This is a genomic window from Heliorestis convoluta, from assembly GCF_009649955.1.
Lineage (GTDB): Bacteria > Bacillota > Desulfitobacteriia > Heliobacteriales > Heliobacteriaceae > Heliorestis > Heliorestis convoluta.
Genome location: NZ_CP045875.1, coordinates 1,075,856 through 1,191,198 on the forward strand (window position 1 = coordinate 1,075,856; position 115,343 = coordinate 1,191,198).

Here is a 115,343-nt window from a genome sequence, read left to right on the forward strand (position 1 = left end):
CTGAATTAAGCCAGCACCACCCCGTGGAATGAGAACATCGAGGTATTCATTCATTTTCATCATTTCTTGCGCTGCTTCACGGTCTGTCGTCTCAATGAGCTGAATAGAATTGGCAGGAATGCCTGCTTGCTCCGCTGCCTCCGCTATGATGCGCGTAATTGTCATATTAGAGCGAATCGCCTCTGAGCCACCGCGAAGTAAGACAGCGTTGCCTGTCTTAATACAAAGTCCTGCTGCATCAACCGTAACATTGGGTCTGGCTTCGTAAATAATTCCTACAACGCCTAGAGGAACTCTCACTTGTCCTATCTCTAAACCGTTGGGACGTTTCCACTGGTGGACCACTTCACCAATGGGGTCTGCCAGGCCAACAAGGGCATAGAGTCCTTCTGCCATGTCTTCAATCCGCTTAGGCGTCAATAGCAAACGATCTAGAAGTGCTTTGGATAAACCTTTTTTCCTGCCACTTTCCACATCTAAAGCGTTGGCCGCTAAGATTTCATCCTCTTTAGCAATTAGTGCTTCTGCCATTGCTTCTAGGGCTTTATCCTTAACTTGTGAAGACAAATGACCAAGCTGATAAGCTGCGTCTTTGGCCTTTTTCCCTTTTAAGATTAACTCTGGATAGGGCATCTTGGTCCTTCCCCCTGTTCCCCAATGTATTTTAGAATAATTCTACCTTTTTAAGAAGAGCAACCAATCTGACGCGGAATGGTCAGAGTCAGATTGTCACGATGAACCACTTCATCATAATCTTTACTGCCTAAAAGAGACTCAATCTCCATGCACTGTCGTCCCATAATTCTTCGCACTTGCTCAATGGCGTAATTGCTCACACCGCGACCCACTTCATACCCTTCCGGCGCAATGATGCTAACGAGGTCACCGCTATGATAGAGTCCATCGGTGGCAACAATACCACAAGGCAACAAGCTTTTCCCACCTGACACGAGAGCTTGTACAGCGCCTTCGTCGATATGAATTCTACCATGGCAGGTAGAACCAAAAGCCAACCATCGTTTATAGCCCGGCAATGGTTTCGCTTGTGGTAGAAAAAGAGTGCCAATTTCTTGCCCTACCATGATTTCCCGTAACACATCAGGCTTTGCTCCACTGGCAATGATCATAGCAATACCCGACTCCGTACAAATTCTAGCCGCCTGAATCTTGGTGGCCATCCCACCTGTACCTAGGTCACTTCCAGCGCCTGCGGCCATCGCCTCGATCTCTGGTGTAATCGCCTCTACCGTAGAAATAAGCGTAGCCTGAGTATCGGTACGTGGATTGGCTGTGTAAAGACCATCAATGTCTGTTAACAGTACAAGCACGTCACTACTGACAAGAGATGCAACAAGCGCTGAAAGCGTATCGTTATCACCAAAGCGAATCTCGTCAACAGCGACGGTATCGTTTTCATTGATGATCGGAATGGCACCCATCCGTAGCAAGGCTTCCAACGTGTTACCACCATTGATGTACCGTTTTCGAGACGCCAGATCGTCACGGGTTAGCAATACTTGAGCGACAACATGTCCATATTCTGCGAAGAACTTCTCATACATATGAAGCAGAATACCTTGCCCAACAGCAGCACAAGCCTGCTTTTCGGGAATTGTTTTTGGTTTTTCTCGTAACCCAAGACGACCCATGCCTGCACCAACAGCGCCCGAGCTTACCAGAATCATCTGATAGCCTCGATTGGCCAGATCTGCAACTTGACGGACCAGTTTCTCCATCTGCTCCAAGTTCAGTTTGCCTGTGCCATAAGTGAGCGTACTCGTTCCCACTTTAACCACAATTCGGCGGGCCCCCGGCAAGTCCTGGCGATGGAACATGCAACTTTGCCCCCCTTTAGGTCCCTGCAACATAGATTCTATCTTCCTTTGTACTTTCCTGCTTATCTTGCATTAATTGGGAAGTTCTAGTTGCGGATTATCTTGAGAAAGTCGATACAGCAAAAAGTTACGCCCAATGACTTGTACCACTTCAGCATCGACTGCTTCTCCAATCTCATAAGCCACTTCTTTGGGTTCCTGAAGACAGTTCTGCAAGACTCTTCCTTTGATTAATTCTCGCGCTTCTAAGGCATCTTCTACTTGCTTGACCAACATTCCACCAATGCCATTTTTTCCAATATGAATAATGGGTTCCATGGTCTGGCCTAAAGAACGAAGGTATCTTTTTTGTTTACCCGTTAACATTAGGACTCATCGCCTCCTTTTTCCGCTTCTTCATCGCCGCCATATTCAATAAAGTCAAACTCCAGACCGCCTATCTTTACGGGATCACCATGCTTCGCTCCGGCATCACGCAGCGCTTGATCTACGCCCATTTTTCCAAAAATACGGGACAGTCGTACTACCGATTCCTCTTGATCAAAGTTGGTCATGGCTACATGTCTTTCTACTTCTTTGCCAGTAACCACAAAGACAGCCTCATCATCGCGCTCAATTCTAAAGCGTTCTTCTTTTTCAGGTTTCAAGCGAACATCCATATGGGTCACTTTCTCTTCTTCGACCGCTTGAACAGGACCAAGCTCTTCTAGAATGGTATTAACATGCCAGATTAACGGTTTTAGCCCTTCTGATGTAGCTGCTGAAATAGGAAAAATGGTGTATTGTTCTCCTATTTTTGCTTTGAGGCGCTCAAGGTTCTCTTCTCCTTCTGTCAAATCCATTTTATTTGCGGCAATGACCATCGGTTTTTCTACTAATTGCGGCTTATACATAGCCAGTTCTCGTTGAATCACGTCAAAATCATCTAAAGGATCGCGACCTTCTGTGCCTGCCATATCGAGCACATGAATTAAAACACGACTCCGATCGGTATGTCGCAAAAAATCGTGGCCCAAGCCAACGCCTTCATGAGCACCTTCAATGAGTCCTGGAATGTCAGCCATAACAAAACTTTTGCCTTCTTCCACTCTGACCACACCCAGGTTGGGTTCTAAGGTTGTAAAAGGATAGTTGGCAATCTTAGGGCGAGCGGCAGAAACAGCGGCTATCAGCGTAGACTTTCCTACATTGGGATAGCCAACGAGACCTACATCAGCCAATACTTTGAGCTCTAATTCAAGCCACCGCTCTTCCCCTGGCTCTCCTTGTTCCGCCAACTGAGGTGCTCTGTTTAATGAACTAACAAAGCGAGCATTGCCACGACCACCGCGGCCACCTTTTGCTACAACAGCTTCTTGTCCTTCTTTCACAATATCAGCTAAAATCTCGCCTGTATCAGCATCTTTTATAACTGTACCAATGGGCACCTTGAGAAAACGATCTTCACCACCGCGGCCGTGCATCGTTTTAGCCATGCCATGTTCACCACGAGTTCCTTTATAATGGCGCTGGTATCGAAGATCGACAAGGGTGCGTAATCCTTCATTGCCAATAATAATTACGCTGCCACCGCGACCACCATCACCACCAGCTGGCCCACCTTCGGGAACGTATTTTTCACGACGGAAAGCAACAATACCGTTGCCACCATCGCCACCTTTTACAAAAATCTTAGCCTGATCATAAAACATGATGAAAGAGCCTCCTTTAGGGTCCTCCCCTTATTGCTCTGGGGTCTTCTTTGTCTTTCCCAAGAAGTCTACGCTGACTTTCTTCGAAGCATCCTAACCAGTAGGCTTCTACGTATGGTTCCTGACCACCATGAAAGAAGAGACAAAGCGAATCTGCGCCGTCATGGCAAGTTTTTCGATGCAATAAAAGGGATTGAATAAAATTTTCGGTCTCCCTTAAAAGAACCGTAACTTCTTCATCGCTTTGCCATTCTTCAGGTCTCCAGTTATCTTGAACTGTTACCTGAAGTAATATCTCTTCTTTTCTTAAACTGTACATTTTATGGATGAGCATCACTATCAAAGGCATCACGCCCAGGGCTGTCAGTTGACCATCATCGCGAATCTTCGCCGCTAGATCTTTTAGATAGTGATTCGCTTTTTCCGCCCTTCCAAGTTGTACATATCCTAGAATGATCTGTAGGTGATTGATGAAGTCATGACGCATTTCTCGCCAGACTTCTAACCATAACTCTGACTGTGATGATTCGCAAGGTTCTATACAATCATTAATATTACCCATAAGTTCCCCCTTACAATGCCATTAGACTGCAGGCACTGTAGATAGTAGATATTACAAAAGCCTCCGGACTTTACTCCGGAGGCTTCGTCATTACACCGCATAAACGCTGACTTGTTTTTTGTCCCGGCCTTTACGCTCGAACTTTACTACACCATTCACCATGGCGAAGAGGGTGTCGTCTTTACCGATACCTACGTTGTTACCAGGGTGAATCTTCGTTCCTCTCTGGCGAACAAGAATATTACCGGCGAGAACAACCTGACCGTCAGAACGCTTCACACCAAGGCGTTTTGCTTGAGAATCACGGCCATTTCGAGAACTACCAACACCTTTTTTCTGTGCAAAGTATTGCAGGTTCATCATCAACATGGGACACACCTCCTTTTTTGAACTTGAACATAAGCAGGATACGCTTCTTGAATTTGTTCCAATCCAAGAAGCATTGTTTCCAAAATGATCTGAGCTACCTTGCTGTCAGCCTGATTCAAAGGCAGCTTTAAGATACAACGCAACTCACCTGGTTTCGGTGCTCTCACTTCCGTCGCATCAGCACCTAAAAAGTGCTCTAAGCCATTAACGGCCGTAAAAGTAAGCGCTGACACACCGGCACAGACAACATCTTGCCCCGCTGGTGCTGCTCCTGCATGACCCTTTGTCTCAAAGCCTACAATCAGGCCTCTATCATCGATAAATACAATCGTCTTAACCATGTAGAATCTCGATCAGCTTACGCTTCAATCGCTTCTACACGAACTTGCGTGAAAGCTTGGCGATGACCTTGCTTTCTTCGATAGTTCTTTTTCGGCTTGTACTTGAAGATAACAATCTTCTTTCCTTTGCCATGCTCTTGTACTTTCAGCTGAACAGAAGCACCAGAAACAACAGGTGTTCCGATCTTCATATCACCTTCCGTACCAACAGCAAAAACACGGTCAACAGTCACTATGTCACCAGGATTGGCTTCTAGTTTCTCTACTTTCAAAGTGTCGCCTTGACGAACTTTGTATTGTTTTCCACCCGTTTCGATAATCGCGTACATTTAAAACACCTCCTAACTAGACTCACCAAGTACTAGGCGGAGCAAAAAGCTCACTTCCGAAGCCCGACTTGTGTGGTTGAGACAGGGGATAGATACCTACAAATCAACATAATACTCTTTTCTTTTTCCTTTGTCAATAAGAGAAATAGATACTTTTGGTATCAAAGCACTTTATTACGTATCTTGCAGCCTACTTTTACTTTCAGTGACCTATTAAGCAAACTTTGCTTAACAAGCGCCCTCGGCCTTCACAAACTTGGCAAGGTGATTCGAGGAGAGATGATAAAGTTTCTCGTGTTTTTTTTCGGGTCATTTCTAGAAGACCTAAAGCAGTAAAGCCAAAAACTTCTGTCTTCACTTTATCATAAGACAACCCTTCTTTTAGCTGTACTACTACTTCTTGACGATGCTCCTCATCGATCATATCAATAAAGTCAATGATGATCATGCCACCGATGTTGCGAAGGCGCAACTGACGTGCTACCTCTTCTGCCGCTTCTAAGTTTGTCCTTCGCACCGTTTCAGCTAAATTATGATCGCCCACATAACGGCCTGTATTCACATCAACGACTGTCAACGCTTCTGTGCCTTCTATAACCAAATAGCCACCACTGGGTAAATAGACTCGTGGTGAAAGTGCTTTTTGAATCTGACTATAAAGATTGTATCGCTGGAATAGATCAGGCACTTCTTCCAAAATCAATTTGTTTTGCAACGGCACTTCGTACTGCTGGGCCCAAAAAATCATTTGTTCATACAAAGTGCGTTGGTTAAGGTGAATCTTTTCCACTTTAGTATCAAAAAGATCTCGCAAAGTAGTTTCAAGCAACGCACATTCTTGAAAAAGCAGAACCGGTGCTTTCTCCGAAAGCGATTTTTCAGTAATCTGCTTCCAGAGGAATCGAAGGTTTTGAAAGTCCTTTTCCAAAACTTTCTCATTCATTCCGGCTGCAACGGTTCTAACGATAACGCCTGCGCCTTTTTCGCTTGAAGTCAAAGCCTGCGCAATAGCCAAAAGTCGCCTACGTTCTGCTGGATCTTCGATTCGCTTGGATAAACCGATTTGATCTTCGAAAGGTGTTAAGACCAAATATCGACCAGGCAATGATATTTTTCCACGAATACGAGGACCTTTCCGACCGATTTCTTCTTTTGTTACTTGAACGATTATCTCGTCACCTTCAGTAACTTCTGTATCAATCAGATCCATGAGAGGAAGGTAAGCATTTTTACGAATTCCAATATCTACAAAAGCAGCAGCCATGCCAGGCAAGATTTGAACAATGCGGCCTTTGTAGATATTCCCTTCCAAACGTTGACGTCTTGGATCATGCCAGTATAGTTCTACAAGGCGATTTTTTTCAAGAATCGCCGCCATAACTTCGTTGTCTTTGGCTTGAACAACCATACTTTTCATCGCAAATCTTTAAGAACCTCTAGAGGCGTAAACTGTTTACCATCCTTCACTACAAAAAGACCAAGACGAATGATACGCAGTCGTTCCAACTGAACGGGTAAATCTTTCTGCTGCACCACCATAGAAAGAACTTCTTCTGGCCTCACATTTCCTTCGCTTCCTGTTTGAACCAACATTTCAAGCAAAAGGTGATTCTCTACCACTGTCCCTTTGACTTCATAGACACCAGAGCGAATCTCTTTCTGTACCAAGCCTTTTTTGCTCTCCCGCTCTACAAGCCAGCTATCTAAGTCTAAACTAGTCTGAATCGAATCTTGAACTTCTTTTTCTTCAATGGAAGAAAGCAATGGTACCTTGACCCTGTATTGCGCTCGATTGACGAGAGCCATCAATGCTGGTTGACCTGGTGGAACAATCTCGGCATCGATAATGCGAAACCCTTCCGGCATCGCTTTTTGTAGTCTCATCACCAACTCCGCATTCTCAATGAGCGGGTCAATTTCCACATCTACATACTCACCGAGAGAAATAACCCCAACAGCTAAGGCTGAAGCAAAAGATATTTTCGGATGAGGATTATAGCCTTCCGAAAAAACAAGAGAAATCTGGGCTCTGCGCAAAGCTCGTTCAAAAGCTTTTTGCGTGTCCAGATGAGAAAGCCAGCGAACTGGATCTTCTTTACTAAAGGCGATCCGAATTCTGGCCATGATCACCACCCCGCAAATCTACAGATATCCCAAGTGAAGGACAAACCCCACAGGCGCTACAACTATGATGGCGACAATCTTGTGTGAGCGCTGCTTCCATGGCTTTTTTGTGCTCTCGCACTAAGTAAGAACGATCAACGCCATAATCTAGATGATCCCAAGGCAGCGGTTCATTATACTCAATGTTTCGATAGGCATAGTAAGCCGGATCGATTTCTGTTTCTTGAAAAGCTTCTACCCATCGATCATAACGGAAATGCTCTGTCCAACCATCGAATCGAGCACCTTTTTCCCAGGCTTTCAATAAAACTTTTGCCAAACGACGATCGCCTTTGGCCATGACTGCTTCTATAAAGCTCACTTTCGCATCATGCCAGTTATACGTAATCCGTCGATCTCGAATGCGCTTTTTAAGAAACTGCTGTTTCTCTTCTAGCTGGGCAATAGAGTTTTGCGCTTCCCATTGAAAAGGTGTTTGTGGTTTTGGAACAAAAGAAGAAAGACTGATTGTCACTTTTATATTTTTTCGGATTCCTTTGGATCGAAAAATATCAGAGCCCATATAAGCCACTTTTTCGGCCAGACGGGCAATCCCTTCAAGATCTTCTTCCTCTTCTGTAGGCAATCCCATCATAAAATAAAGCTTAATCGTATGCCATCCACCTTGAAAGGCTTTTTCGATCGTCTCCATAAGATCTTCTTCTGTTACACCTTTGTTAATTACATCACGCAAACGCTGCGTTCCTGCTTCTGGTGCAAAGGTTAATCCTGTCTTACGCACTTTTTGAACTTCTCTGGCTAGATTGACAGAAAAAGCGTCTACGCGCAAAGATGGTAAAGATAGCCCAACTCGCTTTTCTTCGTGAGCTTGCAACAAGGCTTTTACTAAAGGTTCTATACAAGTATGATCAGCCGTACTTAAGGAAGTTAAAGCAATCTCATCATAACCAGTCTGACGAATTAATTCATCGGCTTGCCGTTGCAATGTTTCAGCAGACCGCTCTCGAACAGGTCGGTAAATTGTTCCTGCTTGACAAAAGCGGCAAGCTCTTGAGCAACCTCGCAAAACTTCTAGCATGACACGATCATGGACTACACCCATAAAAGGAACCATCGATTGCGTTGGGAAGTAAGCCTGATCAAAATCTTGTATCACTTGTTTGCAAATTCTATCGGGTGCGCTCCCATCAAGTTTCTCCAATCCCTTATAATGACCGCCATCATCATAGTGGGCTTGATACATCGATGGAACATAAACACCAGGTAGCTGTGACAACTGCCTTAATAAGGTCTGGCGACGGCCTGGTGCTGCTTCTTTACTTCCGGCCATCTCCTTTTTGAAATTTCCAATTTTTTTCAAAAGAATTGGTAAAATTTCCTCTCCTTCCCCTAGGATGACCAGATCAAGAAAGTCAGCCAACGGTTCCGGGTTAACAGCACAAGGTCCACCGGCAATCACCAAAGGATCGTCATCGGCTCTATCTTGAGACAAAAGGGGAATTTGGGCTAGATCAAGCATATTCAAAATATTGGTGTAGGACATCTCATACTGCAAAGTAAAGCCGACCACATCAAACTCTTTCAAAGGACGTCGGCTTTCCAGTGAAAAAAGCGGAAGATCTCTCTTCCTCATCTCCTCTTCCATATCGGTCCAGGGTGCAAATACACGTTCCATGAGCATGGATTCTTGATCATTGATCAAGTGGTATAAGATCCGCAACCCCAAATGAGACATGCCCACTTCGTAGACATCGGGGAAAGCAAAGACCATCGTCGTATCGACGTTGGCCCAATCTTTTTTGACCTGGTTGTACTCTCCACCTGTATAACGAGTCGGCTTTGTTACTTTATTCAACAACTCGTCTTCCAAGACCTGGCCAATCATCGCTTGCTTCAAATTTTTCCACCTTCATTCTGTCCTTTTTATGTGACAATTGCTACGAATAAGTTTCTATCTACCATAGATTATCTCCATCAGCCAGGATTGACAACCCTTCTATCGCTCTTTTATTAACTCACCGACAGAACAATCTTTTTCCCCGGCCATCATGTGCTCTAATAACGAAGTTTCGCTCAATTGACCGACAATTTGACCTCGTTCATCGACTACAGTTACTATCAAACATTTATTAGGAGATATTTGTGGCATTAATGATGAGACAGGAACGTTATGACGAGCCACCACAACCTCACCATTCCAAGTATGCCTCTTCTGTAATTGTTTTTCTTTTGATTGTAATAGATTCCAGAAGACCATCGCACCATTTCTCCTTTCTTTATGGGCGCCTAGAAACAAAAAGCCAGCAATAAGGGGCAAGTCAAGGCCCGTCTTCTCCCAAAACAAGCCTGCAATGGCGATAAAAGCAAAAACAATGGCCAAGGCCTCTCCCCAGGACGCAACGATTGTTGAAGCTCGCATCGTACCTATCTTTAAAGTCATAAAAGCTCGCAACACACGTCCCCCATCAAGAGGCAAGATTGGCAATAGATTAAATACACCGATCGTAAAGTTCACAATTCGCAAATACTCATAATAACCGCCCCAGGAAAAACCGAGAAGATTGGCTCCTTCAATGATTAAAAGTAGTAAAAAGGAAAAAGCAGGCCCTGCCAAAGCCACAGATATTTCATCGCGAGGACGATGATTTACATCTGCAGAAAGACGAGCCACGCCTCCAAAGGGAAAAAACTCAATTTCTTTCACAGCAAAACCAAGTCTTCGCGCTGCTATCGTATGCCCCAGCTCATGCCAGGCCACAGAAAGAAAAGCAAGAGCCACATAGACAGCAACACCAGCCCAGGCATAAAGTGCCGCTAGAAGAATAAGCCACTCATTGATTCGAATTTCCACCCCCGCCAGTCGGGCTATTCTCATCAGGAGCTCCTCCCTTCTGTACTCCAGGAGCTAAGGGATCAACACTTCGACCCTCGTGACGTACCTCCAGGTAGAGCTGGGCCTGTCCAGCAGAAGCACTGCGTCCCAAAGGACCGATGACAGTTTGCGCTTCTACCTTCTCCCCGGCTTCCACGTAAAGCTCTTGCAAAGGACCCATTATCCTTGTAGAGCCATCATTGGCTGCGATCTGTACATAAATGCCTCCATCTTCGGACCAGGAGGTGATGAGAGTACCAGAAACAGCAGCCCTAACAGGCGCCCCTGCTGTGCCTACAATCCGTACTCCCGGATAAAAGTCAACACCTCGCTGGCCAAAAGCTTCCACCACAATGCCCTTCACAGGCTCCTCTACGGGCAAACCATATCGAGCAACGGCACCATTGGGCGAAAAAACGGGCATTGCCGTCGTCCCATCGGTCCATAGACCAAGCCGCAGTACAGCCTGCCGCAAAGGCTCAAACTCCATATCTTCTGACACAATCCGTTCTACCTGAACTTGCGCCACTTTCGCCCAGGGATGCTCTAATTGAAAAAGACCCCATAAAGAGAAAAATAGTAAAAGAGCAATCACAGATTGTCCTACCAAGCGCCAGGGAGACTTAGAGCGATTGGGGAAGGAATTCGAAGACGCTGATAGATCAGAATTAGAACTCATAATCCGATCAAAGCGCCCCTCATAAGAACTCCACTTCGACTTCTTACCAAGGCCACCAGAGGGACTAGACTTATGAGAAGTACTTGAACCCAAAGCATCCTTAGAGTCAGTAGAATTACCAGAAGAAGCAGAGGAGCTTGTCCCTGATTTCGACGCTGACTTTGACGGAAACCAGGACTCCTGCAGCTGCGCTGGCACATCATCACCTCCCCGCCTCTCTTCGCCTCCTTGTAAATCCTTCCTGTTCTTCTTTTTCGTCGTACGACGACGATTATAAACCCACTTCTCCAACTCCGACTTCTTCACTCCAAGCCCTCCTTCCACAGAGAAATCACAACGCCGCAAAGGCCTTTGCTACATGATATGAAAAAAAGGGACAAGTATGAAACGAAAAAAAGGCTCTTATGCAAGAGGATTCCCCTCTGCATAAGAGCCAACAAATTGATAGTAGAACGACGTAACATATATCTTACCTTAGGATCGATAAAAGGCGCTCCCACCGATGAACTCTCGCAAAATCGAGGTCGGTGGCACTTCCCAATCATCCATAGGCCGAAAATAATCAAGCAAGGTCAACAACCGCTGTGCATCGCCGTAAACCTCATTGGAGGAGTCAATCTCTTCTAAAAGAGGCGTGGCATAGGCCCCCAAAACAGCAGGCTCATAGAGAAGAGCCGAATTGAACATCACATCAGCTTCTTCTTGATAAGGAAAAATCCAACGCTCCTCTCCACGACGAACAGAAGGCCACATTGCCAAAGTCTCTTCAGCACGACGAGATCGATACTGTTGATCGCGAATCATCCGCCGTAACAAACGAACATCTGTCGTTTTAATATAGTTCATCAGATCTAAGTTCAGTTCAACAAGAGCACTAACATAAATCTTAAACTTACAATTACGGTCAATATGACTGGTCAACTCTTCATTCAAGCCATGAATGCCTTCTACAATAATGGGCTGCTCGAGGCCTATACGCAACTTGCGCCCTACATACTCTCTTTCTCCACTATGAAAATTATAATGGGGTACTTCTACTTCTTGGCCTTCAATCAACTGACTCAGTTGTTCATTGAATAAAGCAAGATCAACAGCGTAGAGTGATTCAAAATCATAATTGCCTGCTTCGTCTTTCGGCGAAAGACGCCGAGGGTGAAAATAGTCATCCATCGAAATTGTTACAGGCTTAAAACCATTCACACGCAGTTGTATTTTTAATCGTTGTGCGAAACTAGTTTTTCCTGAAGAAGAAGGACCGGCAATTAAAATAACCCGGCTTCGCTCTGGTTCCTCTGCAATGATATCTGCAATCTGAGCAATTCGTTTCTCATGAAGGGCTTCAGCCAAACGAATGAGTTCACCTGTTTTGCCAGCTTCAACATGACTATTTAATTCCAGCACATTAGAAACGCCTACAATCTTTGTCCAACGATCGGATTCACGAAAGATATAACCGAGCTTTTTTTGCTCTAAATTTTTCGGGACACGATAGGGATCATGTTGATCGGGAAAACGCAATAAAAAGCCGGCATCATGATGCTCTAGCTGATAGGTTGTAATAAGGCCCGTATGAGGCACCAGGACTTCATCGCTAAACTCAACATAATCACCGCAACGATAGAGATAGACAGGCTCTCGTTGACGATACCGTAAGATTGCAACCTGATCTTCTCTTTGATGCTCTTCCAACCTCAATTTCGCTTCTTCAAGAGGCAAGACCTGACACTCAATCGGTTCGCAAGCCCGAACAATATCCCACATTCGCTCTCGCATACGATCGACCATCTCTGCTGTAATAGGCTCCCCGCTCAACCTTTCTCCATAAAAACCTTTATTCAAGGAAAATTGAATCTCAAAAGTATCATTGGGAAATAACTCATGGGCTGTACGCATTAAGACAAAGGCTAAACTTCGAGCATAGACACGAATTCCCGTCTCACTGGTCATATCAACCATTTCTACAGTACAATCTTGTTGAGGAAGGTACTGTAGATTCTCTATTTTATTGTTCACCTTTACAGCAACAATAGGACCATTCTGCTCTGCTTGTAGCTCCCAGGCCAGAACCTGAAGATTGGTTTGCCGATTCCACCACCGACAAAACCATCCCGTCTTTGCTGTGCGAATCGTTAAAATCAAAGGAAGCTGACCATCTACAGTCATCAATCATTAAACCCCTTATCATACCTTATTGCAGTCCCTGACTCCGCATCTCTCTTTGTCGAGCAAATATAAATTGAATGATTTTTTCTTGTTCCATTCTAGAAGGTTCAATAAATTCTAATCCCAGTAAGTAATAAGCCTGTCGCTCTACTCTTTCCAAGAAAACACGCTTTACAAAAGCTTGCAAGCGCAGCCTTTCTTGTAACAAAGGAACCTCTATGAGTAGCTTGTCATTTTTTTGAAACTCATCGTTGACCAGGACAAGCAAGCCACCGGCCGAAATGTTTTTGATCGTACAAGCTTTCCATGTCCAATCACAGGGATCCTTTTCATCTTCCTGCTTAGCATAAACAGTCTTCATAAAGACTGGAAAGCGATAAAAGTTCCGCCGCTGCACTTTATCAATTTTTTTCGGTCGCTCTACTGTAATGATAGGAAGCGGCTGGGATTGACGTTCTTGGATGATACTTTGATAGACATAAATACCATGACTGGTAATTTTATAGAAAATCACAGGATCCCCTACATGCATAGGTATGGGCTGCCCTTCTTTAAAAGGCAGTGCCAAGAGAATCTTATCTTCCCCAATATCTTCAACACGACTTTTATGGTGCCCTGAAAAAATACTACCAGGTGGTATTAATATCTGAATCAGATCATTTACTTTGAGTTTCTCTACAGACACGATGTATCACTCACCCCTAAAACATGATGGTCTGTCTACGAATATGGACGTTCAACAGTAGGCCCAGTGCCATCATATTTGTGAGCATTGACGTCCCCCCATAACTCACAAAAGGAAGCGGTAAGCCTGTAATCGGCATTACACTAATTGTCATTCCTACATTAACAAGCACTTGAAAAAGAAGCATAGAAGTAATTCCCATAACAATGAGCGATCCAAAGACATCTCTAGCATCTAAAGCAATTCGAATCGCACGAAAGATAAGTAGCATAAATAATAATAAAAGTACAGCTGCTCCAATAAAGCCCAATTCTTCACCAACGACTGCAAAAATAAAATCAGTGTGATGCTCTGGTAAAAAATTCAATTGTACCTGGCTACCATTGTAAAGACCTTTGCCAAGCAATCCCCCAGAACCAATGGCAATTAAAGACTGCCGAATCTGATAGCCAAAACCAGCAGGATCCATATCGGGATTAAAAAATATTACAAGCCTCATAATTTGATAATCCTGCAAAGGCAACGAGAGACCCCAGTAAAAATAGCCAATCAAAGCAGTGCTAACAACAGCAGCGCCTCCCAATACAAGAGACAAAAGAATCTTCTTGTTTGCACCTGCAACAAGTAGCATACCAAACATAACAGCAATGAGCACAAGAGAAGTCCCAAGATCAGGCTGAATAAGAATCAAAGACATCGGTACCGCCATAAACATAAAACATGGAACTAGATCAACAAATCGTTCCAGCTTACCTTGTCGCTTCGAAAGAAAATCAGCAAAAGCAACAATCAACAGCAATTTAGCCAGCTCTGAAGGTTGAAATTGAAAACTCCCTAACTTAATCCAACGCTGAGAACCGTTAATATCCGTTCCAAACAAAATGACAGAAAAAAGAAGAAGCAGGGTAAGCCCATAAAGATGCCAAGCATAGCGCGCTGCATTTTGATAAGAAATGAAGACAATAGCCAATGCAGCAACCAGACCTATGCCCATCCAAAGAGCCTGCTTACGTACAAATTCCCAACGATCGGCACCAAGGTTATAAGATGCGCTGCTAAGAATGATTAAGCTAAAAATCATCAGGAGGACGACCAGAGCGACAAGCATCCAGTCAACATTTTTAATAAGCTTTCGGTCCAATAAAACAATTCCTCCTTCAAATCAGTTTATGAAGAATACCATGTCTACAACATTATAATTATAGGCTAGAACAGTTGCAAAAAAAAGACCTTCCTTACAACCGTAAGAAAGGCAAATCTTTCTTCTTATTATTTCATTACATTCGTCGCTTTATATCTAAAATTGGAATATTGGCCACCAGTGCGACAGAACTATCTTCATTGCTTAAAGATACCTCCAGAGCCTTTTCATCAATTACCATATAAGTAGAAATTACCTTGATTAGATCTTCTTTCAATGATTCCAGAATTTCAGGAGAGACACTACTCCGATCATGGACCAAAACAAGACGAAGGCGCTCTTTCGCTACGTTTTTGCTTCCCGACATGTTGTCACGACTAAAAATGCGCTGTAAGAAATCGATAACCGCCATTTTCTATTTGCCTCCTTTCTAGATCAATCAGCGACGGAGACCAAAAATCTTACGTACTTTATCCATAAAATTATCTGTGGCTTCTAAATTCATTAAGGGCACATCAACACCGGTGATTCGCCGTGTAATATTTCTATAGGCTTGTCCAGCTCTGGACTGATCGTCTAAGACGGCTGGTTCCCCTTTGTTCGTGGAAATTAAAATAGAGTCATCTTCAGGAACAACACCAAGAACATCTATGGCTAGAATATCGACCATGTCTTCGATGGACATCATATCGCCTTGACGAACCATTCCAGGACGCAGACGATTGATGATCAAGCGAGGACTTCGTAAACCTGATGCTTCTAGTAAACCAATGACACGATCAGCATCACGAATGGCTGAAACTTCTGGCGTCGTTACAACGATCGCTTTTTCAGCACCGGCAACAGCGTTTTTAAATCCTTGCTCAATTCCAGCAGGACAGTCAATCAAAACAAAGTCAAACTCTGCTTTCAATTCATCACAGAGCTTAAGCATTTGATTCTGGTTAACGGCGGACTTATCTTTTGTCTGTGCTGCCGGTAACAAATTTAACCGACCATCGGGAAAGCGCTTATCGCGAATCAATGCTTTTGCCGTGGACACTTGACCACTTGTTACATCAACAATGTCATAAACAATTCGGTTTTCTAAGCCCATAACTACATCAAGATTGCGCAAACCAATATCAGTATCAACAAGTACGACTTTATATCCTAATGTTGCAAGACCTGTTCCAAGATTGGCTGTTGTCGTCGTCTTGCCTACACCGCCTTTGCCAGAGGTGATAACAATTACTTCACCCATACGACTTCCTCCTTAGTCTTTTCCAAATGCTTTGGAACCATATTGGTATCTTTCGATTGTTACCATATCGTCTCGTATTCGAGCGATTTCGGGATGATCAGGCCCTTCATCTGCTTCATCAGGAGGCCTGGATATATGATTGGCAATACGAAGCTGCGTCGGTTGTAGGCGAAAAGCCATGATTATGGCCTCGGTAGAACCAAAGGCACCTGCATGAGCTACACCACGAAAACTACCAAGTACAATAATATTGCCACCAGCAATCACTTCAGCGCCAGGGTTTACTTCTCCCATAATAACAACATGTCCTGGATAGCGAACTCGCTGACCTGATCGCAAAGTTCGTTGAATAAACAGTGTCTGTTCATCGCCACCTTGCTTATCTATATAATATTCTGAGTTCTTATCTAGCTGTCTATCGACAGACTCGGGATAGTAGTCTTTTTCTTCTGTTATTACGATTTCTGGATCTGTTGCGGCCACAACTTTCTGATCAGGTTCTTCTTTTTTCTTGACGTTGGTGCTTTCATTGGTCTCGTAAAGATGGTTGGCGATCTGATAGATACGCTCTCGATTTCCTTTCAACGTGGCCTCCTCCTCGTCAACCCCTCTTGTATCAGACCAGGCATTGATCCCTCGCACAATCAATCCATAAGAGGGAAAAAGCCTTTGGATTACCTTATATTGGTCTTCTGTCAACTCTCTGGTTCCTACATCAATGGAAACATTGGCACCGATCAGAAAATTGTCAGCAGAGCCTAACTTTTCTTCGATCGCTGCAACCAACGATGAAAATTCACAGCCAGAGTCAAGGAAAAAGGTTAAGCCTTCTTTGCTACCTTTGATTACAATGTCTGCTTTTTTCATTGCTACTTCCCCAGCCTCTCAGGCAATTTCCATACTTTTACCATTTTAATTCAACAATAAATTCTACGCTAACGAGTGAATTCCTTCAAGAAAAAGAAAAAAACGAGGTAGAACGCCTCGTTTAATAAATTTCGACTTATTTTGCCGTATTGTTTTAAAATTTTCATTCAACTTGTGTACGCCCAAAATATTCTTCAAAAACAGCCTTTGCCACCATACCAGCAGAAGATCCACCATGATAGCCGTATTCAATGACACCGGCAAAAGCAACTTGAGGATTATCATAGGGGGCAAAAGCGACAAAGACGCCATGAAAATCACGATTTTGGTTGCTATCACCGACACGACCTGTCTCCGCCGTCCCTGTTTTGGCCGCAACCTTTACGGGGAAATTATGAAACAAGTGGTACGCTGTCCCGCGAGGTTCCGTAACGGCCAGCATAGAACGTCGGACTGCAGCCATTTGTTCCTCTGATACAGATGTAACCCGATGTAGCATCGTTGGCTCAATGTGATGAACTACATCATCAACAGTACTTTCAATGCGATCGACGAGATAAGGTTCATAGCGATAACCACCATTGGCTAAGGTCGCTACATAATTGGCCAATTGTAATACTGTATATTGATTACGGCCCTGTCCAATGGAAGTATTGTACGTCTCAAAAGCTTGCCAGTAAGGCCAGTAATTCAAGTCATTTTGGTAATCTCTTTCAATGACTCTGCGAATCCGTTCGTCTCTTTCTAGAATCTGCCTTCGCTCTTCCTCCGTCTGGGCTAAAGCCAACTGTTCTTCCGTCTGTTTTTCTAGCTCGTTCAACCTTGTCCTCTGTCGATTTAAAGCATAAGCATTGCCCCAGGCTCTTTTCCAATCCCGTCCCGGCATAAGGCCAATTTCTTCGCCTGGAAGAATAATGCCTGTCTCTTCTCCCAACCCAAACTCTCTAGCTACAAGACTGATATTGTCAATCGTAGCTCTGCGCCCCATTTCTTGGAAGTAAACATTGCAAGATGTTGCCATGGCTTGAGCAAGATCAACGGGACCATGGACACCGGTGCAGCGAATATAAGGCTTTTCCCAGTAAGCGCCGGTGCACGTTACTTTTTCACGGGGATCAAGACGTCCAGCTGCCAGGGCACCTAATGCGGTAATCGCCTTAAAAGTAGAGCCTGGTGGGTAGGCGGTTTGGAAGACACGGTTGATAAAAGCAGGTGGATTGGAGTTATGGTAATAATCGGCTGTGGCTTGATCCATCAGACCAATGAAATCATTGGGATCTAGTTCAGGTCTAGAAGTCATGGCTAAAATAGCACCGCTATGAACGTCTATCATAACAGCCGCTCCAGCCTGGGCTTTTGGAAACTGTTTTTGTAGACGCTCTAACGTTTCATCCATGGCATCTTCCATTCTTTTTTGCAGCCTTGCATCAATCGTTAACACCAATCGCTGTCCTGGCTCGGGATTCTGGGTGTAATGACTTTGGATAGGACGATTGAGTGCATTGACCTCGACCTGTTGAAAACCATCTGTTCCTCGCAAATATTTTTCATAAGCTCGTTCTAGACCAATTTTTCCTATCATATCACCAAGTCGGTAATTCTCCTCTGAAAAGCGCTCCATCTCTTCACGACTGATTTCTCGAACATAACCTAGAGCATGTCCTGCAACAGTACTGCCCATATAAGGAGGGTAGTAGCGAATGGGGCCTTTGTCTACAACCACACCTGGTAGTTCATAGCGCCTTTCTTCCAGAATGGCCACTTCCTCATCGGTCAGACCAGACTTAATTAGAATGGGTTCATATAACCGAAATCGTCTTTTATCAATCTGTTCTTGTATATACTCTTTCGTGATGCGTGGATCGTTTTCCCCAAGAATTTGGGCTACTTTATCTACCACTTCATCTTCCGTTTCTTTATAACGAGCATCTAAGTGAGTGATGTAGACAGAATAGACAGGAATGGAGGTGGCTAAAGTAACACCATTGATATCAACAATATCGCCGCGCATGGCCACGATAGGCAACAATCGAAGTCGATTTCTCTCTGACGTTGTTTGATAATCATCAGTAATAACAAATTGTAGGTAAAAGAGTCGACTCATTAAAAAGATAAAAACAAGGAAAGTCATTGCCGCAAAAAAGCGCAATGTTTTTTCTAAATCTTTCCTTCGTTGTACAGCGGGTGATTCTTCCGGCACTTCTCGAACTGTTTTTTTGGATAATTCAACATAATCTTTACTCATGATCCCACCTCTTCCTTACGGAGCCAACCTTGTATTGTGGAGCGATAAAAAGATCCATAAAAGATTGGAACAAGTGCTGTATTGTATAAAGATTGAATCAAGAGAGTGAGCCATAAAGTTTTCAAGTTAATGTATAGGCCTGCATAAAGGGCCAGCAGGTATGCAAGTAGATTAAAAGCTATAGTTCCTACAAAGACAGCGCCCATTGGAACAAGCAAATTGTCTTTATAAAGCCGACCTTCGATTAAACCAATGAGTCCACCTACAGCAGCCATGGTCAAAATATTAAGACCTATGTAGCGCCCTGAAAAAAGATCTAAAAACAAACCTGCCAGTACGCCAAAAATGCTGCCAGAGCGACTTCCCTGTAATAGAGAATAAAAGATGACCAGGATCAATACAAGATTGGGTCCAATTCCTTGAATGGAAAGACTGTGAAAAAGCGTTGTCTGCAAAACAGCAGAAAGGAACAAGAAAAGCATTACGATGAGATAGCGCACTACTCCTCGGCCCCTTCCACTGCGTAAACATTTCGAATAATAAATACTTCTTCTAAGCGTTGAAAGTCTACAGCCGGGCGTATCGTCGCTCTTTTCGTCAAACCATTAGGCTCTGACTCTATATCTAAGACGTATCCAACTTTTAAGCCTTTGGGATAGATGGCACCCAATCCAGAAGTTAGGACAAGCTGCCCTTCCTGTATGGGACCATCCCGTCGAAGATTGATCATTTGCAGTAATCCAGAGCCATCGGCCTTTGCTTCCACAATGCCAGGCTCTCGCGTCATTTTTATCAAGCCAGGTACAGGTCCTTCCCTATCTACGATCAGTAAGACTTGGCTTGAATAGGGTGTTACTGAGATAACATGACCAATAAGGCCATCGTTGTTTATAATCACCATGTTACGCTGAATTCCATCTTGTGAGCCACGATTTAGAGTAAGTGTATTAAACCAGGTAGAAGGATCACGAGCAATGACTCGAGCCAGTACAAGGTCGTAGTTCTGTTCTTTTTCTTCTTTATAAGCCAGTAGCTCTTTTAATCGAATGTTTTCTAGCTGATATTGCTTCAATAAGTTGATTTGACGTTGAAGCTCACCCTTTTCACTATGTAAAATTTCATTTTCATCTTTTATTTGCTTGTAATTCACAACAGCCTGACCGACGCCGCCCAGACTTTGCGTAACATAGGAAAAGCCCATTTGCATGGGCGCTAGCAAAGCCTGGGTTGAACGCTCAATGATGCTACTGTCACGTTCCCCGGCCGTCATTCGAAGAAGGCCCAGGCCGATCAAAACGCCAAGACCGATGACAATTGCTGTCTTTTTATATTGTGGCCGTGCCAACGGTCTTCCTCCTTCTGTCCGACATTTTTTGCACTATCCTAAGCGTTTCTGTGGCAAGAGAACACGTCGTAAAGCAGAGATATTCTCCAGAACACGACCTGTACCTAAGGCTACGGCTGACAGTGGTTCTTCCGCCTGATAGACGGGCATACCCGTTTGCAAGCTAACAAGCCTATCAAGCCCTTGCACCAAAGAACCTCCACCTGCCATAACAATCCCATGTTCCATTAAGTCAGCAGCCAATTCGGGCGGCGTCTTCTCTAAACACACCTTAATCGCATCTATAATGGAGGCAACAGGCTCTGCCATTGCCTTTTGAATCTCTTCTGCTGATACAAGAACGGTTTTTGGCAATCCTGTCACGAGGTCTCGACCTCTAACGTCCATCGTCTTTTTAAAATCCTCAGCACGCTCTAGGTAGGCAGAACCGATGGTTATCTTAATTTCCTCAGCCGTGCGCTCTCCGATGGCCAGGTTGTATTGTCTCTTGATGTAGTGAGAAATGGCTTCATCCATCTCATCACCGGCTACGCGGATCGACTTGGCTGTAACTATACCACCTAGTGATATGACAGCCACTTCTGTTGTGCCTCCCCCAATGTCTACAATCATGTTCCCTTTCGGCTCATGGACCGGCAAACCAGCACCGATGGCAGCCGCCATGGGCTCCTCAATTAAATAAGCCTCTCTTGCACCGGCTTGAATCGCTGCTTCTTTCACAGCTCGTTCTTCCACAGCCGTAACACCACAGGGTACACAGATCACAACGCGCACACGGGTAAGTAGATTAGAACCTTTGAGAGCTTTTCGTATGAAATATCTGAGCATAGCCATGGTAATATCAAAGTCGGCAATGACGCCATCTTTCATAGGTCGGATGGCTGTAATATTGCCAGGCGTACGTCCAATCATCTGCTTCGCTTCTTCACCTACAGCCATAACAGCACCTGTATCACGCTGAATGGCAACTACAGATGGCTCCCTTAAAATAATCCCTTTCAATTTAAGGTGAACAAGTGTATTGGCTGTACCAAGATCAATGCCCAAATCTCTGGTAAACATGATCGTAAATCTCCTTAAATGCCTTTTCTTTCATTTAAGAAACTTGGCACCAAAAACCGATAGCTTTATATATAGCCAAGTTCTTTTAGACTTGCATAGCGATTATCACCAATAATAATATGGTCTAATACTTCAATTCCTAAAATACGCCCTCCCTCTACAATTCGACGCGTAATTTCCCGATCCTCCCTTGAAGGTGTCGGATCGCCACTTGGATGATTATGTAGTAACACCACAGCGGCCGCGCTTTTTCGAATGAGAGCTTTAAAAAGTTCTCGAGGATGGACAATGGCAGAAGATAAGCTGCCTACGGAAATATCCTCTATACTGAGCACATGATTTTTTGTATTTAAGGCAAGGGCTCTAAATACTTCTTTGTCTAAGAATCTCATTTCTTCCATAACCAAACGACTCACATCTTCAGGAGAGCGAATGATCGTTTTGGTTTCTGGCGTAGAAGCAGCAATTCGTCGTCCTAATTCAACAGCGCTTTTGATCTGGGCTGACTTGGCTAAGCCCAGTCCTTTGATTGTGCTTAGATCATCGATGGATGCTTCAGCCAAAAAGCGCAAACCACCGCTGTGTAAGATACGATGAGCTAGATCAACAGCCGTTTCTTGACGAGTCCCTGTTCGTAATAAAATTGCCAGTAGTTCACCATTAGAAAGTCCCTGTGGTCCCGCCTGAACCATCCGCTCTCGCGGACGAAGCTCCTGCGGTAAATCTGTAATCCGTAATCTCTCATCGTTCATTGTCATCGATAATCCCCCCAAAAATTTGGGGAACGGCCAGGAAAAATAGAAAAAACTTAAAAAAGAAGAAGCATAAAAGAGTAAGACATGCCTTTCGTTGATGTTCCCTACGATACAAATATCAAAAAGAATCATTCGCGAGTCAAAGGTCCTTTATCGAACACTTTCCTGTATCCGAAGACTTTGATTCCACGTACCTAACAAGCGTTCAAGTAATAGAAGGGGCAACCCAACGACGTTATAGTAGTCACCTTCTATTCTTTCTACGAGCAACGATCCGTAACCTTGAATACCATAAGCACCGGCTTTATCATAGCTTTCACCAGTTGATAAATACCACTCTATTATCTCATCGTTTAACTCTCGAAAAAAAACAATTGTCTCTTCATACCCTGTCAATTCTGATAGAATCTTTCCTTCTTTTACTTCGATAAGTGCTAGTGCTGTCACAACTCGATGAGACCGTGAAGACATAACTTGAAGCATCTGACGAGCATCTGCTTCTGTCTCGGGCTTACCCAGCAAACGATCATCCAGAATTACAACAGTATCTGCGCCTATAACGATTCCCTCTGTCACTCTAGGTGTAATTGTTTTAGCTTTATTTAGTGCAAGATAGGCTGCTCGTTCATTGATAGCAATATGTTCAGCACTGCTTTCATCAAAATCACTGGGAAAGATCTGAAAAGGTACCTTTAGACTTGCCAGTAATTCTTTGCGTCGCGGTGATGCTGAAGCCAGGATAAGATTCAACAGAAAGCCCCCCGATTCAATTAAAGCTTCCGATAAAGTAAATAGCCACCTATTAAACCAAGTACGCCAGCCAGATTCAGCTTTATGGTAAACCCAAAGGTGAAGTGCAAAGCAACTAGATCGATTCGAGTCGGACTCAGTGCAATATCCTTTCCTAGAAGCAAAAAGGGCATCACAGGCCTTAAAGCCTCTCCAAGTAAGGATCCAATGATTGCACCTGTCAATAGTATAACGATGAGGATAGAGACTTTTCGGGAACCACCATTGCGATAGGTCCTCACAAGTCTAACCTCCCAGGATCACAAAAAGAAAGCCGGGAACACTCCCGGTCTTCCCTGCATGTTGCTCTTTATTCGTCAGTTTACCCTAAAATCCTTCTATAATCCAGACCATTCGTTAAAAACCAATTGTTTTCCTCCAAAGATAGAGAGGACCTTTCCTTTTTACATCCAAAACGGGAAGGGGCAGTTTATAAAGTGGTGATTCCAACACCCCTGTTGGTAAATATCGAGAACGGTATAATTGAGCGCCTCGATCATATTCTGGGTAGAAGGGATTGACCGTTATCGCGATCAAAGGAATTTTTTTGCGGACTTGTGCTTTTAACCTTCTTTCTCCTAGCATTCGCAATAAGGCACCTACATTTTTGGGGTCGTCACTTAGTAAAAGACTAACAGGATCTCGAAAAAGCAGGGACCAGCCTTTCATTTGAGTCGCTGCTTTTTCAAGAAACTTTTCCAGCGCTCTTAGAGTGACAAAGCCTGGTAAATTAACATAGCCTCGACTATTTTCTCGCAAAGAAGGCGCTAGCATTTCTGCTAAATCTTGTCCATCTTCTGCCGTAATGAGTACATTTTGGGCTATGTTTTTTTCATGCCACTGGTTGTCGTGCCAATAGGCAAAGCCAAGCTGGTCATTTGGCCTATGAAAAGTTGTTGCTGTCAGGCGAAAAATGGCTGAAATAGCCGTCGTTTCTGTTGCCAATTGTGCAGGTTCTACATGACGGGCCGCCCCTGTTGCCAGAATAAGACCATCTGTCTCAACCATCGGCGCCATTCGATTGAGCGCGCCATCAACAAATACTAACTGGGGCTTATATTTTTGCAAACTTTTTTTTATTTTAGCAAGTTCATGGGATTTATTAGGACCTGCAATAACAACCCTTCCTGCAGATTCTACTTGACCAATGACAATCGATCCAAGGGCTGTTGCAATGGAAGTGTCTTCTAAAATGCGAATATCGGCAGAAGATAAGGGAAGGCATTTTCTTGCCGTTGCTACAACAGTGCCCTCTTCCAACCATAGTCGCGGTTTGGGTAGACCTGTGACATTATCAAGCTCTTCTCCGTCAAAGCCAATTGATGTAATGGCCATTCGACGCTTTCGTCGATAGCCTTCTTTGAGCAAAGCAGCTGTTGTTGTTGTCTTACCTGTATTTTTTGCTGTACCCGCTATACCGATGACTTTCATTCTTTTGTAATCGTATCCCGTCCGCCTCGACCTGGATAAGCACCTTCTTCTTTACTGCCCAACAGACCTCCGTAAAGCGCATCGACGAAGGAAGGCGCAGCTGCTACTTCTTGCAGAACTTTCTCTATCTTCTCGACGATTTCTTCAGACCATTTGGAAGCTTTTGCTGTTGCTTCTACAGAGCCTTCTCCAAAAAAGCGAAATCCTTCCTGAACTGCTTTTAAGGTATCGATACGAGAAGCAGCTACAATGGGACCACCGGAGTAAGCTTCATCGGACGAAGCAATTGAGATTGCGTCTACGCGAAGGGAAGCAGCTAAAGCCGCATGGAGCGACGTTGTCATAGAAGATTGAACCCGATCTTCCGTTTGCGTTAAAAAGCCAATTGGAGCCCCTGGCCAGATAGGTGCGTCTACAATTGAACGAAGCGCCTCTATTTTAGCCGCATTAAAGTCAATATAATTGTGTTCCATCTGCCCGCTGATCATGACTTCAGGACTATAACAGAAAAGGGGTTGAAGAATGGGCCTTCCTCCAAGCTTGCGACCTAGTGCAGCTACGATTAACATACCTGCAAAAGCTTTATGAGCGGGCACACCGGCGAGCTCTTCATTTGTTACCACATCAAAAGGCAAGTTATACTTTGTAGCCATCTTAATTGATTCTACACCATCTACGGTCAGACGAGCTGGATCAGTCCCAGCAGCTAAAGAACCATAGGCAATATTAATTTTTGTTAAATGAGCACCTAACTTACCAGCTAAAACAACAGTCTCAGGTGTATTCAAGCCGCGATGGGCTCGCACTTGCCAGAGTGTATATTCTTCCAAACCAGCCTTTGTCCAAGAAAGATTTTCCGGTGTAATCACAGATCCATCTTCCTGATGTGTTAGAAAATCACCGATAAAACCTTCTGTACGGGCTCCCCAGGAGGGATCAAAGTGAACGACACCATCAGCACCCCAAGCTTCAGACAATTTAATATGAGCAATGTCCATAAAAGGGCAACCTGTGCCATACTGAACAAAAACTTTTGGTTGTCCTGCTTCCCAATGCTGTACTTTTGCTGGTTCCATACGGCTTTTTGTCGCTGTTAGATAAGCTTCTAATCGTTCGATCTCTTCTGGTCGTAACTTTCTTGTCTTGGGGTGGACTTCGCCACTTCGATAATAGGCTTCTGCTACTGGATCACATAAAGCGGCGTAGGCTTCGGTGAATTCTTTGTTAATTTTTCCCTGTCGCCATTCTTCTAGATCCCAAGCGCTATCTCTTAAGCGACCTCTCTTTATTGCAGGAGATGTTTTTCCTTGCACCCATTCTAAAATTCCATCGGTGATCTGATCGAGCAACCGTCCAATGCCAGCATGGCGAAATTCATAAGTATAGTTGGCTGTCAGATCGGCTCTTTCTTTTTTTACTTTGTTTTGATCGGGCAGGTATGGACGTCCTTCTACATAGGCAACGACTTCTTCTACCGAGGTTCCAGGTCCAAAGCCAGCATCATAACCCAATTCTGCAGCCAACTCTGGTCTTATCGCCATGCCACCAATAACAAGGCCCATTTTATCTCGCAACCCTGCTGCATCAGCAAGATCGGCAAATCGAGCTAACAATTCAGCCACACCATAGCCAAGAGTACGGCTAATCAAAACCTGATCAGGTTGTTCTTTGCTCATGGCTGAAATAATTTCTTCCGGCGGTAGATCGGGTGGCAAAAGCATTGTCTTATGCCCAGCTTTATCGAGACCTCTACGAATCATTTTGAGTCCAATATCATGAACGGGATCGAGCGGTACCAGTAATATTTTGCGTCGCTCCAAGCAGGTTACCACTGGACGAATCCCCTCACTTTTCCATATGATCAGAGGTTACCCAAGCATAATTGTCACCGGGCCGATAAATATATGCTCTTACTCTTACCCTTGCACCAGGTCCAGCATATTGAATAAAAACAATATCTACGTCTTGAAAGCCCAAAGAGCGCATCAATCGAATGGCCCGATCTTTTCCTTCATTCTCGCTAGCACAGACCAAGAAAGTTTCTACATCGAGTGCATCCATTACATGAGACAGCATCGCTTCTGTCAAAGCTATTTCCTCCTTTGATCGTCCTCAACAGGCTGGGAGAAGTAAAGCTGCTGTCTGAGTCGATGACCGATACGATACCCTGAAGGTTCTTTGCGATTTAGCCCATAAAGCCAGCTCCAGTATCCGATGACCACCGCCTCCTTTTACAACCGATTTATAGGAAAGCAAGGGCCAGGCTTTCCCGGACCTTGCTTTTTTTGAAAAACGGTTGTTCATTCACCAGTCTTGCTAAGACAATGGTTGGGCGAATACGCCAGCAAGACCTGCCGCATCAACCTTTTGTTTTATCACATTGACGTCACTTGTATAAAGATTTTGCTCCTTCATACGTTGGAAGTACACGGATCCAGAGAAGGTGTATTTTTTCGTTAATCCATCTTCTGTTGTCATTTGATCTTTCACATGGGCAATCGCATCGCCCACAGCAAGAGATCGAGGCAATTCTAGTAAGTCTTTGTTTACAGCGGCTCTTACGGCGTTGTGCCCCGCCAGTGTTCCTGTAACAACAGCTTCTGTGTGACCTACGAGTAAGCCCGCTTTTTCGCCTGCACAGAAGAGATTGTCCACATCACCCTGTACTTTTAGAGTATTATCACGAGGGCACATACCTAGATAACGTACCGAGTTGCCAATGCCGCCAGAGTAGGGATCTTCGAAGCGAGCATCTTCAAAGCCTGGTACTTGCCGCAGTTTATCAAGAGGATAAAAAGGGCTCATCAATTTGGCGTGACCTGTATCAAGTAATATTACGTTGTCAGCAAATTCTTTTAGGGCATATTGCTGGCAAGCTTTCTGTGATAAAGAATCGGATTTTCGCAGTTGCTCCGGAATCGGTACTACTGCCACACCCGTCCGATCCATTTCTTCGATAATATCAGGACGAATGGAATCTTTATGAAGCTTACAAGAACCAGACATAGCTCCTAAAGAACCGTCAGCCTTGCGACCAATGATTTCTTTTACGCCTGCTTTCGCGGCAATAGAAACACGACCGCCGAAGGTTGGGCAGCGATAGATACACATAGCGCAGCCATTGCCGTATTTGGTACAGTTTCCTTGAGGACCTGCTGTTCCCGATGCATCGACAAAGACATCGCCTTGGATTACATCGGTTTCATCTACTACAACAGCCGTAATTCGCGAGCCTTCCATTTGAATATCTTTCACTCTTGCTTCTGTACGAAATTGAATCTTTCCGTACTGGGCCATGCGGTTTTTAACGGCAGGCTCAACTTTTGCTACATCATAGAGGCTGGCATGTTTGTGACCGGGAAATTCCACGTTTTTATGGCGTGAAACTTCATCGGTTACTTCAAAGAGATCGCCTCCGCCCAAAGCGAGGAGCTCTTCTGTTGCCGTAAAGCGACCGTTATTACGCATAATGCCGCCGACGAGACCCGTACCTAAGAACATATCTGTTCTCTCTAATAGCACTACATCAGCGCCTGCTTTGGCGGCAGAGATGGCTGCGGCACAACCAGCCCAGCCACCACCTACGACTACGACTTTAGGCATCATACACCCCCCTTTTATTACAGCATTCCAGCGTGACGACCAACAATTTCCATTAATTGAACCAATGCTCTTACAGCATAGCGCATATTCGGCTCGATTAACTGACCATGTTCATCCGTCGTTCCGAGACCTGGAGAGATATAAATATTAGCATCATAAGCAATTGTAGGAATGACACCCATTTGAGCAAGACCTGTCTGTAAAATATTACTGCCAGCATACATATCTTCAATGGCGAAGACAGGGAAGCCAATGCCGTTGTTTTTCCAAGTACCTTCATAGTTAACTTCCACAGCTTGGGAGTTGTAGCTCTTGGTAATGATAATGCCTTGACGAATCTTGGGATTGAGTTTTTCGAACTCTTCTTTTACGATTCGCTCTAGATCATCCACTGGCTTGGTGAGCACTTCCGGATTATCTCGAAGTACGCGCAGTGCTTGAACCTGGCTGAGCAGTGCTTCTTTCCCTGGATCGAAAGTAACATAAGCCGCTTTACCGTAAGATGCTGTCGTTCCCCAACGATCGCCTTGCATACCCATGGCGCGTCGAATTGTGACCATAAGATCTTCTCTACCAATAACAAGGCCAGAAGTGGCTGCGCCAGCTGCTTTATCCATGGCGTAAACGATCAGATCTGCATTGGCTTTGCGAGGATCGGTCCCAACAAAGGGAATTCCCCAAGCGTTGTCGACCAGGTAAGGCACATTGTATTCATGGGCAAGCTCACCCATACGCTTCATTAAAATAGGTGTACCATCATCATCTTTGGCCCCATAGCCATAACCTGGTGTATCGTAACCAATTGAAGTAAAGCCAGTGAGATAGGCAGCGTGGACTTCTGCAGCCAGTGCCATTTGTTCAATGGAGCTTTCTGGATCAACTTCTGTTAACAATGGTACGGGATGAGCTTTAATGCCATGAACAGGGTACTTTGCACCAGCAAGAGGTACAATGACGCTATCTAAGTTGTTCTGACGTTTGCCATAGAAACCGAGTTCACCAGCCGTAGTACCACGATCGGCATAGAGATCTTTATACTTTGGCGGGAAAGGTCGACCATAGGCGGCCTGGTGATGCATATGCTTTTCATAAGGCGCAATGTAGCGAGCACGATAGTTTTCACCACGACCAAGGTTCGGCGGTGTCATTAAGGTATCAAAGCAAAGCCAAAGAGCTGCTTCGCAAGTGCTCGTAGGTGCTACATCCCACTCATCACCATAAACGTCTTTGACAATTTCACGAAGCTCATCTACGAGCTTAGCCAACGGGATTACTTCTTTACCACCACGCTCTGTCGCTTCAGCCACGTCTTTACGAAGCGGCGCAGGGCACCCTGAAATGGCACCTGTTAAGCCGAACTTACCACGCAATTCTGGTGGGATTCCAATTTCATCAGCGCTTTTTTTGGCATCGGCATAAATCTGGGGAATGGAAGCTTGAAGATGTCGATAAAGCTGAAATTTATACTTGGCGTTCGCCATTTTTTTCCTCCTCAAAGGGAAATTATTGATTTAGGAACTTACTTGTACAATCATTTCTACTTCTACAGCCGCATCGAGTGGGAGCTCATTGACACCTACGGCTGAGCGGGCATGTTGGCCTTTTGTTCCAAAAACTTGACCCAAAAGCTCAGAGGCGCCATTGATTACACCAGGCTGCCCTTGAAAACCTGGGCCACTGTTTACAAAGCCAACGACTTTAACAATTTGTTTGACCTGATTGAGATCGCCCACTTGTCCTTTGATCACGCTTAAACAATTGAGGCAACAAATTTTTGCCGCTTCATAAGCATCTTCCGGTGTTAGATCCTTACCTACTTTTCCCTTGTATTTAAGTTCACCGTTGACAAAGGGAATCTGCCCCGATGTATAGATATAATCACCAACTCGTAAAGCAGGTACATAAGCAGCGACTGGCTTGGGTGCTTCTGGGACTGTAAGACCCATTTCTTGTAATTTTGTTTCTACAGACAAGGGTTTCACCTCCTAGTTTTTGTCCTTAACAAAAGACAAGAGTAGTTTCACCGTACCTAAGAAAAAGATGTACACCTTTTTTAACGATCAGGACTTTTAATCAGCAACTGTTGACCAATCTCAGCACCTTGTTGGATACCAGTAAGCCGCTCTTTCGAGTAAATCACCATATTGATGTGATTGGGCATATGGGTCTCATCAAAGCCAGCAATATAACCAAGATGCTTTCCTTTCAGGTACACTGGATCGCCTGTAACAACCACGCCTGGTCCTTTTACTTCAAAAAAAGCAAGGTAGGCAATGCGATTCACGATCTTTCCCGGTCCTGCTTCCTCTTCGTCCGTTATTATTATTTCATGAATTTCATTGACAGCCAGAGCTCGAGAAATAGGCTTGATCAGTTGTAAGCCTCGTTGTTCCAGTCGACCATCCAAAATAGCTACGAGCTCACCAACGACATCTTTCTTTTTCGCGTAAGGGTGCACTTTTAGCATGCCTTTAGAGTAAGGATCGGATACAGTCATGTTTTCCCCCCTTTCTCTTTTGCCCTTAGTTTCTCTACTTTAAGACCTTTTTAATGATTAATGATAATTCCAAAAAATAGAAAAAGAAGCCCGAAATACCATTTCAAGGCTTCTTTTCTTCATCTTATGGATTGGATAGCTATGTACTTACTTTTTCTGCTTACTCGCAATATTAAATGTAAGTACTTCTAAATTAACAGCAAGATCCACATTTCGTAACTCAATATGATAGGGCACTGTAAGCACACAGGGTGCAAAGTTTAATATTGCTTTAACACCTGCTTGTACAAAAATATCAGTAACTTTCTGAGCTTCCGAAGCAGGCGTTGTTATAATACCGATGTCTACATTGTTTTCTTTGATCACCTTTTCAAGTTGTTCAAAAGGACTTACAGCAATTCCTTCATAGACTTTGCCTACTTTATTGGGATCAACATCAAATAGAGCGACCATGTCAAACTTACGATCTCTAAAACCTCGGTACATAGCCAAAGCAGCACCTAAGTGTCCGACTCCTACAAGTACGACCTTCCATTTCTCATCTAATCCTAAAATTTTCAAGATGTGCTTATGCAATTCTTTTACATTGTAACCAACACCCCGAGTACCGAACTCGCCAAAATAAGCAAGGTCTTTGCGCACGTGTGCTGGACTAACACCAGAACCTTCCGCAATTTCTCCCGATGATATAAGTTCAAGACCTTGTACTTCTACCTGACTTAAAAAACGTGAATAGACGGAAAGTCTAGCAATGGTAGCTTCAGGTATCTTGTAAGATTTCAATGGCTCCCCCTCTTTTCATAAAGGTAAATCGATAATTATTTTGCACATTGCAATCACAATTCTTTTGTTACCTGGCTCCTAAAGGAAAAAGAAGAATAGATCGTGCGTAGAAACTTACTCTTTCTATTATAAACGTAAAAAAGAAGATGGTGAAGACCAATTTGTTATTGAAAAATCTTATAAATCTTTATGATTGGTCAATTCTTTTCGAGCTTCTGCAATCATATAAAGTGAACCCGTTACAACAACGATGGCTTTCATCCCTTTATCTTCATACTTTTCTACTGCTTGTTGACCTGCTTGTAAAGCATCCTGAATGCATGCAATCATTTGCAAGGGTTTGCCATAAGGACTGGCTACCTCTTCTACGCTTTTCCAGTCTCCAGCTCTTGTATGGTTTACCTGCGTGATGATGATTTCGTCAACTTCTGGTGCTAGTAAAGCAACAATTTTCTCTCGGGCTTTGTCGGCTAAAAGAGCAAGAATTAAAATCTTTTTGATGCCTTTGTACTCTTCTTGAAGCGTTCGTGCGAGGGAAGAGGCACCTCCTTCATTATGAGCACCATCTAAAAGTATTTTTCCGATCTTTTCTTGTCTTCCTGGCCAGGTTGTCTTTTCTAAGGCACGAGAAAGTTGCTTTTCCGTCCATTCATACCCTTGTTCCTTCGCTACTTCTAGAGCAGCAATGGCTGTCGCCAGATTTTGTTGTTGATGATGACCTTGTAGCGGTACTTTAAGGGGGCCGTACGATTGCAGGCGCCCCTCCACCATCACTTTTTTCTGGTCCCTTACTCCATCCCATTGCACCCACTGGGCAGTGGCCATCTTCGGGCCATGCCGCACCACTTGTACAACTGGTGCGGACTTGGCTTTGGCTCTTTCTTGTATAACCGTAAGGACCAGTGGATCTTCACTGGCTGTTACCACAGGCACTGCCTCTTTGATGATGCCTGCTTTCACTTGTGCGATTTCTTCCACCGTCGTACCCAGGTAGTCCATATGATCAAGCGTTACATTTGTAATGACCGACAATAGGGGCGTAATTACGTTGGTCGAATCAATGGCACCGCCCATACCAACTTCAAGAACAACAATATCTACTTCTTCTCTTGTAAAGTAGAGAAAAGAAAGGGCTGTCCATACCTCAAACTCTGTAGGATGATCATAACCTTCTGCTACCATGCTTTCAATAGGACCTTTTAAGAGGCCAATCAGATGGGCGACTTGATCTTTTAAGATTGCTGTCCCATTGATCTGTGTTCTTTCGGTATAGCAATGAAGGTGTGGTGATGTAAAAAGACCTACGCGATAGCCTGCTTCTTCTAGTACTTTTGCAATTATGACAGCCGTAGAGCCTTTGCCGTTGGTACCACCAATATGAATAAATTGAGGCTTTTTTCTCTGTTGAGGCTGACCAAGACGATGTAATAGTTCTTGAATGCGCCCTAAGCCTGGGTTAATGCCGAATTTGGTCAGATCTTGTAAATAATGCAAAGCCTCTTCGTAAGTCATCATAGCTTGATCAAGGCGTCAATTCGCTCTTGTAAAGCCACCTTTTTATTTTCTCCTTCCCTTTCTTTTTCTCGCTCTTTTTCTACTACTTCTGCTGGTGCTTTGGCCACGAAAGAAGCATTACCTAGCTTGCCTCGAAGACGTTGCAACTCCTTTTCTGTTGTGGCCAGCTCTTTCTGCAACCTTTCTACCTCTTTCTTACTATCAATAAGATCTTTTAGAGGTAGGTAAACTTCAATGTTGTGAACAATGGCAGTTACAGCGCCTTCTGGCTTAACAGAAGTATCCGCGCTGATAGTTACGTCAGAAGCTGTGCTCAGATTGGCAAGATAGGATTTTCCTTCTTGTAAAATCTTCAGAGATCTTTTGTCACCAACTTGCAAGATCAATTCTGCTTTTTTTCCAGGCGGTACATTCATTTCAGCACGTAAATTCCGAGCACTTCGAATCACGTCCATCAGCAAAGCCATTTCTTCTTCTGCCAATCGATCCACTTTTTCTGGTTCAACCTGGGGCCATGGTGAACGCATAATGGTTTCACCATGATGAGGAAGCTGTTGCCAGATTTCTTCCGTTAAGAAAGGCATGTAGGGGTGGAGCAATTGCAAGGTGCCACTGAGTACATGACGTAGGACTTTTTGTGCTGTTTTTCTGGAAGCAGTGACATCGGAGACTGTGCTGTCTTTGCCATAGAGCCTTGGCTTGACAAGCTCAATATACCAGTCACAAAACTCATTCCATAAGAATTCGTATAAGAGGCGCGCGCCTTCACCAATGTCATAGTTTTCTAGTGCTTTTGTGACAGCGTCTACGACTTGATTATAGCGAGACAAAATCCAGCGATCTGCCAAGGTTAATTCGCCCCAAGGTTGGTGCCCTTCATAATCCTGCAAATGCATTAAAGCAAAGCGAGAGGCGTTCCAGATCTTGTTGGCAAAGTTACGCGTTCCTTCCAACCGCTCAAAATGAAAGCGTATATCGTTCCCTGGTGTATTGCCTGTGACAAGCATAAACCGAAGTGTATCAGCGCCATATTGCTCAATCACTTCAATCGGATCGACACCATTGCCTAAGGACTTAGACATTTTTCTGCCCTGGCTATCTAGAATGAGTCCATGAATAAAGACATCTCGAAAAGGTACATCTTTTTGGAACTCTAAGCCCATGAAGACCATACGAGCGACCCAGAAGAAGATAATATCTCGACCCGTTACGAGAACAGAAGTGGGGTAATACTTCTTTAATTCTGCCTTCTCTTCTGGCCACCCTAGCGTAGAAAAGGGCCAGAGAGCCGAAGAGAACCAGGTATCTAAAACGTCTGGATCTTGGTTTAACTTTTCCTTTTCAGCTCCACATTTTGGGCAATGTCCTGGTACATTTTCCGCCAAACCACAGTAAATGTAGTCACAATCATCACAGTACCACACAGGAATACGGTGACCCCACCAGAGCTGGCGAGAAATACACCAATCTCGTATGTTTTCCAGCCAACCTAAATAAACCTTTGTAAAACGATCAGGCACAAAGTTCAGTTGACCTTGTCGTACCACTTCCATGGCTGGTTCTGCCAAGGGCTTCATCTTGACAAACCACTGGGGTGATACCATCGGTTCTACGACAGTGTCACAACGATAACATTGTCCAACGGCATGAACATGGTCATTGATTTTCTCCAAAAAACCTGTTTCGTCTAGATCAGCTACCAGCTTTTTGCGACAGCTATAACGCTCCATCCCTTCATAAGGTCCGGCTAGCTCATTCATAATCGCTTCTTTTGTCATCACCGTTACTTGGGGAAGATGATGGCGAAGACCCATTTCAAAGTCATTGGGATCATGGGCTGGTGTAATTTTAACAACACCCGTACCAAAAGCAGGATCAACATATTCATCAGCAATCACTGGAATGGCTTTGTTGAGGATAGGTAGAATAACATTTTTCCCTATCAGATGTTGATACCGTTCATCGGCAGGGTGTACAGCCACAGCTGTATCTCCTAGCATCGTCTCAGGTCGAGTGGTGGCTACGACAACATAACCTTCTTCACCTTCTATGGGATAGCGAATATGCCAGAGCTGCCCGCCTTTTTCTTGATGCTCCACTTCAATATCGGAAATGGTTGTCTGGCATTTGGGACACCAATTAATGATTCGATTGCCACGATAGATCAAGTCTTTTTCAAAAAGTTGAATAAATACTTCTTGTACAGCACGGGAACAACCTTCATCCATGGTAAAGCGTTCTCGGCTCCAGTCACAGGAGGTTCCTAGCTTTTTTAATTGCGATGTAATCCGATGGCCATACTGGTGCTTCCAATCCCAGACGCGCTCTAAGAAAGCTTCTCGACCTAGCTCGTACTTGTTAAGGCCTTCTTTGGCCAGAGCTTCTTCAACTTTTGCTTGCGTTGCAATGCCTGCATGGTCAGTACCGGGTATCCAGAGCACATTGTACCCACTCATTCTTTTCCAGCGCACCAGAATATCTTGTAAAGTATTATCTAAAGCATGTCCCAAGTGGAGTGAACCTGTCACATTTGGTGGTGGCATGACAACGGAAAAAGGTTCTCCTTCTGCCTCTACATCAGCTTGAAAATATCCTTGTTCCATCCATCTTTGATACCATTTTTCTTCAACTTGTTGGGGATCGTAGGTTTTGGACAAACCTAGTTGATTTACTTCACTCACCCTGAAACCTCCTAAAAAAAATAAAAAGAGCACCCCCATCCCAAAGGACGGAGTGCTCCGCGGTACCACCTTTGTTCCATTGTTTACGTAGAGAGCTCTGAAAGAAAGTGAGCCCAAACAATGGCACTTGAGGGATGATAACGGTTCCCAGCCGGCTATGGTAAAGCACTCTAAGGCGACTTCCACCGATTTACCCAGCAACCTTTCAGCCAAGGGCTGCCTCTCTAAAGGGCGAAGGCGGTGTACTCCTCCTTATCATCGAATTATCCTATGCTTGTCCTACAAAATATCTGCTCTTTACTATGTTAGAAAGGTTAACCTCTTTTGTCAAGGTGTAGACCTTTTCCATAACTCTTCCTTTATAATCTGGCTTGCGACTGTATAGGGATCGATCTTTCTAGCAACAACTTCTTCGAGTAAATCGTTCCATTGTCCACTTCGACCGAGTTGTTGTCGAATCATTTCTTTGATTCTCTCTTCTATGATTTCACTTACTTCAGCTTTTAAACGACGCTGCCGCTCTTGATCTAGTCTTCCGCTTTTTTCCAAATGTTGTCGGTGGGCTTTTACCTTTTGTACGAGCTCATCGACACCCTTGCCATTGATTGAAACGGTCTTCGCTACAGGAGGACGCCAAGACTGATCACCTTTTTTGTAACCACCTAAATCAAGCATGACTTCAATTTCTGTAACAACACGGTCAGCACCGGCTAGATCGGATTTGTTAACAACAAAAATATCAGCGATTTCCATAATACCTGCTTTGATGGCTTGAATAGAATCACCTGCGCCCGGTGTTAATACCACAAGCGTTGAATCTGCTGCTGTCATAATCTCTAGTTCTGATTGGCCTACCCCTACAGTCTCTACAATAATGAAGTCACAACCGGACGCATCGAGTACTTTGATGACTTCTTTGGTCGCCCTAGATAAGCCACCGAGACTACCTCTTGTTCCCATAGAACGAATAAATACGGATTGATCAAGGTAATGATCACTCATGCGAATTCGATCGCCCAAAATGGCGCCACCTGTAAAGGGACTCGTCGGATCAACAGCGATAACGCCGACTTTATAATCTCCCTTGCGTAGTTCTGTAATGATTCGATCGGTCAGACTAGACTTGCCTGCACCTGGTGAGCCTGTTATTCCAATCACATAAGCTTTCCCTGTATAAGGATGTAATTCTCGTAACAATGCTTCTTTGCCTTCACCGTCATTTTCTACATAGGTAATCATACGAGCCAAAACTCGACGATCTCCTCCTAGCAATGCCGGAATTTGTTCAACCATAAAGTCACCCCCATCGAATCATTAAGTTTTTACTACGATGGCTTACTTACGTTAGTTTAACAGAACATAGATCCCTAATGCTGTGACGGCGCCACCGCTAAAGACAAGCAAAGCGAGAAAAATAAATCTTACCGCCTGCTTCCAACCTTTTTTGGCTTTGTTATCATAGTTATCATAGCTTGGATTCCATCCATTATTCTTAAAAGTTCTAGCCTCAGGTGGAATTTCCTTCAAAGGATCTTGTGCAAGATCATCAATTTTGTGTACCACTGCTTCTTGATCTTTTTCATTGATTGCACAACTCTCAAGGGTATTATAGCTTTTAGTGCTCTCGTCGACCTTGCTAGATTCTGCTTTATCTTCATACAAAAGATCGCTTGCTTCTTGCTCTTGTTGCAGTTGTCCTTGTAGAAGTTGCTCTTGTTGAGGTTGCTCTTCTTGTTGAAGAGTCCATTCCTTTTCCTCATTTTTCTGCACTGTTGATGAAAGGACCTCAGTATATTCAATTGCATTATCAAAATGATTTTTTTCTAGCTTTTCAACAGCATCCACAGTCGTTGCGATTTCATTCTCTTTCGTTGTGGTAGCAGGATTTTCTCTCTTCCGTGCAGAACGAGAAATAGGATCACTTTTTGGAGAATTTTTGCAGCTTGGAGGCGCTACGTAACGCATTACATGCCAGTTTTCTGTTTCAACCATGGTATCGTATCTCCAATGGAAGAAACCTTGTAAGCCTTGCTTAGGGTCAACGACCCAGGCAATATTCCAGGGTCTGGAGAAGTATAATTGTTGGTTAATTACGTCTTGCCCTGAAAAGAAAATGCCATAGCCAGGATGACTGTGTACCCAACCAACGACTTGCATACTTGGGTAATTTCTGCGTTGTATAACCCAATCATCCCAAGTCTTATCGGTGAAACGAATGCTCGTTTGTTCTTCTATAATATCCTTTGCTGGCAAAAAAGCTTCTACTTTCACCATAGCTCCAAGATTTCCCTTTTTCTCCTGAAAGAAAACGTTGCCTAGTAAAAGACCCCCATATTCCAATTCTGCTTTCTCCAACACCGTTGCAACTTCCAGGGCAACCTTTTCCGTGATCTCTATCGTCATCGCATCAATGTGAATCTTGTCTGTCACCCTGCTCAGCCCCTTTTTTTTGACATCTTTCATTCATTTTCCATTATATCCCCCCCAATAGTCTCCGTTCAATGACAAGTTTTGAAAAGCAATAGAATATAGAGGAGTGGTTAACAATGGATCTACAATTTTTTATGACAGTCTCTGGAACACTGGTTATTGTTTACATTGCTTTACGCTATTACATGGGCTGGGATTTGCCTACCATTACCAACGAGCAGGCATCACCCTTGTTAAAGGGAAAGGGAAGCGCCATTATTCTTGATATACGGAGCAAAGAAGAATATAAAGCACAAAGAGCAAAAAATGCAATTAACATCCCTGTGAAAGAGTTGCCACAACGCATAGAAGAACTGCGAAAGTATGAAGATAAGTTAATTATTGTTATGGATCAGAAGGGGCTAGGCAGCAAAAAAGTGGTTCGTACATTGATCAAAAAAGACTTTCCCTATGTAGCTAGCTTTCATCATGGTTTTTATGCGTGAGTGCGTCTCTGATCAGAGACGCACTCTACCCATTAATCGAAGGATCTACAACAAACAATATATTCGATTGTTCGTTATTATTCGATTAGAAAACGAAAATAGCTACCTTGTGGTGGGTTCAGGCGTTATGAATTCCTTCCGAACGGACTCATCCCACGCCATGAGCGGCAGCAAGCTGCCGATGGCTGAGGTCTGAAGTCCTCTCTCCAGGAAGTCATAACGCCTGCCTCTGGGCCAGGGCATCACGCTTTCCGCAGCGGGACTTGGGACCTCAGCGCATCAGTAGCTTGCTGGCGGTAACAGCGTGGGACCAGTCCAGAGCGGAGGAAAGCGTGATGACCTGGTCCCTCTATGAAGTAACCCCAACGTAATCAGGAAAAGTTATTTTCATCAGTGGTTGTGCCCGACCGGGCATGGGGGGTTAGACAAAATCACTGCTTTTACTGCTTAGAACCGATTATTAAAAGACACAAAGTTAGAACTGTCCTAACCAAAACCAATCCTGCTACAATGAAAGAAAAACCACAGCAACCGTAGAAAAGCACAAGAATAGAGAAAAAACTTTTACCAACAGCAAAAATCGAACATTTGTAATTGGAGCCATCATAGCCATAACAGACAACTTTCTCTCAACAAGTGTAAAAAAGACATTGATGGAGGTGTTAAAAATGACAGAGATTGAACAATGGATTCGAGAACAAGGTCGCGAAGAAGGCTGGAAAGAAGGCATACAAAAAGGCCGAGAAGAAACAGTTCGAGAAAAAACCAAAGCGGCCCTAAAAGCAGGGCTAGATGTCACCCTGGTATCCCAAATCATGGGATTAGACGTAAAAGAAGTACAAAAACTAAAAGAAGAACTGAACAAACCATAACGAGCCCTAACAAGGGTTCTTTTTTTTAGGACGTGATGCACACCTACTCATACAACAACCCTCTCTCCCGCAAAAAAACCTCCTGTCGCTCAATCAAAACCTGAAACTCCTCATCAACAATCCCCTCGCGCCTCTCAAAAATCGCCTGGCTATAGCGCATATCACTCAAAGTCAGCAAGGCATAATCAAGCAAACCATAAGAACCATCAGGCAACCAAGCATAACACAGATCGCCCTCGCCCTCATCACGAATCCAAGCACCGGCCCGATCAAGGACGGCCAAACGAATCTTCTCCGCCACCTCAAGATACAGCGCCTTCGGCCGCACCTCATAAACCTCATAAAGAAAATTCATCTCAGACAAAAGATGATTCAGCGACACATGAGACAAAGCCCGCAACGCAGGCCGCTCACGTAAACTATCACTGGCACAAGGCGCCTCCGCCGGATCCTGAATCGCCCCCGAAGACCCCGACGAAGCATCCAACAGAGCCCCCACCGCAGCCTCACGCCCCGACCCACTGCGCAAATCCAAATAATCATAGACCAAAAACCCACCCCGCTCCGTAATCTCATGATAACGAAGCGCATGATTACAGAAAAAATCAGCATACCGCAAAGCCCCATCCAGAAAAGGCTCAGCCCCAAAACGGCGATACCCCTGAAGCAAAAAAAGCGCCATATCCCGATTAAAACGACTATCATAAAAAGAAACATCCATACCATACTGATCATAAAGCCAATCAGAACGAGGCATCAAAGGCCAAATCCCCTCCTCATGCTGCCGCTTCAAAGCAGCATCCAGAGCCAGAAAAGCCACATTTCGAGCAAAACGCTCCTCGCCCTCCATAAGAACCCTTTTCCCGACAGGATCATCTGGCGCAACCCAGAAACCACGAGGCGTAGCAGGCTCAAACGAAATCGGCGTCATCGCCTGCACACCTTCCCGCGTCCAAGGACGAACCCGATCTAGATTCGCCATAAAACGCAACTGATTCTGCCCCACATCATCCCACCAAAACATACCCGCCTCCCCCAAAAGGCCCCACTGCTCAACCTCTACACCAACCGCATGAGGAAAATAAAAAGTAAACACCTTACGATCCCCCTGATCCACATAGATCGGATCAGGCACCAGATCATAACGCTCCTTCCGAACCCCCCAATAAAGAGGCTCATAGACATACACCATACTCAGAAAAGCACCAAAATCAACGCCATCAACAAAAAGACTCCTCCGTGGCAAAGCCCGCTCCGTCTCCTCACGAACAAGCTCCTCCCGATGACGCCAACCGGGATTTAACACATCCCACTCCTCATAAGCATAATGGCCAAGCCAAAGCGCCTCCGACAAAGAACGAACCGTCAACGTCACAGGCAAAAGCACATCTGAAGACTGCACAGGCTTATAACAAAGAAAATAATACCAATCCTCCGTCAACTCCAAAAAACCAACATCAAGCAACAATTCACCCCAAAAAACCTTCTTCCAACCTTGTCGCTGATAAACCTCAAAAACCTGCGTATCAATAAAAAAAGAACTACCCCCAGCACCCAAAGCACCGGAAGTACCACTTCCCACAAATTCAGCCAATTCACCCAAGCCATCGGCTCATTCAACCCATTGCTATCAACCCCATCAACCCGACCAAAACCATCAAAAAAGCTCCAACCCTTTTTGCGCAGCACAAAATCATCACTCGCAACCGACAAAGTAACAGTCAAGCCCAGCGGTGACGCTTCAGAAGTATTCACATCAAAAAAACTACCCAAAAAAGTACCAGCGAAAGAATCAGACAAACCACCCAATACCGTACCAGACAAACCCTCAGAAGAAGTAACACTTTCATCTTCAGAAAAATGAAGCAACACAACCTGACTGCCCGAACCCCTGCCCTCTATCCAAAGTAACAAAAGTAACCAAAAAACCAATCAAAAAGAAAGACACAAGCAAAACAAAAAGCACTTTTTTTCTATTCTTCATAAAAAATACCCACTCCACAAATCAAGCGATTCCAAGATGCCCTGCAATAACACTAAAAACAATATAACAACAAAGAGAATAGATCTAATGTTCGCCAAAAAAGCTATAGTAGATAAAATACGACAAAAAAGATCCAAATCCTCCAAAAAAAACACAGGGATTCGCAGATACTACAAAAATCGACAAGACAGCAGGACACACATGGGCCCACAACCAATTCCATGATTTGCAAGAACGAAGCACTTCTACTATGAGCTATAATAAGCCCATACCACCATAATATAAGAGTCAAAAAAGAGAATAAACTTTTCAAAAACAAATATTCCATTTCAACACAAAGCATGCTATAATCAACCCAGATGGAAACAATATGAAGCAATAGAAGCAAAAGCAAGAAGAGAAGAAAGGAGGAAATACAAAATATGAGCGACGCAATCTTACGACAAATCCTCAACGAACTACAAGGCCTCAAAGAAGGACAAGCCCGCTTAGAAGCAAGAATGGACAAGATAGAAGCGAAAGTCGACAACCTCGCAACAAGAATGGACATCGTAGAAGCAGACCTATCCGTATTAAAAGAAGGCCAAGCTCGTCTAGAATCCAGAATGGAGCATCTAGAATCCAGAATGGAGCACCTAGAATCCAGAATGGAGCATCTAGAATCCAGAATGGACAGCCTAGAAGCAGACATGACCAGCCTCAAAGAAGGACAAGCCCGCCTAGAACAAGGCCAAAAACGCCTCGAACGGAGCCAAGAAGAAAACGTCATCACCCTACTTAACATCATCAACGACAAACAAGAAAGCCTTAACAAAAAACAAAACGAAATGAACCTCGTACTCAAAGAACTGACCTACCAATCCTTCAAGCACGAAGCCGAAATCAAAGAAATACGCCAAGAAATCAACCTAGGCGCATAACAAAGCCCAAAAAGACTAGCGGCCAGTGGAGCACAAGCACCCACAAGCCGCTAGTCTTTTTTTCACAACTGTCCTTCAATCACTTGCACATATCGAGCTGCATTGGCCTCAAAATCATACAAAGCCTTCAAATCACCATAATCAAAATCAAAAACACCACCCAGGCGCAGCTCCACAAAATCCATCAGAACCTGGGCGATCACAGAACGTTCATAAGGCGCATTCAAAAAACGATCATAAATCACCGGTCCCACATTCAAAACAGGCTTACAAGCATGGAGATAATCAATAATCTTACTCGGCACCTGCGTCGACGACAAATTACTCAGATTCACAAGTAAATCCATCTCCTTCATCACAGCCAAAACCTCATCACGAGGCCGGAAATGATTCACCCGAATCGGCACATCATCAACAGCATAACCAGCACCCTCAATATAATCCATCATAGCACCAGCATTGCCAAAATAATGAAAACACAACTGCGGAAACTGCTTCGCCGCCTCCACCAAACCATGAACAAACTCCGTCGGATTCCGAATATCGGCATACAACTCGCCCGCATAAAGCAAATTGATCTTTGAAGAATCGACAACATACCTATGACGAGACCCATCATCGACTACACTATCACCAGCCGCAGACTCAGCAACAGCAGCACTCGTCACAGCCGCAGCCCCATCCTTCGGCTGCGCAAAAAGCTGAGGAATCACCACAACGCGCTCCGCAGGAACGCCCAGATCAACATAACAAGGCGTCGCCTTCTCCGTAGGAATCACAACCCGATCGACCTTCGAAAGCATCAACCGCTCCAAAGGCCCATCATAAAAGCGATTCTCAAAATGAGGATTATTCGAAAAAGGATCACTATAATCAGCAACCCAAAGCAACTGAGGCGCCTTCCGCTTCACCAAAAAACCCGTCACATGAGGCGACAAAGGCAACCCATTCGTCACCATCGCCGAAGCACGAGCCGCCAAACCCTCAGCCACTATGTATCGATAGGCATTAATCGCCCACTCCACCGTCCGATCAGGCCAGATAAAATAATGATGGCCCCACTTCATCACCGAACGCAGCAAAGAATAATCAATCAAAACCCGCGTCTCCACATCCTTAACCCGCTTCGTCCGATGAAAAAAATAGCCAGCCTTCACAGCATGCACCTGAACCCGATCATCCCCTTGATGCGGCAAGTCCGCATTCTCAAGACGAGGAATCACCAGATCCACCCCATGCCCCTGATCCAAAAGCCCCTGCACAATCCCCTGTGCATGAAAAGACCGAGGCGTATTCTCGGGATAATAAAAATAACTAACAACAATAACACGCATCAAACAACAACCTCATTTTCCCGAAAAATAACACACAAAGGGACGGTACTACCGCCAGATCCCCCGCGTATCAATCACAATCTTCTCCTTCAAAATCTCCCGATCCACAAAAGCAAAAGCCCGATGATTTACCAAAAGCACCACAATATCAGCAGCCTGAATCGCCTGCCTCATATCCGCAAAATGCACACCATCATAACAAGCCAACGAAGCCGGCAACGCCGCAATATGAGGCTCCACCACATAAAGCTCGCCCACCTCGTCAGAAGCCAGATGACGCACAATCTCCAAAGCCGGACTCTCCCGCAAATCATCAATATCAGCCTTAAAAGAAAGCCCCAACAGCGCAATCACCGGTCGGCGAAAACGCTCCGCCTTCTCCTTAATCTTACGCAACACATGAAAAGGCTTCCCATCATTCACATACCGAGCCGTCCGAATCAACCGCGCCTCCTCCGGCGCCGAATCCACAATAAACCAAGGATCCACTGCAATACAATGACCACCCACCCCAGGTCCCGGCTGCAAAATACTCACCCGCGGATGGCGATTGGCCAGATCAATCAATTCCCACACATTCACATCCAAACGCTCGCAAATCAACGAAAGCTCATTGGCAAAAGCAATATTCACATCACGAAACGCATTCTCCGTCAACTTCGCCAACTCCGCCGTCCGAGCCGACGTCAGCAGAATCTGCCCCTTCACAAAAGACTGATAAAAAAGACAAGCCCGCTCCGCCGAAGCCAGATCAATGCCGCCCACAATCCGGTCGTTATCAATCAACTCCCGCAAAATCTGCCCCGGCAACACCCGCTCCGGACAATGCGCCAGATACACCTGCCCCGGCACCTTCAGATCAGGCCGCAACTCCCGCAACCACTGAGCAATCGCCTCTGTCGTTCCCACAGGACTGGTCGACTCCAAAATAACCAAATCTCCCGCCTTTATATAGGAAGAAATAGCACGCGTCGCCGCCTCAATATAAGAAAGATCAGGCACATGCCCCTCCTTAAACGGCGTCGGCACCGCCAGAACAAAAACATCAGCCTCTTCCGGATCCATCGAAGCCTTCAAATTCCCACTATGGACAGCCGACTTCACCAAAACATCCAGATCAGGCTCATAAATATGGATCTCACCACGATTAATCGTCTCCACAGCCTGCGCATTCACATCAACACCATGAACACGAAAACCCTTCGTCGCTAACAAACTCGCCGTGGGCAACCCAATATAACCAAGCCCAACCACACAAACCTTCTCCATACAGCACCTCGACCTTTACAAAATAACAGTTAACAAAAAATTCGACAAAAAAACATCAACTCCTGTTTTCGGGGTCGTACCCCACAACAATTCACAAAATTCAGAAAATACAGATCATAAAAACCCACCCCACCAAAAAGAAATAGCAGCAACAAAATATCCATAAAGAAGGAAAAAAAAGATCAAAAGGGAATACATATCCTTTGAATAGCAAAAAAAGACGCAACAATAACAAAGGCAACAAAAGCGAAATCGGAAGGAGGTGATAGCACCAAAAACAGACCAACACAAGACAAAAACCACATACACAATACTTGCTCTACACGCAACATCCAACAAGACTAGAGCAATGCCAAGCATTGTAAACAAAGGAAAGGTGTGACGACAACCCCCATGAAAAAACTTTTCAAAGCAATGCTGATCCTTTGCCTGGTCATCGGAACCACAACAGCAGCATTCGCCGCCAACTTCAGTGACATCAAAGGACACTGGGCCGAACCATGGATTACCAAGATGGTCAACCAGAACGTGATCAGCGGTTACCCTGACAGCACCTATCGACCCGATCACAGCATCACCCGCGCAGAATTCACAACCCTGGTGAACAAATCATTTAACAAACACAACCCCAACGCCCAGGCCAACTTCCAAGACGTCAAAACAACGGACTGGCACTACAGCCAAATCGCCTCAGGCCAAGCTGCCGGCTACATCTCCGGCTACCCCGACGGAACCTTCCGTCCCGACAACTCCATCACTCGTGAAGAAGCCGCCGTACTCATCGCCAAAGTCCTACAACTTCAAACCACCACAACCGGCATCACCTTCACAGACAGCAACCAAATCGAGAACTGGTCAAGAGCCAGCATTGCCGCCATCACCGCCAAAGGCATCATGACCGGCTACCCCGATGGCACCTTCCAACCCCAAAGGCCCATCAACCGCGCTGAAGCCGCCGTCTTATTGGACAAAGCCATGAATACACCTGTAGAACCCAGACCAGAAGTAGGCATTAGCGGAACCATTAACATAGCCAATGCCACCGTAAAACTCTTCGAAGCAGGCACACTCAACCTCATCTCCGAAACAACCACAGACCAACAGGGTAACTACAAATTCAACGTCCAAAGCGGCCAATACGACATCACCGTCCAAAAAGACAACTTCATCGGCTATGCCAGCGACATCACCCTGAATAAAGACACCAAAAGCATCAACATTACCCTCACAGAAGGCGTAACCGTAGAAGGCCGACTCGTAGACAGAAACAACCGCAACGTAGCCAACGCAGACATCGCTTTTAAAGTCAACCCCGTCTTCACCACCAAAACAGACAGCACAGGTAAATACAAAATCACCTTGCTGCCAAACAAAAGATATCAAGTATCCGCCATTGACCCCAACAAAAAAGACGAAGGCTGGCAGAAAGTCACAGACGCAGTCACTGTCGGTGAAAAAAGCGTAACATTATCAAACTTAACAGTGCCATTCACAGTACCGACATCATCGAGCGGTGGGGGAAGCAGAGCTACTGACAGCGGATACACAATTAGAAATAATATAGCAACGGTAACGACCGTCAACGGCCTACTAGCAGCCTTAAACGATGGACGTGCAACCACCATAAACGGACAAGAAGAATCCTTTAGCACAAATATTACGATCAACAGACCGAACATTACCTTAAAAAACATCACAATTGATGGAAATGTACATGTTGCTGAAGAAATTTTAGAAAGCGATCTAACACTAGAAAATGTAATCATTACCGGACAAACCACCTTCGCTGGTGGTGGTAGCCAATCCATCAAATTACTAGGAACAACAGAACTGAGAGGACCCGTCACATCGAGGAAAGAAGGCTTGCGGATCGTTGCTGAAGGAACGGCCAAAGTAACAGGAACACTAACCTTAGAACGGTCAGCAACCATAGAATCCGATCATAAAGCATTTGAACAAATTCACGTAGCACTTGCAGGAAGTAACACAAGACCTATTGTCATCGCAGTACCGGGAGCAACTATCACAGCAACAAAGGACGTGGACGTACGTCTTGAGCTAGAAAGACCGGCAACAGTAAAAACAGATAATAATAGCACAGTAAATAATCTAGTAATCCGTATCCAGAAAGACGTTCAGACGGAAGAAGCCATTAAAATCGAAGCAACGGTTACAACAGTTACTTTAGAAAAACTTGTCGCCAACAGTATTATAGAGATTGCTGAAGCAGCACAAGTCAGTGACTTAAAAATCGACTCCCAAATTACATCACCCATAGAGCTAGAGATCAGAGGGGAACTAAGTGAGATTAAGGCAGATTCTCCAGATGCAGTACGAATAACGATTGCACTCGCAGATAGCCGTGAAATGCCTCAATCCAACATCAGCAACATTCCACAACGAGTCCTCAGACCTACAGCTTCAACAGCACTAAGTGGAAAAGACGTAATCGTTACACTAACACCTGAAACGAGCGATTCGAAAATTTACTACGCTATCAACGAAGAACCGAATGTCCAAAACGAAAATCACTTGTATAACGGACCATTTACAATTACCGATACAAGCACGATAAAAGCCATCGCTACCAAGGAGGTTCTAGAAGATAGCAGACTCCTAACGCTCAACGTTACTTACTACAACGCTACATTCCAAATAACGCCAGAAGAAGCTACAATCGAAGTCAAAAACAGCAACAATGAACCGATAACAGCAGAGCAGCCAGGAACCTATAGACTACCATCAGGCTTTGGCGACTATAGCTATAAAGTCACCAAAGAAGGCTACCGAGTAAAAGAAGGCACCTTCACCATAGAAGAAGACATTACAATAGCAATAACTTTAGAAGCCCTTCCCACCCTAACTATAGCGGGCGAAGAGCCTGACGCAGAGAATCGCTTTTCAATCCCCTTTAACAAAATCACTCGACAAACTATCGTTCACACTAGCGAAAGTGGCAATCTCACCTTCTGGATCGAAGACCTAGGGCCTTTTGGCGGAATCGAGCTACAAGAAGGTGACAACAATCTATTTAACCTGGATATCACCACCATCAACGAAAATGATCTCAATCAGATTAACTACACCCAACTTATGGAAGCTTTGCGTGGAACAGACCCTGATACCAGAAAAGCCATCCTGAACGCTATTGACTTTGAAGAAATCCTAAACCTCTCCCAAAACGTAGAAGAGGAAACACTGCAAACAATAACAAGCCACATTGCCCAAGAGTTCGAAACAGTCTTTTCCATGATGCAAAAAGCTAATCAAGCCCAGAAGGATCAAATTAAAGCAGACTTAAACAAAATTCTAGACATACTCATGAGCGAAACTTATGATGTAAAAACCTATCTATCCTGGGCCCTATTCCCGGCCATAAAAGAAGCTGAACGCTTGACATTAGTCAGCAAGGAAGACTTTGGCCTCGATGAGCTTACAGCAGAAAAATTCAACGAAGCCGTTAGAACGAACGCTATAAGCAACACACAACTCAAAGACGCTGTGAAAAAAGCACTGTCAGCAACAGATGAAACACATACCGAAAGCATCATCAATGAAATTGAGCAAGAACACTTAATCAATGCAATCAACGCAACATCGAACAACAACAAAAAAGACATCATCAAAGCCGTGAATATCAACAACCTCTTTGAAATCCTTCGTGACAAAAGTGAACAAGAAGAGAAAGAGGCGATTTTCAGTCTCGCCATCAACATGATAAGTGCTTTGGAATCAGATTCGAATGTAGCGCTCAGCGACATCTTCGAAGCCATTGCTTTCGATACAATCGGCCGAGAAGCACTCTTTGCTTGGTTAGCACAACTTAAAGATCCTAGCAATGAAATTAACATCACCTTTGAAATTGACACCGTAGAATACACTCTAACTATTACAAACCAAAACTAAAAGAAAGGAACCAGCGACCTTCTTCTGAAGCGTCGTTGGTTTCTTCACTATCCAAACAAAAAGACGAAGAAAAAATACTAATTTCGACAAACAATTACCGAGCTTCTATGCTATCATAAATGAAACCCATGAATAATTAAGAGGTGAAAAGATGAAGCATCCCAAAAAAATAACCCAGATCATAACACCAATTGTACTATCGGCCTTTCTACTTACAGCAGCAAGCAGTCCGGTAGCATCAGCATCCTCTTTTACCGATGTGTATAGCGACATCAAAAAGGAGCACCCCCAATTCGTGAGCAAGCTCGTTGAAGGAGGGGCCAGCGAACAACAGATTAAATCTTTTTTGCAAGACCTAGAAAAAGAAGTTAACAAAAGCACCACTTTAACAGATTCAAACTTTAACACTGAATTGTTTAAAGCAGTCGGGAACGTATTTGCAACGCCCACCCATAGTACTGTATTCAAAGCACTCAACACCAAGTTTGGTGAAGAAATCGAATCAACATTAGCAACCAGCAGCCTCCACCCCAACCTCCAGCCGCTTCACCATGCAGTCAAACAAAGCATTGTTCCAGAATCAGCAGCACCCCCAACAGGCGGAAGTACTGGCGGTGGCGGCGGAGGTGGCGGCGGATCCGTAACAACCCCCACCAACAACGAAACCCCTGACAACGAAACAAACACCTCCGATGATGAAACTCCCGCCCCCCAAGCACCTACAGAACAACCCCCAACTCCCTTCCATGACCTCACCACCCACTGGGCCGAAGCCAACATCCGCCAACTCATCCAAGAAAACATCATCACCGGCTACCCCGACAACACCTTCCGCCCTGACAACAACATCACCAGAGCCGAATTTGCCATCCTTACCCTCAAAGCCTTCCAAATCCCCCTAGAAGGCAACAAAACCTTCACCGACACAGCAGGACACTGGGCCAAAGACTACATCGCCGCCGCCTACAACCAAGGCATCATCTCCGGCTACAGCAGCGACACCTTCGGACCAGACAACCCCATAACACGGGAACAAATGGCCCTCATGATCATTCGAGCCGCCAACCTCACGGCAGAACATAACACAACAACCAACTTCAAAGACCAAAGCGCCATCGCCCCCTGGGCCGAAGAAGCCGTCGCCACCGCCGTCCAAGCCAAGCTCATATCAGGCTTCCCAGACGGAACCTTCAGACCCCAAGAAAGAGCCACAAGAGCCCAAGCAGCCACCATCCTCATCAACCTGCGAAACAACAAATAACCAGACAGCCCAGCACCAGATTGACAAAAAAACCCAGCTATCCACAACATAGCTGGGTTTCTACTACGTTTCCCCCAAGAACCCCACTCACCACCCACCCCCCCAAAAAAAGGAGGCCCACCCCATGCCAACCCGCCCCCGCCAAATCGCCCTTATCGCCACCACAGCCCTCATCATCATCACCATCACCACAACGGTCACCCTCTACTTCAGCATGAGCGACAACGCCCGCACCAGCCTCCTCCGAGGCGACCCCACCCAAGCCATGATCGAACGCTGGCTCACCCAGGGCGAACTCTCCGAAGAAGAACTCGCCTACCTCCTCGGCCTCGACAGCAGCGACCCCAACAACCCCAGCAGCAGCCCCAACAACGAAAGCCCCATCAACATCATCACCCTCAACCCCCTCAACGCAGAAGGCCACAGCCCCATCGAAGCCGACATCCGCCAGCGCTACAACGAAGAACTCCAAAACCTCCAGATCCAGAACGAAGCCAAGCTCAACAACATGCTCCAAAGCGCCCAACAAGAATACATAGAAGCCAAAAACACAGGCTCCACCACCCGCATCGCCGCCATCGCCACCAAATACTACCGCCAAGCCAAAACCCTCCAAAGCCAAACAGACCAAGAATTCGAAAAAATCGTCCAAAACCTCGAACAAGAACTCCGTACCAACCACCTACCACCGGACCTAGTCCACCAAGTCAGAGCCTACTACAAACAACAAGTCCAAGAAAAACAAAAAGAAATCCTCCAAAGAGCCCTCAGCAACAGCTAAAAACCCCCAAACACCCCAGCACAACAAAACCAATGCAGGAAATAACAAACATATGTAGAAAAAACAAATAAGAAAATCACGCAAAAAAAGCAACTTTGATCCACCAACAAACCCAACCACCCCAATACCAACAAGCGAAAGAGAGGACAGAACTACCCAAAATGCATAACCACAACACCCCACCACAACACCCAACGGAAAAGCAAGGCCCCCCCGAAGACGAAATCGACCTGCGCCAACTCTTTTCCGTACTCTTCAAATGGAAGTGGCTCATCGCCTTTCTCACCACACTCTCCTTCGCCACCGCCGCCCTCATTAGCTTCTTCGTCCTCACCCCCGTCTACGAAGCACGGACCACACTCCTTGTCACCCAAGCCATCGACACCCGACAACTCTCCCAACGCCAGAGCGGCAACCTCGAAGACGTCGTCGCCCAGGCCATCCGCCTCCCTGAACTCACCCTCCAATCCTACGTCAACCAGATACGCAATGAAGCCGTCGCTGAAAAAGTCATCGATAGCCTAGGCCTCGAAGGCATCTACCGCCCCAACCAGATCCTCGGCATGGTCTCCGTCAGCCTCATCAGAGACACCAACCTCGTCGAGATCCGCGTCACCAACACCAACCCCACCATGGCCCGCGACATCGCCAACGCCATGGGCCGCGAATATGTCGAATACATGGCCGAAACGAACATAGAAAAACTAAGCCGCTCCGGCGAACTCCTAGAACAACAAATCCAAGAAGAAGAAAAAAGCCTCCAAGCTTCCATCGAGCGGCTTAACAACTTCCTCGGAGAAGCCCGCAACCCCCAAGTTTTAGACCGAGAAAGCCAGAACCTCCTCGAAGCCCTCAGCCACTACCGCAACGCCAAAATGCAAATCGAAATCGAGATCCAACAACTCCAAGCCCAGAAAAACGAACTAACCTGGCAAATCGAAAGCCTCCCCACCTACCAAAGCAGCACCACACCCACCACCCAAGTCGCCGCCGTCACCATCGCACCCACGTACCCAACAGGAACAGACCCCGCCCCCATCAACTACGAACTCCTAACAGAACAACACACGGCAGCCACAGTCACAGAAACACCACAACCAGCCCCAATAACAGAACCCCCCCCAACCCACACAACAGCACCCGCCCCCACCAACCCAACACCAGCCCCAAAACCAACGCCCCAACCATCCCAACCGACCTATCCAGCGCCCACCCAACCAACGATCCAACAAAACCCCAACGACACCAACCAATACACCAACCAATACACCAACCCCCTCTACCAGACCCTCCGCACCCAACTCGCCCAGAAATCAGCAGAACTTGCCGGCAAAGAAGCCCAACTGCGAACCATCAACTACGCCATCCTAACCATCGAAAGCGAATGGCGCAAGATCCAAGAAGAACTGGCCGTCAAACAGACCGAATACGAACAACTCCGCCGAGAAACAGACCGCCTCAGCAACATCCAGAACCTCCTCGCTGACAAAGTCGCCGAAACCCGTATCGCTACCTTCGTCAACCAAGGCGAGACAAGCGTCCAAGTCGCCGTCCCCGCCAACTTACCCACCAGCCCCGTCAAACCCAACAAAAGCCTCAACATGGCTCTCGGTCTCCTCATCGGCCTCATGATCTCCGTCGCCCTCGCCTTCGTCCTAGAAATGCTCGACAACACCATCAAAAACGAAGAAGACGTCCGCCGTCACTTGGGCCTCCCCGTCCTCGGCGCCATCCCCAAATTCGACATAAAAGCCAAAGGCCAAGGCCCCAAGGGAGGAACATAGAACAATGCCATTTTTCAACAAAAAAACAGCACCCACCAAGCCTATCAACGGACGTCACCTCTACACCTACAACAACCCCAAAAGCCCCATCGCCGAAGCCTACCGCACCATTCGCACCAGCATGCACTACGCCAGCGCGGACGACAACGCCAACGCCTTTCTCTTCACCAGCGCTGCCCCCGAAGAAGGCAAATCCACCACCATCGCCAACCTCGCCGTCGCCTATGCCCAGACAGGCACCCGCACCCTCTTAATCGACTGCGACCTCAGAAAGCCCACCCAACACCGCACCTTCCAGATCAGCAACGGCCGAGGCCTCACCAACATCCTCGTCGACAACATAGAACCCCAAGCCATCATCGCCCAAAGCGCCCTCGAAAACCTCCACATCCTCACCAGCGGCCCCGTACCCCCCAACCCCTCCGAACTCCTCCAAAGCAACAAAATGAAAAAGCTCCTCCAAGAGCTCAAAGCAAAATACGACCTCATCCTCATCGACACACCACCGACCCTCGCCGTCACCGACGCAGCCATCTTAGCCAGCACCGTCGACGGCATCATCCTCGTCATCCAAGCCAAAAAAACCAAAATCACCTCCGTCCAAGAAGCCCAATACCGCCTCCAACAAGCCAACGGCAAAATCATCGGCACCATCTTAAACGGCACCGACATCCCCAAAGACTACTACTACTACTACCAACAAGAAGAATAAGTAAGTACCTCTTCCATAAATCACAGCCGTTCACCCATACCCAACAGTTACGAACCCACACTCTACAGCCAATAGACCACCCTCCAAAAGAGTTAAAAGCAAAAGTCTTTTAACTCTTTTTTCATAAAAAAACAACCACAATAAAAAAAAGAAAAAAACCAACGAAAACAAAAGGAAAAAAACCCCCGCCCACGAATAAAATTACATAGAAAAAAAGGAAGGACCAACGCCATGACCCAAGAACAGCACAACCTCATCACCGACATTCACACACACATCCTACCGGGTCTTGACGACGGCGCCCGTACCATAGAAGAAGCCCTTCAGATGGCCCAACAAGCCCACAGCCAGGGCATAACCCATCTCATCGCCACACCCCACTACATCGAAGATAGCGTCATCACCAAGCCCGACGTAATCATAAAAGCTTGCCAAGCCCTCCAAGGCAAGCTCCAAGAACAGCAGATCCCCCTCACCATCTACCCCGGCCAAGAAATCTTCCTCAGCCCCCACAGCGCCCACCAATACGACCAAGGCCAACTCCTCACCCTCGCCGGCACCGACTACATCCTCATCGAACTGCCCCTACAAACATACCCCCACTGGGTGGCCGACAGCATCTACGAACTCACCCTCCGAGGTCTCAAGCCCATCCTCGCCCACCCCGAACGGTACCGCCACTACAGCAACAACCTCGAAGCCCTCCAAGAACTCACCGCAGCAGGCCTCCACCTACAAATCAACGCCAGCTCCATCACCGGCCACATGGGCCCCCGCGCCCAGCAAAAGGCCAAAAAAATGCTCCAAGCAGGCCTCATCACCTACCTAGGCAGCGACGCCCACTCCCCCCGTACCCGCACCTTCCACCTCACCGAAGCTCTCCGCACCCTCAAAGCCTGGGGCATCAACGCCACCTACCTCCTCCACAACAACAACCGCCTCCTCCACAACGAAAAACCACAACAAATCGACAAACCCAAAAGAACATGGTGGCAAAAACTCTGGGCATAGCAAAAAAAGTTACCACACCATCATACCAAGATTTCCAAATTAGCAAAAAACAGCCGATCGCCCCCAACCGCCATTTACCCGTCCCCCAAAAAAACAGTCTAGTCTATTCTCCATAAGGGCATAAAAAAATCTAATAACAAAGAATGTCGAAAACTGTCGAAATGATTGTACTCGTCCCCAAAAAATGATACAAAAAAGTATAAGCAAAAAATACAACCCCAACCCCCAGAAAAGCACTACAACACTTCAGCTTTTCACAAACAGCATCCGTGAAAACAGAAGGAAGGTAACCATGGAAACCCTAACCAAAAACTCCAAAGCAAGGCGACTCATTGTCATCGTCACTGACAGCTTCCTCTTCACCTTTGCATTTCTATTCGCCTTCTTCCTCCGCTTCGACATGCACATCCCCAACGCCGAATGGTCTCATATACAATACTTCGCTCCCTGGGGCATCCTCATCCTCATCGCCTCCTTCTACACCCTCGGCGTCTACAGCACCATCTGGCGCTACACCAGCGTCCCCGACCTCTGGACCCTCATCCGCGCCGTCACCGTCGCCATCGCCGGCCTCGCCGCCGTCGACTACTTCACCAGTCACCTCAACATTCCCAGAAGCGTCATCGTCATGACCTGGATGTTCACCATAACCGCCATCGGAGCCAGTCGCCTCGGCTGGCGCCTCTACTGCGAACTCAAATGGGGCAAAAAAAGCGAGAAAAACGGCACCACCCGCACCCTCATCGTCGGAGCCGGTGACGCCGGCGTCATGGTCGCCCGCGAACTCTTCCAAGCCCCCTCACACCTAAAACCCATTGGCTTCGTCGACGACGACCCCCTGAAAAAAGGCAAAACCCTCCTCGGTCTCAATGTCCTCGGCACCACCGAAGACATCCCCCAACTCGTAGAACGAGAAGGCATCAAAGAAATCGTCATCGCCATGCCCTCCCTGCCCGGCACCACCATCCGAGAAATCGTCAACCACTGCAAAAAAACACCGGCCAAGCTACAAATCCTCCCAGCCCTCCACGAACTCGTCAGCGGCAAAATCAGCGTCAACAAACTCAGAAACGTCGAAGTCGAAGACCTCCTCCGCCGTGAACCCGTCCAGACAGACTTCCAACAAATCGCCAGCTACCTCAAAAGCAAAAAAGTCCTCATCACCGGCGCCGGCGGCTCCATCGGCAGCGAGCTGACCCGCCAAATCGCCTCCATTGGCCCCCAAGAACTCATCCTCCTAGGCCAAGGCGAAAACAGCATCCACACCGTTGAACAAGAACTCCGCTGGGCCCACCCAGACCTCAACATCACCACCTACGTCATCGACATCAAAAACCACTACATACTGAACCAAATCTTCACCCAACACCAACCCCAAGCCATCTTCCACGCCGCCGCCCATAAGCACGTCCCCCTCATGGAAAAGCAACCCGAAGAAGCCATCAAAAACAACGCCTGGGGCACCAAAATCCTCGCCCAACTGGCCGTAGAACATAACGCCGAACGCTTCGTCATGATCTCCACCGACAAAGCCGTCAACCCCACCAACGCCATGGGCGCCTCCAAACGTTTTGCCGAACTCATTATCCAACACTACGCCCGCCAAGCAAAAACCCGCTTCGCCGTCGTCCGTTTCGGCAACGTCCTCGGCAGCCGCGGCTCCGTCATCCCCATCTTCAAAAAGCAAATCGCCCAAGGTGGCCCCGTCACCGTCACCCACCCCGACATGATCCGCTACTTCATGACCATCCCCGAAGCAGTTACCCTGGTTCTTCAAGCCGGCGCACTCTCTGAAGGCGGCGAAATTTTCGTGCTCGACATGGGGACACCCGTGCGCATCACCGATCTGGCCACCGACCTCATCCGCCTCTCCGGCTACGAACCGGGCAAAGACATCGAAATCCAATACAGCGGCATCCGACCCGGCGAGAAGCTCTACGAAGAACTAAGCCACAGTGGGGAAGAGCTAGAAAAGACAGAACACGGACGAATCATGCGCATCGCCCATTGTGCCCGTGCCTACGAAGGCTCTTACACACCCATCCATGAATTAGTAACGATGACCGATGAAGGAATGTATCGACTAGAACGAGCAAAAGCTCTCCAATGGCTAGAAGATGTGAACCCGACCTATAAGCCAGGGAAAGAAAGCACTCCCATAACAGCGCAAGAACAACAAATAATCATCGCCGAGATTAATAACCCAAGAAAAGAAGATAAAAACAACAAAAAAAAGCGCCCTCCTATCGAGCTATTGGATAGGAAAGAGCGCAGTTCGGCTCGGGAAACTAACAGCAAGCGGATCGAACCGGAAGCGATTGCGAAAGTGCCGTAGCTAGATAAAAGAAAAACACCTACGGGACGCTTACGTACTTGAAGCTGCGTCCCACAGGTGTATATTATGAAAGAACCAGATCTACAGAAATATTACCAAAGCTTGGAGGCACTTACGAATGTTCACTACAAGCAAAAAGAGTAATAGAAAAATCTGTAGCAGTGGATTTAGCCTAATTGAACTTATAGTGATAATTGCTGTTATATCCATCTTGATTTCCATAGCAGTTCCGACTTATTTAAGTTTTGCAGAAAAAATCAAAGAGAAAGCATGTCGCAACAATTGCTTTCAACTTGAAAAAAGATATGAAGCAGATCTTTTATTAGAAAATGCACAGCACTCGCAAGATAGATTTTTAAATTTTTTGTACGACTATGGTGAAGATATTTGCCCTAGTGGCGGGCAGGTTATGTATTTGAATGGACAGGTCCACTGCAATGCGCATCCGATAGAAGATGTTGGTGGAAGTGATGGAGAAAGTGGCGGTGTTCCGGTGCTGTAAACGATCGCCCATACGAAGAGCAATCAACAGCTAGCACATGTCGAGAGCATGAAGACGATAGTTTCTGACTCGCCATTGAAGCAAATACTGAAGTCAGTTTTCAAGAAGCACAGGAAAAACAGAACTTATTTCGCTGAAGCTATCTTCCTCATAGAAAAAGAAGAGGAGCCGGTTAGATGAAAGCAATTTTCTACAGAAAAATCAGCGACTTAAATGAACTAAAAAAACTGACAGAAGCAACCTTAAAGTACGCACAAAAAGGTCAACCCTACATAGTAACCACAGAAGTGATTCTTAACAACGAGGACTTCCAAGCCTTCGCCTCTGATTTCCTTGCTGATCATCCTTGGATTACGAAAGAAACTGGAGGGGTAACTCCACAAGGCGAAGAGCGCTGCATCCGCGTGATCAACGAACAAAGCGGTCAAACAGTACTTGTAAACAGCGAAGGTCATAATTACGCTCGTTATACATCTCTGGAAATACCAGATGAACAGTTTGAGAGAAAAAAGCCAGAGTACTATGAACCAGAAAATGGTGTGGTAATAATTGATGATATTACAGCCCCACCACTTAAAGTGCAGGAATCAATTCCAATCGATGCTTTCGAACTGAAAATCCCACTTAAAGAACATGACGGAAGAACACTTTGCAATCTAATCAAAATAATCTCTAGAGAAGAACAACTGATTGTAAAAGTTTTAGAGCAAAGTGAACCTTTGATGGATGAACAATTTACAAAAGATTTGAGTCAATACGAAATCACGACTTTTGAAGAATTCCAAAAAGCCTTTGAAGAATTAGAAGGTCCAGAGCGCTGCCCAGTCCTAAGTGTTAACATTGATGCGGAAACTTATTCTATCAACCTGTATTCGCAGACATTTACTTCCGAAAAAATCGCCTTCTTGCAAACGTTATTCTACCGAATCAACCTACTAGCTTATATTTACAATGAGAAAACCATGTAGCTTTTCTTAAAGACTAGAGGTATCATGATGAAGAGGTGTACTACCAGCGAAGGAACCCCAGAAAAGGACAATCGAGGTTTTAACCTGATTGAGATCACTGTAGTATTAGAATTAGCTATTATCTTCATCATGATATCCTTGGGTTTAGTTATGATTTTCTAGGAGGAAAAAATGAGGGAAAGATTGAATGGTGGTGGGGACGTGAGTATTCATCTTAGATAAGGGTCTGCATTTTTAGTGGTTTAGTAGTTGGTTGGGATTGAGATAGATGTTCCAATTAAGTATTGAGCTACTAAAGCAAGAAAAATTGAAACGCGAAAAAAGCATAATGCTAAATAAAAGATAATCGAGGTTAATGCCATGTCATATTTAATAGTCGTTGCACATCCTGATGACGAAGTTCTAGGTGCAGGCGCTACAATGTATAAGCTTGCTCAGGAAGGCCACTCAGTGAATGTATGTATCTTATCTGGCGAAGTTCAAGCCAGAAATAACCGTCCCAGTACTGACGAGCTTTACGAAGATGTAAACAGCTCTATGAATATCTTGGGAGTTAATAAAATCATAAAAGGCGACTTCCCTAACATTGAGTTTAACACGGTACCTCACTTAAAGCTTGTTCAATTTATTGAAAAAGCGATTATAGAAACCAAAGCAGAAGTTATTCTTACTCACCACCCTGCAGATTTGAACAATGACCATTTACATACATCAATTGCGTGCCAAGCTGCCGTGAGGTTGTTCCAGAGAAGAACAGATATAAAACCGTTGAAAGAACTGCTCTTCATGGAAGTACCTTCTGCTACGGAATGGGGACTTGATAAAGCCATGAACCAGTTCACGCCAAATACTTATATCGAAGTCGGAGAGATTGGCGTAGATAAAAAAATAGAGGCTCTAGCACAATATCGTGGTGTTATGAGAGATTATCCTCACCCTAGAAGTAATGAAGCCCTTAGAGGACTGGCTGCTTTTCGTGGTGGACAATCTGGAATGGTCTATGCCGAAGCCTTCGAAAGTGTATTTAGACGTGGTTTCTAGAAAAAGAGGGGATGAATGCTGATGAAGAAAAAAGTAGCCTTTGCAACTTGTGTACAATTAGGATTAAGTTGCATTGAAGAAATTTATCGTATCGGTGGCAACCTAGACTTGCTTATAACGCTAAAAGATGAAAAAGCGAAAGATAAGTCAGGGAGAATATATCTAGATGACATCGCTACACAACATCAAGTCCCACTCTTGAAAATAGATAATATCAACGACCAAGAAGTTCTTAATACTTTAAAAGAACATCAAATAGATTGGCTCTTTATCATAGGTTGGTCTCAAATTGCTAGAAAAGAAGTGCTTGAAGCACCTACCTATGGATGTATCGGTATGCATCCTACTTTATTACCGATAGGAAGAGGAAGAGCAGCTATCCCTTGGGCCATCATTAAAGGATTAGAAAAGACCGGTGTCACCATGTTCAAGCTAGACGAAGGTGTTGATACTGGAGAAATCATAGGTCAAGGCGTAATTATTCTTGATAAGAACACAACAGCAACGAAGCTGTATCAAAAAGTAAATGCTATGCATATCACACTGATATCAAAATATTGGAATGATATTATCAATAACAACATCACATTGATGAAACAAAACGAAGATGATGCCACCGAATGGCCAGGAAGAAAGCCAGAAGATGGCGAGATACTAAGCAGCATGACTATGGATGAAGCTGATAAATTAGTTAGAGCTGTCACGCATCCATATCCGGGTGCTTTTTTTAAAGTTAATGATAAAACGATGAGAATATGGTCAGCAACCACATATAAAGACGAAGGTGAAATAAAACTTCGCGATGGCTATCTAGTTCCGATTGATTATGAAATAGAGGGAGAGTAATGGAGGTTAAAGGGTTTCAAAAAAACATTAAACGTTTGATAGACATTGTTGTTTCTTTAATTGTATTGATTCTATTACTACCGATATGGATTGTTGTAGCAATTCTAATCAAAGTTACTTCGCCAGGTCCAGTATTTTTCTTGCAAGATCGGCCGGGGTTAAATAAAAAAATCTTTAAGGTTTATAAATTTCGAACAATGCGACCTGGATCAGAGAAGATGATAAAGGGTCAAGAGGTCATGATGGACGATGACCGAATCACACCAGTTGGTAAGCTTCTCAGAAGAACAAAATTAGATGAAATTCCGCAAGTCTTAAATGTACTGAAAGGCGAAATGAGCCTGGTAGGTCCAAGGCCTGAGCGGATTGCATCTCTTGATGATTATACTGATGAAGTATCCAAACGACTTAATATGCTCCCAGGAATGACTGGATTAGCACAAGTTAGCGGAAACATTTATCTTTCGTTAGATGATAGATATAAGTTTGATGTTTATTATGTAGACAATTTTAGCTTGTGGCTAGATATAAAGATTATTTTTAGAACCGTTGGCGTTATGTTGTTTGGTGAAGACCGATATGTAAATAAATGCTTAGTTGATATGAACTTGGGGTCTTTAGAGGCAGCTACTACGAAAGAGGAGACCATTTCAAAATGAAAAAGATACTCATTACTGGAGAAAACAGTTACATAGGTACATCATTTAAGAAGTGGGTTTCACAGTATCCTGATATGTACTCTGCTGATTCGATCAGTTTGAGGGATGATAGTTGGAAAGATAAATCTTTTGTAGGTTATGATGTTGTGTTTCACACATCTGCCATCGTTCATGTCAAAGAAAATGACGTCAAAAAATACTTTAAGGTTAACAGAGACTTGACTATAGATGTTGCTAATAAAGCAAAAAAAGAAGGAATTAAGCAATTTATTTTCTTAAGTACGATGGGGGTCTATGGTACAGAGACAGGTTATATTACGAAAGATACTCTCCCTAATCCTAAAACCTCATATGCTAAATCTAAATATGAAGCAGAAAAAATGTTAAGAAAGATAGATTCTAATGATTTTAATGTAGCAATCTTACGTCCCCCTATTGTTTATGGAAATAGTTGTCCAGGAAACTATGGTAGGCTAGCAAACTTGGCTTTAAGACTACCGGTTTTTCCACATGTGAATAATGAACGAAGTATGATTTACATTGACAATTTAACTGAGTTCCTCCGCATTCTAATTGACCATAGGGTAAATGGTTTATTTTTCCCGCAGAATAAAGACTTTGTAAATACGACTGAGTTAGTGAGGCTTATTGCAAAAGCAAATGGTAAGGACTTAAAAGTAACAAATATGTTAAACTGGGCTGTTTCTATGGGCCTTAAACAGTCAGAGACATTTAGGAAAGTCTTTGGCTCTTTTGTTTATGATAAAGAAATGACTGGTGGTCCAGGAACTTTAATGAAGGGTAACAGGATACATTATGAGAAAGTAGCATTTGAAGATTCAATAATGGCAACAGAAAAGAATGTCGGTGATTAAAATTATGGTAAACCGTAATGATTGTAAAAATATTTGGGTTTTTCATCACTATGCAACCCCACCAACAATGAATGGATTCACAAGACCATACAATTTTGCAATAAATATGAGTACGGAAAATTATAAAACCACAATCTTTGCAGCATCATACCTTCATTTTTCAGACATTAATTTAATAGATGATGGTAGGTTGTTTACCGTAGAAGAACATTCAGGTGTTTCTTTTGTATTTGTGAAGACGCCGTCTTCTGCTAAAAATACTTTGGCAAGAGTAAAAAATATGGCATCTTATTACAGAAATTTATATAGTGTGACTAAAAAATATTTTAATCAATATGGTAAGCCTGACTTAATTATTGCTTCATCTCCACATCCATTAGCTATGGCTGCTGGCATTAAGATTTCAAAGAGGTTTAAAGTCCCTTGTATATGCGAGGTGCGAGATTTATGGCCTGAGGCAATATTTGCTTATGGCAAAACAAAGGAAAATAGTCTTTTGGGGAAGTTGCTAATAAGTGGCGAGCATTGGATATACAAGAATGCAGATGCAATAATTTTTTTAAAAGAAGGCGATTCGGATTACCTTAAAGATAGAAATTGGACTACTAAACAAGGTGGAGATATTGAGCTCGATAAGTGTCATTATATAAACAATGGTGTAAATATTGAAGCGTTTAATAAACAGATAGATGAGAATTCTTTACAAGATCCAGACTTAATGAGTGGTAAATTTAATGTAGTATATACGGGAGCGGTACGTCCAATTAATAATGTAGGAAATATTTTAGATACTGCGAAGTTATTGAAAGAACAAAGAAACATCCAATTTCTAATATACGGTGACGGTAATCAATTAGCAATGTTAAAGAAACGTGTTTCGGATGAAGGATTGACTAATGTAAAAATGAAGGGATATGTAGATAAAAAATTTATTCCTTACGTACTAAGTAAATCCTCAGTAAACATATTAAATTATTCGCAAACAAAATATAACTGGTCTAGAGGTAACAGTTCAAACAAACTGTTTGAATACATGGCATCAGGAAAGCCAATTATCTCAACTGTCAAAATGGGTTATTGTCCTTTAAAAAAATATGAGTGTGGTTTGTCCTTAGAAAGGGATACACCTGACGAATTGGCGAAAGCCATTATGCGCATATATGATATGCCTAAAGAATCTTACAGTAAAATGAGTCAAAACGCTAAAAATGGTGCAAAACATTATGATTATAAAGTTTTAACGAAAAAATTAATTTCAGTAGTGGAGAAGTTAAGACAATGATAAAAGAAGTCAAATCCCTATTAACTGAATATGGAGTAAAATGGGCAATTAATCGATCTTTCTACTCAGCAAAATTAAAAATGTTGTCTGCATTTCCTGCAACAGAAAAAATCTTCGAAAAAAATGTTAAAGTAAAGAGAATTGACTTATTTGAATTCGATGTTCCAGCGATAAAGAATTTTTTAGATAAGCTAACAGAAGATAAACAAAAAGAAATCGTATTAGTTGCTGACAAAGCAGTTAATGGGATTATTACTGGATTTTCCTCGATTAAACTTGATTTTGGAAATCCTATTAACTGGCATTACAACCCGCTTACAGGAGTTGAAAGCAAGAAAAATGTTAAATGGTATCATTTACCTGATTTTGATAAAGACTTAGGTGATATAAAAGTCATCTGGGAAGCATCACGATTAACACATTTCTTCTACCTTGTTAGAGCATATTTGTTAACTGATGACCAAAAATACTATATCGCGTTCTCAAAACAATTAGAGGATTGGCTTGAAAACAATCCTTATCCATACGGAGTAAACTTTAAATGTGGACAAGAATGTACACTTCGAATGGTAAATACACTTATAGCTTATTCTATATTCAAAGATTGCGGACTTACCTCAAAGAATGATAAAGAGAACGTAATACAACTTGTGGAAAGATGCTACAAGAAGGTTTTATCTAACTTTTTTTATGCACATAAATGCATTAAAAATAACCATACATTTTCTGAGATTTGTGGCCTAATTGTAGGGGCTTGGTGTTGTGATGATACATTTGCTGTTAAGAAAGCATATGAATTACTTGATAAAGAAATAATAAATCAATTCGAACCAGATGGTGGCTTTACACAATACTCATTTAATTATCATAGATTTACACTTCAGATTATTGAATGTGTTTATAAAATAAGCGAAAAAACCAAAATTTACATAAAAGAAACTGAAAGAATAAAAAATAGTGTTTTGTTAATGTATCAAGCTCAAAACGATGATGGAGATGTCCCTAATTATGGTTCAAATGATGGAGCGCTTATTTTTCCAGTAACATCATGTGGGTACCGTGATTTTCGCCCAGTCTTGAATACGATGTATGCGTTTGTAGAAGGTAAAAGATTGTACGAAGATAATGATTATGATGAAGAGTTATTGTGGTTTGGTAATAAAAAAGAACTACCTCTAGAAAAAATTAAACGTAAAACCTCAATATTTGCTGATTCTGGTTTTTATATTTTTCGTCATAATGGTGGTTTTTTGATGACTTGTTTACAAAATTACAAGTCAAGACCCGCACATATGGACCAACTACATATAGATTTGTGGCACAAAGGAATAAATGTTTTGTGTGACAGTGGAACTTATTCTTATGCTAGTGAGCTGGGGAAAGACCTTTCTTCAACGAAAGGTCACAATACAGCAAAAATAAAAGGTATTGATCAAATGAATAAAAAGGGCGCTTTTTTGGTAACAGACTGGACAAAGATTAAACATGTCAATTTTCAAAATAATTGCTTTGTAGGTACTATGAATTCAATAAACGGATATCAACATAAGCGAATTATTGAAAAAAATAAATTAGGATATACAGTTGTTGATGAAGTTATAGGTAATGGAGAATATTGTGAATTTTATTTCCACACGCCATGTGAAGTAAAAAGAATATCAACAGGATTTGAACTATATCATGAAGGTCAAATCATATGCATTATAGAAACAGAAGGAGCTATAAATATCAAAAAATCTTACAGAAGTTTGTACTACTTAAAAAAAGAAAAAGTAAAGTGTGTATCTGTGAAAATTCCTTTAACTAACGATAAATTCAATGTGAAGACTAATATTAATCTCATAAGCTGATGAAAAGTAAAGGACGGATCATACGAAAGGAAGTCATTTACATATGATCAATATTATTGGACTCGGCTATATAGGCTTACCTACAGCACTTATGTTTGCCAAAAATGGAATAAAAGTGGTTGGTACTGATTACAACGCTAATCTAGTAAAATCATTAACTGAGGGTAGACTTACTTTTGAAGAAGATGGTTTGGAAAATTTGTTCCAAGAGGCACTGTCAAATGGAATAGAATTTACAACAGAATACCAGAAGACTCATACGTATATTCTAGCGGTTCCAACACCATACATTAAGGAAAGTAAAAAACTTGATCCTAGGTATGTAATATCAGCAGTTAATAGTGTTCTTGAGGTTTGTGAAAGAGGAGCAAGCATAATTATCGAATCTACTATTTCTCCAGGAACAACTGATAAATACATTCGACCTGAAATAGAAAAAAGAGGGTACGTTTTAGGAGAAGATGTACATTTAGTGCATGCTCCTGAGAGAATTATTCCAGGAAACATGATTTATGAGCTTGAAAACAATGCAAGAACTATAGGAGCAGATAACCTTGAAATGGCAAAGAAAGTTAAAGGTTTGTATGCAAACTTCTGTAAAGCAGAAATCGTGGTAACTGATATAAGAACAGCAGAAATGTCAAAAGTCATTGAAAATACGTACCGAGATATCAATATTGCATTTGCGAATGAGTTAGCTAAAATTTGCAGGACTGATAATATGGATGTTTATGAAATTATTAGAATTGCCAATATGCATCCACGAGTTAATATATTACAACCAGGCCCAGGTGTTGGTGGCCATTGTATCTCTGTAGACCCATGGTTTTTAGTTGGAGATTATCCAGATTTAACAAATCTTATTTTGACGGCGAGAAAAATTAACGACTCTATGCCTAGACATGTATTAGGACGGATCAGAGATATAATGAGAGATCATGGCATTAGAGATATTTCAAAAGTTGGACTATATGGATTGACCTATAAAGAAAATGTTGATGATACTAGAGAAAGTCCAACACTTCAATTATTAGAGAGAATGGACGAACATTTAGCTATTGGGGTTAAAGTATTTGATCCTTTAATTAAGGAAAGAATCGTTGAGCATCAATTCATGTATTTTGAAGATTTTTTAAATGAAATTGAAATTCTTGTAGTTATGGTGGGACATGATCATATTAAGAATAACACGGATCTTATTAAAGATAAGTTGATTCTAGATACTAAAAATATTTGCAATTTAAATAGCTGCTATAAATTATAAATTTAGTTTATAGTTTATAGTTTATAAGATAAAAACTGTTTCCTTTTTTTAATAAATAAATGGCTTGGAGGTTAAGTAATTGAGTATTGTTTCACTAATATATACTTATGATTTAAAAAATAGTGGTGATATGGCGATCAACCTAGGAGCTTTTGATTTACTCCAAGATTTGAATTTTAAAATAAAGGCTTTTTCAAAATCCAATGAAAATGATAAAGAATTCCAAAAAAGCAAAGCTTACATAAATGAATATTACCCAAAAATTAAATTTTATGGTGGTCCTTTTAAGCTTAATAGAGATGATAATAAAATGGTAACTGTACTGAATCACTTTAATGGGTATCTAAAAACAATAGGAATTAATGAAGATAATTATTTTATTAATGAGCTAACATCTTCAAACCTGATTATATTTAATGGAGGTAACCTATTCAGAGCGGAATCTTTTGCTGATTATGCACGACTGTTAGCATTAATGTATCCACTAAAAAAAGCTAGAGAAAAAAAAATTCCTTTTATTATTTTTCCTCAGTCGGCTTCTAATATTAACAGATTAGGTCATAAATTGTTAAACAAAAATTTAGAACAAGCAAAAAGAGTTTTTACCAGAGAAGACAAAAGTTATCATTATTTAAAAGAAACATTTTCAAACTTGAAAATGGAAAAGTCTATTGATTTAGCATTTTTTATAAAAGATAACAATAGAGCTAAAGAAAAATATAAAGATAGATATTCTAAATTTTTCAATCTAAGGTCTAAAAAAATAGCTATAACATTACGCACTCAAGTCGTAGGAGATCTAGGGGAATTAGGTGAAACTAAGAAAAATAAAATAATGAAAGTTATTAAGAAAACAATAGAGCATTATCTAGAAATGGAAAACACTCAACTGACATTAATTATACAAACGAGAAAAGATAAAGTAATAACTGAACAGATTTATAATAAGTATAAACATACGTCTAAAGTTACTTTAATAGAAGAATATGATTGTCTTGTTTTAAGAGAAATATATAGAAATTGTGATTTGCTTATTGGGATGAGATTACACTCAATTATTATGGCATTGTCAACCTATACCCCGGCTGTGGGTTTTTTTGACGAAGATTGGGGGCTCAAAAATCCTGGCTTAATGCAAAAATTTAAATTACCGTATAAATTTGTTGAAGATGAAGTAACGGATTTGGTTAATGAATGCGATTTTGTTATTAATAATAAAAATGAAATAAAGATAAGAATTAAAGATACAGTAGAAAAAGAAACTGAAAGAATAAAATTTAGCCTGAATGAACTAATCACTACTGAAAACCTAACAGCTGTGTATAAAGCTTTCTAAGTTGGCTCATAATTGTTTTTGCGAGTTCTCTTCAAAAAGGAAGTTACTCTCTTAAACAATTTTTTTCGCTGTTAAGTTTTAGACTTTGCAAACTGACATTTGATTTGAATCGAATGTTTATCTTTAGCAGGTTCAATGATTTTTAAGTGACAACAAAGGTCCACTGAGAGTTAATGTTTTTTATGCAATCAAACTTTTATTAAGTAAATTAAAAGATGCGATTAATAGGATGGTGTTTTTCTTTGAAAAAAGTACTTATCTTAAGTGCATTTATACCTCATTATAGAGAAAAGCTAATTAAACAATTTGCACAAAAATGTAGTTTGACTGTAACGAGTCTAGAGCTAGAGAAATTAAATCATATCGCTCCCAAAAGTGAAATTGAAAAATATTGCAATTTAATAAAAACCAAATCACTTAATTTTTTTGAAAAAATATTAAAAATTTACATAGTGCCGAAAGAAATTAATTTATCAGTTAAACAAGAATGGGACACTGTTTTTGCTTTTTACAGCTTAAGATATCCTCATAGACTTTTTATTTTTATGTGGTACAAGTCTTTTAAGAAAAAAACAAATTGGGTTTGGGTTGGCCATATATACGGAAGAAACAACATGTTCCTTGTTAAATTATTAAGAAGGTTTTTTCTTAATAATAGTAATGGAGTGTTAACTTATACAAATGAGTATGTTGAAAAGCTTAAATCTGATGGGATAAATGTGCCTATATTTTCATTTAATAATACATATTTAAGTGCAGATGATATAGAAGTATTGCCAATAGAAAAGATAAATAATAAATTAAATATTATATTTGTTGGACGATATCAAAAAAGAAAGAAAATTGAACGACTGATATATTTAGCAAAAAGACGAGAAGATGTATGTATAAGATTAATAGGTCCAGGGATGGATGTATTGGAAGAAAAAATCTTAGAATATGGTTTGTCTGAAAGAATATCAACTTTTGGCTCTAAAATAGGTGACGAACTAAAACCTCATTTTCAGTGGGCGCATATTGTTGCTAATCCAGGACATGTCGGTTTATTGGTTGTTACTGCAGGTCAATTTGGTAGGCCTATAGTTATTGATAATCAATGTGAGCATGCCCCCGAATATATTATTGCAAAAGAAACAGGTCAATTTTTCATTAATTGGGAAAACAATGAAGAAGTAGATAAAATAATTGACCTATATAAAAGTTCACCTAGTATAATTACTAATATGGGCAAAGATTTATCTGAATTGATAAAAAAACAATATACGGTGGAGAATAGTGTCAAGTCCTTTAGAAGATTTATATAAATCTATACATATATATTTAGTGTATAAAAATTAAGAGGGTCTTGCCAATGAATTACCTATACAAAATACAAAAAATAAATAAAAATGAATATGAAAATACAATATTATCTATTGCACTTGTAGCACCATTTGTAATACTTCCAATTCAGTTTTTTTTATTGACTTTTTTTGAATTATTTCATACTGACATCGCGTCAAAAATTCAAACCTTTTCCAAATTAACAGTAGGATTAATATATTTATATGCATTACCAATAATTATAAAAAAAAGCAAAATAAAAATCATAGGAATTTATACAATTGCTTTTTTAATTTTTTTGGTTAACTTTATTCTTTTTCCGGAAAACCATATACATTTAAAAGATTTAATTTTTCCAGTGTTTTTTATGTGCTTACCAGCTTTTATTTTTAGTATATGTATTTATAACGTAAATATACTAAAACGAGTGATGTTAAAAGCAAGTCTAATAGTTTTGCTATTAGGTATAATTTTAAGCACTCTAATTTTTATTGGAGGAGCTTCGGTGGGTCGATATAGTTTGCCTTTATCATATTATATGTTATTACCAACAATAATGTATTTAGATGAATTTTTTGAGAAAATCTCAGTAAAAGCTCTGTTATATGCCTTAGTTTCGCTTATGATAATACTTTCACTTGGTTCGAGAGGAGCTCTTATATGTTCCGCATTATTTGTCATATTAAAGCTTGCCAGATTTGACTATAAATTAAGTTATAGAAAAATGGTTTTTTACTTTAGCTCGATAGGAACGATTGTAGCTTTACTTTTATATTCAAAACAAATTTTAGAATATTTATACATATTCTTTCTTAATATTGGAATAGAAAGTCGAACAATAAGAGTGCTCTTGAGTGATGATATACCTTTGAGTGGTAGAGATAATCTTTATGAAAATGTTATTAGAGAAATTTTAATTAATCCTATCTTAGGAATTGGAATAGGTGGAGATAGAGCAGTAAATGGAATATATGTACATAATTTTTTCTTAGAAGTATTAGCAAATTTTGGCGTGATTATTGGTACTATTCTTATAATTGTATTTTTACTAATAATATTTAAAAACTTAACTATAAAAAACAAAGAAATATACAATATAGTTATCATATGGTTAGGCATAGGTTTTTTTCCTTTTATGATGAGCAGCTCATATATAGAAAATATTAAATTCTGGATAATGTTAGGGTTGCTCACTGGATTGTTGAAATTTAATAAAAATTACAAGGTATCGTTTTCAAGAAAATAAAAATAACAGCCCTCGCAGAAAGGAAAAAAATGAAAAAAATTGCAATAATTTTACCTTATTTAAAAGCTGGTGGAACAGAGAGACAAGCTTACTATATTGCTAAGCATCTTCAGTCAAAAGTAGATGTTACGGTTATAACTTTTGAAGATACTGGTTCATTTAAGAATATGTATAAAAACATTAAGATCCATTGCCTTAATGTCGTATTATGCAAAAAAAACACGTTTGAAATTATGTTAAGACTTATTAAATTATTAAGTAGAGAAAAATTTGATTTAGTAATTAGTAGAGCATGGAGGTCTAATTTTTTAGTTGCAATATCAAGTTTAATTTTAAAAATACCTTACGTATTATTCTTAAGTAGTGCAACTAATCAAAATATGAATAAAATAAAGAACAAAGCTCAAGGTTATTTAATATCTAAAGCTAATCTAATTTTTTCTGTATCACAGAAAGCAAAGACTAACTGTATAAATACTTACGGTATTGATGGCGACAATATTAAAGTGGTCCAAAACGGGGTTGATATAGATTATATAAAAAAATGTCGAAAGAAGATAATAAGACTTTTACTGAAGTTACAAAGGGTAAGTTTGTAATTGTATTCTTAGGAAGACTTGTTCATAGAAAAGGTTTAGACATACTATTAAGAGCTATTTCTAAAATTAAATCAAATCGGAATGATATAAAAGATATTAAAGTAGTTGTTATTGGAGATGGTGAAAAAGAAAGTGAGTATTTAAAAATGTCTATTGATTTAAATATTTCTGATTGGGTAATTTTTTAGGAGAACAGAAGAATCCTTTTAACTATCTAATAAAAGGAGATTTGTTTGTTTTTCCATCTAGAAGCGAAGGTTTTCCTAATGCACTACTAGAAGCTATGGCCTTAGGTATTCCTTCTATTGCAGCAAACTGTGAAACTGGTCCTGCAGAAGTAATTAACGATTCAATTAATGGTATTCTTATAGAGCCTAATCAATCGGAACCTTTAGAATTAGCAATAATAAAACTTTATGAGAATCCAATATTAAGAGCTAGTATTAGTGAAAACGCAATTGACACAATTTATAATAAGCATAATTTAAAAACTAAATTGCTTGAAATAGAAAACGCAATTTCCTCAATTAAGCTATAAATTTGGTGGTGTCCAACAAATCGGGTACGGGTCAGTGACTCTTTGCTATTTAGAACTTGACCGGTAGCTGCTTTTCTTTTTATAGACTGAATGACACTATTATGGCTGTTGTTTACCTATGTATATTACGGTTCCAGAGAGCCACTTCTCCGGAAAAAATGAGCCACCTTTCCGACGGTTTTTCACGGGTTTTGAGCTACAACACACAAAGCTACTAATACCGCTAAATGCCGTACCCGTTCGAGACTGGGGGCTTTCAATGGGCCTTAAGGGCTGGCGGAATCCCTTGTCATTTACAGACGGCTAGCTCGGATGGACAATCCAAGTGGCGATGTTTGTGCGACGTACTATAAATAATGCACTTTGCCGTTAGTGGCTCAGCTTTTGGAAGGGGGGCTCCAAACAATCCATAATAGTTGCGCAGTTTGGTTCGGGGCTCCAACCTACACTAAATGGCGAGCCATAATTTTTCAGTTAAGTGATATTGCTCCCGAATGCTTATTAATTACAACTGAATATTAAATTATAGAGGAAGTGTAAATAGGTATGAATTTAAAAAATGTTAAATCTTTTCTTCAGTATGGTTATTTTATGAATTATGAAAAAGATGATTTACCCCTTGAATTTTCGAAAATCGATAAACTAATTTATACAAGCTTGGAAGAAAATGAATTAGTTAATTTAGGCATAGAAAAATTTATTGAAGCAATATCGAAAGATTTCGAATACAACTACCAGCATGTTGTACCTTTAAGTGGGGGTTTAGACAGCAGGGCTATTTTAGCCGCGTTATTAGAATTTACTGATGCTAGCAATATATTCACTTACACATTTGGCACTCCAGGTACACTAGATTATGAAATTGGAGGACTGATAGCAAAAAAAGCTGGAACTAAGCATACTAATTTACCGTTGACTACCCATAAATATTGCCAGGATGAATTAATTGATATCTCAAACAGGATAAATAATCAAACAATGCTATTTCACCATCCGCCTGTTTGGTTAGTAGACGAATTATTTAGTAATCATGTGGTCTGGTCAGGCTATATAGGAGATTTAATTGTAGGTGGACATTTACCTACACATCCTGTGACAAACCTAAAAGATGCTAAACTCAAATATCTTAATAAATATAAATATGTTAAATCATTGTCGTTATCTAATATTGAAAATGATTTTCTTATAGATTATATAAATTTTAATACTATCGATAAGAAATTAGTAACTTATGAGGAACAAATATTATTTAACGAAAGGGTTAGGAAATTAACTGCACCGCATGTTTTAATTAAAGGTTATAATTACAAAACACCATTTATTAATAACGGGTTTATGGATTTTATGCTTAGTCTAGATAATAGATTTAGACTAGGAAAATATTTATTTATTGAAATGATGTTAAAGGCATTTCCTAAACTTTTTAGTCAAAAAACGAAAAATAATTATGGGTTACCTTTAAAATCTGGAAATATTAAAATTGAGGTAAAAAAGATTGAAAACAAAATTAAAAGTTTTCTCGGAAGAAGTCTAAATGGTTTTGTTAACCCTTATATAAATTATTTGGATTTTAGGAATGGTATTCGTGAAAGAGAAGATTTACTTTCAATATTTAGCTCAAATATTATGGATTTAAAATCTCGAGGCATTATTGATTGGATAGATATTGAAGATATCTTAAATAGACACTTAAAAAAACAGGGTAATTTTGCGGATGCTCTTATTGTGTTAACCTCTTTAGAAATACATTTGAAGGCGCAAACAGGTTGGAAAACAAAATGATTAACCGTTTAACAAGGGTTTTTAAAGATGAATTAATTAGCAAGTTATTAAAAAATGCAGGAACATTATTAAGTGGCAACATTATTGCTTCTGTTATGGGGCTACTTACGCTCATAATAACTGCTAGAACCTTGGGACCAGAGGCTTTTGGAATTCTTGTACTTATTCAAACCTACATATTAGTAGTAGATGGATTAATGAATTTTCAATCTTGGCAAGCCATGATTAAGTTTGGTACTGACTTTAATGAGAATCAAGAAGTTGACCTTTTCAAAGCAATGATAAAATATGTTTTACTTATTGATGTATTAACAGCAATAATAGCAACAATACTTGCTATTACTATGATTAAAGTTATAGGGCCTTTTATAAATATTGATGAAAATGTTTATCATTATGTAATGCTTTTTAGCTTTGTTATACTATTCCACGTTTCTGGAGTACCAATTGCAATATTACGTATGTTTAATAAGTTTAAGTTGTTAGCTTTTCAAGCCGTTTTAACATCATTGATAAAACTGATTGGGGTCATAATTCTTTTTATAACGGAATCTGAATTACTTGGATTTGTGATTGTGTGGGTTATTACCGATATAGCAGGACACATTTTACTGCAGTATCTTGGTTTTAGAGAACTAAAAAAACGAAACTTATCTAATATATTAGATATAAGGATAAATTTACTAAAGGGATACATTAAAAATATTTGGACATTTATAATCACTACAAATTTAAATAGTTCAATTAGAATGTCCACGAGACAGTTAGATATATTAATAGTGGGAAGTATATTAGGAAATCATGCTGTAGGTTTATATAAAGTAGCCAAACAATTTTCATCGGTTTTATCTAGACTAGCAGATCCGTTATATAAAGCTATTTATCCACAGTTAACCAAATTGTATACTCAGAAGAAATTATTAGATTTCAAAAATCTGATAATTCAATCTAGTGCCTTAGTTTTCATTCCAGTCATGATTTTATGGGTTGTATTTTTTTGTTTGGTGATTTTATTATTAAACATACAGTAGGAATGGAATTCATTGAAGGAAAAACTGTTCTTTTATGGTATATGATGGCGATTGCAATATCAGTTATATCATTTCCGTTACAGCCAGCTATGCTCGCACAAGGACATCCTAAATTTTCTCTTTACATACATTTATTAAGCACGATAGTATATTTTGTTTCATTAATCCCTCTAATGAATTACTTTGATATTGCAGGTGCAGGAATAAGTTATTTTGTATATTATGCGATCTGGTCACTGCTTATGTTTCTAGTAATTTTTAAGAAGTTAAATAGTTATCAAAAATATGTTAACGAGAGTATGGTTACATACAAAAGCAATTAACTTATTATGAAGACTCCGGAGCAAATTAGGCCACTATTTACGGTTTGTTTGAGCTACCTTTCTAGAAGCTTAGGCACTAACGATAATATATACAATATTTAAGCCATATCGCACAAACACCCCACCTGTATTGTCCGTCCGAACCCCGACTGTAAATAGCAGGGACTTCAGACGCAACTTCGAGGCTCATTGACAGACAATAGTTTCGAATGGGTACGGCATTTAGGCGCTGTTAGTGGCTTTGTGTGTGTTTTTGTGTCTCATATTTTCAGAGAAGTGCTCACCACCACTGGAAAAGTATTAGAAAGAGGTAAATGATGAAAATAGCGTACATTTCCACTGCTATAGTTCCGTCTAGGACAGCAAATAGTATTAATGTTATGAAGATGTGCCAGGCTTTTGCGAAAAATGGACATCAAGTAAAACTATTCCTACCGAAATACAGAAACGCAGATGCGTTACATAACGTTTATAATTATTATGATGTAGAAAGATGTTTTGAAATAGAATGGATTCCTATAAATAAAAGCCATAAACTCTCAGGTCATTGGTATGGGTTAAAAGCGATGTTGGCTGTAAAGAAATGGAAGGCTGAGTTAATTTATGGGCGATCTTTATTAACAATATTATTATTTTCAAATAACTCTTCGAAAGCTATATATGAATTACACAAGCCGTTTTCCAACAAATTTTTATCTTACTTGTTATATTATTTTACAAAAAACAAACTAAATAAAGTAGTTGTTATCTCGCAAGCATTAAAGAATTATACTATAGAAGAATATAAAATTGACGAAGAAAAAATAGTTGTAGCTCATGACGGAGCAGACATACCACATTATACAAAAAAAGCAGATTTGAAAGTTCAAGGAAGTAGATTAAAAGTTGGGTATGTAGGCCATTTATATCCAGGAAAAAGCATGGAGATTATATCGGAGCTTGTGAAATGCTGTAAGTGGGTTGATTTTCATATAATTGGAGGTTTAGAATCAGATATTGATTATTGGAAAGAAAAATTAAAGAATGAGCAAAATATAATTTTTCATGGTTACCTACCACATAAACAAACAGAAGCGTACCGCTTAGCTTGCGACGTCTTAATTGCTCCATATCAACGCCATGTTTCAGTTTATGGAAATAATAGCATAGATATAGGTAAGTGGATGTCACCTTTGAAACTCTTTGAATATATGGCAAGTAAGAAGGCTATATTAACTTCAGATCTTCCTGTTTTAAAGGAAGTATTGGAAAATGACAGAAATGCGTTACTGTGTTCACCTGATGATATAAATGAATGGATACGAAGTCTAGAAAGGTTAAATTCTGATATAAATCTAAGAAATAGATTAGGTGAAAATGCTAATAAAGATTTTATTAAGAATTATACATGGAATGCTAGAGCTAAGAAAATATTAGAGCACTAAGCGTGACTATACTGATTTATTATTAATGTTAGATAAAAATTGTTTATTGTTACGACTATAAAAATAGCAAGAATTAAGGGGTTCTTCGCTATTATATGTGGGGTTCAAATAGATGTAGAAATGAAATGGTTATCATTTGAGACTTGTAATATTAAGGCTTGAGAATATCAGGACACCAGTGACAAAGTATTAGTGCTGGGGAAACATGACTAACAAAATCTTCCTGAAAAGACACAACGACTATTAAGCAACGCTATCTTCGCGTAATAGATAAAATATACCCAAATAAAACAAAAGAACATGATGAAAATAACCGTTTTTCAAGAATGTGATCTTAAAAAAAGCAAAGGATGATAACCAAATGTTCAAAATAGCAGTAGCAGGAACAGGCTACGTCGGCTTAGTCGCCGGCGTTTGCTTCGCCGAAATAGGCCATCAAGTAACCTGCGTAGACATCGACGAAAACAAAGTCAATCTTATGAAGTCTGGAATTTCCCCCATTTACGAAACAGGCCTAGAAGAATTGATGCAAAAGAACTACGCCGCTGGAAGGCTTGACTACACCACTGATTACAGAGAAGCTTACAGAGATGCTGATGCCATCTTCATCGGCGTCGGTACACCAGAACAACCAGACGGTTCTGCCAATCTTTCCTACATAGCCACTGTAGTCAGACAAATCGCTGAAACGATTGAAAAAGACTGCCTCGTCGTTGTCAAATCAACAGTCCCCGTAGGAACAAACGACAAAGTAGAGCAGTTTATCCAAGACTTTTTAGTCAATGACGTGAAAGTAGAAGTCGCTTCCAACCCCGAATTCCTAGCCCAGGGCTCAGCTGTCAAAGACACCTTAGAAGCCGCCAGAATTATCATCGGCACAGAAAGCAAATGGGCAGAAGAACTCCTGATGAAAATCTATGAACCCTTTAACTTACCCATTGTTTCTGTCAACAGACGCTCCGCAGAAATGATTAAGTATGCTTCCAACGATTTTCTAGCTCTGAAAATATCCTATATGAACGACATTGCCAACCTTTGCGAACTCGTCGGTGCCGACATTCAAGACGTAGCCCAAGGCATGAGCTTTGACGAACGCATCGGAAGCAAATTCTTAAATGCCGGCATCGGCTATGGCGGTTCTTGTTTCCCCAAAGACACCAAAGCCTTAGAGTACCTAGCCAAACAACATGGCTATGCTTTACGAACCATCAAAGCAGCCATCGATGTAAACGATGACCAAAAAACAATGCTCTATAAAAAAGCCAGCAAAAGACTGATCACCTTCAACGGCCTCAAAGTCGCCGTCCTCGGCCTAACCTTCAAGCCTGGAACAGACGATTTAAGAGAAGCGCCATCCCTAGAAAATGTACCTCTCTTGCTAGAACAAGGCGCCGACATCTACGCCTACGATCCTGTCGGTGCTGATAACTTTGCCAAAGTATATCCAGAAGGCAAAAATGGCAGAGGAACGATAACCTATGTTGACAATGTAGAAGCAGCTTTAGACAATGCCAATGTCTGCTTCATTTTCACCGAATGGGGAGAAATTAAAGCCGTAGCGCCTGAAACCTATAAGAAGTGCATGAGAACACCTTTGGTCTTTGACGGTAGAAACATTTACGCCATCGAAGCCATGAAAGAAGCAGGCGTAGAGTATCATTCTATAGGAAGAGAAGCTGTCCAAAGAGAAAGCCAAAAGGAGTCGAAGAACCTTGACATACAAGCTTCTTGATCAGAGCAAAAGATATCTCATCACCGGAGCAGCAGGGTTCATCGGATATTTCCTATCGAAAAAACTCCTAGAACAGGGCTGCCAAGTAATCGGCCTTGACAATATGAATGATTACTATGATGTAACCCTCAAAGAAGCACGCTTAGAGCAACTCAAACCCTATAAAAACTTCACCTTCATCAAAGCCGACATTGCTGACAAAGCCATCATCACCCATCTTTTTGAAACGCACAAACCCCAAATCGTCGTAAACCTAGCCGCCCAAGCCGGTGTCCGCTATTCAATCGAAAATCCCGATACCTACATTCAAAGCAACATCATCGGCTTTTTCAACATCTTAGAAGCTTGCCGCCATCACTCCGTAGAACACCTCGTCTACGCCTCCTCCAGCTCTGTCTACGGAGCCAATAAAAAAGTGCCATTTGAAGAGACAGACTTTGTAGACAACCCCGTATCTCTCTACGCATCAACCAAAAAATCCAATGAACTCATGGCCCATACCTACAGCCACCTCTACAAAATCCCCGCCACAGGCCTTCGTTTCTTCACCGTCTACGGCCCCTTAGGCCGACCCGACATGGCCTACTTCGGCTTTACCAACAAATACTTTGCCGGAGAGCCCATTCAGATTTTCAACAACGGCGACTTTGAAAACGACCTCTACCGCGACTTTACTTATATCGATGACATCGTAATCGGCATCGAGCGCTTGATCAGCAAACCACCTACAGACTCTGTACCACATAAAGTCTATAACATCGGCAACAACAATCCAGAGAAGCTAATGGTCTTTATCGATACGCTAGAAAGATCCTTAAGCAAAGCCACAGGACGGAAGGTAGAATTCGATAAAGCTTTCGAACCCATCAAACCTGGCGATGTACCAGCCACCTACGCTTCAACCGATCTATTACATGAAGCCGTAGGATTTAAGCCGCAGACTTCTATTGAGGAAGGCCTGCAGAAGTTTGCCGATTGGTATGTGGAGTATTATAGGGTGAAGTAAAGAATTAATTAATTGTTCGGTGAAGCTAAGAATTCAGGAGTCCTCTAATAAGGGGGCTCCTCAAGATTTTAGGAAGGAACTGAAAGTAAGGAGGATAGGCATGAATATATGCGAAGCAATAAAGGATTTAATTGAAAAAAATTTTTCTAAATCCTTTGCCTGCAATCAGTTTTTTTATGAAGACGAATGTAATGACTATTCAATGTTGAAAGCATATAAAGAAGAAACGGGTATATATCATTTTTATGAAATTGAAAATAATGGAGAAGGAGGAACTAAGAAATCACTATACATTGGGGTATCATATGAAAAAAGCCATGGCTTAAAAAAAAGAGTAACACAAAACTTCACAGCAGGTAATACAGGAGGAACATTCCGAAATAACCTCGCTGCATATAAGTTTAAGAATGATCAGATTCAAGCGATTAAATATATAAAAAAACATGTGTTTTTAGAATTATTACCGACAAAATCTAATGAAGCCAAAAAACTTGAAGAAATTGCAATTGCTATTTATGAGCCGCAGTATAATTTGAAAACATATACTTAGTGTCCCTTGTGGATTGACATAGCCTAACAGCCTGCCAGGATAGTCTCTACCAACAAGGACTGTGCCCCGCTATGCGATCAATTATAAACATTCTAACGAAACAAAGGCAATCGATCACAAACCGAACAAAGCAAAGCCTTAGCAAAACCCGAGTAGAAACACAATCGAAGCTCTCAGGTTTTTGCATTCTCAAGTCAACCCCACCAACAAAACCCATGTACGGACTGGGAAAAGCCACGTGATGGGAGAGGTACTTTCATTTCCAAGGTAAGCGTAAAAAGAACCCCACCTTGAAGACAAGATGGAGTTCCGGTTAAACTTTTATTTAGTTACTCGGCAAAGTTCGGGTAGGGTTTCAGACCAGGGAAGTAGCTGATCCAGCGCCTGCACATCTTTAGTATCTACATTGGGAAGTATCTCAAAGAGATAGTTTAGATACGTAAAAGGATTCAGGCCATTTTCCTTGGCTGTTTCGACAATGCTATATACAATCGCACTAGCTTGGGCACCGCGAGGAGTATTGGAGAATAAGAAATTTTTTCTTCCTAAAACGAAGGATTTTATGGTTCGCTCACTGCGATTGTTATCTAATTCCAAGCGACCGTCTAACATAAATCCAATGAGTTTATCCCATTGATTCAAACAATAGTTAATGGCTTGACCAAGTGCGCTTTTTGGGAGTACATTGGGGCTTTGTTTATGAAGCCATGCCAAAAAAGCATCCAGCACTGGCTGGCTGCGTTTTAGTCGCTCTTCATAGCGTTCTTCATTAGTCAAATCTTTTAATTGCTGTTCAATGGCAAAGAGTTGGTTGCAATACTCTAGGCCTTCGTCGGCAACGGTCTTGCCGGAACGCTTCTTCTTATCAGGCAACACCTTAAGAGCCTCGGTGAATTTCCGCCTAGAATGAGCCCAACAGCAAGCTAGGGTAACGCCTTCAACTTTATGATAGCCCGAATAGCCATCGACAGTTAAAAAGCCCTTGAATCCCGAAAGGAACTGACGGGGATGCTCACCGGCTCTTGTTTGTTGGTAGTCATAAAGCACGATCGGAGGACCTTCGCGACCAGTGCGGTACAACCACATATATGAAGTAGTCTGCGCCTCTCGACCTGGTTCATGGAGCACTTGAAGACTCGTCTCGTCAGCGCAAAGTACTTCTTGTAGTAGCAAGTAGTGATGCATCCGAGTGTAAAGCAAGCTCAGCCATTGATGTGCTCCGTAGAGAATCCAGTTGGCCATATTTTGGCGAGACAAGTTAACGCCAAGGTGCGCAAAATGCTGTTCCTGACGATAAAGAGGCATGCCATTTACATATTTTTGCGTCATCAAATAAGCCATAGCCGATGGAGAAACCAGGCTTTTTTTAAGCACTGGCGCAGGCATGGGAGCTGTAACAATGGGCGTATGGATCTCTTCTTGCTCACAACGACGGCAAGAGTAAACATAGCGGACGTGCTTAACAACTTTGACTTGAGCAGGAATAATCTTAAGCTCTTGCCTTTCCTCAGTGCTCATCTCGTGTAATGAACCACCGCAACAGGAACAAACCTGCTCCTCTTCGGATAGACGATATTCAATCGTTTCCACAGGCAGGTTTTCTAATGTAACTTCACGGGAACGACGTTTTTTACGGCGCTCGTAAGTGATCTTTTCTATTGTAGGCTCTGCCAAAGGGGCAAGAGCTTCTGCTTCTACTTCATTGAAGAGAGAGATCTGCTGTTGCTCTGAATCAGTACGTTCGCTAGAAGAGCCAAATTGGCGATGGCGACTTAGTTTTAACTGTTCCTTAAACCAGTTCAATTCAGCCATCAACTGAGCATTTTGGCTTTCTAGTTGCTCACAGCGTTTTATCAAATCTTCAACATCAGTTGTATTCTTTACATTACTCATACATTATCAATTCGACAAATTCCACCAATATCCTTTTAAAGGGGTGAAAGATTGGAGGAAGATTTAGATGATAGTACGGGCTGTTACTTCTTGATGGGCTTGTTTTTGCTCAATGGCTAGGCCATCGAGCAACCATCGTAGCTCGCGACGACTAACCTTTACTGGAGTAGCACGACCTTCAGATGGCCATTGAAACTTTCCCCGTTCTAAACGTCTATAATATAGCCAGAAACCGTTTCTATCCCAGTGGAGAATCTTGAGTTTATCACGTTGGCGATTGCAGAAAACAAAGAGACAAGGCGAGAAAGGGTCTAGCTCAAAGACTTCTTTGACAATTACAGCTAGACCATCAATTGACTTTCGGAGGTCTGTATTGCCCAAAGCCAAATAAACCCTTTCTACAGCAGCCTCATTTAACATAGTGTCTTCAGCGTCCTAACAACTTGTGTTAAAAGAGCTGGGTCAAAGCCTGGCTTTACTTCGATGACAGCTTGTCCCACACGAATAACCAAAGGGCTTGCCAAGCTATCTCGTTCTGACGTTTCACCTACTTCTACAGACAACCATGAAGCATTGCCGGAGCTTGTTTTCTTTCCTCGGTTTTCCGAAGCCAGTACCGTAATTGATGGGTTTTGACATCGTTGGCTGCACACCACTTTGGGACGCTAAGGCCACTCTCCTTGAAGGCAGCCAATCGTTCTGCCCATTCTAATCGCAGTTCTTCTTTGGTCATCATAGAAAAATCCCCCCAGATTCATATCCTTTTGGGAGGATTATCGCACAAGTTTAATCGCGTTTCTATGTGGGCATCGATTGACGCTTACTTTCCAAGCAGATATTCTTGGTCAATAAAAACCTCGATCATCAATTATGAGATCGAGGTTTTTATATTATTTTTAAGGAACAGTGCTATATGTTATATTCTATTTTGCCCTAAGAGGATGACTTAGTCACCCTCCCCCAGTGGGGCTAACGACCACATATTACTATAATAATAATGGCCAGTATAGCTAGCGCAAAATCAAGATTTAACATGGTACACTGTTCCTCCTCCCATTTTTAGTTTTCAAAGAATCATAGATTCTTAGTAGATAGTATTACGATAGCTCTGTTACTTTTATGCCTAATTGGATCAAAAAAAGATAGGTTGAGTAGAATGAAAAATCATACCAAGACAGGCATTGATCCAACTAACAACAAGCTAAAAAGGCAAATCATTAATAATGCGACTGGGCTTCTTCAACTTACTTGCGCCCTTTTTATTTCTCTTATCTATTAGCTTCAAATCGGCTAGAAAATTGTTATCCTCTTTTTTCACTTCCTGCCATGGTTTGAGAAAGACGGAATTAGAGAAATAGGTGGGCTTACCGCAGATCTCGCAGAACCTTGCGTCGCCGGGGTTACTATGATAAACAGTATCTACGATATCCCCGTAATTATCGTATACCGGATCGCCTTCGCATTCATTCAATAACTTCGTTCCGCAAATCTTACAATAATGAGCCTGGGTTGAAAAATCATTGTTTTCGCACAGAGGACAGATAGTAACACGCATGTTTTCATCCATTGGAAAACCGTCATTATATTTCATCATAGTTGATGGCACCCCATTTCAATTAACCACCACAAAAAAGAAGTGGATATTATCAGAAAAACGCTACAATAAATTACTTAGCTTTACTTTTAAGAAAACCTGAGCGGCTTTCAGCCACTTTGCCAAATTGATTCAACTGATCCGTAGATTTATAATATTGGCCCTTACCAACATCAACAGTGCCATTCCAACTTTTCAAAAAACCTTGCTTGTAAAATGCTGTTTTAGAACCGCATTCTTTACAATAACGGGCGTTACCGTCGTTAATCGGATGACTTATAAGGTCCTTAATGAAGGGAACTGGCATCGAGCGGCCAAGACAATAATTAACAACTAAGGCACCACAAATCTTGCAATATCTAGCTTCATCAGAGAAAACTTCATTGCCACATCTAGGACATTCTACAGCCCGTCCATCTTGATCGACAGTGACACCATCGTAGTATACTCGGTCACAGCTCTTTTCGAATATAGCTGCTTCTTCGCCACATATTTTGCAGTAACCGTTAGAATCAATTTCTGCGTTGTTACAGGTAAGGCAATAATGACCATATAAGATGGAATAAGTATCGAAATAGTTATGATATTTATCTTCTATCATAGCCTTATCATCATAATAAAGATTGCGTCTAGTAACAGCAGCCTTATAGGACACTTCAAATGCTTCCATGATATCGTTTGCAGATCTTGGTTTTTTAATATCTGTGATGCGCTGTACAAGAGGAATGGGAGCAAGAAGGTTACGAGCAAAACAGTTCGCTTCATTTTCAAATTTTCTATATTTGCTAGCCGATATGTTTCTTCTGATCAAAATATCTGTATTAGCATCTTGATGGTGCCCTAAAAAAATATGGCCCAGTTCATGGGCAATTGTAAACCGTTCTAAGCCTCTGTTATTTTTCGTATCGTTGTAAAAGATTACGTATCTTTCTGTTTTTTTATCGTAAACACAAGCACCAAGCTCACTGTCAAATTGGTCGCATATTTCAACTATGCTCATATCGTTTTTCGTAGAAAAATCACTATACGAGAACAAGCGAATGGTCCTTTTCAGAGCATCTAAAATAATATCTAGGTCAATAGGCGTTTGATTAATGCTGTAATCTTTTAGTGTCTCGGCACTTTCGATTACAGCATTTTTATAATTTGCTATCATTCAGCATTTTTATCCTCCTCAAATAAATCATCAAAAGAAGCTTTTAAGATATTTAACATCTTCTGCTTTTGTTCAGGATTCATCTTTTTGGCCGCCCTTTGTATAACACGAATTTCAGGTTCATCATCAATTGATTTATTCAGTGCTAGCAAAAAATTATAATCAAGGTTCAGCCTATTGGCTAAGGCTCTTAAAGTAGCATTGTCTGGGGAGATACCGTCATCTTTTTCAATTCTAGATATAGTAGAGTGACTAATTTGTATGTCTTTGGCTAGCTCTCGCTGGCTTAGGCCTGTTGCTTGTCTTTTTTGTGCGATATAAGTTCCTAAAGTTATTGCTTCGTTTGAAAAATTATCAGACATAATAGCACCTCCTTCACAGTGCTATTGTAACACAAGTGTAACACCGATGCAACAATGACGGAAAGTGTCAGATAAAGTGTTGATTAAAAGCAACGTGTCGTGATATAGTCTTAGTGTCACATCAAATCAACATCCAAGGAAGGAGAAAAAAGCTTTGAAAGCACCGTCTAACAACATTCGATTAAACTTGTCCAACTTTTTGCAACTACAAGGCGAACTAACGGAAGTAGAAATGGCCAAGAAGTTAAAGGTTAGCCGCTCGCAACTATGGAGGATCAAAAAGAAAAACAGCGCAGTTGGTCAAGAGTTCATTGTCAAATTCAAAAAAGCATACCCGAAAGAGCCTTTTGAGGCATATTTTTTTGTTGAAAGTGTTGAATTAAATCAACATGTTGAATAAGAGTTACAAATGATTGGTGAGGTGCAGAAAGTGAATATCAAAGTAGAAGTAAGCCTGAAAGCCCCTGACTTGGTTGAGTCAATTGAGCGCTTGATTAGGGTTCTTCCTTATTCTTCGATTATAAATGAAGAAAAAGAAAAGCCCGCAGAGCAAGGGGTAACAGAACCGAAACAACAAGAGCAGCCAAAGCCATCATCTAAGAATAAGCAACAAGCAAAAGAAGTGGCAAATGTAAAAGAAGGACAAGCCCCCGAGGTCACATTGGAACAAGTCCGGTCAAAACTGGCCGCTCTGTCGCAAGAAGGGAAGCAAGCGGAAGTGAAAGCTCTCATCACAGAGTTTAACGCTAAAAAACTTAGTGATATTCCCCGAGAAAGATATGCCGAATTGCTAGAGCGGGCGGGGGGATTGTAGTGACAGAACACGCCTTATTGTCCGCATCGGGCGCTCACCGATGGCTGGCTTGTACAAAGGCACCAAGGCTTGAAGCAGCTATGGAAGAAGAATCGTCTTTTTACGCTAATGAAGGAACTTTGGCTCATAACATAGCTGAACTAAAGATTGCAAAAGAGCTAGGAATTATTTCCAAGCAGAAGTACGGGAGAAAATTGAAAGAGCTACGAGCTGACCCTCTTTTTACCGATGAAATGAACAAGGCAACCGAACTACATAAAGACTTCTGCCTTGAACGTTTCTACGAAGCTAAAGCAGTAACCCAAGACGCAGTCATCTTGCTAGAGCAACGCCTTGATTTTAGTCCATGGGTCCCCGAAGGCTTTGGTACGGCCGACACAACCATTATTGGTGATAAGAATTTAGAAATTATCGATCTGAAATATGGCAAGGGGATCGCCGTCAGTGCCTTTGAGAACACGCAAATGAAGCTTTATGCGCTGGGTGCAATCAATCAATTTGGCTTTTTATATGACATCGAAACCATCTCGATGACCATCAGTCAACCCAGGCTTGACAGCTTCTCTACTTATGAAATGTCAGTAGAAGAGCTTCTCAAGTGGGCCGATGAGGTGGTCAAGCCTAAAGCAGAACAAGCTTTTAAAGGAGAAGGAGATTTTCAAGTCGGTGATCACTGCCGCTTTTGTAAAATTAGAGCCCTTTGCAGGGCCAGAGCAGAGGAGAATCAAAAGCTTGCCTGCCTCGATTTCCAAAAGCCGCCGTTTTTGACGGATGAAGAAGTAGTAGAAGTGTTAACGTCTATCGATGAACTTTTGAGCTGGGCCAAAGATGTGCAGGAGTATGCTTTAACAATGGCCATTGATGAAAACAAACAGTGGCCAGGCTTGAAGCTTGTAGAAGGCAGAGGCACCCGTAAGTACACAGATGAAGATGAAGTAATCAAAGCTTTACAATCTGCCGGTTATGATGACGAATCAATCTACAAAAAGTCCATAAAGACCATTACAGCACTGGAAAAAGAACTGGGTAAAAAAAGATTCAACGAACTTATCGGAGCTTTGGTAACAAAAGCACCAGGTAAGATCAAATTGGTGCCCGAGGATGATCAAAGACCAGAGATCAAAGCGTCCCCACAAGCGGACTTCAATAATTAGGAGGAAAAAGAATGAACAAAATCGTCATTGGAACAAAAGAAAACCCCGTCAGATTCAGCTACGCCAACGTGCATCAACCGGTCAGCGTGAATGGAAGCGACTTGAAGTATTCGGTGAGCATCATCATTCCCAAGTCCGACAAGAAGACCATTAAAAAAGTGAATGATGCGATTCAAAAGGTTAAACAAGAGAATAAAGACAAATTCGGTGGCAAGATCCCAGCCAATCTAAAAACCCCGCTCCGCGATGGGGATGTTGATCGAGAAGGTGATGAGGCTTACGCAAACGCTTACTTCATCAACGCCAACAGCAAAATAAAACCGGGCATTGTAGATGCTGATTTGAACCCAATTCTAGATCAAAGTGAATTCTACTCCGGTTGCTTTGGACGAGTGAGCATTACGCTGTATCCCTTTAATGTAAATGGGAATCGTGGGATCGCGGCAGGGTTGCAAAACATCATGAAAACAGAAGACGGCGAGCCTTTAGGCGGCAGAAGCAGTGCTGAAAACGATTTTTCAGATGAAGATGACGACGACGTTTTAGGTTAATGGCCATGAAGACCTTGGCCATTGATATAGAAACATACAGTAGTGTAGACCTCACCCAAAGTGGGGTCTATGCCTACTGTGAAGCCCACGATTTTGAGGTTTTACTTTTCGCCTACGCTATTGATGATGCAGAAGTAGAGATAGTTGATCTTGCTTCAGGCGAGAAAATACCTGAGGAAATTCGTAAAGCTATCACCGATCCCGCTGTTATCAAAACAGCTTACAATGCCAATTTTGAACGGACCTGTTTAGCAGCTTATCTGAATCAACCGATGCCGTCAGAGCAATGGAGATGCTCGGCTGTTCATGCCTTGCTGCTAGGGCTACCAGGCAACCTCGATGGCGTGGCCCAATGCTTAAAGTTAAAAGAACAAAAGATAAAAGAAGGGAAAGCCTTAATTCGCTATTTCTCCATACCTTGTCAACCGACAAAAACAAACGAAGGCAGAACAAGAAATCTACCAAAGCACGATCAAGAAAAATGGAGATCCTTCAAAGCCTACTGTCAACAGGACGTTGAAGTGGAGCGGCAAATCCGCAAGAAGTTAGAAGCTTTTCCTATACCGAAAGAGGAACAAAAGCTCTGGGAGTTAGATCAGAAGATCAACGACAAAGGGGTCCGAATCGATAAAGAGCTAGTTGAACAGGCCATAACGGCAGACCAGGCTATTCAGAGCCAGCTTTTAGAAGAAGCGATCCGTTTGACAGGGTTAGAAAACCCGAACAGCCCGGCGCAATTAAAGGGCTGGCTACTCCAGCAAGGCATAGAAGTAGATAGCTTGTCCAAAAAGAACGTCAAAACCTTACTTGATGAAGCAGAAAACCCAACCGTTAAGAGGTTGTTAGAACTACGGCAAGCCATGGCTAAAACGTCCGTCAAAAAATATGAAGCCATGAATCGCTCTATGTGCAAAGATGAACGGATCAGAGGTTTGCTACAGTTTTACGGTGCCAACCGCACAGGGCGCTGGGCCGGTCGACTTGTCCAAATTCAAAACCTACCTAAAAACAACATTAGCGACTTGCATGTGGCCAGAGAGCTTCTCAAAGCGGGAAACCATGAAACAATGGAGCTTCTTTTTGATAAGGTGCCGGAAATACTTTCTCAGTTAATCAGAACAGCCTTTGTTCCTTCAAAGGGATGTCGTTTTATTGTTGCAGACTTTGCAGCTATCGAAGCCCGCGTCATCGCTTGGCTGGCAGGAGAGTCTTGGCGGCTCGAGGTCTTTCAAAGTCATGGAAAGATTTACGAAGCTTCAGCAGCTCAAATGTTCAATGTATCGATTGAACAAATCGACAAAGGCAGTCCACTGAGACAGAAAGGAAAAATAGCAGAATTGGCGCTCGGCTATGGCGGTTCGAAGGGGGCCTTGATGCAGATGGGGGCTTTGGAGATGGGACTTACAGAAGAGGAACTTCCCGAGCTTGTTACCGCATGGCGAGAAGCCAACCCCAATATCGTAAAGCTTTGGTGGGCTATAGAAGCAGCGGCCATTAAAGCAGTAAAAGAAAAAAACGTCATCAAGATGCAGTATGGTCTTACCTTTCATTACAGCAAGGGGATTTTATTTATCACGTTGCCTTCAGGACGCTCGCTTGCTTATGTAAGACCGAAAATCGGCAAAGATGAACGTTTTGGCAAAGAACAATTGACCTATGAAGGAACTGAGCAAGGAACCAAACAGTGGGGACGAATCGCAACCTATGGAGGAAAGCTCACGGAAAACATCATCCAAGCTATAGCAAGAGATTGCTTGGCAACATCCATGCTTCGACTAAGTGATGCAGGGTATAAGATCAACTTCCATGTCCATGATGAAGTCATTCTCGATGTTCCATACGACGTAGGCTCAAAAGTTGAAGTTGAAAAAGTGATGAGTCAACCCATTGAATGGGCACCAGGGTTACCTTTAGAAGCTGATAGCTTCGAAACGGATTATTACAAGAAAGATTAAGATCATCTCTAAACTATCTCAGTCATGGCAGGTGAACTCTATGATTGCAAACCCCCAAAAAGTAAAAAGTCTGGAACACGACGGACTCCTAACCATCGCCATCGGCCGATCAAGAAAAGATAGAAGCTGGAAAAATCGAGAGATGTCCTGGCTTGAACTGGTCAATCGATTGAGCAACACCATAAGAACGCCTGAAAAGTATGAAGAGTATAAGAAACTCTCCAAAGCAAAGCAAGATGAAGTCAAAGATGTAGGAGGTTTCGTTGGCGGCACCTTAAAAGGAGGCAGGCGAAAAAACAACAGCGTAGTATGGCGACAGTTGATAACCCTTGACGCCGATTATGTAAAAGGAGATTTATGGGCATCTGTGGAGACTATCTTTGGCCACGGATGCGCCATCTACTCCACCCATAAACATCATCCGACCAAGCCAAGACTGAGATTGGTCATTCCGCTGTTGAGGCCTGTGACTGCCGATGAATATGTACCGATTGCCAGAAGAATTGCAGCAGATTTAGGCATTGACTTTTTTGATGATACAACTTTCCAGGTCCATCGACTCATGTACTGGCCTTCCACACCAGCAGACGGCGACTTTGTTTTTAAGGTCTTGGACGAGCCTTGGGTTGATCCTGATGTTATCCTAGCTAGATACCCTGATTGGCAAGATTCATCCTTCTGGCCGGAAAGCTCAAGAACGCTCAGTGAGAGGAAGAAGCTGGCTGATAAACAAGGTGACCCCAAAGGGAAAGCCGGCATTGTCGGTGCCTTTTGCCGGACCTACTCGGTCACAGAGGTGATTGAAAAATACCTAAGCGATCGATATACACCTTGCGACGATCCGAATCGCTACACCTACTCAGCTGGTTCAACATCCGGTGGCTTGGTGATATATGAAAATGGAGATTTTGCATATTCTCATCACTCTACTGATCCCATCGGAGGAAAGCTTTGTAACGCCTTTGATTTGGCCCGTATCCATTTATTTGGCGACCTCGACGAATCAGTGAAAGAAGGCACGCCGATTAATCGCCTACCCTCTTATCAAGCAATGACAGAAGAAGCCTTAAAGGACAAGCAAGTCAAGCTTACGATGGGCAAAGAGCAGTTGAATCTGGCAGAAGAAGAATTTCAAGAAGAAGAGTTAGAATGGCTTACGGAACTAACGAGAGATCAGAAGGGGAACGTTTTATCGACTGCACCAAACGTCATCCTTATTCTCGAAAATGATCGGGCACTTAAAGAGCGGATCGCCTTGAACGATTTTGTCCATCGCGTTGTTATCAAAGACGATCTTCCTTGGCGAAGCAGAGCAAGAGGGGACTATTGGACAGACAGCGATGATGCCAGCTTGCGAAACTACCTTTACTCTCTGTATGGCATCAAAGGTGCCGGTATCATTGCCGATGCTTGGAGCGAAGTTGCTGTAAAGCATGCTTTTCATCCTATAAAAGACTATTTAAGCAGCCTTGTTTGGGATGGTCGTAAGCGAATTGAAAGAATCATGATTGATTACCTCGGTGCTGATGACAACGAATGCGTGCGCACATTTACCCGAAAAATCTTAGTTGCCGCTGTTACTAGGATCTACCGCCCCGGTGCTAAGTTTGACTATTCTGTCGTTCTTGTGGGACCCCAAGGAATCGGCAAAAGCTACATCATAAAGCGATTAGGCAAAGACTGGCACTCCGACTCTTTCATTACTGTAAAAGGCAAAGAAGCCTACGAACAGTTGCAAGGTGTTTGGATCTTAGAGATGGCCGAGCTGACAGCGACTAAAAAAGTAGATGTAGAAGCAGTTAAGCATTTTATTTCTAAGTCCGAGGATACCTTCAGAGTTGCTTATGGCAGGCACAATGAAACGTTCAAAAGGCAATGCGTCTTCTTCGGAACCACCAACGATTATGACTTCTTAAATGATCCCACTGGAAACCGACGCTTCTTACCGATTACCGTCAACGGCGGTGGTAGCAAAAATATGTGGGTTGATTTAACAGATGAAGAAGTAGACCAGATTTGGGCTGAAGCCAAGGTTTTGTATGAACAAGGTGAGTCATTGGCTCTAAGCAAAGAGATCGAAGAAAAAGCACAAATGATTCAAGCTGCCCATACACAAGAGAACCCAATTGCTGAAAGTATCAGAACCTATCTGGAAACATCCGTCCCTACAAACTGGTACGAATTAGACATTGGAACACGAAGAGCCTATCTCCATTTACGGCAAGGTGATAGTCAGCCTGAAAAAACAATGAAACTAAATAAGGTCTGCGCCCAGATGGTTTGGGAGGAGCTTTTCCAAAAAGATATCTCAACGATGACGAGATATGATGCCAAAGAAATCAACATGATCATTCTACATACACCAGGCTGGAAAAGAGTAAGTTCAGTACGCTTTGATCAAACATATGGAATGCAAAAAGGATTCCGACGTGAAAATGTATACTTGTAAACTTTGAACAAGATTGAAAGTATACATCGAAACCCTTATGCCTACTACGCTTTATACCATGTATGCTATGTATACCTTTTCTACTATAAAAAAGAAAATAGAAGGAATAGAGAGTACCATAGAAAGGCTATACCCTCTAATCGCCATATAAGTATAAGTCCACTTATAAAAGGTATACAGGGTTTACAAATCGCTGAAAGCCCTATGAACAAAGGGATTGAGATGTATACCTTCTTTGTAGGGGTGTCTCATTGATGAAGGAACTGAATATAGAAAAAAGGCTGAAAAAGAAAGTAAAGGAACATGGCGGGTTGGCTTTTAAGCTTCTTTCGCCTGGTTGCGCAGGTGTGCCTGATCGCTTGGTGCTTTTTAAGAATTCTAAGATCGCTTTTGTAGAAGTGAAAGCACCTACGAAAAGGCTACGAGCTTTGCAACAAAAGCGCAAAGAACAACTAGAACTATTGGGCTTTCCCGTTTACACCGTTGATAACTACGAGGCCATTGATGCTCTGATAAAGGAGCTGGTCCTTTGATTTATAAACCATATAACTACCAAGCCTATGCTACAAACTGGATTATCGAAAAAAAGAAATCAGCTCTTTTTCTTGAGATGGGCATGGGTAAGTCTGTTGCCACCTTAACGGCCATTCATGAACTGCTCTATGACTACTTTGATATTTCCAAAGTCTTGGTGATTGCTCCACTGCGTGTGGCCAGCACCACTTGGGAAGAAGAAGTGAAAAAGTGGGAACACCTCAAAGGCTTGAGAATTTCCAAAGTACTTGGTAGTGAAAAACAAAGAGTAGCGGCCCTTAGGAAAAAAGCTGATATCTATATCATCAACAGAGAAAATGTGACCTGGCTTGTGAAGCATTATCAACATAATTGGCCCTTTGATATGGTCGTCATTGATGAGCTTTCAAGCTTTAAGTCTTCCAAGGCTCTCCGTTTCAGAGCCTTAAAAAAAGTGCGACCTTTGATCAAGCGACTTGTTGGCTTAACTGGAACGCCGGCACCGAACGGGCTAATCGATTTATGGCCACAGATTTATTTGTTAGACGGTGGCGAGAGGTTAGGAAGAACCTTAACGAGCTATCGGGAGAAATATTTTTTACCTGATAAGCGAAACCAGATGGTCGTTTACTCTTGGAAGTTGAAAAAAGGTGCCAGCGATGAGATTTATGAAAAGCTTTCAGATATTTGTTTGAGCATGGAGGCCAAAGATTATCTCGAGCTACCAGAAAGAATCGAAAACATTATTTCAGTAGAACTACCTCAAAAAGCGAAAGAGCAGTATGAGCGACTGGAAAAAGAATTGATCTTGTCCATGAAAGATAGCGATGTGTTGGCCGGCTCAGCGGCTGTACTCGTTAACAAGTTGTTACAAATCGCCAATGGGGCTGTCTACGATGAAACAGGAAAAGCAATCGAGATTCACGATGAAAAACTAAAAGCTTTAGATGAGTTGATTGAAGCAGCGAGCGGAAAGCCCGTACTCGTCTTTTACGGTTACCAACATGATAAGGACAGGCTCTTAGAGCATTTGAAGAAAGTAAAGCCCAGAGTGCTTCAATCTGACCAAGACATCAAGAGTTGGAATCAAGGTGAAATCCCCGTTCTCTTAGCCCACCCTGCCTCAGCCGGACACGGGCTTAATCTTCAAACAGGTGGAAATATCATCATCTGGTTCGGACTTACCTGGAGCCTAGAGCTCTACCAACAAGCCAACGCCCGACTGCACCGACAAGGACAAAAGCAAACAGTCGTGATCCATCATATCCTTGCCAAAGATACCATCGACGAGCGCGTGATGAAAGCGCTAGAAAGAAAAGACACCAGTCAACGAGCCCTGATGGAAGCGGTCAAAGCGACGATTGATCAACAAAAGGAGGAGAACAGAGATGACCAACAGTCTCTACAACAGTGAAGGCTATAAAGACCCTACCGCTTTTGAAGCCTTAAACAATATAGAGCGAGAGCAAAAGAGAAAAGTTGTTTTTATCTGCAGTCCCTTCGCTGGCGACATTGAAGGCAACACTGAACGAGCCAAACGCTACGGCCGCTTTGCTGTCACCGAAAGAGTCGTCCCTATCATTCCTCATCTTATGTACCCGCAGTTTCTCTTTGATGATGATCCAGCTGAACGGCTCCTTGGCATTGAGATGGGCATGGTTCTACTTACTAAATGCCATGAGCTTTGGGTTTTCGGTGGACACATATCTTCCGGCATGGCCGTAGAAATCGAAGAAGCAAAGAGACAAAACATACCGATTCGTTACTTCACCAGTTCCTGCAAACCGAGAGGAGGTTATCGTTAAGATGGACGAGTCCAATTGCTTTGGCTACTACAAAGGCAAATGCCAAATCCTCAACGTGAGAAAATGCCAAGACCCTGAATGCGCTTTTTATAAAACGAAGAAACAATTTGAGCAAGACAGACAAAAAGCCCTTGAACGAATAAACTCTCTTGATGAATTGACTCGAGAGCGAATCATCGAACTCTACTACGACGGCCGCATGGACTTGCTAGAAGGAGAGGAGGCGAGCTAAGTGAATGCCAAAGAATACTTATCTCAAGCCCTTTGGCTCGATCAGATGATCAACAGCAAGCTAGAACAACTAGAGTACTTAAAGAGTATGACAACGAAAGTAAGCAGAAGCATCGGACAAGAAAAAGTATCCGGTGGCAAAAGCATCAACTCTACGATGGAACAAGCCATCATCAAAGTGGTCGATCTGGGAGAAGAGATCAACCGCGACATTGACCGCTTCGTCGATTTGAAACGAGAGATCCTGATTACAATCAACGAGGTTAGCGATCTGAACTACCGCCTGCTTTTAGAACTGCGCTACATCAGCGGCAAGTCCTGGGATGAGATTGCATTGACCCTAGGCTACGACCGCAGTTGGGTCTTTCGAGTCCATGGCAGAGCCTTAAAAGAAATTGAAGCGCTTTTGAAAAGAAGCGACTAAAAGCGACTGTAAGCGACTCGAAAATCTGCTAATCTATAAAGTGACCAGGCATAGAAAAAACACAAGAGTACCACATGCTGTAGCATAAGCCTAAGCTAGATCACCCCGATTCTTAGGAAACGCAGCATTCTTGAAAAACCGGCCCTTGAAGCAAAAACGCTCGAGGGCTTTTTCTATGCCTGCAAACAAGAAAAGGTGATCCATCATGCCCTGGAAACCAAAACGCATCTGCAGCTATGCAGGCTGCAACGAACTGACCCATGACCGCTATTGCGATAGCCATAAACGACAAATCGCTAAAGAGCAGAACCAGAAAAACAGCAAGCTCTACACCTACCGATGGCACAAAAAGAGCAGAGCCTTCTTGCGAGCCCATCCCCTCTGCGCCCACTGCCTGCAAGCCGGTCGAGTCACTGAAGCCACCGAAGTCGATCACATCATCCCCCACAATGGTGACCTCAAACGTTTCTGGGACCAGAACAACTGGCAGAGCTTATGCAAGAAATGTCACAGCAAAAAGACAGCTCAAGAAGACGGCGGCTTTGGCAACCCCATCAAGAACCCCCTAGGGAACAAGCGCACCAAGAACCTCTAGGCAAGAACTCCTAAAGGTACAACTCGCGCCGAGATTCCCCAGAGGAACGTACCCCTAGGGGGTTATCATCTTACCAGAAGGCCCCAACCCCAAACGCGCCTTGGTCGTCTGTTAGAATTCGCGAAAATCGTAAGGGGGGTATCTAAGGGCTTCTTGGCTCTTTAGAAAGTTTGGGGATAGGGCCAAAAACCTTAGAAAATCAAGGCCTGCAGCCTTTTAGGAAATTTCAAGACGGGAGTGCTTCTTCTTCCGATTCATAGTGAATAAAGGCACACTTTTCAGCCTTTTTACGCTTTTTTCTGCACAATTTGAGTGCTATTTGACCAAAAGTATTGACTGATCACAACCGACTTCAGTATGATTTTGCACTTTATCTGACTATGACTTTCGCTCATTCTGCGCTCAATTTACAACCTATCTGCACTCGTTATTGTTCTAAACTCTTTTCGCTCGAAGCTTCACTGCTCGAGCTTTTTTTGTTGCCTAAAAAGATTCATTCAACAGAAGCTCCCAAAGGGGTATACGCAAAAGAACTACCCTAGATGATTGACTCAAAAGAACACATAAAGGAGGCCAACCTTTGATGGACGCCATGACGATCCGCAAAGTGCCGGTCAAGAATCTAAAACCGGCCAAGTACAACCCTCGCCAAGACCTCAAGCCCGGCGACCCAGCTTACGAAAAGCTAAAGCGCTCCATCAGCGAGTTTGGCTATGTAGAGCCTATCATCTGGAACGAAAAGACAGGGCACATCGTCGGCGGCCATCAGCGCTACAAAGTTTTAGTTGCCGAAGGCTATACAGAAGTAGAATGTGTTGTCGTCAACTTATCACCGGAAAGAGAAAAAGCCCTCAACGTAGCCTTAAACAAAGTAACAGGCGACTGGGAATATGAAGCCCTGGCCGACTTACTCAAAGAGCTGGACGAACAAGACTTTGATGTAACCTTAACCGGCTTTGATGCTGCCGAGATTGACGATCTCTTCAACCAGGTACACGACAAAGAAGCGAAAGAAGATGACTATGACGTCAACAAAGCCTTAGAAGAAGGGACCTTTGTCCAAAGCGGCGATCTTTGGCTCTTAGGCCGCCACCGCTTGTTCTGCGGCGACGCCACCAAAGCAGAAGATTTGCGCCTTTTGATGGATGGCAAAAAAGCCAACTTGCTCCTAACCGATCCGCCTTACAACGTGGACTTTGAAAGCGCCAGTGGCTTGAAGATTCAAAACGACAAGCAAGATAATGAAGCCTTCTATCAATTTCTTCTCTCTGCCTTTACCAACATGGCCGAAAACATGGCCCCAGGCGCCTCGGCTTATGTCTTTCATGCCGACACAGAAGGGCTGAACTTTAGAAAAGCTTTCATAGAAGCCGGCTTTCACTTAAGCGGCGTCTGTATCTGGAAGAAAAACTCCTTGGTCCTCGGCCGCAGCCCCTATAACTGGATACACGAACCGATTCTCTTTGGTTGGAAAAAAGGCGGCAAGCACCGCTGGTACACAGGCCGCTCAGAAACAACGGTCTGGAACTACGACAAACCAAAGAAAAACAGCGATCACCCCACCATGAAGCCCGTCCCGCTCCTATGCTATCCAATCAAAAACTCCTCACAAGTCAACGCCATCGTCCTCGACCCCTTTGGCGGCAGTGGCTCTACGCTCATTGCTTGCGAACAGATTGATAGAATTTGTTTCACCCTAGAGTTAGACCCCAAGTACGCCACTGTCATTGTGAAAAGATACATCGAGCAAGTGGGCACTGATGAAGAAGTCTTTGTCCTGCGCGATGGCGTTAAGACCGCTTTTGCTGATTTACCAAAGCCGAAAGCGAAAGAAGATGCATTGCTGGCTTAGCTTTTTGCTGAGTCTTTTTAGCTATATCTCTTAACTCAAATTTTTGAAAACCCATGAAGTTGCTATCGATGAAAACCTATGGCAATATGCTACTACCTTCAGCCAATCCTGATGGACTATGTGGAAGTGGAGTGAAGCCCATGAGAGCACTTTTTGGGAGAAAGTTCAGCAACCTGAGAGAGTTGAGAGAAGCCACGGAGGGAGCCCTCGAGGTAAGACAAAAAGGACAACCCTACAAAGTTACCAAAGAAGTGGTCCTTCAAGATGAGGAATTTCGCGCTTTTGCCAGTGACTTCTTTGCCGACCAAGACTGGATCAGCCCAGAAAGCGGAGGCGTAACCCCACAAGGAGAGGTTCGCTGCATCCGCGTGATCAACGCCAAAACTGGAACAAAAGTTCTAGTGAACAGCGAAGGCTATGAATTCCCTCGCTACACAGCTCTAGAACTCACCTAAAAACATGCATCTTATCGCTAGAATTGGCTTGCTATTTCCTGTGCTTTGAGTGATATATGTACTACCAAAACACAGGAGGTCATGCCGATGAGCAGAAAAGAGCTGGTCCAAAAACTAGGTGACTACTTAGGCGTCAAACCAAAGTATCTCAGCGCCCCAACTTTTGCTTACGAGATTGTCACCGAAGAAGAAAGCTACAGGATCGACCGAGAAGGGACGATCACAAAAGCTACAGGGGAAGTGATAACCATCGAGGAGATTCTGAACCCGCCTGCGCCCGAAGTTGAGCCCGACCAAGGGGCTGAACAGCAAGAGTCGAGTCAAAGCCCCATGGAAAACCCGAACCTATTACCCTTCGACTGCATGGAAGTAAAGATTCCCTTCGCCGACCACAGCGGGACAACCCTGAGAAACTTGATCAACATGCTTTACAGCAAAGAGCACTTAATCAGAAAAGCCTTTGAAGTGAACGAGCCGCTCATGGATGCAACGTTTGCCGAAGACTTGAGCCAATACGAAATCAAGAGCTTAGAAGATTTGGAAAGAGCGCTGAAAGAACTGGGCAGAGACCGCTACCCAGCTTTAGACTTCGATTTTACAGAAAAGACCTACGCCATCAAGCTGGTCACAGACAACTTAACGCCCGAGAGAATCGCCGCTTTTCAAGACCTCATCGCCCTGGTTCACCAGCAAGCACAAAAACAAAAACGCGCCTCTTTCAAGCAAGTGCAAGAAGAGAACCCCAAATACGCTTTTAGAACCTGGCTCATTCGCATCGGCATGATCGGCAGTGACTACAAGAAAAGTCGCAAAGTGCTTACGGAAAAGCTAGCAGGAAACGGTGCCTTTAGAAAGCCAACGCCGCCAAGCAAGATTGAAGGCCTGCTCGATGGGGTCTTAGAAGAAAAAGAGCAAGCAGCAGAAGCGACAGAAGAGAAGAGCGACGAGTCAAACACCTAAATAGCGAAACCACATACCAAAAAAATAAAACCGACCTACTATCAATCCAAGGAGCTTTCCAAAAAGGAGAGTTCCTTTTTTCATGGCCAGATCTCGCCAACCATTGGAGGAGGTGAAAGTTATGGCAGGTAGAGGACGGCCCCCTAAACCGACGGCCCTCAAAGAACTAGAAGGCAACCCAGGCAAACGACCACTCAACAAAAACGAACCGAAGCCGCCGAAAAAGGCGCCCAAATGCCCGTCATGGCTCGAGCCTGAAGCCAAGAAAGAATGGCGCAGACTGGCCAAAGAACTAGAAGCCATGGGCTTATTGACCCAAATCGATCTGGCCGTTTTTGCCGGCTACTGTCAAGCCTACGCTCGCTGGAAAGAAGCAGAAGAATTTATCTCCAAACATGGCTCAATTCTCAAAACCAGCTCCGGCTACATCCAACAGATTCCCCAGGTTTCAATTGCCCAACAGAACCTAAAACAGATGCGCAACTTTTGCTCTGAATTGGGCCTCAGTCCATCGGCCAGAAGCCGCTTAAACATTGAAAACCGCGGTGGCACCATTGAAGGCGATGAGATGGCAGAACTCTTGGCTTCCATCCCTAAAGCCGACGATTTTGTTAAGTCATCAGATTAAAAAGAGGCAGAAAGGAGAGGAGGCTATGCCCTATAGCGAAGCCCATGCCAATCACGCCATCAACTTTATCCAGCAATTGCGATTGACCAAAGGCAAATGGGCAGGAAAACCTTTTATCCTTCTGCCTTGGGAGCTGGACTTGGTCAAACGCTTGTTTGGAACGCTGCGAGAAGACGGCACTCGTCAATACCGCACAGCCTATGTAGAGATCGGCAAGAAAAACGGCAAGTCCGAACTAGGAGCGGCCATTGCGCTGTATATGCTTTTAGCCGATGGCGAGTCCAATGCCGAAGTTTATGTAGCCGCCTGTGATCGCCAACAAGCCAGCATCATTTTTAACACAAGCGTCAATTTCGTCGAAGGCAACAGGACTTTATCGAGATTGACCAACATCGTTCGCTCCACCAAGCGCATCGTCTACCCCAGAACAGGCAGTTTCTTTCAAGTCTTAAGCTCTGACGTCAAATCCAAATCAGGTATCAACGCTTCTTGCGTCATCTTAGATGAAATCTGGACCTACCCCAACGAGGATCTGGCCAAGATGCTCACCACCGGCTCTGGCGATGCTCGTAGCCAACCTCTTTTTTTATACCTAACAACAGCGGGGAACAAGCTTTCCGGTTATGGTTGGGACATGCACTGCAAAGCCAAAGACATTTTAGACGGAAAAAGAGTCGACGCCACTTTCTTATCGATCATCTATGGCTTAGAAGAAGATGCCGACATAGAAGACGAAGCGAACTGGTACAAAGCCAACCCGAGTCTTGGCCACACCATTCAAATCGAGCGGGTGCGTGAACATTACCAGCAAGTCAAAGACGACCCAGCCGACTTGGCACTATTTAAGCAACTGCGCCTCAATATGTGGCTCAAGCAAGAGATCAAATGGATGCCCATGGACAAATGGGACGCTTGCAACTTTGCTGTTGATCCAGAAGCTTTGCAAGGCCGTCCCTGTTACGGCGGCTTAGACTTATCGTCGACCAGCGATATCACCGCTTTTGTCCTCGTCTTTCCACCGCTCGATGAAGAAGACAAGTATCAGGTGTTGTCCTTTTTCTGGCTGCCGGAAGAAACGCTGCCCCAACGAGCCAAACGCGATGGTGTGCCTTATCCTATCTGGAACGACCAAGGCCTTTTGAACTTAACCGAAGGCAATGTGGTTCACTACGGCTTTATCGAAAAATACATCGAAAAGCTAGGCGAAAAATACAACATCAAAGAAATCGTCTACGACCGCTGGGGCGCCACCCAAATGAGCCAGAACCTAGAAGCCATGGGCTTTACAGTCGTGCCTTTCCGCCAAGGTTTCAAAGATATGTCTCCACCGACAAAAGAACTAATGCGTCTTGTCTTAAGCAAACAAATCGCCCACGGCGGCCACCCCGTCCTACGCTGGATGGCTGATAACATCTTTGTCAAAAGCGATCCGGATGGCAATATCAAAGTAGACAAAGAAAAGTCGACCGAGAAAATCGATGGCATCGTCGCTTTGATCATGGGTTTAGCTCGAGCGACGGTACACTCATCAGAAGCAAGTGACTCGATCTATGACCAACGAGATATGATCATTTTGGAGTGATAGCAAAGCGATGTTCAACTTTCTCAAGAACCTCTTCAAAGCCCGCGACAAACCGCAAGCACCGCAAGATGCCGTCAGCACAGCGCCCAGATTCTTCATGGGCCAAAGCGTAGCCGGCAAAGTGGTCAATGAGCGCAGTTCCATGCAAACAACAGCCGTCTTTGCCTGTGTCCGCATTATTGCTGAAACGGTCGCTTCCTTGCCTCTGCACACTTACCGCTATCTCGGTGATGGCAAAGAAAAAATGGTCGACCACCCTTTATATCGCCTTCTCCATGATGAACCGAACGAAGAGATGACCTCCTTTACCCTCCGGGAAACGATCATGACCCACCTTCTTTTATGGGGCAACGCTTATTTGCAGATCATACGCAACGGTCGCGGTGATGTTTTGGCTCTCTATCCTTTACTGCCTGATAAGATGACTGTGGACCGAGATAGTAAAGGCAAGCTCTATTACAGCTACAACAAAGAAGGCCAGACTCATTACCTTCGCTCCGATGATATATTGCACATTCCAGGACTTGGCTTTGATGGAGTCATGGGTTACTCACCGATTGCCCTAGCCAAAAACGCCATTGGTTTAAGCCTTGCTGCCGAAGAATATGGCGGCAAGTTCTTTGCCAACAACGCTAGACCGAGCGGGATTTTATCGACCGCCGGGACCATCAAAGACCCCAGCAAAGTAAGAGATGCCTGGCAAGCTGCTTACGGCGGCAGTGGCAACAGCAACAAAGTGGCTGTCTTAGAAGAAGGTCTGCAATATCAACCCATCAGCATGCCCAACTCCGATGCGCAGTTTTTAGAGACCCGCAAGTTCCAGATTGAAGAGATCTGCCGCATCTTTCAGGTCCCGCCCCACATGGTCGCCGACTTAAGCAAGAGCTCTTTTAGCAACATCGAAAACCAATCGATCAGCTTTGTCGTTCACACCGTCAGACCCTGGCTCGTCCGAATCGAGCAAGCCATGAACCGCAAACTCTTCAAAGCAGAAGAAAAAGGTCAATGCTTCGTCTCCTTCAACGCTTCTGCTCTTATGCGTGGCGATTACAAATCACGCATGGACGGCTACGCCATTGGCATTCAAAACGGCTTCTTTTCCGTTAACGATGTGCGGCGCATGGAGAACTTAGACCCCATTCCTGCCGAAGAAGGTGGCGATCTCTACCTGACTAACGGAAATATGTTGCCTTTGAAAATGGCCGGGGCTTATGCGAAGAAGGCCTTGCAGGAGAGTGGGGTAGAGGGTGATTAAGATGCTTATAGGTCATCAATTAGGCAAATAATGGTTGAGCTTGTTCGCCCTATAGAGCATACTAGAAACCAAGAAGCAGGGTGAATAGGAGATGCTTGCAAATGGAAATCGCGAAAGTCATGGCTAAAGGTCAAGTAACCATACCGATGAGTGTCAGAAAGAAACTCAATCTCAAAGAAGGGGATAAAGTCGCTTTCATAGAGAAAGACGGGGTTATACTGATTGCCAACTCAACGATGATGGCACTTCTGCAAGTGCAAGATGCCTTTGAAGGTGAAGCAAAAAGGATTGGCCTTGAGTCTGAAGAAGATGTTGTAGCCTTGGTCAAAGAAGTCAGAAGAGAAATGCGTGAAGATAAGTAGGCTAAAACATCAAAAAAACTAACTTTATAAAAAAGCTTTCCCCCAAGACGTTTATCACAACGTCTTTTTTTATTGCCCAAAAAGGAGGCTACGAGATGGACAAATTCTGGCGCTGGGCAACCAACGAAGCCAGTGAAAAACCGATACGAACCCTGCACATGGAAGGCTATATTGCTGAAACCTCCTGGTTCGACGATGACATCACGCCCAAGCAATTTAAGACCGAACTATACGAAGGAGGTGATCCTTCTGATGACATCATAGTGAAGATTCACTCGCCCGGCGGTGATTGCTTTGCAGCTGCTCAAATCTACAACATGCTCAAAGAATACCCGGGACGAGTAAGCGTCCACGTCGATGGCCTCGCCGCCAGTGCCGCTTCTGTCATCGCCATGGCCGGAGACGAAGTTTGCCTTTCACCTCTATCTGTTTTGATGATCCACAATCCTGCCATGTTCATCGCTGGTGAAGTATCTGATCTTGAAGCCGGCATCAACTTGTTAAGCGAAGTCAAAGAAAGCATCATCAACGCCTATCAACTGAAAACTGGACTTTCTCGAACCAAGATTTCTCACATGATGAATGCCGAAACATGGATGAGCGCCCACAAAGCCATCGAATTAAAGTTTGCCGACCGATTGCTCTATACACAAGAACCAACCGATGAAGTCTCCGGCGCTTTTATCTTTGACAAGCTAACCGTCACCAACGCACTGATCAACAAGTTGCCTGCTACGAAACGAAAGGAGCCTCATCAAAAAAGGCAAAATCATGAAGCTCTTGATAGAGACAGCTCTGACAGAACCACGCCTGAAAGAACGACTCGTGATAGAGATGATAGAGCCGCTCCCGATAAAGAAATCCCTGATAAGACCATCCCCATCATCCCCATCCCCATCGCTCAGCTGCACAAGCGGCTGGAACTGATCAAAAACTGGAGGTAAAACAATGAGTCGAATGCAAGAACTAAGAGAAAAAAGAGCCAAAGTCTGGGATCAAGCCAAGAAGTTTTTAGACGAGCGCCGCCAAGAAAACGGCCTCATTTTTCCCGAAGACAACGCCACTTATGAAAAGATGGAGCAAGAAGTGGTTGACCTCGGCAAAGAAATCGAGCGCCTCGAGCGCCAAGAACGACTGGACCGCGAACTAGCCACCGCCACATCGCAAGCTTTATCTCATCGCCCCGAACAAAGAGGAGCAGAAAAAACAGGTCGCGCCACAGAAAACTACAAAGAAGCCTTTTGGGGCGCCATGCGCAACAAAGTAAACCCTTCGGTGCAAAATGCGCTGCAGATCGGCCAAGATTCTGAAGGCGGCTATCTCGTACCCGATGAATACGAGCGCCAGTTAATTTCCGCTTTAGAAGAAGCAAACGTACTGCGCCAGCTCTGCCATGTCATCAGCACCAGCCACGGTGATCGCAAGATTCCTGTCGTAGCCAGCCAAGGCACGGCCGCTTGGATGGATGAAGCAGGGCCTTTTACCGAAAGCGACGACACTTTCAGCCAAGTGAGCCTTTCTGCCTACAAAGTCGGTACGATGCTCAAAGTCTCGGACGAACTTTTACAGGACGCCTTTTTTGACCTAGAAAACTACATTGCCGATGAGTTTGCCCGCCGAATCGGAGCGGCCGAAGAAGAAGCCTTTCTTTTAGGCAATGGCCAGAACAAACCGACAGGACTTTTACACAATACTGGCGGCGCCCCTATTGGCGTCAAAGCCGCCAGTGCTACAGCCATCACCATGGATGAGATCATCGATCTCTACCACAGCTTGCCTGCCCCCTATCGCAAAAAAGCCACCTTCGTTCTCAATGACAGCACCATCAAAAAGATCCGCAAGCTCAAAGACGGACAAGGCCAGTACTTGTGGCAGCCATCGGTAACAGCCGGCACGCCAGACACCATCTTAAACCGCCCTGTCGTCACATCCCAGTTCATGCCCGAAGGCGGCGCCGGACAAAAAACGATCCTCTTTGGAGATTTCAGCTACTATTGGATTGCCGATCGCCAAGGCCGTACCTTTAAGCGTTTGAACGAACTCTATGCCGCCAACGGACAAGTCGGTTTCTTAGCTTGGCAGCGCTTAGACGGCAAACTGATCCTACCTGAAGCCATGGTAGCATTGCAGCAAAAGTCAGCCTAAAGGATTGAAGAAAAAAGGTGAGGCCATGGACGTAATAACCCTTCAAGAGCATCAGCAACAGATTCTTACCTTAGATGAAGTTAAGATGCACTTGAGAGTTGAGTCGGATTTAGAAGATGCCTATATAGAAAGCCTGATCGCCTCGGCCATTGACTTTTGCGAAAACTTCACCAGACGAAGCCTCATCGAGCGGCACGTCCTTTTCATCGGTCACCACTTTCCCCAAGGGTCGATTCAATTGCCCCTTTTCCCTGTGCAAGAGATTGTAAAAATCACCTATCAGGATAGAAATGATGTAACCAAAGAACTGCCGGCCAGTGACTACAACAGCGCCTTGCTTTTAGAGCCACCGCTAATTGCACCGCGAAAACCCTGGCCGACAGACCTTTCTTTTTTGCCCGGCTCTTTGCGCATTGAAGCATTGGTAGGCTATAAAAAAGTGCCTCTTAGCATCAAGCAAGCCATACTCCTTCTTTGCGGCCACTTTTATGAAAACCGAGAAGTGATGCGCGATAACTATGTTCACGGCAGTGAGATTCCCTTTTCCGTATCGGCTCTGCTTTACCCCTATAAAGTCTTGAGGTGGTAGCCTTGATCGGCCAACTAAAAGAGCGCATCACTTTCCAGAAAAAGATTCTATCCAAAACAACCAACGGCTTTGAAGTTGAATCGTGGCAAGATGTCTGCACCCTTTGGGCCGCTGTTTCGAACCTGCGAGGCCGTGAGTTTTTTGCCGCCGCTGCTGTGCAAGCCGAAAAGACGGTCAAGTTTACGATTCGCTATCAAAAAGATATCGATAGCTCCATGCGCATTCTCTTTCATGGAAAAGTCTACAACATCACCGCCCTAGACAATATCAACTACGAGAACAAGTACATGGAGATCAAAGCCCGTGAGGTGATACAAGATGACCAGGGTAGAGCTTGAAGGAGTCAATGAACTGTTACGAGAGCTAGAGAAGCTAGGCCAAAAAGGCAGCCGCATCGAAAACAGCGCATTAAGAAAAGCAGGCGATAAAGTCCAAAGTGCCATCCAAGAAGAAGCGCCTACAAGAACAGGCACCTTAAAAAGAAGCATCAGACGCTCCAATGTAAGAACAGAAGGCACAGAAAAGTATGTAAAAGTAGACCCCGGCAAAGAAGGATGGTACGGCCGCTTCGTCGAGTTTGGCACTGTAAAAATGTCGGCCAATCCTTTTATGTCCAGGGGTTATGAAAAGTCTAAAAAAGAGGCCGCTCAAACCATCGCTTCTGAAATGAGAAAAGGGCTGGGGTTATGACGATCAACCAGGAAATATTATCAGCCTTTCAAGCCTCTCTGTGCCAGTCTCATTCCAGACCTACAGCGGCAAAGCTGACACCTACATCACTTTTTTCACCTACTTAGACAAAGCAGAACAACATGCCGATGATCGAGAAGTTGCTACTGGCCATTATGTTCAAATCGATATTTGGAGCAAAGGCGACTATACAGTCTTGGTGCAAGAAGTACAGCGTCAGATGGAAGAGGCAGGCTTTCAAAAGATCAGCTTCACGGACCTCTATGAAAAAGACTTAAAAATCTACCACAAAGTGATGCGCTATGTAAAAGTAAAGGAGACATCCCTATGGCCCAAGTAGGACTGAAAGATTTACACTTTGCCCTTTTAATAGAAGATAGTCAGGGCAACCTCACTTATGAAGCGCCGGAACCTTTAATTGGCGCCATCAATGCTACCATCAACCCGACCGTCAACAGCCAAGAGCTTTATGCAGACGATCAACTCTGGGAGTCAGTCTCTGCTTTAGGAAAAATTGACGTAGAAATTGAAACAGCCGATCTGCCCTTACAAGCTCGCGCCAAAATAGGCGGCCACAACATTGAAAATGGCGTCTTAATCGAAAAAGCGAGCGACATAGCGCCTTATCTGGCCCTTGGTTTTAAGAGTCTAAAGTCCAACGGCGCCTACCGCTATCTCTGGCTCTTAAAAGGAACAGCCGAACCCATGGCTGAGGACTACTCCACCAAAGCCGATAGTATCGACCATAAAACACCGAAGTTAAAGCTCACTTTCATGCCTCGCGCCCATGATGGACAGTGGAAACATACAGCCGATGAAGACAACGACGATTTTACCGGCGCAGACACTTGGTTTGATAAAGTGCCAGGCGATATGTCAGAAGAGGGCAGTGGCTACTAAGAGCGTTTTTGTAGAGGCACTTTATTGATTTTTAAGAGTCCTTTAATGCTCCTGAAGAGTTACTTAAGCGTTTTTTAAGTGGCTTTCCCAAGAATTCTTTCTAAGGGTCTTTGTTATGAATCTTTTATAAGAATAGAGAGGTGGACTCATCTGTGAAGATAGAATTAAAAATCGACGGCAAGAACCGAACCTTTATAGCCGACTTTATCAGCGCCCGCATGGTCCGGCGAACGATAGAGCTGTCCAAAAGCCTCAACTTTGAAGAGATCACAGCCGATGAGTTAGACATTTTGATCGACTATCTCGTTCAGCTTTTTGGCAACCAATTTACCATCGACGATGTTTACGACGGCCTGCCTTCAAAAGAACTGATTCCTACTTTGATGGGATGCATCCAAGAAGTAGTCGGTGAAATGGGGACAGTGACCCAAGGTGATCCAAAAAAGATCTAAAAGGGGCGCCCATGGACCCCCAGGATTTTATGGATCAATTTTATCTATCTCTCTTAGAGCAAGGCTGGACATTACCTGAAATCGACCAAATGGACATTTTCTACTATCTCCAACTCTTAAAACGCAAGATGGAAAAGCCCCAAAGCTATATCGATGAAATTCTCTAGCACCTTCCAAAAGGTGTATTTTTTATGCCTCAAGGAGGTGGTGAGATGTCCGACATCGGTAGCTTAACGGTACGGATTGGCTTAGACTCCATGGGCTTTCAAAACGGCATCAGCCTTCTAAACCGAGAAATGCGCAGAGTACAAGCCGAGTTTAAGCTGGCCAGTGCTCAGATGGGGAACCACGGTAGTGCGCTCGATAGACTGCGCCTACAATCACAGTCTTTGACGAAGCAAAAAGAAATCCAAAAACAAAGAGTATCTGTTTTAGAACAAGCCCATAGAAAAGCCGTTGAAACAAAAGGCAAAGACGCCAAAGCGACAGCGGAGTTAGAGATCAAGCTAAACAACGCCAAAGCGAAACTCGTGCAGTTAGAGCAAGACGTAGCAAAAGTCAATCGAGAAATCGAGATTCAATCGTCGCAGTGGCACAAACTCGGCAAAAGCTTAGAGCCCGTAGGTAAGTCCATGGAAGATGTCGGCAAGAAGATGGAAAGTGTGGGGCAAGGCCTGACCACCAAAGTTACCTTACCCCTTGCCGGCATTGGCGCTGCCGCGATCAAGATCGGCTCAGACTTTCAAGCTGAGATGAGCAAAGTGCAGGCTATCTCCGGGGCCACCGGTGAAGATCTGGAAAAGCTGAGCAACAAAGCAAAAGAGATGGGCTCTAGCACTAAGTTTAGCGCCAGTCAATCGGCAGAAGCCTTAAACTACATGGCCATGGCCGGTTGGGACACCAACCAAATGCTAGAAGGCCTCGATGGCGTCATGATGCTCGCCGCCGCCAGTGGAGAAAGCTTAGCTTCTGTATCTGACATATTAACCGATGCCCTCACCGCCTTTGGCATGCAAGCGAGCGAAGCCGGCGAATTTGCTGACTTGCTAGCCAGTGCTTCCAGTAACGCCAACACCAACGTAGGCATGCTGGGTGAGTCTTTCAAATACGTCGCCCCGATTTTTGGTTCTTTAGGCTACTCTGCTGAAGACGCAGCCTTGGCTTTGGGGCTCATGGCCAATGCGGGGATTAAAGGCAGTCAATCGGGTACATCTTTGCGCGGTGCCATCACTCGTTTGGGGAAACCAACAGCCGCTGCCGGAGCGCTACTTCGAGAGCTTGGTGTGTCTATGACCGATGCCCATGGCGAGTTGCTTCCTTTTAAAGGAGTAATGGATCAGCTCCGATCCTCTTTTGGCAACCTCTCTCAAGAACAGCAAGCTCAATACGCGGCCACCATTTTTGGTCAAGAAGCGATGAGCGGTATGCTCGCGATCATCAATGCTACCGAAGAGGACTATCAAAAACTGACCGACGCTACAAGAAACTACAATGGCGCTGCTGCCGAAATGGCAGAGATTATGCAAGACAACTTGCAAGGACAATTGACCATTCTCAAGTCTCAACTAGAAGGGGTGGCCATTGAGATTTTTGAAATCTTACTGCCTCATCTGATGCGACTCGTTTCGCTGTTGCAAAAAGTGGTAGCCTGGTTTGCCAACTTAAGCCCAGCTACCCAAGAGATCATCGTCAAAATAGCTCTTCTAGTGGCTGCTTTAGGACCAGCTTTGATTATCGGCGGCAAGATCGTCGCTTCAGCCGGCGCCGTTATCAGCGCTTTTAGTAAAATTTCTATTGCCTTAGCGGGAAAAACAACGGCCATCGCAGGCGCTTCTGCCGCTGCCAGCGCTCTAATAGCCATCAAAGGTTTCTTAGCCGCCGCTTTTACAGCTTTAACAGGACCTATCGGAATTGCTATCGCTGCTTTTATAGCTATCACCGCCGTTGGCATCACCCTTTGGAAGAACTGGGATACCATCCAAGAAAAAGCCGCTGCTCTCGGTGAAGCCATTGCTTTGCGCTGGGAGATGATGCGCGACTTTACGGCACAAACATTTGGCCATATCAATAGTACCATAGCTTCAACCTGGGAGAGCGTCAGTACGAGAACGACAGAGCTGTGGAATGGGCTGCAAAACAGCACTACAACCGCTTGGAGCCAGATCCAAGGAACGATTGAAGCCAACGGTGGCGGGATTCGAGGCGTCTTACTAACCTATACCCAAGCTTACCAAAGCCTCTGGAGAGAAGCCCTCTCTATGATGGATCGTCTAACAAGCGGAACATTCTCTGCCATTGCCAATCATGTAAGCCATGCTTTTACGCGCATTAGAAGTTCCATTCACGATGGCATCGATAGCATTCGCCAGTGGAACGCCACAACAGTACGCGAGAAAGTGTTCAGCGTTACGGAACGAGTCCGACAAGTCTTCACCGGCGGAGCCCAATCAGGCGCAGTAGCTCGCAACTATAGCGGTACGAGCTTTTTCCAAGGCGGCTGGACCATGGTGGGAGAGCTGGGGCCAGAACTGGTGCAACTGCCACGAGGATCGAAAATCTACTATGACCAGCAAACGAAGCAAATGCTTGATCAAGGTTCATCTCACTCCGGTGGTTCTGGCTTCAACATAACAATTGAGCAGTTTATCAACAACTCAAGCCAAGACATTGAGCGACTGGCTTATGAACTGGAGTTTTATCGCCAGAGAATTGCGCTAGGAAGGGGGCGGAGGTAATGTTGAGTTTTACTTTTGACGGCAAAGAAAGTTATAAAGACTTTGGACTAGTCATTGTCAAAAGACCGACTTTGCCATCGCCAAAAAGAAGAGTGCACTTCATGGACATTCCAGGGCGCCACTCTGCTGTGCGCTACGATGAAAAGACCTACGAAGACATCACCGTCCTGGTCGAATGCGCTTTGCTAGCTAGAAAGAATCTTGTCAACCGCCTCGACGCCATCAAAGGCTGGCTCTTTGCAGCCGGCGAAAGCGATCTTATCTTTTCTTTTCAAGATGATAAAAAATATCGAGCCCAAGTAGTCAATGCCATCGACTTCACACAAGTCTATCGATACGCTTCTACCTTTCCCATACTTTTTCATTGCCGCCCTTTCAAATACGCACTTGTAAACAATATGATTACAATTACAGCAAGTGGTCAAGATGTTTACAATCCCGGTACCGTAGAGAGCGAGCCGGTGCTGACCATTTTTGGCCAAGGCAATGTGACAGTGACCATCAACGGGGAGAGAATCGAGCTTTTTGATGTGAATGGCAAAATCATTGTCAACGCAGAACTCAAAGATTGCTATGACGATGCGCTTCAAAACCGCAACAACCAGATGGCCGGCAATTTTCCGATTCTGAAGCGAGGCGACAACCACATTACTTGGACAGGCAACGTTCAAAAAATAGAGCTTCTCCCGAACTGGCGGTGGCTCTAATGATCCTTGTCTATGACAAAAAGGAAAGCAACTTTTCTAGAAACGGCTTAGCTGTGTTACAAGAATGCGAAAGCTGCACCATCATGGAAAAGCTAAATGGCCTCTATGAATTGAATCTTGCCTATCCTCTGCACTTGAAAAAAGCGGCTTACTTACAACCCTTTAATATCATCAAAGCAGAAGGCCAGCTTTTTCGCCTGTACCACGTAGAAAAAGACAGCCGCAGAAATCTTCTTTATGCCAAAGGGCGCCATATCTTTTACGATCTGGCCCATTTTTTTATTGAAGACAAAAGAGCCGTTGATAAAACTTGTCTAGAAGTAATGAACATGGTGTTGCAAGAGACGGGTCTTTCTGGTTTGTATCAAATTGATAGTGATATTAGTGACAAGCAGACGCAGTATGTAATCCAAAAAAATGGGGCAGAAGCATTTTTCCTCATCGTTAACCGCTGGCGTGGCGAGCTTTATCGAGATAACTTTTCCATCACCATCAAAAAGCCTCAGCCTAATAACAAGGGCGTGACAGTGCAGTACGGTAAAAACGTTCTCGGCATCACAGAAAAAATTAGCGCTGATGAAGTGGTCACCGCTCTTTACCCTGTCGGAGCTAGGGGCTTAACTTTGCCTGAAAAATATGTCACCGCTGCGTTAATTGGCAACACCACTCTAAGTGGCGGCACTGCTTCAAGTGAAACCAACACGCCTAGTGGCGGTACTATGCCAAGTGACAGCACCACATCAAATGACACAACTATGTCAAGCGGCAGTACTACAACAGGTCAAACCGCTATCACAAATGACACCACTACGCCAAGTTACAGCACTACGTCAATGAACCCTGACGACTATCCTAGCTTCCCACTGATCAAGAAAGTAGAATTTCTCGACGCAGAAGATGAGGAAACCTTGAGGCAAGAAGCGCTAGACTATCTAGCCAAGCACAGCACCTTTAGCGTCAACTATCAAATCGATTTCATTCAACTTGCCCAAACAGCAGAATATGAAAATTACCAATCGCTCTTACAAGTCAAAGTAGGAGACACCGTTACAGTCAAGCACAAGCTTTTAGGCTTAGATTTTACGATCAAAGTGATCGCCCTAGAGAAAGATTTGCTGAGCGCCCAAAACAGCAAAGTGGAGCTGGGCGAGCCTCTTTATACCTTGGATCAATACATCGAAGAGTTCAAAGAAAATGTGCACCACTCTTTTGAGAAGGTCGATTATTCTTTTGAGAGGGTGGATCATTCTTTTGAAGCAGTGAATCATTCTGTAGGGGGCATCCAAGAACAGATTGAGCAACTAGGCAAATCTTCTACCATCGTCAAAAGCTTGACCATGGATAGCCACTTTTTTTACGTGACCTATGCAGTAGAAAAAGGCGATGTTCGTCAATTTAGTGCCAAGTACAGCTACAGCACTGACGGCAGTGGACAGATTACCAGCATCACCTTGGATGAGATTTTTACAGAGTTTTTGCTAAAAGAAGTATCCACTCTGCTCGTCGAGACTGAGACTTTTGAAGTCACTTATGTGGATGGCACTATGGCGACTTACAATTATTCAACCGATAGCACCGGTCGCATTACAGGGATTGAAAAAGTGGAGGGGGAGACGCCATGACCTACCGCAGCAACTTTAACAACCCCTTGGTTCTTTGGACTGCTTTTGGCGGTCGAGGCACGCTTCTTCCTCCCAAGCCTATCTTGCAATGGCAAAAGAAATACTACAATGACTTTGGTTATAGTCGCCATCAAAGTGAAAATAGAATTTCCGTACACAACAATGGCCAAGCCCAGATTTGTGTTTACCACGCCCGAACGCCCTATATGTCTTATTTTAATCATGGGACGAAACGATGGACTGTGGTCAGCGTGCCCTGGTGGAGTCATGGCGTACCGGAAATTCTCTGGGCTGGTGATGGCGTCTTTCTAGCCAAGATTACCGGCTTTGGCAATATCATCGCTTCTTTTAACGGCATTACTTGGCACAATGGTGGCTACTGCCTCAATGCGCAAAATGAGATGCTCACAGGCGCTTACGATATGAACCGAAATAGCGGTGTGGTAGGCTGGTGGTTCGTGCGCTCGCCTCTTTATTACAGTTTTGACTCCCTAACAGAAAGAACGGAGTGGACTTTGGTCGGTGCCGATGGCTTTTCTGTTCCCGTCTTTAACTCTCTTACAGCCCACAAAGGCCTCTTTGTTGGCGTTGTGGACAATCGGCGTAAGATTGCAGCGGCCAGTACGGCAAGTCCTGGTACATGGAATACCACGATTGATCAAGATGAACAGAGCAGCAACTACGCTTTTGTCCGCTCTGTTCATAAGAAGCTTTTTGTGCGACGCTATCGATCAGTTAGTTTTACCAGCCATCAGATTCATCTTTGCGTGCTCAATGATAGCGCCACGGAAGTGACGGAAACGAACCTATCTTTTGTTGGTTCCTTAGATGACAATCGGGCGCCCAATCCGGAAAACATCATCTGGATGGAGCAGTGGGGAAGATACCTGCTCTTTACCGAGAGCAGAATCTACCTATCCGCCGATGGCCTTGAATGGGAAAGCTGGGAGCAAACAGGCTTTACCACCGCTTCTGATCATGCTTTTCGAGGCGCTATCTATGTGCCTGGTGACGGTTTTTATATCACTGTAAATGGTGGATATGTTTATTTTGCTTCCTATTAATATAGAGGAGATTATGCAGCAAGCTCACTTTAACAGAAAAGGATCATTAGACAGATAAAAGCTACAAAAATAGGGACTTGTTGAAATCGCTAGCTATAGTATGCAAACCGATACCTAATGCCCAATACCCAACATCCAATGCCTATACGGACTTTACAGGTGCCTGATGACAAGACTGTCAGAGGCATCTTTTTATATAGAAGAAATAGAAGAACTTAAAAGAAGCTAAAAGAAACAAGAACAGATTACCAGGAGTGAAAGAGAAGGAGGTGCTTTACCTTGGTAAATGGAGAATTTTTAGGATACGTGAAGATGGCTTTTGCGGCTGTCGGCGCTTTCCTCGGCTGGTTTCTAGGCAGTTATGATGGCTTTTTGTACGCCTTGATTATGTTCATCGTGCTAGATTACATCACCGGCCTTATGGTTGCTTACGTTACCAAAGAGATTTCCAGTCATATTGGCTCTAAAGGTATCTTCAAAAAGGTCGTTATCTTTATCCTCGTTGGTGTTGCTCAGATTATTGATAGCCAGATTATCGGTGAGGGCTCTGTGATTCGCACAGCCGTCATCTTTTTTTATCTCTCCAATGAAGGGATTAGCATCATAGAAAACGCTGGCAAACTGGGACTGCCTATACCGGCCAAGCTCAGAGATTCAATGGATCAACTCAAGGACAAAGAGGAGGAAAGAGATGAACCTAGGCCTGAAAATCGGAACGATACTTAACAGCAAATATATGACCAATAACGATTGCTTCCGAGCCGGTCGAAAAATCAGCCCCAAAGGCATTATGATTCACTCCACAGCTACGCCTGGTGTAAGGGCCGCCGCTTGGTTTAACCTCTGGAACAAATCCTATCAAGCCGGCGAAACAAACCGCCAAGTTTGTGTCCATGCTTTTGTAGACGACCAAGAAATCTGGCAGTACCTCCCCTGGGACCACCGAGGCTGGCATGCCGGTGGGGAAGCCAATAACAGCCACATTGGAATTGAGATTTGTGAACCTGGGGGCTTTCAATATGCTGGCAGTACCATGGTCGGTTATGATGTGGCCAAGCAAGAAGCCTACTTTAGAAAGGCTTGGCAAAATGCAGTGGACCTGACAGCATGGCTTTGTCGGAAGTTTAACCTGACAGAACGAGATGTCATTGGCCATGCTGAAGGGCACAGAATAGGCATTGCCAGCAATCATGCCGATCCGCTCCATTGGTTTGCCCAACATAAAGAGTCCATGGACAGTTTTCGCGCTGCAGTAAAAAAAGCGTTAGATGAGGAGCAAGCAGAAAGACCGCTCGGCATAACAGTCGGCACTGTCGTAGCCATAAAGCCTGGTACAAGGCACTATTACCCCGGCGGCCCTGCCATTCCCGATTGGGTGATCCAGGGAAGCTACCATAAAGTAACGCAGACCCTTTCTCGCGGAAAGCCTGTTGTCCGAGGTGGCAAAGAATGCGTTCTCTTAGGCAAAAAAGTAAACAAAAAGACAGAAGCAGAATCAGCCGGCATCATGACGTGGATTGATAAAGGCGCCCTGATCATCATCGTGCCTACGGCTAAGGAGACCGAAGAACGAGAACCGCTGGCAACGAAGGCTGTGCCGGAAGAAGATAAAACGTACTACCGCGTGCAGGTTGGTGCTTTTACGAAACGAGAAAATGCTGAGGCGCTATTGAAGCAGTTGGAAGCGGCGGGGTTTGAGGGGTATATTCGGAGCTGATGTTTTGACATTGGCTCCTTTTTTCTTCTATATAAATAGCGGTTTTATCCAATCATGGTCTTGCTATTTGAACGCTTCTGAGTGATATATGTAACAAGCTGAAAACCTTTTATAGATGCCCCATACTCATTTTTATTTGACAGCTGATTGAATGGAACAAAGCTTATGACTTGATAATTCGGCTAAAACAGATGAAAGGAGGAAAGGACGATGAACAATACACTATTTAGCCAAACTGGTAGCAATGGCCTCGACCTTGATTTTTTAATAAACACTCAAACGTCGATTTTAGGTCCAAACCATGCAATCCATAAGGCTACAGTACTTGCAGAACAACCAAAAAGATTGAGAGTAGCTTGTTATTGCCGGGTCAGCACTACCTTAGATTCGCAAGAAGGTTCTCTTGAAAACCAGACGCTTCATTATACAAGCTATATCAGAGCCAACCCAGATTGGCATTTTGTAGGTGTGTACTCCGACACGAAATCAGGAACAAAAGTGGAACAGAGAAAAGGTTTCAAGAAGATGATTAGACATGCTCTTGAAGGCAAGATAGACATGATAATTTGCAAATCTATTTCAAGGTTTGCAAGGAATGTTCTAGATGCCCTGAACATTGTCAGAAAGCTAAAAGAAAAAGGCGTCCAAGTTGTGTTTGAAAGAGAGAACATCAAAACAGGCAACATGCAAAGTGAGTTTATCTTAACAATGCTCGCAGCAACGGCCCAGGAAGAAAGCAGAAGTATTTCAGAAAACGTGACCTGGTCTTATGAGAAACGCTTCCAGCAAGGAGAGCCGGTCTTTACAAGAATGCTTGGATACAAAAAAGATAAAGACAACAACTGGATTGTAATAGATGAAGAAGCGAAAATCGTCAGAGAAGCCTTTGAGCAATGCCTTCAAGGAAGAAACCCTGCACAGATAGCCAAAAGCTTTATACGAAAAGGATATCAGAAAGTTAATGACAGAACAGACTGGTCAGCCCTTGCCGTTAGAGATATATTGAAGAATGAGCGATACACAGGAGATGTGCTATGTCGCAAATACTATGTGCAAAATCATCTGGGCAAGCGAATCGCGAACGATGGAAGCAAGACGCAGTATTTAATCTATGATCATCACGAAGCTATCATCGAAAAAGAGATTTATGAAAAAGTACAAGAAAAGTTAATGGAAAAGACAAAGAAGAAACCAAGTGGTAAGAGAAAGCGCTACTCTTTTTCAGGCAGGAGTATCTGCGGCTACTGTGGCGGGAAGTTGCAGC

General features: G+C 43.3%; 112 protein-coding genes, 1 pseudogene and 2 other annotated features (2 of these 115 running past the window's edge). Of the genes and pseudogenes, 65 read left to right on the forward strand and 48 right to left on the reverse strand.

The features are described from left to right. The 38 genes from FTV88_RS04940 to FTV88_RS05125 form a co-directional block, all read right to left on the reverse strand. A protein-coding gene (locus tag FTV88_RS04940; protein WP_153724660.1) for a glutamate-5-semialdehyde dehydrogenase crosses the window boundary here: on the reverse strand, positions 1 to 633 show its 5' portion. Its footprint begins 621 nt before the window's first position; the window shows 633 of its 1,254 coding nt (coding positions 1-633); the start codon lies at positions 631 to 633; the stop codon falls past the left edge of the window. Between the two features lie 50 nt (positions 634 to 683). Next, positions 684 to 1,835: a glutamate 5-kinase gene (proB, locus tag FTV88_RS04945; RefSeq protein ID WP_153724661.1), complete on the reverse strand. Its 1,152-nt coding sequence runs from the start codon at positions 1,833 to 1,835 to the stop codon at positions 684 to 686. 72 nt (positions 1,836 to 1,907) lie between these two features. Continuing rightward, the gene (gene yhbY / locus FTV88_RS04950) at positions 1,908 to 2,201 is read right to left on the reverse strand and encodes a ribosome assembly RNA-binding protein YhbY (RefSeq protein ID WP_153724662.1); all 294 of its coding nucleotides are present in this window, start codon (positions 2,199 to 2,201) and stop codon (positions 1,908 to 1,910) included. After that, positions 2,201 to 3,526 (reverse strand): GTPase ObgE, encoded by a 1,326-nt coding sequence (gene obgE, locus FTV88_RS04955; protein WP_153724663.1) that lies wholly within the window; start codon positions 3,524 to 3,526, stop codon positions 2,201 to 2,203. The genes yhbY and obgE overlap by 1 nt, the downstream gene beginning before the upstream one ends. 16 nt (positions 3,527 to 3,542) lie before the next feature. Continuing rightward, positions 3,543 to 4,088, reverse strand: a complete 546-nt coding sequence (locus FTV88_RS04960; RefSeq protein ID WP_153724664.1) for a Spo0B domain-containing protein — start codon at positions 4,086 to 4,088, stop codon at positions 3,543 to 3,545. Positions 4,089 to 4,178: 90 nt separating this feature from the next. Continuing rightward, positions 4,179 to 4,457 carry a 50S ribosomal protein L27 gene (rpmA, locus tag FTV88_RS04965; RefSeq protein WP_153724665.1) on the reverse strand — a complete coding sequence of 93 codons (279 nt, stop codon included), beginning with the start codon at positions 4,455 to 4,457 and terminating at the stop codon, positions 4,179 to 4,181. Continuing rightward, a complete protein-coding gene (locus tag FTV88_RS04970; protein ID WP_153724666.1) occupies positions 4,451 to 4,798 on the reverse strand; it encodes a ribosomal-processing cysteine protease Prp in 348 nt (115 codons plus the stop codon). Before FTV88_RS04970 ends, rpmA begins: the two co-directional genes overlap by 7 nt. 17 nt (positions 4,799 to 4,815) lie before the next feature. Further along, a complete protein-coding gene (gene rplU, locus FTV88_RS04975; RefSeq protein WP_153724667.1) occupies positions 4,816 to 5,127 on the reverse strand; it encodes a 50S ribosomal protein L21 in 312 nt (103 codons plus the stop codon). Between the two features lie 8 nt (positions 5,128 to 5,135). Further along, positions 5,136 to 5,215 (reverse strand) — a sequence feature (ribosomal protein L21 leader region). Positions 5,216 to 5,329: 114 nt separating this feature from the next. After that, positions 5,330 to 6,544, reverse strand: a complete 1,215-nt coding sequence (locus tag FTV88_RS04980) for an Rne/Rng family ribonuclease (RefSeq protein ID WP_153724668.1) — start codon at positions 6,542 to 6,544, stop codon at positions 5,330 to 5,332. Then, a complete protein-coding gene (locus tag FTV88_RS04985) occupies positions 6,541 to 7,251 on the reverse strand; it encodes a TIGR03936 family radical SAM-associated protein (RefSeq protein WP_153724669.1) in 711 nt (236 codons plus the stop codon). The genes FTV88_RS04980 and FTV88_RS04985 overlap by 4 nt, the downstream gene beginning before the upstream one ends. Beyond that, positions 7,226 to 9,136, reverse strand: coding sequence for a TIGR03960 family B12-binding radical SAM protein (locus FTV88_RS04990; RefSeq protein ID WP_153726515.1), 1,911 nt, complete (start codon positions 9,134 to 9,136; stop codon positions 7,226 to 7,228). The genes FTV88_RS04985 and FTV88_RS04990 overlap by 26 nt, the downstream gene beginning before the upstream one ends. A 111-nt stretch (positions 9,137 to 9,247) precedes the next feature. Further along, positions 9,248 to 10,126: a site-2 protease family protein gene (locus FTV88_RS04995; RefSeq protein ID WP_153724670.1), complete on the reverse strand. Its 879-nt coding sequence runs from the start codon at positions 10,124 to 10,126 to the stop codon at positions 9,248 to 9,250. Then, complete coding sequence (locus FTV88_RS05000) at positions 10,083 to 11,108, reverse strand: murein hydrolase activator EnvC family protein (RefSeq protein ID WP_153724671.1); 1,026 nt, start codon at positions 11,106 to 11,108, stop codon at positions 10,083 to 10,085. The genes FTV88_RS04995 and FTV88_RS05000 overlap by 44 nt, the downstream gene beginning before the upstream one ends. Positions 11,109 to 11,276: 168 nt before the next feature. Beyond that, positions 11,277 to 12,965: a nucleoside kinase gene (locus FTV88_RS05005; protein ID WP_153726516.1), complete on the reverse strand. Its 1,689-nt coding sequence runs from the start codon at positions 12,963 to 12,965 to the stop codon at positions 11,277 to 11,279. A gap of 25 nt (positions 12,966 to 12,990) precedes the next feature. After that, complete coding sequence (locus tag FTV88_RS05010; protein ID WP_153724672.1) at positions 12,991 to 13,650, reverse strand: flagellar brake protein; 660 nt, start codon at positions 13,648 to 13,650, stop codon at positions 12,991 to 12,993. A 16-nt stretch (positions 13,651 to 13,666) separates the two neighbouring features. After that, positions 13,667 to 14,758, reverse strand: coding sequence for a rod shape-determining protein RodA (gene rodA / locus FTV88_RS05015; RefSeq protein WP_153726517.1), 1,092 nt, complete (start codon positions 14,756 to 14,758; stop codon positions 13,667 to 13,669). A 169-nt stretch (positions 14,759 to 14,927) separates the two neighbouring features. Then, entirely contained in the window at positions 14,928 to 15,203 is a 276-nt protein-coding gene (gene minE / locus FTV88_RS05020; protein ID WP_153724673.1) for a cell division topological specificity factor MinE, read from the reverse strand. Between the two features lie 27 nt (positions 15,204 to 15,230). Then, on the reverse strand, positions 15,231 to 16,034 hold the full coding sequence (minD, locus tag FTV88_RS05025) for a septum site-determining protein MinD (RefSeq protein ID WP_153724674.1): 804 nt from the start codon (positions 16,032 to 16,034) through the stop codon (positions 15,231 to 15,233). 12 nt (positions 16,035 to 16,046) lie between these two features. Continuing rightward, positions 16,047 to 16,901, reverse strand: coding sequence for a septum site-determining protein MinC (minC, locus tag FTV88_RS05030; protein WP_153724675.1), 855 nt, complete (start codon positions 16,899 to 16,901; stop codon positions 16,047 to 16,049). A 163-nt stretch (positions 16,902 to 17,064) separates the two neighbouring features. Continuing rightward, positions 17,065 to 19,146, reverse strand: a complete 2,082-nt coding sequence (gene mrdA / locus FTV88_RS05035; protein WP_153724676.1) for a penicillin-binding protein 2 — start codon at positions 19,144 to 19,146, stop codon at positions 17,065 to 17,067. Beyond that, a complete protein-coding gene (gene mreD, locus FTV88_RS05040; RefSeq protein WP_153724677.1) occupies positions 19,143 to 19,646 on the reverse strand; it encodes a rod shape-determining protein MreD in 504 nt (167 codons plus the stop codon). Before mreD ends, mrdA begins: the two co-directional genes overlap by 4 nt. Beyond that, positions 19,646 to 20,491, reverse strand: a complete 846-nt coding sequence (gene mreC, locus FTV88_RS05045; protein WP_153724678.1) for a rod shape-determining protein MreC — start codon at positions 20,489 to 20,491, stop codon at positions 19,646 to 19,648. The genes mreD and mreC overlap by 1 nt, the downstream gene beginning before the upstream one ends. 33 nt (positions 20,492 to 20,524) lie before the next feature. Further along, a complete protein-coding gene (locus tag FTV88_RS05050; protein ID WP_153724679.1) occupies positions 20,525 to 21,553 on the reverse strand; it encodes a rod shape-determining protein in 1,029 nt (342 codons plus the stop codon). A gap of 65 nt (positions 21,554 to 21,618) precedes the next feature. Further along, positions 21,619 to 22,305, reverse strand: coding sequence for a RadC family protein (gene radC, locus FTV88_RS05055; protein ID WP_153726518.1), 687 nt, complete (start codon positions 22,303 to 22,305; stop codon positions 21,619 to 21,621). Between the two features lie 153 nt (positions 22,306 to 22,458). Continuing rightward, a complete protein-coding gene (locus FTV88_RS05060) occupies positions 22,459 to 23,058 on the reverse strand; it encodes a Maf family protein (RefSeq protein ID WP_162007902.1) in 600 nt (199 codons plus the stop codon). 20 nt (positions 23,059 to 23,078) lie between these two features. After that, entirely contained in the window at positions 23,079 to 23,339 is a 261-nt protein-coding gene (locus FTV88_RS05065) for a DUF4321 domain-containing protein (RefSeq protein ID WP_153724681.1), read from the reverse strand. 115 nt (positions 23,340 to 23,454) lie between these two features. Continuing rightward, complete coding sequence (gene kamB / locus FTV88_RS05070; protein WP_153724682.1) at positions 23,455 to 24,528, reverse strand: lysine 5,6-aminomutase reactivase subunit KamB; 1,074 nt, start codon at positions 24,526 to 24,528, stop codon at positions 23,455 to 23,457. Then, positions 24,525 to 26,360, reverse strand: coding sequence for a cobalamin B12-binding domain-containing protein (locus tag FTV88_RS05075; RefSeq protein ID WP_243137333.1), 1,836 nt, complete (start codon positions 26,358 to 26,360; stop codon positions 24,525 to 24,527). The genes kamB and FTV88_RS05075 overlap by 4 nt, the downstream gene beginning before the upstream one ends. Positions 26,361 to 26,373: 13 nt before the next feature. Beyond that, a complete protein-coding gene (locus FTV88_RS05080) occupies positions 26,374 to 26,616 on the reverse strand; it encodes a death domain-containing protein (RefSeq protein ID WP_207707916.1) in 243 nt (80 codons plus the stop codon). Positions 26,617 to 26,844: 228 nt separating this feature from the next. After that, a complete protein-coding gene (locus tag FTV88_RS05085) occupies positions 26,845 to 28,131 on the reverse strand; it encodes an FAD-dependent oxidoreductase (protein ID WP_153726520.1) in 1,287 nt (428 codons plus the stop codon). Between the two features lie 17 nt (positions 28,132 to 28,148). Beyond that, a complete protein-coding gene (locus FTV88_RS05090; RefSeq protein ID WP_153724684.1) occupies positions 28,149 to 29,612 on the reverse strand; it encodes a hypothetical protein in 1,464 nt (487 codons plus the stop codon). A gap of 30 nt (positions 29,613 to 29,642) precedes the next feature. Further along, entirely contained in the window at positions 29,643 to 30,104 is a 462-nt protein-coding gene (locus FTV88_RS05095) for a RidA family protein (protein WP_153724685.1), read from the reverse strand. An 80-nt stretch (positions 30,105 to 30,184) separates the two neighbouring features. Further along, the gene (locus tag FTV88_RS05100) at positions 30,185 to 30,628 is read right to left on the reverse strand and encodes a DUF6917 domain-containing protein (protein ID WP_153724686.1); all 444 of its coding nucleotides are present in this window, start codon (positions 30,626 to 30,628) and stop codon (positions 30,185 to 30,187) included. Between the two features lie 147 nt (positions 30,629 to 30,775). Continuing rightward, on the reverse strand, positions 30,776 to 31,411 hold the full coding sequence (locus FTV88_RS05105) for a redox-sensing transcriptional repressor Rex (protein WP_153724687.1): 636 nt from the start codon (positions 31,409 to 31,411) through the stop codon (positions 30,776 to 30,778). Positions 31,412 to 31,588: 177 nt separating this feature from the next. Continuing rightward, entirely contained in the window at positions 31,589 to 32,905 is a 1,317-nt protein-coding gene (locus tag FTV88_RS05110; protein ID WP_243137335.1) for a bifunctional folylpolyglutamate synthase/dihydrofolate synthase, read from the reverse strand. A gap of 17 nt (positions 32,906 to 32,922) precedes the next feature. Further along, positions 32,923 to 35,607, reverse strand: coding sequence for a valine--tRNA ligase (locus FTV88_RS05115; RefSeq protein WP_243137346.1), 2,685 nt, complete (start codon positions 35,605 to 35,607; stop codon positions 32,923 to 32,925). A gap of 40 nt (positions 35,608 to 35,647) precedes the next feature. Then, positions 35,648 to 35,875, reverse strand: a binding site (T-box leader). Positions 35,876 to 35,934: 59 nt separating this feature from the next. Next, entirely contained in the window at positions 35,935 to 36,900 is a 966-nt protein-coding gene (meaB, locus tag FTV88_RS05120; protein ID WP_153724689.1) for a methylmalonyl Co-A mutase-associated GTPase MeaB, read from the reverse strand. 51 nt (positions 36,901 to 36,951) lie between these two features. Beyond that, a complete protein-coding gene (locus FTV88_RS05125) occupies positions 36,952 to 38,037 on the reverse strand; it encodes a Mov34/MPN/PAD-1 family protein (RefSeq protein ID WP_162007903.1) in 1,086 nt (361 codons plus the stop codon). Positions 38,038 to 38,153: 116 nt separating this feature from the next. Here FTV88_RS05125 and FTV88_RS05130 point away from each other — a divergent pair, with 116 nt between their 5' ends. Then, entirely contained in the window at positions 38,154 to 38,522 is a 369-nt protein-coding gene (locus tag FTV88_RS05130) for a rhodanese-like domain-containing protein (RefSeq protein WP_153724691.1), read from the forward strand. Positions 38,523 to 39,190: 668 nt separating this feature from the next. Beyond that, the gene (locus FTV88_RS05135; protein ID WP_153724692.1) at positions 39,191 to 39,394 is read left to right on the forward strand and encodes an RpnC/YadD family protein; all 204 of its coding nucleotides are present in this window, start codon (positions 39,191 to 39,193) and stop codon (positions 39,392 to 39,394) included. 43 nt (positions 39,395 to 39,437) lie between these two features. On the opposite strand, the gene FTV88_RS05140 is transcribed toward FTV88_RS05135, so the two are convergent. Continuing rightward, on the reverse strand, positions 39,438 to 40,997 hold the full coding sequence (locus tag FTV88_RS05140) for a hypothetical protein (RefSeq protein ID WP_162007904.1): 1,560 nt from the start codon (positions 40,995 to 40,997) through the stop codon (positions 39,438 to 39,440). 803 nt (positions 40,998 to 41,800) lie between these two features. On the opposite strand from FTV88_RS05140, the gene FTV88_RS05150 reads away from it, so the two are divergent. Next, positions 41,801 to 42,298, forward strand: a complete 498-nt coding sequence (locus tag FTV88_RS05150; protein WP_153724695.1) for a hypothetical protein — start codon at positions 41,801 to 41,803, stop codon at positions 42,296 to 42,298. A gap of 62 nt (positions 42,299 to 42,360) precedes the next feature. Here FTV88_RS05150 and FTV88_RS05155 read toward each other — a convergent pair whose 3' ends face one another. Both FTV88_RS05155 and wecC read right to left on the reverse strand, forming a co-directional pair. Then, complete coding sequence (locus FTV88_RS05155) at positions 42,361 to 43,632, reverse strand: glycosyltransferase (RefSeq protein WP_243137469.1); 1,272 nt, start codon at positions 43,630 to 43,632, stop codon at positions 42,361 to 42,363. A gap of 48 nt (positions 43,633 to 43,680) precedes the next feature. After that, positions 43,681 to 44,901 carry a UDP-N-acetyl-D-mannosamine dehydrogenase gene (gene wecC / locus FTV88_RS05160; protein WP_153724697.1) on the reverse strand — a complete coding sequence of 407 codons (1,221 nt, stop codon included), beginning with the start codon at positions 44,899 to 44,901 and terminating at the stop codon, positions 43,681 to 43,683. 393 nt (positions 44,902 to 45,294) lie between these two features. Between wecC and FTV88_RS05165 the strand changes: the two genes are divergently transcribed. The 27 genes and pseudogenes from FTV88_RS05165 to FTV88_RS05300 all read left to right on the forward strand — a co-directional run bounded on the left by FTV88_RS05165 (position 45,295) and on the right by FTV88_RS05300 (position 78,868). After that, positions 45,295 to 48,807 carry an S-layer homology domain-containing protein gene (locus tag FTV88_RS05165; RefSeq protein WP_153724698.1) on the forward strand — a complete coding sequence of 1,171 codons (3,513 nt, stop codon included), beginning with the start codon at positions 45,295 to 45,297 and terminating at the stop codon, positions 48,805 to 48,807. 151 nt (positions 48,808 to 48,958) lie between these two features. Next, positions 48,959 to 50,068: an S-layer homology domain-containing protein gene (locus tag FTV88_RS05170; RefSeq protein WP_153724699.1), complete on the forward strand. Its 1,110-nt coding sequence runs from the start codon at positions 48,959 to 48,961 to the stop codon at positions 50,066 to 50,068. Positions 50,069 to 50,192: 124 nt separating this feature from the next. Then, the gene (locus FTV88_RS05175) at positions 50,193 to 50,849 is read left to right on the forward strand and encodes a hypothetical protein (protein ID WP_153724700.1); all 657 of its coding nucleotides are present in this window, start codon (positions 50,193 to 50,195) and stop codon (positions 50,847 to 50,849) included. Positions 50,850 to 51,010: 161 nt separating this feature from the next. After that, positions 51,011 to 52,633, forward strand: coding sequence for a GumC family protein (locus FTV88_RS15995; RefSeq protein WP_162007905.1), 1,623 nt, complete (start codon positions 51,011 to 51,013; stop codon positions 52,631 to 52,633). Between the two features lie 4 nt (positions 52,634 to 52,637). Beyond that, positions 52,638 to 53,345, forward strand: a complete 708-nt coding sequence (locus FTV88_RS05185) for a CpsD/CapB family tyrosine-protein kinase (RefSeq protein ID WP_153724702.1) — start codon at positions 52,638 to 52,640, stop codon at positions 53,343 to 53,345. A gap of 231 nt (positions 53,346 to 53,576) precedes the next feature. Then, positions 53,577 to 54,356, forward strand: coding sequence for a tyrosine-protein phosphatase (locus tag FTV88_RS05190; protein ID WP_153724703.1), 780 nt, complete (start codon positions 53,577 to 53,579; stop codon positions 54,354 to 54,356). Between the two features lie 292 nt (positions 54,357 to 54,648). Beyond that, complete coding sequence (locus FTV88_RS05195) at positions 54,649 to 56,691, forward strand: polysaccharide biosynthesis protein (protein WP_162007906.1); 2,043 nt, start codon at positions 54,649 to 54,651, stop codon at positions 56,689 to 56,691. 118 nt (positions 56,692 to 56,809) lie between these two features. Next, complete coding sequence (locus FTV88_RS05200; protein ID WP_153724705.1) at positions 56,810 to 57,193, forward strand: type II secretion system protein; 384 nt, start codon at positions 56,810 to 56,812, stop codon at positions 57,191 to 57,193. 176 nt (positions 57,194 to 57,369) lie between these two features. After that, the gene (locus FTV88_RS15615; protein WP_207707917.1) at positions 57,370 to 58,161 is read left to right on the forward strand and encodes a DUF6329 domain-containing protein; all 792 of its coding nucleotides are present in this window, start codon (positions 57,370 to 57,372) and stop codon (positions 58,159 to 58,161) included. Positions 58,162 to 58,521: 360 nt separating this feature from the next. Beyond that, positions 58,522 to 59,202: a PIG-L deacetylase family protein gene (locus FTV88_RS05210; RefSeq protein ID WP_153724706.1), complete on the forward strand. Its 681-nt coding sequence runs from the start codon at positions 58,522 to 58,524 to the stop codon at positions 59,200 to 59,202. Between the two features lie 21 nt (positions 59,203 to 59,223). Further along, positions 59,224 to 60,048, forward strand: a complete 825-nt coding sequence (locus FTV88_RS05215) for a formyltransferase family protein (protein ID WP_153724707.1) — start codon at positions 59,224 to 59,226, stop codon at positions 60,046 to 60,048. Further along, the gene (locus tag FTV88_RS05220; RefSeq protein ID WP_153724708.1) at positions 60,048 to 60,707 is read left to right on the forward strand and encodes a sugar transferase; all 660 of its coding nucleotides are present in this window, start codon (positions 60,048 to 60,050) and stop codon (positions 60,705 to 60,707) included. Before FTV88_RS05215 ends, FTV88_RS05220 begins: the two co-directional genes overlap by 1 nt. Continuing rightward, a complete protein-coding gene (locus tag FTV88_RS05225; protein ID WP_153724709.1) occupies positions 60,704 to 61,582 on the forward strand; it encodes an NAD-dependent epimerase/dehydratase family protein in 879 nt (292 codons plus the stop codon). Before FTV88_RS05220 ends, FTV88_RS05225 begins: the two co-directional genes overlap by 4 nt. Positions 61,583 to 61,586: 4 nt before the next feature. Then, on the forward strand, positions 61,587 to 62,864 hold the full coding sequence (locus FTV88_RS05230) for a glycosyltransferase family 4 protein (RefSeq protein ID WP_153726522.1): 1,278 nt from the start codon (positions 61,587 to 61,589) through the stop codon (positions 62,862 to 62,864). Next, the gene (locus FTV88_RS05235; protein ID WP_153724710.1) at positions 62,861 to 64,714 is read left to right on the forward strand and encodes a heparinase II/III domain-containing protein; all 1,854 of its coding nucleotides are present in this window, start codon (positions 62,861 to 62,863) and stop codon (positions 64,712 to 64,714) included. Before FTV88_RS05230 ends, FTV88_RS05235 begins: the two co-directional genes overlap by 4 nt. 43 nt (positions 64,715 to 64,757) lie before the next feature. Beyond that, on the forward strand, positions 64,758 to 65,978 hold the full coding sequence (locus tag FTV88_RS05240; protein ID WP_153724711.1) for a nucleotide sugar dehydrogenase: 1,221 nt from the start codon (positions 64,758 to 64,760) through the stop codon (positions 65,976 to 65,978). A gap of 79 nt (positions 65,979 to 66,057) precedes the next feature. Next, a complete protein-coding gene (locus FTV88_RS05245) occupies positions 66,058 to 67,314 on the forward strand; it encodes a polysaccharide pyruvyl transferase family protein (RefSeq protein WP_153724712.1) in 1,257 nt (418 codons plus the stop codon). A 242-nt stretch (positions 67,315 to 67,556) separates the two neighbouring features. Further along, complete coding sequence (locus FTV88_RS05250; protein WP_162007907.1) at positions 67,557 to 68,618, forward strand: glycosyltransferase; 1,062 nt, start codon at positions 67,557 to 67,559, stop codon at positions 68,616 to 68,618. Positions 68,619 to 68,665: 47 nt separating this feature from the next. Continuing rightward, positions 68,666 to 69,883 carry an O-antigen ligase family protein gene (locus tag FTV88_RS15815; RefSeq protein WP_243137349.1) on the forward strand — a complete coding sequence of 406 codons (1,218 nt, stop codon included), beginning with the start codon at positions 68,666 to 68,668 and terminating at the stop codon, positions 69,881 to 69,883. 29 nt (positions 69,884 to 69,912) lie between these two features. Further along, positions 69,913 to 70,482: a glycosyltransferase family 4 protein gene (locus FTV88_RS05260; protein ID WP_153724714.1), complete on the forward strand. Its 570-nt coding sequence runs from the start codon at positions 69,913 to 69,915 to the stop codon at positions 70,480 to 70,482. Continuing rightward, positions 70,428 to 71,020: pseudogene (locus FTV88_RS15820) on the forward strand (glycosyltransferase). Before FTV88_RS05260 ends, FTV88_RS15820 begins: the two are co-directional and overlap by 55 nt. A 546-nt stretch (positions 71,021 to 71,566) precedes the next feature. Beyond that, positions 71,567 to 72,802, forward strand: coding sequence for an asparagine synthase-related protein (locus FTV88_RS05275; RefSeq protein WP_153724717.1), 1,236 nt, complete (start codon positions 71,567 to 71,569; stop codon positions 72,800 to 72,802). Further along, on the forward strand, positions 72,799 to 73,833 hold the full coding sequence (locus FTV88_RS05280) for an oligosaccharide flippase family protein (protein WP_162007908.1): 1,035 nt from the start codon (positions 72,799 to 72,801) through the stop codon (positions 73,831 to 73,833). Before FTV88_RS05275 ends, FTV88_RS05280 begins: the two co-directional genes overlap by 4 nt. A gap of 637 nt (positions 73,834 to 74,470) precedes the next feature. Beyond that, complete coding sequence (locus FTV88_RS05285; protein WP_153724719.1) at positions 74,471 to 75,580, forward strand: glycosyltransferase family 4 protein; 1,110 nt, start codon at positions 74,471 to 74,473, stop codon at positions 75,578 to 75,580. 361 nt (positions 75,581 to 75,941) lie between these two features. Continuing rightward, on the forward strand, positions 75,942 to 77,312 hold the full coding sequence (locus tag FTV88_RS05290) for a UDP-glucose dehydrogenase family protein (protein ID WP_153724720.1): 1,371 nt from the start codon (positions 75,942 to 75,944) through the stop codon (positions 77,310 to 77,312). Beyond that, positions 77,293 to 78,318, forward strand: a complete 1,026-nt coding sequence (locus tag FTV88_RS05295; protein ID WP_153724721.1) for an SDR family NAD(P)-dependent oxidoreductase — start codon at positions 77,293 to 77,295, stop codon at positions 78,316 to 78,318. The genes FTV88_RS05290 and FTV88_RS05295 overlap by 20 nt, the downstream gene beginning before the upstream one ends. A gap of 100 nt (positions 78,319 to 78,418) precedes the next feature. Next, on the forward strand, positions 78,419 to 78,868 hold the full coding sequence (locus FTV88_RS05300) for a hypothetical protein (protein ID WP_153724722.1): 450 nt from the start codon (positions 78,419 to 78,421) through the stop codon (positions 78,866 to 78,868). A 321-nt stretch (positions 78,869 to 79,189) separates the two neighbouring features. Here FTV88_RS05300 and tnpC read toward each other — a convergent pair whose 3' ends face one another. The 7 genes from tnpC to FTV88_RS05330 all read right to left on the reverse strand — a co-directional run bounded on the left by tnpC (position 79,190) and on the right by FTV88_RS05330 (position 83,873). Then, positions 79,190 to 80,761 (reverse strand): IS66 family transposase, encoded by a 1,572-nt coding sequence (gene tnpC, locus FTV88_RS05305; RefSeq protein ID WP_153724723.1) that lies wholly within the window; start codon positions 80,759 to 80,761, stop codon positions 79,190 to 79,192. 63 nt (positions 80,762 to 80,824) lie between these two features. After that, positions 80,825 to 81,181, reverse strand: a complete 357-nt coding sequence (gene tnpB / locus FTV88_RS05310; RefSeq protein WP_153724724.1) for an IS66 family insertion sequence element accessory protein TnpB — start codon at positions 81,179 to 81,181, stop codon at positions 80,825 to 80,827. Beyond that, positions 81,175 to 81,324, reverse strand: a complete 150-nt coding sequence (locus FTV88_RS16225) for a hypothetical protein (protein WP_438266908.1) — start codon at positions 81,322 to 81,324, stop codon at positions 81,175 to 81,177. Before FTV88_RS16225 ends, tnpB begins: the two co-directional genes overlap by 7 nt. Further along, entirely contained in the window at positions 81,315 to 81,497 is a 183-nt protein-coding gene (gene tnpA / locus FTV88_RS16230; RefSeq protein WP_438266909.1) for an IS66 family insertion sequence element accessory protein TnpA, read from the reverse strand. The genes FTV88_RS16225 and tnpA overlap by 10 nt, the downstream gene beginning before the upstream one ends. Before the next feature lie 465 nt (positions 81,498 to 81,962). Continuing rightward, complete coding sequence (locus tag FTV88_RS05320) at positions 81,963 to 82,355, reverse strand: hypothetical protein (protein WP_153724725.1); 393 nt, start codon at positions 82,353 to 82,355, stop codon at positions 81,963 to 81,965. 73 nt (positions 82,356 to 82,428) lie between these two features. Beyond that, complete coding sequence (locus tag FTV88_RS05325; RefSeq protein ID WP_153724726.1) at positions 82,429 to 83,511, reverse strand: ImmA/IrrE family metallo-endopeptidase; 1,083 nt, start codon at positions 83,509 to 83,511, stop codon at positions 82,429 to 82,431. After that, complete coding sequence (locus tag FTV88_RS05330) at positions 83,508 to 83,873, reverse strand: helix-turn-helix domain-containing protein (protein ID WP_153724727.1); 366 nt, start codon at positions 83,871 to 83,873, stop codon at positions 83,508 to 83,510. The genes FTV88_RS05325 and FTV88_RS05330 overlap by 4 nt, the downstream gene beginning before the upstream one ends. 154 nt (positions 83,874 to 84,027) lie before the next feature. Between FTV88_RS05330 and FTV88_RS05335 the strand changes: the two genes are divergently transcribed. From FTV88_RS05335 to FTV88_RS05500, 35 genes are all read left to right on the forward strand, one after another. Then, positions 84,028 to 84,273, forward strand: a complete 246-nt coding sequence (locus FTV88_RS05335; protein WP_153724728.1) for a hypothetical protein — start codon at positions 84,028 to 84,030, stop codon at positions 84,271 to 84,273. A gap of 30 nt (positions 84,274 to 84,303) precedes the next feature. Next, entirely contained in the window at positions 84,304 to 84,687 is a 384-nt protein-coding gene (locus tag FTV88_RS15620) for a hypothetical protein (RefSeq protein WP_207707918.1), read from the forward strand. Further along, on the forward strand, positions 84,687 to 85,841 hold the full coding sequence (locus FTV88_RS05345) for a DUF2800 domain-containing protein (RefSeq protein WP_153724729.1): 1,155 nt from the start codon (positions 84,687 to 84,689) through the stop codon (positions 85,839 to 85,841). The genes FTV88_RS15620 and FTV88_RS05345 overlap by 1 nt, the downstream gene beginning before the upstream one ends. An 11-nt stretch (positions 85,842 to 85,852) precedes the next feature. Beyond that, entirely contained in the window at positions 85,853 to 86,392 is a 540-nt protein-coding gene (locus tag FTV88_RS05350) for a DUF2815 family protein (RefSeq protein WP_153724730.1), read from the forward strand. A 5-nt stretch (positions 86,393 to 86,397) separates the two neighbouring features. After that, the gene (locus FTV88_RS05355; protein ID WP_153726524.1) at positions 86,398 to 88,347 is read left to right on the forward strand and encodes a DNA polymerase; all 1,950 of its coding nucleotides are present in this window, start codon (positions 86,398 to 86,400) and stop codon (positions 88,345 to 88,347) included. A 40-nt stretch (positions 88,348 to 88,387) separates the two neighbouring features. Continuing rightward, positions 88,388 to 90,796, forward strand: coding sequence for a virulence-associated E family protein (locus FTV88_RS05360; protein ID WP_207707919.1), 2,409 nt, complete (start codon positions 88,388 to 88,390; stop codon positions 90,794 to 90,796). A gap of 254 nt (positions 90,797 to 91,050) precedes the next feature. After that, positions 91,051 to 91,329, forward strand: coding sequence for a VRR-NUC domain-containing protein (locus tag FTV88_RS05365; protein WP_153724731.1), 279 nt, complete (start codon positions 91,051 to 91,053; stop codon positions 91,327 to 91,329). Next, entirely contained in the window at positions 91,326 to 92,723 is a 1,398-nt protein-coding gene (locus tag FTV88_RS05370; protein ID WP_153724732.1) for a DEAD/DEAH box helicase, read from the forward strand. The genes FTV88_RS05365 and FTV88_RS05370 overlap by 4 nt, the downstream gene beginning before the upstream one ends. Next, entirely contained in the window at positions 92,698 to 93,114 is a 417-nt protein-coding gene (locus tag FTV88_RS05375) for a DUF7768 domain-containing protein (RefSeq protein WP_153724733.1), read from the forward strand. Before FTV88_RS05370 ends, FTV88_RS05375 begins: the two co-directional genes overlap by 26 nt. A gap of 1 nt (position 93,115) precedes the next feature. Then, positions 93,116 to 93,346 (forward strand): hypothetical protein, encoded by a 231-nt coding sequence (locus FTV88_RS05380; protein ID WP_153724734.1) that lies wholly within the window; start codon positions 93,116 to 93,118, stop codon positions 93,344 to 93,346. Continuing rightward, a complete protein-coding gene (locus FTV88_RS05385; RefSeq protein WP_153724735.1) occupies positions 93,347 to 93,769 on the forward strand; it encodes a DUF1492 domain-containing protein in 423 nt (140 codons plus the stop codon). A 205-nt stretch (positions 93,770 to 93,974) separates the two neighbouring features. After that, complete coding sequence (locus FTV88_RS05390; RefSeq protein WP_153724736.1) at positions 93,975 to 94,364, forward strand: HNH endonuclease; 390 nt, start codon at positions 93,975 to 93,977, stop codon at positions 94,362 to 94,364. A gap of 592 nt (positions 94,365 to 94,956) precedes the next feature. Next, the gene (locus FTV88_RS05395) at positions 94,957 to 96,216 is read left to right on the forward strand and encodes a site-specific DNA-methyltransferase (protein WP_153726526.1); all 1,260 of its coding nucleotides are present in this window, start codon (positions 94,957 to 94,959) and stop codon (positions 96,214 to 96,216) included. Positions 96,217 to 96,284: 68 nt separating this feature from the next. Beyond that, the gene (locus FTV88_RS05400; protein ID WP_368277520.1) at positions 96,285 to 96,671 is read left to right on the forward strand and encodes a hypothetical protein; all 387 of its coding nucleotides are present in this window, start codon (positions 96,285 to 96,287) and stop codon (positions 96,669 to 96,671) included. 87 nt (positions 96,672 to 96,758) lie between these two features. After that, positions 96,759 to 97,631, forward strand: coding sequence for a virulence-related protein (locus FTV88_RS05405; RefSeq protein ID WP_153724737.1), 873 nt, complete (start codon positions 96,759 to 96,761; stop codon positions 97,629 to 97,631). A gap of 121 nt (positions 97,632 to 97,752) precedes the next feature. After that, entirely contained in the window at positions 97,753 to 98,259 is a 507-nt protein-coding gene (locus FTV88_RS05410; RefSeq protein WP_153724738.1) for a phage terminase small subunit P27 family, read from the forward strand. Between the two features lie 25 nt (positions 98,260 to 98,284). Further along, positions 98,285 to 99,841: a terminase large subunit gene (locus tag FTV88_RS05415; RefSeq protein WP_153724739.1), complete on the forward strand. Its 1,557-nt coding sequence runs from the start codon at positions 98,285 to 98,287 to the stop codon at positions 99,839 to 99,841. Positions 99,842 to 99,851: 10 nt separating this feature from the next. Continuing rightward, the gene (locus FTV88_RS05420) at positions 99,852 to 101,096 is read left to right on the forward strand and encodes a phage portal protein (protein ID WP_153724740.1); all 1,245 of its coding nucleotides are present in this window, start codon (positions 99,852 to 99,854) and stop codon (positions 101,094 to 101,096) included. A 101-nt stretch (positions 101,097 to 101,197) separates the two neighbouring features. Further along, positions 101,198 to 101,458, forward strand: a complete 261-nt coding sequence (locus FTV88_RS05425) for an AbrB/MazE/SpoVT family DNA-binding domain-containing protein (protein WP_153724741.1) — start codon at positions 101,198 to 101,200, stop codon at positions 101,456 to 101,458. 95 nt (positions 101,459 to 101,553) lie between these two features. Further along, a complete protein-coding gene (locus FTV88_RS05430; protein WP_153724742.1) occupies positions 101,554 to 102,402 on the forward strand; it encodes a head maturation protease, ClpP-related in 849 nt (282 codons plus the stop codon). A 4-nt stretch (positions 102,403 to 102,406) separates the two neighbouring features. Further along, the gene (locus FTV88_RS05435) at positions 102,407 to 103,603 is read left to right on the forward strand and encodes a phage major capsid protein (protein ID WP_153724743.1); all 1,197 of its coding nucleotides are present in this window, start codon (positions 102,407 to 102,409) and stop codon (positions 103,601 to 103,603) included. 25 nt (positions 103,604 to 103,628) lie between these two features. Further along, complete coding sequence (locus FTV88_RS05440; RefSeq protein ID WP_153724744.1) at positions 103,629 to 104,192, forward strand: head-tail connector protein; 564 nt, start codon at positions 103,629 to 103,631, stop codon at positions 104,190 to 104,192. 2 nt (positions 104,193 to 104,194) lie between these two features. Then, positions 104,195 to 104,530: a phage head closure protein gene (locus FTV88_RS05445; RefSeq protein ID WP_243137352.1), complete on the forward strand. Its 336-nt coding sequence runs from the start codon at positions 104,195 to 104,197 to the stop codon at positions 104,528 to 104,530. After that, positions 104,511 to 104,882, forward strand: a complete 372-nt coding sequence (locus FTV88_RS05450; protein WP_153724746.1) for an HK97-gp10 family putative phage morphogenesis protein — start codon at positions 104,511 to 104,513, stop codon at positions 104,880 to 104,882. The genes FTV88_RS05445 and FTV88_RS05450 overlap by 20 nt, the downstream gene beginning before the upstream one ends. 40 nt (positions 104,883 to 104,922) lie before the next feature. After that, positions 104,923 to 105,222, forward strand: a complete 300-nt coding sequence (locus FTV88_RS05455; RefSeq protein WP_243137354.1) for a hypothetical protein — start codon at positions 104,923 to 104,925, stop codon at positions 105,220 to 105,222. Further along, entirely contained in the window at positions 105,210 to 105,782 is a 573-nt protein-coding gene (locus FTV88_RS05460) for a major tail protein (RefSeq protein WP_153724748.1), read from the forward strand. Before FTV88_RS05455 ends, FTV88_RS05460 begins: the two co-directional genes overlap by 13 nt. Positions 105,783 to 105,934: 152 nt before the next feature. Then, positions 105,935 to 106,234, forward strand: coding sequence for a phage tail assembly chaperone G (gene gpG, locus FTV88_RS05465; protein WP_153724749.1), 300 nt, complete (start codon positions 105,935 to 105,937; stop codon positions 106,232 to 106,234). An 11-nt stretch (positions 106,235 to 106,245) separates the two neighbouring features. Next, the gene (locus FTV88_RS15545) at positions 106,246 to 106,401 is read left to right on the forward strand and encodes a hypothetical protein (protein ID WP_170285770.1); all 156 of its coding nucleotides are present in this window, start codon (positions 106,246 to 106,248) and stop codon (positions 106,399 to 106,401) included. A 45-nt stretch (positions 106,402 to 106,446) separates the two neighbouring features. Beyond that, a complete protein-coding gene (locus tag FTV88_RS05470) occupies positions 106,447 to 108,969 on the forward strand; it encodes a phage tail tape measure protein (protein ID WP_153724750.1) in 2,523 nt (840 codons plus the stop codon). Next, positions 108,969 to 109,676, forward strand: coding sequence for a distal tail protein Dit (locus FTV88_RS05475; RefSeq protein ID WP_153724751.1), 708 nt, complete (start codon positions 108,969 to 108,971; stop codon positions 109,674 to 109,676). The genes FTV88_RS05470 and FTV88_RS05475 overlap by 1 nt, the downstream gene beginning before the upstream one ends. Then, the gene (locus FTV88_RS05480) at positions 109,676 to 111,298 is read left to right on the forward strand and encodes a phage tail spike protein (protein WP_153724752.1); all 1,623 of its coding nucleotides are present in this window, start codon (positions 109,676 to 109,678) and stop codon (positions 111,296 to 111,298) included. The genes FTV88_RS05475 and FTV88_RS05480 overlap by 1 nt, the downstream gene beginning before the upstream one ends. Continuing rightward, positions 111,295 to 112,362 (forward strand): hypothetical protein, encoded by a 1,068-nt coding sequence (locus FTV88_RS05485; protein WP_153724753.1) that lies wholly within the window; start codon positions 111,295 to 111,297, stop codon positions 112,360 to 112,362. The genes FTV88_RS05480 and FTV88_RS05485 overlap by 4 nt, the downstream gene beginning before the upstream one ends. Positions 112,363 to 112,674: 312 nt before the next feature. Next, on the forward strand, positions 112,675 to 113,088 hold the full coding sequence (locus FTV88_RS05490; protein WP_153726528.1) for a phage holin family protein: 414 nt from the start codon (positions 112,675 to 112,677) through the stop codon (positions 113,086 to 113,088). Further along, the gene (locus FTV88_RS05495) at positions 113,054 to 114,079 is read left to right on the forward strand and encodes an N-acetylmuramoyl-L-alanine amidase (RefSeq protein ID WP_153724754.1); all 1,026 of its coding nucleotides are present in this window, start codon (positions 113,054 to 113,056) and stop codon (positions 114,077 to 114,079) included. Before FTV88_RS05490 ends, FTV88_RS05495 begins: the two co-directional genes overlap by 35 nt. A 210-nt stretch (positions 114,080 to 114,289) precedes the next feature. Continuing rightward, on the forward strand, positions 114,290 to 115,343 hold the 5' portion of the coding sequence (locus FTV88_RS05500; protein ID WP_153724755.1) for a recombinase family protein. Its footprint extends 605 nt past the window's final position; only the first 1,054 of its 1,659 coding nucleotides appear in the window; it begins with the start codon at positions 114,290 to 114,292; its stop codon lies off the right edge, out of view.

Coding starts and splice junctions, on each gene's coding strand:
- FTV88_RS05375 (WP_153724733.1), top strand. CDS start 92,698: ATGACCAACAGTCTCTACAACAGTGAAGGCTATAAAGACCCTACCGCT.
- FTV88_RS05085 (WP_153726520.1), bottom strand. CDS start 28,131: ATGCCTAAAGTCGTAGTCGTAGGTGGTGGCTGGGCTGGTTGTGCCGCA.
- FTV88_RS05155 (WP_243137469.1), bottom strand. CDS start 43,632: ATGCGTGTTATTGTTGTTAGTTATTTTTATTATCCCGAGAATACGCCT.
- FTV88_RS05390 (WP_153724736.1), top strand. CDS start 93,975: ATGCCCTGGAAACCAAAACGCATCTGCAGCTATGCAGGCTGCAACGAA.
- FTV88_RS05300 (WP_153724722.1), top strand. CDS start 78,419: ATGAATATATGCGAAGCAATAAAGGATTTAATTGAAAAAAATTTTTCT.
- FTV88_RS05275 (WP_153724717.1), top strand. CDS start 71,567: ATGAATTTAAAAAATGTTAAATCTTTTCTTCAGTATGGTTATTTTATG.
- mrdA (WP_153724676.1), bottom strand. CDS start 19,146: ATGAGTAAAGATTATGTTGAATTATCCAAAAAAACAGTTCGAGAAGTG.
- FTV88_RS05225 (WP_153724709.1), top strand. CDS start 60,704: ATGAAAAAGATACTCATTACTGGAGAAAACAGTTACATAGGTACATCA.
- FTV88_RS05415 (WP_153724739.1), top strand. CDS start 98,285: ATGCCCTATAGCGAAGCCCATGCCAATCACGCCATCAACTTTATCCAG.
- FTV88_RS05350 (WP_153724730.1), top strand. CDS start 85,853: ATGAACAAAATCGTCATTGGAACAAAAGAAAACCCCGTCAGATTCAGC.
- meaB (WP_153724689.1), bottom strand. CDS start 36,900: ATGGTTGAACAAATTCCGGCATTGCTAGGAGGAGATCGTCGAGTTTTG.
- FTV88_RS05495 (WP_153724754.1), top strand. CDS start 113,054: ATGAACCTAGGCCTGAAAATCGGAACGATACTTAACAGCAAATATATG.
- FTV88_RS05425 (WP_153724741.1), top strand. CDS start 101,198: ATGGAAATCGCGAAAGTCATGGCTAAAGGTCAAGTAACCATACCGATG.
- kamB (WP_153724682.1), bottom strand. CDS start 24,528: ATGAAAGTCATCGGTATAGCGGGTACAGCAAAAAATACAGGTAAGACA.
- FTV88_RS05230 (WP_153726522.1), top strand. CDS start 61,587: ATGGTAAACCGTAATGATTGTAAAAATATTTGGGTTTTTCATCACTAT.
- rplU (WP_153724667.1), bottom strand. CDS start 5,127: ATGTACGCGATTATCGAAACGGGTGGAAAACAATACAAAGTTCGTCAA.
- tnpB (WP_153724724.1), bottom strand. CDS start 81,181: ATGTTAAATGAGGCTGCTGTAGAAAGGGTTTATTTGGCTTTGGGCAAT.
- radC (WP_153726518.1), bottom strand. CDS start 22,305: ATGAACGATGAGAGATTACGGATTACAGATTTACCGCAGGAGCTTCGT.
- FTV88_RS05420 (WP_153724740.1), top strand. CDS start 99,852: ATGTTCAACTTTCTCAAGAACCTCTTCAAAGCCCGCGACAAACCGCAA.
- FTV88_RS04995 (WP_153724670.1), bottom strand. CDS start 10,126: ATGAGAATAGCCCGACTGGCGGGGGTGGAAATTCGAATCAATGAGTGG.
- rpmA (WP_153724665.1), bottom strand. CDS start 4,457: ATGTTGATGATGAACCTGCAATACTTTGCACAGAAAAAAGGTGTTGGT.
- FTV88_RS05175 (WP_153724700.1), top strand. CDS start 50,193: ATGCCAACCCGCCCCCGCCAAATCGCCCTTATCGCCACCACAGCCCTC.
- FTV88_RS05460 (WP_153724748.1), top strand. CDS start 105,210: ATGGCCCAAGTAGGACTGAAAGATTTACACTTTGCCCTTTTAATAGAA.
- FTV88_RS04960 (WP_153724664.1), bottom strand. CDS start 4,088: ATGGGTAATATTAATGATTGTATAGAACCTTGCGAATCATCACAGTCA.
- FTV88_RS05260 (WP_153724714.1), top strand. CDS start 69,913: ATGAAAAAAATTGCAATAATTTTACCTTATTTAAAAGCTGGTGGAACA.
- rodA (WP_153726517.1), bottom strand. CDS start 14,758: ATGCTTGTCGCTCTGGTCGTCCTCCTGATGATTTTTAGCTTAATCATT.
- FTV88_RS15995 (WP_162007905.1), top strand. CDS start 51,011: ATGCATAACCACAACACCCCACCACAACACCCAACGGAAAAGCAAGGC.
- FTV88_RS05435 (WP_153724743.1), top strand. CDS start 102,407: ATGAGTCGAATGCAAGAACTAAGAGAAAAAAGAGCCAAAGTCTGGGAT.
- FTV88_RS05475 (WP_153724751.1), top strand. CDS start 108,969: ATGTTGAGTTTTACTTTTGACGGCAAAGAAAGTTATAAAGACTTTGGA.
- FTV88_RS05490 (WP_153726528.1), top strand. CDS start 112,675: ATGGCTTTTGCGGCTGTCGGCGCTTTCCTCGGCTGGTTTCTAGGCAGT.
- FTV88_RS05395 (WP_153726526.1), top strand. CDS start 94,957: ATGACGATCCGCAAAGTGCCGGTCAAGAATCTAAAACCGGCCAAGTAC.
- FTV88_RS05280 (WP_162007908.1), top strand. CDS start 72,799: ATGATTAACCGTTTAACAAGGGTTTTTAAAGATGAATTAATTAGCAAG.
- FTV88_RS05100 (WP_153724686.1), bottom strand. CDS start 30,628: ATGACTGTATCCGATCCTTACTCTAAAGGCATGCTAAAAGTGCACCCT.
- FTV88_RS04990 (WP_153726515.1), bottom strand. CDS start 9,136: ATGATTGGCCAGGTCTTGGAAGACGAGTTGTTGAATAAAGTAACAAAG.
- tnpC (WP_153724723.1), bottom strand. CDS start 80,761: ATGAGTAATGTAAAGAATACAACTGATGTTGAAGATTTGATAAAACGC.
- FTV88_RS05220 (WP_153724708.1), top strand. CDS start 60,048: ATGGAGGTTAAAGGGTTTCAAAAAAACATTAAACGTTTGATAGACATT.
- minE (WP_153724673.1), bottom strand. CDS start 15,203: ATGGCGGTTATCGATTTCTTACAGCGCATTTTTAGTCGTGACAACATG.
- FTV88_RS05215 (WP_153724707.1), top strand. CDS start 59,224: ATGAAGAAAAAAGTAGCCTTTGCAACTTGTGTACAATTAGGATTAAGT.
- minC (WP_153724675.1), bottom strand. CDS start 16,901: ATGAAAAAAGCAGACATTGTAATCAAAGGTAGCAAAGAAGGCTTAACC.
- FTV88_RS05355 (WP_153726524.1), top strand. CDS start 86,398: ATGAAGACCTTGGCCATTGATATAGAAACATACAGTAGTGTAGACCTC.
- FTV88_RS05405 (WP_153724737.1), top strand. CDS start 96,759: ATGAGCAGAAAAGAGCTGGTCCAAAAACTAGGTGACTACTTAGGCGTC.
- FTV88_RS15815 (WP_243137349.1), top strand. CDS start 68,666: ATGAATTACCTATACAAAATACAAAAAATAAATAAAAATGAATATGAA.
- FTV88_RS05470 (WP_153724750.1), top strand. CDS start 106,447: ATGTCCGACATCGGTAGCTTAACGGTACGGATTGGCTTAGACTCCATG.
- minD (WP_153724674.1), bottom strand. CDS start 16,034: ATGGGTGAAGTAATTGTTATCACCTCTGGCAAAGGCGGTGTAGGCAAG.
- FTV88_RS05380 (WP_153724734.1), top strand. CDS start 93,116: ATGGACGAGTCCAATTGCTTTGGCTACTACAAAGGCAAATGCCAAATC.
- tnpA (WP_438266909.1), bottom strand. CDS start 81,497: ATGATGACCAAAGAAGAACTGCGATTAGAATGGGCAGAACGATTGGCT.
- FTV88_RS05485 (WP_153724753.1), top strand. CDS start 111,295: ATGACCTACCGCAGCAACTTTAACAACCCCTTGGTTCTTTGGACTGCT.
- FTV88_RS05090 (WP_153724684.1), bottom strand. CDS start 29,612: ATGGCGAACGCCAAGTATAAATTTCAGCTTTATCGACATCTTCAAGCT.
- FTV88_RS05005 (WP_153726516.1), bottom strand. CDS start 12,965: ATGACTGTAGATGGTCAGCTTCCTTTGATTTTAACGATTCGCACAGCA.
- FTV88_RS04970 (WP_153724666.1), bottom strand. CDS start 4,798: ATGGTTAAGACGATTGTATTTATCGATGATAGAGGCCTGATTGTAGGC.
- FTV88_RS05440 (WP_153724744.1), top strand. CDS start 103,629: ATGGACGTAATAACCCTTCAAGAGCATCAGCAACAGATTCTTACCTTA.
- FTV88_RS05050 (WP_153724679.1), bottom strand. CDS start 21,553: ATGTTTACCAGAGATTTGGGCATTGATCTTGGTACAGCCAATACACTT.
- wecC (WP_153724697.1), bottom strand. CDS start 44,901: ATGGAGAAGGTTTGTGTGGTTGGGCTTGGTTATATTGGGTTGCCCACG.
- FTV88_RS05135 (WP_153724692.1), top strand. CDS start 39,191: ATGACAGAGATTGAACAATGGATTCGAGAACAAGGTCGCGAAGAAGGC.
- FTV88_RS05450 (WP_153724746.1), top strand. CDS start 104,511: ATGACCAGGGTAGAGCTTGAAGGAGTCAATGAACTGTTACGAGAGCTA.
- obgE (WP_153724663.1), bottom strand. CDS start 3,526: ATGTTTTATGATCAGGCTAAGATTTTTGTAAAAGGTGGCGATGGTGGC.
- FTV88_RS05360 (WP_207707919.1), top strand. CDS start 88,388: ATGATTGCAAACCCCCAAAAAGTAAAAAGTCTGGAACACGACGGACTC.
- FTV88_RS05325 (WP_153724726.1), bottom strand. CDS start 83,511: ATGATAGCAAATTATAAAAATGCTGTAATCGAAAGTGCCGAGACACTA.
- FTV88_RS05240 (WP_153724711.1), top strand. CDS start 64,758: ATGATCAATATTATTGGACTCGGCTATATAGGCTTACCTACAGCACTT.
- FTV88_RS05235 (WP_153724710.1), top strand. CDS start 62,861: ATGATAAAAGAAGTCAAATCCCTATTAACTGAATATGGAGTAAAATGG.
- FTV88_RS05210 (WP_153724706.1), top strand. CDS start 58,522: ATGTCATATTTAATAGTCGTTGCACATCCTGATGACGAAGTTCTAGGT.
- FTV88_RS05170 (WP_153724699.1), top strand. CDS start 48,959: ATGAAGCATCCCAAAAAAATAACCCAGATCATAACACCAATTGTACTA.
- FTV88_RS05400 (WP_368277520.1), top strand. CDS start 96,285: ATGAAAACCTATGGCAATATGCTACTACCTTCAGCCAATCCTGATGGA.
- yhbY (WP_153724662.1), bottom strand. CDS start 2,201: ATGTTAACGGGTAAACAAAAAAGATACCTTCGTTCTTTAGGCCAGACC.
- FTV88_RS05365 (WP_153724731.1), top strand. CDS start 91,051: ATGAAGGAACTGAATATAGAAAAAAGGCTGAAAAAGAAAGTAAAGGAA.
- FTV88_RS05430 (WP_153724742.1), top strand. CDS start 101,554: ATGGACAAATTCTGGCGCTGGGCAACCAACGAAGCCAGTGAAAAACCG.
- FTV88_RS05130 (WP_153724691.1), top strand. CDS start 38,154: ATGGATCTACAATTTTTTATGACAGTCTCTGGAACACTGGTTATTGTT.
- FTV88_RS05190 (WP_153724703.1), top strand. CDS start 53,577: ATGACCCAAGAACAGCACAACCTCATCACCGACATTCACACACACATC.
- FTV88_RS05285 (WP_153724719.1), top strand. CDS start 74,471: ATGATGAAAATAGCGTACATTTCCACTGCTATAGTTCCGTCTAGGACA.
- FTV88_RS05150 (WP_153724695.1), top strand. CDS start 41,801: ATGAGCGACGCAATCTTACGACAAATCCTCAACGAACTACAAGGCCTC.
- FTV88_RS15615 (WP_207707917.1), top strand. CDS start 57,370: ATGAAAGCAATTTTCTACAGAAAAATCAGCGACTTAAATGAACTAAAA.
- FTV88_RS05185 (WP_153724702.1), top strand. CDS start 52,638: ATGCCATTTTTCAACAAAAAAACAGCACCCACCAAGCCTATCAACGGA.
- FTV88_RS05480 (WP_153724752.1), top strand. CDS start 109,676: ATGATCCTTGTCTATGACAAAAAGGAAAGCAACTTTTCTAGAAACGGC.
- FTV88_RS04980 (WP_153724668.1), bottom strand. CDS start 6,544: ATGAAAAGTATGGTTGTTCAAGCCAAAGACAACGAAGTTATGGCGGCG.
- FTV88_RS05330 (WP_153724727.1), bottom strand. CDS start 83,873: ATGTCTGATAATTTTTCAAACGAAGCAATAACTTTAGGAACTTATATC.
- proB (WP_153724661.1), bottom strand. CDS start 1,835: ATGTTCCATCGCCAGGACTTGCCGGGGGCCCGCCGAATTGTGGTTAAA.
- FTV88_RS04985 (WP_153724669.1), bottom strand. CDS start 7,251: ATGGCCAGAATTCGGATCGCCTTTAGTAAAGAAGATCCAGTTCGCTGG.
- FTV88_RS05290 (WP_153724720.1), top strand. CDS start 75,942: ATGTTCAAAATAGCAGTAGCAGGAACAGGCTACGTCGGCTTAGTCGCC.
- FTV88_RS05410 (WP_153724738.1), top strand. CDS start 97,753: ATGGCAGGTAGAGGACGGCCCCCTAAACCGACGGCCCTCAAAGAACTA.
- FTV88_RS05320 (WP_153724725.1), bottom strand. CDS start 82,355: ATGATGAAATATAATGACGGTTTTCCAATGGATGAAAACATGCGTGTT.
- FTV88_RS05195 (WP_162007906.1), top strand. CDS start 54,649: ATGGAAACCCTAACCAAAAACTCCAAAGCAAGGCGACTCATTGTCATC.
- FTV88_RS05200 (WP_153724705.1), top strand. CDS start 56,810: ATGTTCACTACAAGCAAAAAGAGTAATAGAAAAATCTGTAGCAGTGGA.
- FTV88_RS05165 (WP_153724698.1), top strand. CDS start 45,295: ATGAAAAAACTTTTCAAAGCAATGCTGATCCTTTGCCTGGTCATCGGA.
- FTV88_RS15545 (WP_170285770.1), top strand. CDS start 106,246: ATGGACCCCCAGGATTTTATGGATCAATTTTATCTATCTCTCTTAGAG.